General features: G+C 69.3%; 112 protein-coding genes and 1 tRNA gene (1 of these 113 only partly in view). 55 read left to right on the top strand and 58 right to left on the bottom strand.

Going from position 1 to position 114019, the window contains the following annotated elements; translation table 11 throughout:
* From V1457_RS04725 to V1457_RS04705, 5 genes are all read right to left on the bottom strand, one after another.
* Positions 1–1000: the 5' portion of a serine/threonine-protein kinase gene (locus V1457_RS04725; protein ID WP_200068494.1), read on the bottom strand. The gene continues 572 nt to the left of window position 1, outside the view; only the first 1000 of its 1572 coding nucleotides appear in the window; it begins with the start codon at positions 998–1000; its stop codon lies off the left edge, out of view.
* Positions 1001–1160: 160 nt separating this feature from the next.
* Positions 1161–2630: a serine/threonine-protein kinase gene (locus V1457_RS04720; RefSeq protein WP_200068495.1), complete on the bottom strand. Its 1470-nt coding sequence runs from the start codon at positions 2628–2630 to the stop codon at positions 1161–1163.
* 475 nt (positions 2631–3105) lie between these two features.
* Positions 3106–3831: a hypothetical protein gene (locus V1457_RS04715; RefSeq protein WP_338600709.1), complete on the bottom strand. Its 726-nt coding sequence runs from the start codon at positions 3829–3831 to the stop codon at positions 3106–3108.
* Positions 3832–3992: 161 nt separating this feature from the next.
* The gene (locus V1457_RS04710; protein ID WP_338600706.1) at positions 3993–4979 is read right to left on the bottom strand and encodes a hypothetical protein; all 987 of its coding nucleotides are present in this window, start codon (positions 4977–4979) and stop codon (positions 3993–3995) included.
* A 121-nt stretch (positions 4980–5100) separates the two neighbouring features.
* Positions 5101–5421, bottom strand: coding sequence for a hypothetical protein (locus tag V1457_RS04705; protein WP_338600703.1), 321 nt, complete (start codon positions 5419–5421; stop codon positions 5101–5103).
* A 135-nt stretch (positions 5422–5556) separates the two neighbouring features.
* On the opposite strand from V1457_RS04705, the gene V1457_RS04700 reads away from it, so the two are divergent.
* Positions 5557–6342, top strand: coding sequence for a 3-hydroxybutyrate dehydrogenase (locus V1457_RS04700; protein WP_200068499.1), 786 nt, complete (start codon positions 5557–5559; stop codon positions 6340–6342).
* Positions 6343–6384: 42 nt separating this feature from the next.
* On the opposite strand, the gene V1457_RS04695 is transcribed toward V1457_RS04700, so the two are convergent.
* Positions 6385–6699, bottom strand: coding sequence for a chorismate mutase (locus tag V1457_RS04695; RefSeq protein WP_200068500.1), 315 nt, complete (start codon positions 6697–6699; stop codon positions 6385–6387).
* Between the two features lie 307 nt (positions 6700–7006).
* Between V1457_RS04695 and V1457_RS04690 the strand changes: the two genes are divergently transcribed.
* The 4 genes from V1457_RS04690 (at position 7007) to V1457_RS04675 (ending at position 11281) form a co-directional block, all read left to right on the top strand.
* Positions 7007–7369: a hypothetical protein gene (locus V1457_RS04690; protein WP_200068501.1), complete on the top strand. Its 363-nt coding sequence runs from the start codon at positions 7007–7009 to the stop codon at positions 7367–7369.
* A complete protein-coding gene (locus V1457_RS04685) occupies positions 7366–7764 on the top strand; it encodes a type II toxin-antitoxin system VapC family toxin (RefSeq protein ID WP_200068502.1) in 399 nt (132 codons plus the stop codon). The genes V1457_RS04690 and V1457_RS04685 overlap by 4 nt, the downstream gene beginning before the upstream one ends.
* A gap of 58 nt (positions 7765–7822) precedes the next feature.
* Positions 7823–10387, top strand: coding sequence for a UvrD-helicase domain-containing protein (locus V1457_RS04680; RefSeq protein WP_338600697.1), 2565 nt, complete (start codon positions 7823–7825; stop codon positions 10385–10387).
* A 69-nt stretch (positions 10388–10456) separates the two neighbouring features.
* A complete protein-coding gene (locus tag V1457_RS04675) occupies positions 10457–11281 on the top strand; it encodes a class I SAM-dependent methyltransferase (protein ID WP_338600694.1) in 825 nt (274 codons plus the stop codon).
* 56 nt (positions 11282–11337) lie between these two features.
* Here V1457_RS04675 and V1457_RS04670 read toward each other — a convergent pair whose 3' ends face one another.
* Positions 11338–12054: a M23 family metallopeptidase gene (locus V1457_RS04670; protein WP_307849882.1), complete on the bottom strand. Its 717-nt coding sequence runs from the start codon at positions 12052–12054 to the stop codon at positions 11338–11340.
* A 665-nt stretch (positions 12055–12719) separates the two neighbouring features.
* Here V1457_RS04670 and V1457_RS04665 point away from each other — a divergent pair.
* The 12 genes from V1457_RS04665 to V1457_RS04610 all read left to right on the top strand — a co-directional run bounded on the left by V1457_RS04665 (position 12720) and on the right by V1457_RS04610 (position 31350).
* Positions 12720–14522 carry a hypothetical protein gene (locus V1457_RS04665; RefSeq protein ID WP_338600689.1) on the top strand — a complete coding sequence of 601 codons (1803 nt, stop codon included), beginning with the start codon at positions 12720–12722 and terminating at the stop codon, positions 14520–14522.
* Between the two features lie 200 nt (positions 14523–14722).
* Positions 14723–15892 carry an ADP-forming succinate--CoA ligase subunit beta gene (sucC, locus tag V1457_RS04660; protein WP_200068507.1) on the top strand — a complete coding sequence of 390 codons (1170 nt, stop codon included), beginning with the start codon at positions 14723–14725 and terminating at the stop codon, positions 15890–15892.
* Positions 15893–15897: 5 nt separating this feature from the next.
* On the top strand, positions 15898–16782 hold the full coding sequence (sucD, locus tag V1457_RS04655) for a succinate--CoA ligase subunit alpha (protein WP_200068717.1): 885 nt from the start codon (positions 15898–15900) through the stop codon (positions 16780–16782).
* A gap of 369 nt (positions 16783–17151) precedes the next feature.
* Entirely contained in the window at positions 17152–18033 is an 882-nt protein-coding gene (locus V1457_RS04650) for a DUF5336 domain-containing protein (RefSeq protein ID WP_338600684.1), read from the top strand.
* 164 nt (positions 18034–18197) lie between these two features.
* On the top strand, positions 18198–19712 hold the full coding sequence (locus tag V1457_RS04645; protein WP_338600682.1) for a DUF6350 family protein: 1515 nt from the start codon (positions 18198–18200) through the stop codon (positions 19710–19712).
* 241 nt (positions 19713–19953) lie between these two features.
* On the top strand, positions 19954–20580 hold the full coding sequence (purN, locus tag V1457_RS04640) for a phosphoribosylglycinamide formyltransferase (RefSeq protein WP_295148955.1): 627 nt from the start codon (positions 19954–19956) through the stop codon (positions 20578–20580).
* Complete coding sequence (purH, locus tag V1457_RS04635) at positions 20577–22172, top strand: bifunctional phosphoribosylaminoimidazolecarboxamide formyltransferase/IMP cyclohydrolase (protein ID WP_307849883.1); 1596 nt, start codon at positions 20577–20579, stop codon at positions 22170–22172. The genes purN and purH overlap by 4 nt, the downstream gene beginning before the upstream one ends.
* A 684-nt stretch (positions 22173–22856) precedes the next feature.
* Entirely contained in the window at positions 22857–23753 is an 897-nt protein-coding gene (locus tag V1457_RS04630) for a hypothetical protein (RefSeq protein WP_307849884.1), read from the top strand.
* Positions 23743–25866, top strand: coding sequence for a DNA polymerase Y family protein (locus V1457_RS04625; protein WP_338600677.1), 2124 nt, complete (start codon positions 23743–23745; stop codon positions 25864–25866). Before V1457_RS04630 ends, V1457_RS04625 begins: the two co-directional genes overlap by 11 nt.
* On the top strand, positions 25863–29294 hold the full coding sequence (locus tag V1457_RS04620) for an error-prone DNA polymerase (protein WP_407074747.1): 3432 nt from the start codon (positions 25863–25865) through the stop codon (positions 29292–29294). The genes V1457_RS04625 and V1457_RS04620 overlap by 4 nt, the downstream gene beginning before the upstream one ends.
* 100 nt (positions 29295–29394) lie before the next feature.
* A complete protein-coding gene (locus V1457_RS04615) occupies positions 29395–30396 on the top strand; it encodes a DUF418 domain-containing protein (protein ID WP_338600674.1) in 1002 nt (333 codons plus the stop codon).
* A gap of 39 nt (positions 30397–30435) precedes the next feature.
* Positions 30436–31350 (top strand): aminoglycoside phosphotransferase family protein, encoded by a 915-nt coding sequence (locus V1457_RS04610; RefSeq protein WP_338600670.1) that lies wholly within the window; start codon positions 30436–30438, stop codon positions 31348–31350.
* Between the two features lie 60 nt (positions 31351–31410).
* On the opposite strand, the gene V1457_RS04605 is transcribed toward V1457_RS04610, so the two are convergent.
* Complete coding sequence (locus tag V1457_RS04605; RefSeq protein WP_338600667.1) at positions 31411–32694, bottom strand: ArgE/DapE family deacylase; 1284 nt, start codon at positions 32692–32694, stop codon at positions 31411–31413.
* A 59-nt stretch (positions 32695–32753) separates the two neighbouring features.
* Between V1457_RS04605 and V1457_RS04600 the strand changes: the two genes are divergently transcribed.
* Together V1457_RS04600 and V1457_RS04595 are read left to right on the top strand one after the other, a co-directional pair.
* Positions 32754–33215: a universal stress protein gene (locus V1457_RS04600; protein WP_338600664.1), complete on the top strand. Its 462-nt coding sequence runs from the start codon at positions 32754–32756 to the stop codon at positions 33213–33215.
* A 335-nt stretch (positions 33216–33550) separates the two neighbouring features.
* Entirely contained in the window at positions 33551–34150 is a 600-nt protein-coding gene (locus V1457_RS04595) for a pentapeptide repeat-containing protein (protein WP_295142332.1), read from the top strand.
* A gap of 169 nt (positions 34151–34319) precedes the next feature.
* Here the strand turns inward: V1457_RS04595 and V1457_RS04590 are convergent, their stop codons facing one another.
* A complete protein-coding gene (locus V1457_RS04590; protein WP_338600659.1) occupies positions 34320–37448 on the bottom strand; it encodes a glycohydrolase toxin TNT-related protein in 3129 nt (1042 codons plus the stop codon).
* 103 nt (positions 37449–37551) lie between these two features.
* Here V1457_RS04590 and V1457_RS04585 point away from each other — a divergent pair, with 103 nt between their 5' ends.
* The 4 genes from V1457_RS04585 to V1457_RS04570 all read left to right on the top strand — a co-directional run bounded on the left by V1457_RS04585 (position 37552) and on the right by V1457_RS04570 (position 40198).
* Positions 37552–37956, top strand: a complete 405-nt coding sequence (locus V1457_RS04585) for an MFS transporter (protein WP_200068517.1) — start codon at positions 37552–37554, stop codon at positions 37954–37956.
* A complete protein-coding gene (locus V1457_RS04580; protein ID WP_200068518.1) occupies positions 37953–38909 on the top strand; it encodes a DMT family transporter in 957 nt (318 codons plus the stop codon). Before V1457_RS04585 ends, V1457_RS04580 begins: the two co-directional genes overlap by 4 nt.
* A 58-nt stretch (positions 38910–38967) precedes the next feature.
* Complete coding sequence (locus V1457_RS04575) at positions 38968–39831, top strand: bifunctional methylenetetrahydrofolate dehydrogenase/methenyltetrahydrofolate cyclohydrolase (RefSeq protein ID WP_200068519.1); 864 nt, start codon at positions 38968–38970, stop codon at positions 39829–39831.
* A 70-nt stretch (positions 39832–39901) separates the two neighbouring features.
* The gene (locus V1457_RS04570; RefSeq protein ID WP_200068520.1) at positions 39902–40198 is read left to right on the top strand and encodes a DUF3017 domain-containing protein; all 297 of its coding nucleotides are present in this window, start codon (positions 39902–39904) and stop codon (positions 40196–40198) included.
* 100 nt (positions 40199–40298) lie between these two features.
* On the opposite strand, the gene V1457_RS04565 is transcribed toward V1457_RS04570, so the two are convergent.
* From V1457_RS04565 to V1457_RS04555, 3 genes are all read right to left on the bottom strand, one after another.
* Complete coding sequence (locus tag V1457_RS04565) at positions 40299–41249, bottom strand: DUF4253 domain-containing protein (RefSeq protein ID WP_338600649.1); 951 nt, start codon at positions 41247–41249, stop codon at positions 40299–40301.
* 105 nt (positions 41250–41354) lie between these two features.
* Positions 41355–41552 (bottom strand): DUF1918 domain-containing protein, encoded by a 198-nt coding sequence (locus tag V1457_RS04560; RefSeq protein ID WP_200068521.1) that lies wholly within the window; start codon positions 41550–41552, stop codon positions 41355–41357.
* A gap of 82 nt (positions 41553–41634) precedes the next feature.
* Positions 41635–42468 carry a metal-dependent hydrolase gene (locus V1457_RS04555; protein WP_200068522.1) on the bottom strand — a complete coding sequence of 278 codons (834 nt, stop codon included), beginning with the start codon at positions 42466–42468 and terminating at the stop codon, positions 41635–41637.
* Between the two features lie 180 nt (positions 42469–42648).
* On the opposite strand from V1457_RS04555, the gene V1457_RS04550 reads away from it, so the two are divergent.
* The 3 genes from V1457_RS04550 to V1457_RS04540 all read left to right on the top strand — a co-directional run bounded on the left by V1457_RS04550 (position 42649) and on the right by V1457_RS04540 (position 44396).
* Positions 42649–43869 (top strand): NADP-dependent isocitrate dehydrogenase, encoded by a 1221-nt coding sequence (locus V1457_RS04550; RefSeq protein ID WP_200068523.1) that lies wholly within the window; start codon positions 42649–42651, stop codon positions 43867–43869.
* A 140-nt stretch (positions 43870–44009) separates the two neighbouring features.
* Positions 44010–44210, top strand: coding sequence for a DUF4177 domain-containing protein (locus V1457_RS04545; protein WP_295150039.1), 201 nt, complete (start codon positions 44010–44012; stop codon positions 44208–44210).
* 111 nt (positions 44211–44321) lie between these two features.
* Positions 44322–44396: transfer RNA gene (locus tag V1457_RS04540), tRNA-Val, on the top strand.
* Between the two features lie 52 nt (positions 44397–44448).
* On the opposite strand, the gene V1457_RS04535 is transcribed toward V1457_RS04540, so the two are convergent.
* From V1457_RS04535 to V1457_RS04515, 5 genes are all read right to left on the bottom strand, one after another.
* Complete coding sequence (locus tag V1457_RS04535; RefSeq protein ID WP_338600642.1) at positions 44449–45804, bottom strand: integrase; 1356 nt, start codon at positions 45802–45804, stop codon at positions 44449–44451.
* A gap of 88 nt (positions 45805–45892) precedes the next feature.
* A complete protein-coding gene (locus V1457_RS04530) occupies positions 45893–46231 on the bottom strand; it encodes a helix-turn-helix domain-containing protein (protein ID WP_338600639.1) in 339 nt (112 codons plus the stop codon).
* 336 nt (positions 46232–46567) lie between these two features.
* A complete protein-coding gene (locus tag V1457_RS04525; RefSeq protein ID WP_338600636.1) occupies positions 46568–47644 on the bottom strand; it encodes a site-specific DNA-methyltransferase in 1077 nt (358 codons plus the stop codon).
* Positions 47641–48420, bottom strand: a complete 780-nt coding sequence (locus V1457_RS04520; protein WP_338600633.1) for a DNA modification methylase — start codon at positions 48418–48420, stop codon at positions 47641–47643. The genes V1457_RS04525 and V1457_RS04520 overlap by 4 nt, the downstream gene beginning before the upstream one ends.
* Complete coding sequence (locus V1457_RS04515; RefSeq protein ID WP_338600630.1) at positions 48413–49135, bottom strand: hypothetical protein; 723 nt, start codon at positions 49133–49135, stop codon at positions 48413–48415. The genes V1457_RS04520 and V1457_RS04515 overlap by 8 nt, the downstream gene beginning before the upstream one ends.
* A 638-nt stretch (positions 49136–49773) precedes the next feature.
* Here V1457_RS04515 and V1457_RS04510 point away from each other — a divergent pair.
* The 12 genes from V1457_RS04510 (at position 49774) to V1457_RS04455 (ending at position 63199) form a co-directional block, all read left to right on the top strand.
* Positions 49774–50667, top strand: a complete 894-nt coding sequence (locus V1457_RS04510) for a hypothetical protein (protein WP_338600627.1) — start codon at positions 49774–49776, stop codon at positions 50665–50667.
* Between the two features lie 56 nt (positions 50668–50723).
* Positions 50724–51092, top strand: a complete 369-nt coding sequence (locus V1457_RS04505; RefSeq protein ID WP_338600624.1) for a pilin — start codon at positions 50724–50726, stop codon at positions 51090–51092.
* Between the two features lie 229 nt (positions 51093–51321).
* A complete protein-coding gene (locus V1457_RS04500; protein WP_338600621.1) occupies positions 51322–52104 on the top strand; it encodes a hypothetical protein in 783 nt (260 codons plus the stop codon).
* 929 nt (positions 52105–53033) lie between these two features.
* The gene (locus V1457_RS04495) at positions 53034–54074 is read left to right on the top strand and encodes a PrgI family protein (protein WP_338600618.1); all 1041 of its coding nucleotides are present in this window, start codon (positions 53034–53036) and stop codon (positions 54072–54074) included.
* Entirely contained in the window at positions 54071–55906 is a 1836-nt protein-coding gene (locus V1457_RS04490; protein ID WP_338600615.1) for a helicase HerA domain-containing protein, read from the top strand. Before V1457_RS04495 ends, V1457_RS04490 begins: the two co-directional genes overlap by 4 nt.
* 18 nt (positions 55907–55924) lie before the next feature.
* Positions 55925–56314, top strand: coding sequence for a hypothetical protein (locus tag V1457_RS04485; protein WP_338595425.1), 390 nt, complete (start codon positions 55925–55927; stop codon positions 56312–56314).
* 88 nt (positions 56315–56402) lie between these two features.
* Positions 56403–57230, top strand: coding sequence for a GP88 family protein (locus V1457_RS04480; RefSeq protein WP_338595426.1), 828 nt, complete (start codon positions 56403–56405; stop codon positions 57228–57230).
* Between the two features lie 50 nt (positions 57231–57280).
* Positions 57281–59776: a type IV secretion system DNA-binding domain-containing protein gene (locus tag V1457_RS04475; protein ID WP_338600612.1), complete on the top strand. Its 2496-nt coding sequence runs from the start codon at positions 57281–57283 to the stop codon at positions 59774–59776.
* 80 nt (positions 59777–59856) lie between these two features.
* The gene (locus tag V1457_RS04470; RefSeq protein ID WP_338600609.1) at positions 59857–60912 is read left to right on the top strand and encodes a replication-relaxation family protein; all 1056 of its coding nucleotides are present in this window, start codon (positions 59857–59859) and stop codon (positions 60910–60912) included.
* Between the two features lie 7 nt (positions 60913–60919).
* Positions 60920–61894, top strand: coding sequence for a peptidoglycan DD-metalloendopeptidase family protein (locus tag V1457_RS04465; RefSeq protein ID WP_338600606.1), 975 nt, complete (start codon positions 60920–60922; stop codon positions 61892–61894).
* Between the two features lie 82 nt (positions 61895–61976).
* The gene (locus tag V1457_RS04460; protein ID WP_338600603.1) at positions 61977–62342 is read left to right on the top strand and encodes a BlaI/MecI/CopY family transcriptional regulator; all 366 of its coding nucleotides are present in this window, start codon (positions 61977–61979) and stop codon (positions 62340–62342) included.
* 77 nt (positions 62343–62419) lie between these two features.
* Positions 62420–63199: a M56 family metallopeptidase gene (locus V1457_RS04455; protein ID WP_338600600.1), complete on the top strand. Its 780-nt coding sequence runs from the start codon at positions 62420–62422 to the stop codon at positions 63197–63199.
* A 136-nt stretch (positions 63200–63335) separates the two neighbouring features.
* Here the strand turns inward: V1457_RS04455 and V1457_RS04450 are convergent, their stop codons facing one another.
* From V1457_RS04450 to V1457_RS04420, 7 genes are all read right to left on the bottom strand, one after another.
* On the bottom strand, positions 63336–63989 hold the full coding sequence (locus V1457_RS04450; RefSeq protein WP_338600597.1) for a methyltransferase domain-containing protein: 654 nt from the start codon (positions 63987–63989) through the stop codon (positions 63336–63338).
* A 333-nt stretch (positions 63990–64322) separates the two neighbouring features.
* Positions 64323–64775 (bottom strand): isoprenylcysteine carboxylmethyltransferase family protein, encoded by a 453-nt coding sequence (locus V1457_RS04445; RefSeq protein ID WP_338600594.1) that lies wholly within the window; start codon positions 64773–64775, stop codon positions 64323–64325.
* A gap of 8 nt (positions 64776–64783) precedes the next feature.
* Complete coding sequence (locus V1457_RS04440) at positions 64784–66895, bottom strand: cation-translocating P-type ATPase (RefSeq protein WP_338600591.1); 2112 nt, start codon at positions 66893–66895, stop codon at positions 64784–64786.
* Positions 66896–66898: 3 nt separating this feature from the next.
* Positions 66899–67300 (bottom strand): metalloregulator ArsR/SmtB family transcription factor, encoded by a 402-nt coding sequence (locus V1457_RS04435; protein ID WP_338600588.1) that lies wholly within the window; start codon positions 67298–67300, stop codon positions 66899–66901.
* Between the two features lie 105 nt (positions 67301–67405).
* On the bottom strand, positions 67406–69382 hold the full coding sequence (locus V1457_RS04430) for a cytochrome c oxidase assembly protein (protein WP_338600585.1): 1977 nt from the start codon (positions 69380–69382) through the stop codon (positions 67406–67408).
* Between the two features lie 41 nt (positions 69383–69423).
* The gene (locus V1457_RS04425) at positions 69424–70182 is read right to left on the bottom strand and encodes a cytochrome c biogenesis CcdA family protein (RefSeq protein WP_338600582.1); all 759 of its coding nucleotides are present in this window, start codon (positions 70180–70182) and stop codon (positions 69424–69426) included.
* Positions 70179–70745: a TlpA disulfide reductase family protein gene (locus V1457_RS04420; RefSeq protein WP_338600579.1), complete on the bottom strand. Its 567-nt coding sequence runs from the start codon at positions 70743–70745 to the stop codon at positions 70179–70181. The genes V1457_RS04425 and V1457_RS04420 overlap by 4 nt, the downstream gene beginning before the upstream one ends.
* 212 nt (positions 70746–70957) lie before the next feature.
* On the opposite strand from V1457_RS04420, the gene V1457_RS04415 reads away from it, so the two are divergent.
* From V1457_RS04415 to V1457_RS04395, 5 genes are read left to right on the top strand one after another with little or no spacing between them, the layout of a single operon-like run.
* Positions 70958–71479: a copper resistance CopC family protein gene (locus tag V1457_RS04415; RefSeq protein ID WP_338600576.1), complete on the top strand. Its 522-nt coding sequence runs from the start codon at positions 70958–70960 to the stop codon at positions 71477–71479.
* 54 nt (positions 71480–71533) lie between these two features.
* Entirely contained in the window at positions 71534–71908 is a 375-nt protein-coding gene (locus V1457_RS04410; RefSeq protein ID WP_338600573.1) for a BlaI/MecI/CopY family transcriptional regulator, read from the top strand.
* Positions 71905–72840 (top strand): M56 family metallopeptidase, encoded by a 936-nt coding sequence (locus V1457_RS04405; protein WP_338600570.1) that lies wholly within the window; start codon positions 71905–71907, stop codon positions 72838–72840. Before V1457_RS04410 ends, V1457_RS04405 begins: the two co-directional genes overlap by 4 nt.
* Before the next feature lie 52 nt (positions 72841–72892).
* Entirely contained in the window at positions 72893–73561 is a 669-nt protein-coding gene (locus tag V1457_RS04400; protein ID WP_338600567.1) for a thioredoxin domain-containing protein, read from the top strand.
* 10 nt (positions 73562–73571) lie between these two features.
* Positions 73572–74213 carry a vitamin K epoxide reductase family protein gene (locus tag V1457_RS04395; RefSeq protein ID WP_338600564.1) on the top strand — a complete coding sequence of 214 codons (642 nt, stop codon included), beginning with the start codon at positions 73572–73574 and terminating at the stop codon, positions 74211–74213.
* Between the two features lie 96 nt (positions 74214–74309).
* Here the strand turns inward: V1457_RS04395 and V1457_RS04390 are convergent, their stop codons facing one another.
* The 26 genes from V1457_RS04390 to V1457_RS04265 form a co-directional block, all read right to left on the bottom strand.
* Positions 74310–74600, bottom strand: a complete 291-nt coding sequence (locus V1457_RS04390) for a hypothetical protein (protein WP_338600560.1) — start codon at positions 74598–74600, stop codon at positions 74310–74312.
* Positions 74601–74800: 200 nt separating this feature from the next.
* A complete protein-coding gene (locus V1457_RS04385) occupies positions 74801–75592 on the bottom strand; it encodes a YgjP-like metallopeptidase domain-containing protein (protein ID WP_338600557.1) in 792 nt (263 codons plus the stop codon).
* Positions 75589–76464: a DNA-processing protein DprA gene (locus V1457_RS04380; RefSeq protein WP_338600554.1), complete on the bottom strand. Its 876-nt coding sequence runs from the start codon at positions 76462–76464 to the stop codon at positions 75589–75591. Before V1457_RS04380 ends, V1457_RS04385 begins: the two co-directional genes overlap by 4 nt.
* A gap of 112 nt (positions 76465–76576) precedes the next feature.
* Entirely contained in the window at positions 76577–77368 is a 792-nt protein-coding gene (locus tag V1457_RS04375; RefSeq protein WP_338600552.1) for a hypothetical protein, read from the bottom strand.
* Between the two features lie 79 nt (positions 77369–77447).
* The gene (locus V1457_RS04370; protein ID WP_338600549.1) at positions 77448–78275 is read right to left on the bottom strand and encodes a phosphoadenosine phosphosulfate reductase family protein; all 828 of its coding nucleotides are present in this window, start codon (positions 78273–78275) and stop codon (positions 77448–77450) included.
* 125 nt (positions 78276–78400) lie between these two features.
* Positions 78401–79258: a hypothetical protein gene (locus V1457_RS04365; RefSeq protein ID WP_338600546.1), complete on the bottom strand. Its 858-nt coding sequence runs from the start codon at positions 79256–79258 to the stop codon at positions 78401–78403.
* Positions 79259–79362: 104 nt separating this feature from the next.
* On the bottom strand, positions 79363–79908 hold the full coding sequence (locus tag V1457_RS04360; RefSeq protein WP_338600543.1) for a hypothetical protein: 546 nt from the start codon (positions 79906–79908) through the stop codon (positions 79363–79365).
* A gap of 185 nt (positions 79909–80093) precedes the next feature.
* On the bottom strand, positions 80094–80504 hold the full coding sequence (locus tag V1457_RS04355) for a hypothetical protein (protein WP_338600540.1): 411 nt from the start codon (positions 80502–80504) through the stop codon (positions 80094–80096).
* Positions 80505–80508: 4 nt separating this feature from the next.
* Positions 80509–80721, bottom strand: a complete 213-nt coding sequence (locus V1457_RS04350; RefSeq protein ID WP_338600537.1) for a hypothetical protein — start codon at positions 80719–80721, stop codon at positions 80509–80511.
* 42 nt (positions 80722–80763) lie between these two features.
* The gene (locus tag V1457_RS04345) at positions 80764–81006 is read right to left on the bottom strand and encodes a hypothetical protein (RefSeq protein WP_338600533.1); all 243 of its coding nucleotides are present in this window, start codon (positions 81004–81006) and stop codon (positions 80764–80766) included.
* Between the two features lie 172 nt (positions 81007–81178).
* Complete coding sequence (locus tag V1457_RS04340; protein WP_338600530.1) at positions 81179–81415, bottom strand: hypothetical protein; 237 nt, start codon at positions 81413–81415, stop codon at positions 81179–81181.
* A gap of 50 nt (positions 81416–81465) precedes the next feature.
* Positions 81466–82227 carry a hypothetical protein gene (locus V1457_RS04335; protein ID WP_338600528.1) on the bottom strand — a complete coding sequence of 254 codons (762 nt, stop codon included), beginning with the start codon at positions 82225–82227 and terminating at the stop codon, positions 81466–81468.
* 1965 nt (positions 82228–84192) lie between these two features.
* The gene (locus V1457_RS04330) at positions 84193–87042 is read right to left on the bottom strand and encodes a LysM peptidoglycan-binding domain-containing protein (RefSeq protein WP_338600525.1); all 2850 of its coding nucleotides are present in this window, start codon (positions 87040–87042) and stop codon (positions 84193–84195) included.
* Entirely contained in the window at positions 87039–87452 is a 414-nt protein-coding gene (locus V1457_RS04325; RefSeq protein ID WP_338600522.1) for a hypothetical protein, read from the bottom strand. The genes V1457_RS04330 and V1457_RS04325 overlap by 4 nt, the downstream gene beginning before the upstream one ends.
* Positions 87449–87874, bottom strand: coding sequence for a TadE/TadG family type IV pilus assembly protein (locus V1457_RS04320; RefSeq protein WP_338600519.1), 426 nt, complete (start codon positions 87872–87874; stop codon positions 87449–87451). Before V1457_RS04320 ends, V1457_RS04325 begins: the two co-directional genes overlap by 4 nt.
* A complete protein-coding gene (locus tag V1457_RS04315) occupies positions 87871–88278 on the bottom strand; it encodes a TadE/TadG family type IV pilus assembly protein (protein ID WP_338600516.1) in 408 nt (135 codons plus the stop codon). Before V1457_RS04315 ends, V1457_RS04320 begins: the two co-directional genes overlap by 4 nt.
* A gap of 9 nt (positions 88279–88287) precedes the next feature.
* Positions 88288–88530 carry a hypothetical protein gene (locus V1457_RS04310; RefSeq protein ID WP_338600513.1) on the bottom strand — a complete coding sequence of 81 codons (243 nt, stop codon included), beginning with the start codon at positions 88528–88530 and terminating at the stop codon, positions 88288–88290.
* 20 nt (positions 88531–88550) lie between these two features.
* A complete protein-coding gene (locus tag V1457_RS04305) occupies positions 88551–89426 on the bottom strand; it encodes a type II secretion system F family protein (protein WP_338600510.1) in 876 nt (291 codons plus the stop codon).
* Positions 89423–90268: a type II secretion system F family protein gene (locus tag V1457_RS04300; RefSeq protein WP_338600507.1), complete on the bottom strand. Its 846-nt coding sequence runs from the start codon at positions 90266–90268 to the stop codon at positions 89423–89425. The genes V1457_RS04305 and V1457_RS04300 overlap by 4 nt, the downstream gene beginning before the upstream one ends.
* Positions 90269–90274: 6 nt before the next feature.
* Complete coding sequence (locus tag V1457_RS04295) at positions 90275–91606, bottom strand: CpaF/VirB11 family protein (protein ID WP_338600504.1); 1332 nt, start codon at positions 91604–91606, stop codon at positions 90275–90277.
* Positions 91603–92403: a hypothetical protein gene (locus tag V1457_RS04290; protein WP_338600501.1), complete on the bottom strand. Its 801-nt coding sequence runs from the start codon at positions 92401–92403 to the stop codon at positions 91603–91605. The genes V1457_RS04295 and V1457_RS04290 overlap by 4 nt, the downstream gene beginning before the upstream one ends.
* Positions 92404–92430: 27 nt before the next feature.
* Positions 92431–93018, bottom strand: a complete 588-nt coding sequence (locus tag V1457_RS04285) for an SAF domain-containing protein (RefSeq protein ID WP_338600498.1) — start codon at positions 93016–93018, stop codon at positions 92431–92433.
* A gap of 148 nt (positions 93019–93166) precedes the next feature.
* Positions 93167–94003 carry a hypothetical protein gene (locus V1457_RS04280; protein WP_338600495.1) on the bottom strand — a complete coding sequence of 279 codons (837 nt, stop codon included), beginning with the start codon at positions 94001–94003 and terminating at the stop codon, positions 93167–93169.
* Positions 94003–94500, bottom strand: a complete 498-nt coding sequence (locus tag V1457_RS04275) for a hypothetical protein (protein ID WP_338600492.1) — start codon at positions 94498–94500, stop codon at positions 94003–94005. Before V1457_RS04275 ends, V1457_RS04280 begins: the two co-directional genes overlap by 1 nt.
* Positions 94501–94535: 35 nt before the next feature.
* Positions 94536–95138, bottom strand: coding sequence for a hypothetical protein (locus V1457_RS04270; protein WP_338600489.1), 603 nt, complete (start codon positions 95136–95138; stop codon positions 94536–94538).
* 24 nt (positions 95139–95162) lie between these two features.
* Entirely contained in the window at positions 95163–95867 is a 705-nt protein-coding gene (locus V1457_RS04265) for a GGDEF domain-containing protein (protein WP_338600486.1), read from the bottom strand.
* Between the two features lie 280 nt (positions 95868–96147).
* Here V1457_RS04265 and V1457_RS04260 point away from each other — a divergent pair, with 280 nt between their 5' ends.
* Entirely contained in the window at positions 96148–96585 is a 438-nt protein-coding gene (locus V1457_RS04260; protein ID WP_338600483.1) for an XRE family transcriptional regulator, read from the top strand.
* On the opposite strand, the gene V1457_RS04255 is transcribed toward V1457_RS04260, so the two are convergent.
* Together V1457_RS04255 and V1457_RS04250 are read right to left on the bottom strand one after the other, a co-directional pair.
* Positions 96576–97712, bottom strand: coding sequence for an MAB_1171c family putative transporter (locus V1457_RS04255; protein ID WP_338600480.1), 1137 nt, complete (start codon positions 97710–97712; stop codon positions 96576–96578). The genes V1457_RS04260 and V1457_RS04255 overlap by 10 nt on opposite strands.
* Positions 97713–98195, bottom strand: coding sequence for a hypothetical protein (locus V1457_RS04250; protein WP_338600478.1), 483 nt, complete (start codon positions 98193–98195; stop codon positions 97713–97715).
* Positions 98196–98357: 162 nt separating this feature from the next.
* Between V1457_RS04250 and V1457_RS04245 the strand changes: the two genes are divergently transcribed.
* Positions 98358–99545 carry an amidohydrolase family protein gene (locus tag V1457_RS04245; protein ID WP_338600475.1) on the top strand — a complete coding sequence of 396 codons (1188 nt, stop codon included), beginning with the start codon at positions 98358–98360 and terminating at the stop codon, positions 99543–99545.
* Positions 99546–99620: 75 nt separating this feature from the next.
* The gene (locus V1457_RS04240) at positions 99621–100037 is read left to right on the top strand and encodes a hypothetical protein (protein WP_338600472.1); all 417 of its coding nucleotides are present in this window, start codon (positions 99621–99623) and stop codon (positions 100035–100037) included.
* Between the two features lie 132 nt (positions 100038–100169).
* On the opposite strand, the gene V1457_RS04235 is transcribed toward V1457_RS04240, so the two are convergent.
* Complete coding sequence (locus V1457_RS04235; protein ID WP_338600469.1) at positions 100170–100892, bottom strand: haloacid dehalogenase-like hydrolase; 723 nt, start codon at positions 100890–100892, stop codon at positions 100170–100172.
* 75 nt (positions 100893–100967) lie between these two features.
* Here V1457_RS04235 and V1457_RS04230 point away from each other — a divergent pair, with 75 nt between their 5' ends.
* The 8 genes from V1457_RS04230 to wecB all read left to right on the top strand — a co-directional run bounded on the left by V1457_RS04230 (position 100968) and on the right by wecB (position 108486).
* Positions 100968–102158 (top strand): helix-turn-helix transcriptional regulator, encoded by a 1191-nt coding sequence (locus V1457_RS04230; RefSeq protein WP_338600466.1) that lies wholly within the window; start codon positions 100968–100970, stop codon positions 102156–102158.
* A gap of 177 nt (positions 102159–102335) precedes the next feature.
* Positions 102336–103517 (top strand): radical SAM protein, encoded by a 1182-nt coding sequence (locus V1457_RS04225; RefSeq protein WP_338600463.1) that lies wholly within the window; start codon positions 102336–102338, stop codon positions 103515–103517.
* Between the two features lie 11 nt (positions 103518–103528).
* The gene (locus V1457_RS04220) at positions 103529–104074 is read left to right on the top strand and encodes a hypothetical protein (RefSeq protein ID WP_338600460.1); all 546 of its coding nucleotides are present in this window, start codon (positions 103529–103531) and stop codon (positions 104072–104074) included.
* Between the two features lie 166 nt (positions 104075–104240).
* A complete protein-coding gene (locus V1457_RS04215; RefSeq protein ID WP_338600457.1) occupies positions 104241–104864 on the top strand; it encodes a hypothetical protein in 624 nt (207 codons plus the stop codon).
* Complete coding sequence (locus tag V1457_RS04210) at positions 104864–105979, top strand: hypothetical protein (RefSeq protein ID WP_338600454.1); 1116 nt, start codon at positions 104864–104866, stop codon at positions 105977–105979. The genes V1457_RS04215 and V1457_RS04210 overlap by 1 nt, the downstream gene beginning before the upstream one ends.
* Entirely contained in the window at positions 105976–106758 is a 783-nt protein-coding gene (locus tag V1457_RS04205; RefSeq protein ID WP_338600451.1) for a sugar phosphate nucleotidyltransferase, read from the top strand. Before V1457_RS04210 ends, V1457_RS04205 begins: the two co-directional genes overlap by 4 nt.
* Positions 106755–107405 (top strand): NUDIX domain-containing protein, encoded by a 651-nt coding sequence (locus tag V1457_RS04200; protein ID WP_338600448.1) that lies wholly within the window; start codon positions 106755–106757, stop codon positions 107403–107405. Before V1457_RS04205 ends, V1457_RS04200 begins: the two co-directional genes overlap by 4 nt.
* A 16-nt stretch (positions 107406–107421) precedes the next feature.
* The gene (gene wecB, locus V1457_RS04195) at positions 107422–108486 is read left to right on the top strand and encodes a non-hydrolyzing UDP-N-acetylglucosamine 2-epimerase (RefSeq protein WP_338600445.1); all 1065 of its coding nucleotides are present in this window, start codon (positions 107422–107424) and stop codon (positions 108484–108486) included.
* Positions 108487–108738: 252 nt separating this feature from the next.
* Here the strand turns inward: wecB and V1457_RS04190 are convergent, their stop codons facing one another.
* From V1457_RS04190 to V1457_RS04180, 3 genes are read right to left on the bottom strand one after another with little or no spacing between them, the layout of a single operon-like run.
* Positions 108739–109125, bottom strand: coding sequence for an RNase adapter RapZ (locus tag V1457_RS04190; RefSeq protein ID WP_338600442.1), 387 nt, complete (start codon positions 109123–109125; stop codon positions 108739–108741).
* Complete coding sequence (locus tag V1457_RS04185; RefSeq protein ID WP_338600438.1) at positions 109122–109691, bottom strand: class I SAM-dependent methyltransferase; 570 nt, start codon at positions 109689–109691, stop codon at positions 109122–109124. Before V1457_RS04185 ends, V1457_RS04190 begins: the two co-directional genes overlap by 4 nt.
* A gap of 26 nt (positions 109692–109717) precedes the next feature.
* Positions 109718–110287: an NUDIX domain-containing protein gene (locus tag V1457_RS04180; RefSeq protein ID WP_338600436.1), complete on the bottom strand. Its 570-nt coding sequence runs from the start codon at positions 110285–110287 to the stop codon at positions 109718–109720.
* Positions 110288–110309: 22 nt separating this feature from the next.
* Here V1457_RS04180 and V1457_RS04175 point away from each other — a divergent pair, with 22 nt between their 5' ends.
* Positions 110310–110552, top strand: a complete 243-nt coding sequence (locus tag V1457_RS04175; protein WP_338600432.1) for a hypothetical protein — start codon at positions 110310–110312, stop codon at positions 110550–110552.
* Positions 110553–111544: 992 nt separating this feature from the next.
* Here V1457_RS04175 and V1457_RS04170 read toward each other — a convergent pair.
* Positions 111545–111784 (bottom strand): hypothetical protein, encoded by a 240-nt coding sequence (locus tag V1457_RS04170; protein WP_338600429.1) that lies wholly within the window; start codon positions 111782–111784, stop codon positions 111545–111547.
* A 1035-nt stretch (positions 111785–112819) separates the two neighbouring features.
* Positions 112820–113287 (bottom strand): hypothetical protein, encoded by a 468-nt coding sequence (locus tag V1457_RS04165; protein ID WP_338600427.1) that lies wholly within the window; start codon positions 113285–113287, stop codon positions 112820–112822.
* Positions 113288–114019: the final 732 nt, after the last annotated feature.

Raw genomic sequence — 114019 nt, 5'->3', positions numbered from 1 at the left:
GCCGCGGCTCCGCCGCGACCGGCGTCTGCCCGACCTGCGTCGGCGGGTTGCCGCCCGCTGACGGCGCACCGGAGACCCGGGTCGCGGTCGCTTCCCGTTGCGGCTGCTGGCGGGTCGCCGCGGCAGGCGGGGCCGGACGCTGCCAGCCCGCGGCCGGAGTCGAACCGCCCGGCAGCGGACGGCCTTCCGCGACCGCCAGCAGCATCGCGCGGGTCTGCGCCATCGTCGGGCGATCCACCGGATCCGGGCGCAGCACCTGCATCAGCGCCGGCGCCAGCGGCCCGGCCTGCCGGGGCGGCTCCACCTGGCCGCGCGCCACCCGGTGCAGCAGGCTGATCGCGTTCTCGTCGGTGCCGAACGGCGGCTCGCCCTCCACCGCCGCGTACAGCGTGGCGCCCAGCGAGAACACGTCCGAAGCCGGCGCCGGGTCCCGGCCCATCGCCACCTCCGGCGAGAGGTACGCCGGAGTGCCCGCCAGGATGCCGCTCTTGGTCACCGACACGTCGCCGATGGCGCGGGAGATGCCGAAGTCGGTGATCTTGGCGATGCCGTTGTCGCCGAGCAGGATGTTGCCGGGCTTGAGGTCGCGGTGCACGATCCCGGCCATGTGCGCGGCGGCCAGCGCGCCTGCCACCTGCGAGCCGATCCGCGCCACCGACTGCGGCGGCAGCACGCCCTGCTCGGACAGCACCGAGGCCAGACTCTGCGAGGGCAGGTACTCCATGACCAGCACCGGCTGGCCCTCGTCCTCGGCCACGTCGAAGACCACGATGGCGTTCTGGTGCTGCAACCGGGCGGCGATCCGGCCCTCGCGCATCGCGCGCTGGCGCGCCTCCTCGGTTTCCTCATCGGTGTAACCGGGTTGGAGCAGCAGTTGCTTGACGGCGACCGTGCGGTGCAACCGGTCGTCGACCGCGCGCCACACGGTTCCCATGGCGCCGCTGCCGATCTGCTTCTCCAGCCGGTAGCGGCCCGTGATCAAACGGCCCTCGGCGCTCACAGGTCTCTCCTGGTGCTGCGGTGTCTGCTTCGGTACGGACCGGACCCCCGAGACCGGTTCTTGCTCGACGGCTTCACGTTACTGGTGCGGCGATCGCCGAACGCAATGCGGCCGGGGTTCGCGTCCCGGACGCGAACCCCGGCCTGCCACGGCACCGGGGTCAGCTCGACGGCTGCTGGTTGGCGCTGACCTGACCGGACTGCGGCGATCCGGTCTGGGTCGAACCACCCGTGGTCGGCTGCGACGACGAGCCGCCGCCGGAGGTCGGCGAGCTCGTCTCGGTCGGCTGCGACGAGGTCGGCTGCTGCGTGGAGGTCGGCTGCGAACTCTCCTGCGTGGAGGTCGGCGTGCTGGTCTCGCTCTCCTCGGAGGTGGTCTCCGCGGACGACGAGGTCTCCTCGGACGTGGTCGGTGCAGGCGGCGGAGGCGGCAGCGGCCCCTGCGTGGTGTCCTGCTGGTTGCCCGCCGGGTCCGGCGGCGGCTTGCTGCCCAGGAACGCCGAGGTCACCAGCACCGCCACCACGGCGACCGCGACCAGCGCGATGCCGGAGATGACCACCGGGCGCTTGCTGCGCTTCGGCGGCACGTCCAGCGCCGCGTCCCCGCGCGGGTCCGAGCCCATGTAGGAGGTGCGCGGGTGGTGCTCCTGCGCGCTGTAGGGGTCCTCGTCGTAGTAGGCGACGGTGGTGCCGTTGCCCTGCTGGTTCGTGCCGACGACGCTGGTCGGCTGCAGGTCCGGCTGGCTGCCCGACTCCGGGTCGAACGCGGGCGGGATCGGCGCGGCCGAGGTCGGCACCGAGGTCACCGAGTAGCCGTCGGCGACCGTCTGCAGCATGTCCCGCACCTGGGCCATGTCCGGCCGGTCCTCGACGCGGGCCTGCATCATCGCCATCAGCGGTTCGCCCATGGCCCCGGACTGCTGCGGCGGGTCGATCCGGCCCGCGGCGACCGCGTGCAGCAACGCCAGCGTGTTCTCGTTGAGCCCGAACGGCGGGCGGCCCTCGATCGCCGCGTAGAGCGTGGCGCCCAGCGAGAACACGTCGGACGCGCCGGTCGGCTCCTGGCCCATCGCGACGTCCGGCGACAGGTACGCGGGCGTGCCCGCCAGCATTCCCGTCTTGGTCACCTGCACGTCGCCCTGGGCGCGCGAGATGCCGAAGTCGGTGATCTTCACCGTGCCGTTGTCGCCGAGCAGGATGTTGCCGGGCTTGATGTCGCGGTGCACCACCCCTGCGGAGTGCGCGGCGCCGAGCGCCGCCGCCACCTGCGCACCGATCCGAGCCACCTCTCGCGGCGGCAGCGGACCGTGCTCGGACATCATCGCGCCCAGGCTGGTGGACGGCAGGTATTCCATGACCAGCACCGGCTGGCCCTCGTCCTCGGCTACGTCGTAGACCGAGATCGCGTGCTGGTGCTGGAGGCGGGCCGCGATCCGGCCTTCCCGCATTGCCCGCTGCCGCGCTTCCTCGGCCTCACCCGGGTCCAGTCCGGGCTGCAACAACAACTGCTTGACCGCGACAGTGCGGTGCAGGCGTTCATCCACACACTCCCACACCACGCCCATCGCGCCACTGCCGATGCGTCGCTGCACTCGGTAGCGTCCGGCGACCAGGCGACCTTCGTCGCTCACCGACGTCTCCCCGTACTGCTCTCGATGCCCGCACGGGCTCGCGCCGCACCCCTCGGGATGGGCTGCGCCCCGCCGGGCAACGGCGGATTTGGCGGACCGGTTCGGCCCTCCGACATGTACACGTTCCTTGCTCCGCGGCCCGGTTTCGGCCCGGAAGCCGGACCTTGCCGCGGTACGGCAGCCTAGCCGACGCCTTCGCGGCATAGGCCCGAAGTCGCGAGATCCGACTGCCCGATCTGCACCGCGCGTGTCGCGACCCCGCCGTGTTGCGAATCGTTCCGGTCGGCCGAAGTGTTTCCGCAGTCCACGCCGCGGGTGGTGCGGCCGACCGGGGAGCACTGCCGAAGCGTTGATCGACTCGCGATCCGAATCCGGTGCGCGGCCGGGCGGCGCTGCGGCGGCCACGAGCCGACGGACGTCGTTGCCGCATTGTTGTGATCCCGCAGAACGGTACCGCCGCAGCGTTGTGCCGTGGTCAGCGGGGGAAGTGCTGGGCCGACAGCAGCTCCGCGCGCACGATCACCGGCCTGCGGTCGCCGGTGACGGTGATCCGATGCCGCAGCACCAGCCTGGCTCCGTCCGCATAACCCACTTCGACCTCGCTGCGCACCACGTTCGGGCCGAGCGCGCGTACCTGCAACGGGCGGACCGTCGTCGCTTCCGACCAGGCGCGCGCGACTTCGGCCTGCGGAGACAGCAGCACTCCCGGTGCGAGTCTGGCGACCGCCGTGCCCGGGGCCGATCCCAGGTCCCGGTAGAACGCCCGCACCGCTTCCACCGCCGCGCGCGGCGTCCCGGCCGCCGGGTTCACGCCGCTCAGCGGTTCACCCGGCGGTTCGGGCGGCCGGACTGCGGCCTGCTGCACGCCGCCGTCCCGCTTGCCGCGCAGCACGTCGGGGCGGAATGCGAGTTCGCCGTGCGGCGACTCCTCGGGAACCGCGACATCCGTGCTGAACCTCGCGGTGATCGCGCCGGCCGCGACGGCCGAGCCGAGCAGCAGCGCGCCGCACAACGTCCCGATGATGACGCGGAAGCGCAGCGGCGCCGAGGGCGCGGGCACGGTGTCGTCGCCGCCGAGCAGTTCCTTGACGAGCTGCTCGGTCCTGGCTGCCTCGTCCGGTGTCGGGGTGAAGTGCGGTAACCAGCGGATTTCCGGATCGCGGCGGACGGGAACCGGTTCGGTGGGACGTCGGTGCCGCATCTCGGTGCGGGCCTCCTCGGGGACGATGCGCGGGCGCCATGCACACGTACTCCCGCTGGGGCGCCCATGGGTGCCCCAGGCCCGCGGTTCACCTGAAAGAGGATCAGGAATCCGGAGCCGAACGGCACGAACAGAGCAAGTGGCTACGCAGCGCAGGCGCTTCAGCCCGCTGGTTCGTCGGCGAACATCCGCGGGTTGCTGCCCGAGGTGAAGCGCAGCCGGCGCTGCTGCTCGTGCACCGAGCCGTCGGGACGCGTGATGCGCAGGTCCGTCATGGTCCCGGAAGACGCGGCGGTCACCGCGACGACTTCGACCGACTCGGCCCGGTCGTAGCGCGCGGCGAACGCTTCGTACCCGTCGTTGCGCAGCGCGCCGGTGGTCATCGCGTACGCGGACGGGAGATCGCCGGAGCTGATCGCGGCGAAGTACTCGCCGGAGCGTGCCGCCACCAACTGCGGATCCGCCAGCGTCAGCAGCTCGTTGCGGAAAGTCGTTTCCGGTGTCGAGGGCTCGGCCGGTGGTGGTGCAGGCTCGGCGTCGTCCGCGGGTGGTGCGACGGGCAGGGCGGCGACCGGCGGTGGCCCCGGTGCGGGCGGTTCGTGCTGGTGCTGAGGCCGCTGCGGCAGCGGGACGGATTGCGGCCGCAGCCCCGCAACGGACGGCGGGGCCACCGCCTCCGCCGGAAGTGACGCCAACGGCAGCGGCCGGTCCGGTTGCAGCTCCGGGTATCCGCGGAAACGCGGCATCCCCGGCAGCTGCAGGGCGTCGACCGATGCGGAAGGGCCGACCGCGTTGGCCATCACCAGCAACAGGCCGCCGAGCGCGGCACCGGAGGCGGCCACCGCGAACCACGCCGCACGCCGGGACGAGCGGGGCGGGGTGACCGAGGCGGGCACCATGCCGAGGTCGAACTTGTGCAGGCCGCCGGTGGGATCGGTGTCCGCCAGCGGGTCGTCCGGCGGTGCGCTCGCCCGGTGCTTGCCGCCGTCGGACGCGATCTCACCGGACCAGCGCACCGCCCGGCCGCCGCGGCCGACCCGGCGGGCCAGCGCGGGATGCGGAGGGCTCGATCGCTCGGGAGCGGCGATGGGTCGTTCGGGCGCGACGATGGGTCGGAGTGCTGAACCGGATGCCGCCGAATGGCTCATGGTCGGGGAGGCTAGGCAGCAACGAGCGCCCCGCGCGTCACACGAGCAGGTGAGAAAGGCCAGCACCGCCCGGACGGGTTACTGGCGCTGCCGGTCCGGCGGTTGCGGCCGGACCGGGACTTCAGTACTGCCCGCTGCGGAACTTGGTCTGGCTGCTCTGCAACGCCTTCAGCGAGGCGGCACCGCCACCGGCGCCGAGCAGCATGGCGAAGACGTCCGCCCCGACGGCACCCCCGCTGGCGATCAGCAACGCCAGCAGCGTGACGCCCAGCGTCACGCCCGCCACCGGCAGCCGCTTGCGCGCGAAGTCCACCGCGGGCTGGCCACCGGGACGCTTGCGCGCCGCGGAGGTCAGCATCCCCAAGTAGACCGCGTGGCCACCGGCTGCCAGCACCGCCACGACGGTCACGAGCCAGGCGACGAGGTCAACGATTGCGCTCATGCCACCAGTCTGCCCGCACCGCGGGCCGTCCGGTATGGGGGATATCCCGGAAACGCCCCCGGCGCGGGCTGCCGGACGCGAAAATGGTTGTCCCCGACCCTGGATTGAGATGGGTCTCACGCATAGGTTCGCGCTATGGATGATCGGCCGACCGGCTCTCCCGCCGTCCCGGACCCGTACCTGCTCGCCGGCAAGCGGGCGGTGGTGACCGGCGCGGCAAGCGGCATCGGCTCCGCCGCCGCGCGCAGGCTCGCCGCGGCCGGCGCCACCGTCGTGGCCGTGGACCGCGACGCCGAGCCGGTGCAGCGCATCGCGGAGGAGATCGGAGCCGAGGCCGGCATCGTCGACCTCGACGATCCGGAAGCCGCCGCCCCGCTGGGCGAGCACGCCGATGTCGTGGTCAACAACGCCGGGCTGCAGCACGTCGCCCCGGTGCACCAGTTCCCGCCGGAGGCGTTCGGCAAGCTGCTGCGAGTGATGCTGGAGTCCCCGTTCCGGCTGGTCCGGGCGGCGCTGCCCGGGATGTACGAGCGGGGCTGGGGCCGGATCGTGAACATCTCCTCGGTGCACGGCCTGCGCGCGTCGCCGTTCAAGAGCGCGTACGTCACCGCCAAGCACGGCTTGGAAGGGTTGTCCAAAACGATCGCGGTGGAGGGCGCCGCCTACGGCGTCACCTCGAACTGCATCAACCCCGGCTACGTGCGCACCCCGCTGGTGGAGAAGCAGGTCGCCGAGCAGGCCGAGCTGCACCGGGTGCCGGAGGAGCAGGTCATCGAAGACGTGCTGCTGGCGCGCACCCCGGTCAAGCGGCTGGTGGAGCCGGACGAGGTGGCCGACCTGGTGTGCTGGCTGTGCGGACCGGCCACGACCTCGGTCACCGGTTCGTCGTTCCCGATGGACGGGGGCTGGACGGCGCACTGAACGCGCCGGGCGGCTCGGTGCCCGCCCGGCGCGCGGAGCGGGTCAGTGCCCGAGCCGGCCGCGGCCCAGGCGCAGCAGGATCATCGCGAGTTCCCGGCCTTCCGGGCCGAGTTCGCGGTAGCGCGCGAGCACGTCCATCTCGCGGTTGTAGACGATGCGGGGTCCGCCGTCGGCCATCCGCCGCTCGCCGACCTGCCTGGAAACCTCGGCGCGGCGCTTGACCAGGCGCAGGATCTCGGCGTCCAGGTAGTCGATCTCTTCGCGGAAGCCGGAGATCGCCTCCGACGCGGGCTGCGCGGGCTCCGCGGCGTCGGGGGTCTCGGGCTGTTGCTGGTCACCGTCCACAGCGGCGTTCATGACTCGTCCTCCGGATCGGCCCCGCCCCCGGCCCCGGCATGCGAACGCCCCGGGTCCGAGGACCCCGGGGCGTCGTAGTGGTCAGAGCTCACGCAACTACGGGCGCCGGAGTCCCGGGCCCGTAGAAAAACTCCACTGCGAAGTTCTGCGTCAGCACGTCGGCAAGTCTGCCACAGCTCGCGGCTCGGTGGCCATGTGCTTTCGGACTCAGGCGGAGCGCCGCAAGATCACCGAGCTAGGCGACCACCTGTTCGAGTGGATCTTGTTGAAGTCGCCATCGCCTGCGCGGAGAGTGCACCATATGACTATGACTGACGATCGGCCGCCGGAAGCAGGGCAAGAGCCGAGAAACGCCGAAATGCCCGCCGTCCCGACGATCAACGTGGACGATTTCGTAGCCGATGCGGCCGAACTGATGAGGCGAGTGCGGGAAGGCGAAGCGTTCGCGATCACCGCCGAGGGCGAACCGTTCGCCTTGGTTCGTCCGCAGAGCGCCGTGGAGCGGCGGATGGACGAGTTCGTCGGGAAGGGTTACGCCGACCCGGATTGGCCGCAGCGGCACGAGGAACTGCTGGAGATGGTTGCGGAAGGGCCTCTTCCGGCGATCTTCGAGCAGGGGTGGTCCGCGTCCGAGGAATTGCTCAGGGACCGCGCGGAGGATCAGCGATGATCTACTTCGACTCCTGCGCATTCCTCAAATTGCTGCTGCCGGAGGAGCACCGGCCGGCCATCGCGAAGTACGTTTCCTCGAACCAGCAGCCTTGGGTTTCGAGCGAGTTGCTGCTCGTGGAAGTGCTTCGCGTGCTGAACCGCGGAGTTCCGAGCGAGAGTTCCTGGCGATGGGCCACCAAGATGCTCGCGGGCGTGGTCAAGGTGCCGGTGAGCGAGATCGCGACCCGGGCGTATCAGGTGACGCCCGCGAGCATTCGCTCGCTCGATGCGATTCATCTGGCCACGGCGCTGCACGTCGGTACCCCGTTGAGCGCGTTCATCACCTACGACAAGCGGTTGGAGGAGGCCGCGGTGGCGCACCAGCTGCCGGTGGTGGTGCCCAAGGACGAGTGATCGCGCAGCGTGCGGGTGCTCCGGGGGTGTCAGGGGCTCCCGGTAACGTGGAGCGGCGATGAGCACCCTGTTCGATCTTCCGCACGACGGTCCGTCCCAGGCGGGTTCCGCCGCTGCTGCAGGCGCGGCGGCGCATGATCCGGACGCCCTGCTCGCGGGCTTGAACCCGCAGCAGTCCGAGGCCGTGGTGCACACCGGCTCGCCGCTGCTGATCGTGGCGGGCGCCGGTTCCGGCAAGACCCGGGTGCTGACCAACCGGATCGCCTACCTGCTCGCGCAGGGGGTGCATCCCGGGCAGATCATGGCGATCACGTTCACCAACAAGGCCGCCGCCGAGATGAAGGAGCGGGTGGCCGAGCTGGTGGGCAGGCGCGCGAACGCGATGTGGGTGTCCACGTTCCACTCGATGTGCGTGCGGGTGCTGCGCCGCGAGGCGAAGACGCTGGGCATCTCGTCGAACTTCACCATCTACGACGCCGACGACTCGCGGCGGATGATCACGATGATCGGCCGCGAGCTGGAGCTGGACTCCAAGCGCTATCCGGCGCGCACCCTCGGCGTGCACGTGTCGAACCTGAAGAACGAGCTGGTCACCCCTGCGGAGGCGGCCGAGCGCGCGGGCAACGACATGGAGCGCAAGGTCGCCCAGGTCTACGCCGCCTACCAGCGCAAGCTGGCCGACTCGCAGGCGATGGACTTCGACGACCTGATCATGCGCACCGTGGACCTGCTGCGCGAGCACCCGGACGTCGCCGAGCACTACCGCCGCCGGTTCCGGCACGTGATGGTCGACGAGTACCAGGACACCAACCACGCGCAGTACGTGCTGGTGCGCGAGCTGGTGGGGCTCGAACCGACCGAGAGCGGCACGCCGCCTGCCGAGCTGTGCGTGGTCGGCGACGCCGACCAGTCGATCTACGCGTTCCGCGGCGCGACGATCCGCAACATCGAGGAGTTCGAGCGGGACTACCCGCAGGCCCGCACGATCCTGCTGGAGCAGAACTACCGCTCCACCCAGACCATCCTGAACGCGGCGAACTCGGTGATCCGGCGCAACTCGAACCGCCGGGACAAGCGGCTGTGGAGCGAGGCGGGCGAAGGCGCGCCGATCGTCGGGTACGTCGCCGACAACGAGCACGACGAGGCGGCGTTCGTGGCCGGCGAGATCGACAAGCTGGTCGACGACGGCGAGGTCACGTTCAACGACATCGCGGTGTTCTACCGGACCAACAACCAGTCCCGGGTGTTCGAGGAGGTGTTCATCCGCCTCGGCCTGCCCTACCGGGTCATCGGCGGGGTGCGCTTCTACGAGCGCCGCGAGGTCCGCGACGCGCTGGCCTACCTGCGGGTGCTGGACAACCCGGACGACACGGTGAGCCTGCGCCGCATCCTGAACGTGCCCAAGCGCGGTATCGGCGACAAGGCCGAGACCGTGGTCGCCTCGCACGCCGATCAGGAGCGGATTTCGTTCAACGCGGCGCTGCGCCAGGCCGCGGAGGGCCGGGTGCCTGCGCTGGCCACCCGCGCGCAGCGGCAGATCTCCGGTTTCGTGGCGCTACTGGACGAGCTCGGCGAGATCGCCCGCGAGTCGGACGTGGCCGACGTGCTGGAGGCGGTGCTGGAACGCACCGGCTACCGCGGTGAGCTGGAGGCCAGCGACGACCCGCAGGACGCCGGGCGGGTGGAGAACCTGACGGAGCTGGTCACGGTGGCTCGCGAGTTCACCGAGTCCCGCGCGCCGCAGGCACCCGGGCAGTCCTCCGACGGGCAGCCCGGCGGCGGGCAGCCCGGCAGCGGGCAGCCCGGCAGCGGACAGAACACAGCCGGGCACGACGAGCCCGGCCAGGACGTTTCCGGTCAGGACACCGACGACCCTTCCGCGGAATCCGTCGTGCGCCCGGCCGAACCGGCTGCGGAGGACGCCGAGGAGGAAGCGCTCGGCCTGCCCGCGGACGACTCGCTGGCCGCGTTCCTGGAGCGGGTTTCGCTGGTGGCCGACGCCGACTCGCTGCCGGAATCCGGCGACGGCGTGGTCACCCTGATGACCCTGCACACCGCGAAGGGCCTGGAGTTCCCGGTGGTGTTCTCCACCGGCTGGGAAGACGGGATCTTCCCGCACATGCGGGCGCTGAGCGACCCCGCCGAACTGGCCGAGGAGCGGCGGCTGGCCTACGTCGGCATCACCCGCGCCCGGCAGCGGCTGTACCTGTCGCGGGCGTTGATGCGCTCGGCGTGGGGGCAGCCGATGACGAACCCGGCTTCGCGGTTCCTCACCGAGATCCCGGACGAGCTGTTCGAGTGGCGCCGCATCGAGCCGGAGCGGTCCGCGCCGCAGGTGCGCAGCACGTGGGGTAACCGCGGCGGGTTCGACCGCGGCGGTTCGGATTCGGCGCAGGCCGGGCTGGCCGAGCGCGGCATGCGCAGCACCGGTGCGGCGGGCTGGAAGGACCAGATGGCGATCAAGCTGGACGCCGGGGACCGGGTCACGCACGACAAGTACGGCCTCGGCACGGTGTTGGCCACCGAGGGCGAAGGTGCGCGCGCGACCGCCACGATCGATTTCGGGGCCTCGGGAACCGTGCGGTTGATGCTCATCGGCAGCGTTCCGCTGACCAAGCTGTGACCCCGGCCCGCCCGGGTGGAGTTAGCGTGCTCGCGCAAAGACTCCTGCACGCGGCTGGGGAATTCAGCGATGGAACGCGAGAGAGCCGATCTCACCGGCGCGCCGGCCACCATGCTCGCCACCCTCTACGGACGGGCGCTGCACAGCCGCTCGGCCGACCCGATCCTGCACGATCCCTACGCGGAAGAGGCCGTGCGCCGGATCGACCACGACTTCAGCAAGACGGGAGTGCGCGGGAACGACCCGCTGTCGATCGCCCTGCGCGGCAGCCTGTTCGACCGGCTGGCCGCCGACCGGATCGCCGCGCATCCGGAGGTCACCGTGCTGCACCTCGGCTGCGGTCTGGACAGCCGCGGGCTGCGGCTGGACCTGCCGCCGTCGGTCGAGTGGTACGACGTCGACTTCCCCGAGGTCATCGACCTGCGCCGGAAGCTCTACGAACAGCCCGAACGGCACCACACGATCGCCTCGTCGGTCACCGACCCGGCGCTGCTCGACTCGATCCCGGGTGATCGCCGGGTCCTGGTGGTCGCCGAGGGGCTGACGATGTACTTGGACCCGCAAGAAGGCTTGGCCCTGCTGCGGCGGATCACCGAGCGCTTCCCCGCGGGGGAGTTGATCTGCGACGTGCAGGGCGAGCTGGCCGTCCGCTTCGCCAACGTGCTCAACAGCCCGGTGCGGGCGGCGAACGCGAAGTTGCGGTGGGCGATCGGCAGCGGTGCCGAGCTGGTGAACGCGGTCCCGGGGCTGGCGCTGGATGAGGAACTGACGTTCTTCGAGGTGCCCGGGTTGGAGCGGCTGCCCGCGAGCTACCGCGCATTGGTGCGGGCGATGGGGCACATCCCGGCGCTGCGCCGGATGGCGCTCATCCTGCGGATGCACTTCGACGGCTGACCCCACCCGCCCTGGTCCGCCCCGCCCGGCCGGGCGGGGCGGGGGCGCGGCGCGGATCAGGTCAAGTTGATGCCGCGCTCGCTCAGCCACGGCAGCGGATTGATCTTCTTGCCGCTGGCGTTCCACACCTCGAAGTGCAGGTGCGTGCCGGTGGAGAAACCGCGGTTGCCCATGGTGGCGATCTGGTCGCCAGCCTTGACCTGGTCGCCTTCGTCGGCGGTGATGCTGTTGACGTGCCCGTAGACGGTGATCGTGCCGTCGTTGTGCTGCACCCGGACCCACAGCCCGAAGCCGCTGGCCGGGCCTGCGTCGATCACGGTGCCGTCCATCGCGGACACGATGGGGGTGCCTTTGCTGTTTGCGATGTCGATGCCGTAGTGCGTGCTGCCCCAGCGGCCGCCGAATCCGGAGGTGAAGCTGCCTTGCGCGGGCTTGACTACCTGCGGGCGCTTGGCCTCTTCCTCGGCGGCGATGCGGGCGGCCTCGGCCGCGGCGCGCTCACCGGCGATCTGCTGGCTCTTGGCCAGCTTCTCCACTTCGGAGCCGGTGTCGGTGTTCTTGGTGACCGGCAGCACCTCGGGTGCGGGCGCGGATCCGCCCATCCCGGTGGAGGAGTCGGTGGCGGAGCCGAAGGAGGCGGCGGCGTCCTGGCCCGAGGCCAGCGGCTGCACGCCGTCCGAGTCCGGGGCCGGCTCGCCGTTGGCGATCGATTGGCCGGCTGCGGCGAACGCGCCGGCGGCGACGGCGGCGACCACGATGCGTCCGCGGATCACCGAAGGTGGGGTGGAGAACCGCCGCGAATTCTGCGATGGCGGATCGTGCGGGGACGACTCCTCGGCGTTCGGGGCGCCGGGGGAGCGATGTCGAGACAATGCCTGCCCTTCCGTCTCGGGGAGTCCGCTCACTCCCGGACGGGGATTCCGGGCGGCCGGTCGGGGAACCGGCATCGTGATCGGACCGTGACAACGGACCGGAGGACAGTAACCACGCCGATCCCCTAGGGGCAAATCTCGATCAGTGCGCGTGCGCCTACGGGGAGTGGTGGGATCCGGCGATGCAGGCGTGGTCGCACAGCGTGCAAAACGCGTCTCGGGGTTGTTACGGCGCGCCGCTGCCTGCCGGTTCGTGATCGAGCAAGACCCTCCCGTTTGGACCAAAGCAGGGCGCCTAGATCAACTCGGCGGGTGATCGAGCCCGAAAAATAGTGACTCAAGTCACAAAATTGGTTGCGCAGTGTCGTCAACCTTCGTCGCTCGTACGTTGTCACGCGGCTGAGTCGCGCGCCGGCCCGGAACCGATCGCGCCGGGCCCGGTGGCGGATCAGCACGGCGCTCGCAGCGCAAGAAACCTCCACGCGGGTGAATCGGGTCGGCGGCCGGTCGCGCTCCGTCGCTCCCGGCGTCCCACCGCGGGCCCGCGGGTTGCTAGCGTCGGCGCGGTGAGTGCGCGGCCCGATCTCCCGCCCGATGCGCCGTCGGTGACGCAGACCCGGCCGGCGCCCGCCGAAAGCGCCGGTCCACCGATCGGCCTGAACATCGCCGTCGCGCTGTCCGCGGCAGGTGCGCTGCTCGGTGGACTCGCCCCGCTGTTCGCAGCGGTGACTCCTTCGATGCCGCCCGCGTTCACGTCCTGGCCGCTGCTGCTCGTGCTCGCGTTGATCCCCACCGCGCTGTCGGCGGCTCTGCTGCGCCGCAAGCCAGGTGTGGCGGCTGCGGTGCTGCTCGGCCCGGCGGTGCTGGCGCCCGGCCGGTTCGTGCAGGACATGCAGCTCGTCGTGGACGCGAGCTACGCCGCGCGGCCGGAACTGCTGCACGCCGACACGCTCGAACCGCTGGCGCCCGCGGCAGGCACGTGGGTCCTGCTGGCCGGGCACGTGCTGACCACGATCGCCGGAGCGTTGGCCGTGATCGCGGGCGGCAAGCTGTTCGACCGCACCGGCGGGGCCGCGTTCGGCGCCGCCGATTCGGACCGCGCGCGGGCCCGCAAGCAGGGCTTGCTGGCGCTGGTGCTGTGCGCCTCGGTCGTCGCGTCCGTCGGCGCGCTCATGGGGCCGTTCACCTCCGCCGACCCGTACCTGCTGGCGAAACCGGCGGTGGACGCTCCGGCCGCGGTCGGCATCGGCAGCCTCCTGCTGGCGCTCGCGCTGCTGACCGCCGCCGGAGTCGTCGCGGGCTCGACCGATCCGGACCTGGTCCGCGGTGGGCTGCTCGGGCTGGCCGCCGCGCTGGTGGCGGTCGCGGTGCCGCCGCTGGTCGCGGTGGCGGTGCTGGCGCAGCTCCAGCTCGGCTGGGGTCCGGTGCTGGTGCTGCTCGCGGCGGTAGCGCTGGTCGGCTTGGCCTTCCCGGGCGGGAAGTCGCCCGAGCGCGCCGCCGCCGAACCGCGGCTGCCCGCGTTGACCAAGCTGCTGACCGCCGCGGGAGCGCTCGCGGTGCTCTCGGGCGCGCTGGCGATCGCGGGTGCGCTCACCCCGCACCTGCAGATGCCGAGCTACCTCGACGACCCCTCGCCGTACCCGGCGCGGTTGCTGCTGCCTGGCGGCGTCGTGCTGGTGCTGCTCGGTGCCGGACTGCTGATCCGGCGCAAGCCGACCGCACCGGGCTCTGCCATTCCCACGGGCTCGCAGGACACGGCGAACGCGCAGCGTGCCGCGGCGGCGCTGCGCCCGGCGCTGACCGTGGCCTGGGCGATGCTGCCGCTGGGCGGTGCCGCCGCGCTGGACGCAGTGCTGATGGCGACCCAGCTGGCATCGGCCGAGGCCAGGGCAGGTGCGTGGCTGTCCGGCGCGGCGATGCTGCTGGCGATGGCCGCCGCCGTGGTGGCCGCGGTGGCCGGTGCCGTCGAGCGCGACGACGTCGACCTCACCGAGCAGGACTGGCGGCCTTCGGTCGCGGTGCCCGCGGCGATCGCCGCCGTGCTCTCGCTGGGCGCGGTGTTCCTGCCGGTGCTGACCGCGCCGGACTACACACCGCCGGGGATCTTCACCGAGTTCAGCACCAGTTCCTGGGGGCTGATCGCGACCGGTGCCGCCGCGCTGGCCGCACTGGTGCTGGCACCGCGCTGCCGTCCGCCGCGCGCGGTGGCACTGCTGGGCGGTGCGGCGCTGGTCATGTCGGTGCGGGTGCTGGAGTTCCCGATCACCTCCGGGCGGTTCGAGGGCGCGGCTCCCGGGCTCGGGCTGTGGTTCGCGATCGCCGCCGTGCTCGCCATCGCGGTGACCGCCGGGTTCGCGGCACGTCGCTGACGCGCCTCCGCCGGAGGTGTCGCGCCTGTTCCGTTCGTCACGTCAGGGCGGTTCCGGACCCGTGCCCACCCGGTGCTGGATGCATTCACCTGCGGCTACGCGCCTGCTCGGGTGAGCCAGTTCACCGGGTGCGCCGCACCGGGCTTCCTCGCAGGTCGATATCGTCGCCGCGTCCGACACCGACGTCGCAGGAGAGTCGAGTGGACCTGTACGAGTACCAGGCGAAGGAAATCTTCGCTGCCCACGGAGTGCCGACGCTGCCCGGTTCCGTGGCCGTAGATCCCGATGGGGCCAAGGCAGCCGCCGAGCAGCTCGGCGGGCCCGTGGTGATCAAGGCCCAGGTCAAGACCGGGGGCCGGGGCAAGGCAGGCGGCGTCAAGCTCGCCGAGAACGCCGATGAGGCCAAGACCAAGGCCGAGGCGATCCTCGGCCTGGACATCAAGGGCCACGTGACGCGGCGAGTGCTGGTCACGAGCGCCTCGGACATCGCCGACGAGTACTACTTCTCCTTCCTGCTCGACCGCGCCAACCGGAACTTCCTGGCGATGGCCTCGGTCGAGGGTGGGATGGAGATCGAGGAAGTCGCGGCGACCAAGCCGGAAGCACTGGCGCGCATCCCGATCGACCCGATCCAGGGCGTGGACGCGGCCAAGGCCCGCGAGATCGTCGACGCCGCGAAGTTCCCCGCCGAGATCGCCGACCAGGTCGTCGACGTGATCGTGCAGCTGTGGGAGACCTTCGTGGCCGAGGACGCCACGCTGGTGGAGATCAACCCGCTGGTCAAGGACCCGCAGGGCAAGGTCATCGCGCTGGACGGCAAGGTCACGCTGGACGAGAACGCCGCGTTCCGGCAGGCCAAGCAGGCCGACCTGGTCGACAAGGACGCCGAGGACCCGCTGGAGGCCAAGGCCAAGGCCAAGGACCTCAACTACGTCAAGCTCGACGGTGAGGTCGGCATCATCGGCAACGGCGCCGGGCTGGTCATGTCCACGCTGGACGTCGTCGCCTACGCGGGCGAGGCGCACAACAGCGTCAAGCCGGCGAACTTCCTGGACATCGGCGGCGGTGCTTCCGCCGAGGTGATGGCGGCCGGGCTGGACGTCATCCTCGGTGACAGCGACGTGAAGTCGGTGTTCGTCAACGTCTTCGGCGGCATCACCGCCTGCGACGCCGTGGCCAACGGCATCGTGCAGGCGCTGAAGATGCTCGGCGACGAGGCGACCAAGCCGCTGGTCGTGCGCCTCGACGGCAACAACGTCGAGGAAGGCAGGCGGATCCTGGCCGAGGCCAACCACCCGCTGGTGACGCTGGTGGACACCATGGACGGCGCGGCCGACAAGGCCGCCGAACTCGCTGCTGCGGGGGCGTGAGCGCGATGGCTATCTTCCTCAACGACGACAGCAAGGTCATCGTCCAGGGCATCACCGGGTCCGAGGGCACCAAGCACACCGCCCGGATGCTCAAGTCCGGCACCAACATCGTCGGCGGCGTCAACGCCCGCAAGGCCGGGCAGACCGTCGAGATCGAGGGCAAGCAGCTGAGCGTGTTCGGCTCGGTCGGCGAGGCGATGAAGGAGACCGGCGCCGACGTGTCGGTGGTGTTCGTGCCGCCGAAGTTCGCCAAGGACGCGGTGGTCGAGGCCATCGACGCCGAGATCCCGCTGGCCGTGGTGATCACCGAGGGCATCCCGGTGCACGACGCGGCGTACTTCTGGGCGCACGCCAACGCGACCGGCAACAAGACCCGCATCGTCGGGCCGAACTGCCCCGGCGTGATCTCGCCCGGCAAGTCCAACTCCGGCATCATCCCGGCCGACATCACCGGGCCCGGCAAGATCGGGCTGGTGTCCAAGTCGGGCACGCTGACGTACCAGATGATGTACGAGCTGCGCGACATCGGTTTCTCCACCGCCGTGGGCATCGGCGGCGACCCGATCATCGGCACCACGCACATCGACGCGCTCCAGGCGTTCCAGGACGACCCGGAGACCGAGGCGATCGTGATGATCGGTGAGATCGGCGGCGACGCCGAGGAGCGGGCCGCCGAGTTCGTCAAGGCCAACATCACCAAGCCGGTGGTGGGCTACGTCGCCGGGTTCACCGCGCCGGAGGGCAAGACGATGGGCCACGCGGGCGCCATCGTGTCCGGTTCGTCCGGCACGGCCGCGGCGAAGAAGGAAGCCCTCGAGGCCGCGGGCGTGAAGGTCGGCAAGACTCCGAGCGAGACCGCGAACCTGATGCGCGAGATCGTCCAGGGCTGAGTTCGTCCGGGACTGAGTTCGTCCGGGTCGAAGACCTGCTGAGCTCGTCCGGAGCTGCACGGGGGCCGGGTTCCTGCGGGAGCCCGGCCCCCGTTTTCGCGGCTTCGTCCCGCGGATGTCGTGAAGTTCTCCACAGTTGCCAACCGCGGGTAACGGTCGCCGCGGCAGCGGGGTGGCGCGCTCGGGTCGCGCGCCGGTGGTCGGCGCAGACCGAGGTGAGCGGGCGGGCTCCCGGCGCGGTGCGCCTGCGGGTGCCGGAGGCGGACCGGTTCGGGGGTCCGGTCACGGTCCGATACCGTTTCACGTGTCACCTCACCCGGGCGAGCGTGCGCGTTCTCCCGACCCTCGGCGAGGAGGAGTTCTTCGACCATGTCCAATCCCTACGGTGCGCCCCCGCCCAACCAGCCGGCACCTCCGCACGCAGGGTCTCCTCGTCCCGATGCGCCGGGTCAGGACGGCGGTACCGAGCTGAGTTCCGTGCTGCCGCTGGTGGCGGCCGGTGCGGGGCTCGTCGCCTACGTCCTCGGGTTCTTCGACCAGGCCACGTCCGGGCTGATCGTGAGCACTCCGGGGCTCGCGATCGTCGTGGCCGCCGGGCTGGCCGGGCTGAAGGTGCTGCCGAAGATGCCGGACACGCTGGTCGCGGCCGGTCCGCTGGCGCTCTACGGGACGCTGGCGGTGCTGCAGAGCGTGGTCACCGGCACCGCGGGCGGTGTCGGGATCGTGCTGCTGATCATGTCTTTGGTGCAGCTCGCCGCGGTGGGCGCGCTGGTGCTGACCGGCGCCGGGGTGGTCTCCTCCGGGCCGCGGCCGGGACGTTCGCCGAGTTCGCAGCCGCCGCATCCGCAGGGGCCCGGCTCCGGGCCGTTCCCGCCGGCCGGCGCGCAGCCCGGCCCGAAGCCGCAGGGATTCGGCCAGCACTCCGGTCCGCAGTACGCGCAGCCGCAGCCCGCGCAGCCGCCGTGGGGACCGCCGCAGGGCGGGCAGCCGTTCGGCGCGCAGGGGCACGTGCCTGCCGGTTACCCCGGCGGACCGCAGAACGCGGCGGGCTACGGCGGTCCGGGCACGTCCGGGCAGCCGTTCGGCGCGGAGTCGCAGGCCCCGTCCGGCGGGTTCTCGGCCGCGCCCGGCGATGCGGGCACGCAGCAGGTTTCGCAGTCCGGCCCGCAGGCGTCGCAGTCCGGCCCGCAGCAGCCGGTGGACGGTCCGGAGGGGACGCGGCAGATGCCGTATCCGGGCCGCGAGAGCTGATCGGAAGTTCCTGGGGCGCCGTCCGCATCGTGCGGGCGGCGCCTTTCGCGCGTTCGGGCGCGAAGCTGCGCGCTGAGAACCCTCCGTGTTCCTGATCGCTCGATGGGCGGACGCCGCGGCGAGTCACGGGCCGGTCCTCCGCGTCCCGGTGCGACATTCGGCCCATGCCCTTGATCGAGTCGCTCCAGGAACCGGTCTCGCCGCGCGATCCCGTGGCCGAACCCGAGCGCGCGCCCGCCCCGCTTCGGTGGTTCGCCGCCGTCGCGGCGGGCTCGGTCGCGTTGGGCTACGCGTTGGCCGCTGCGCTGCTGGCGCTCGCGGTGAGCACCGCGAGCGGAGCGGGGTCCGCGATCGCGTCGGTTCCTGCCGTTGCGGTGCCGGGCTGGCTGGTGGCGCACCAGGTTCCGCTGTCGATCCAGGGCGCGCCGCTTTCCGCGCTTCCCTTCCTGCCCACGTTGGTGCTCGGCGCGGGGATCGCATGGCTGTCCGCGGCTTTCGCCCGGCGGACGGATGATCCCCGCGACGCCGTCCGGCTGGTGGTCGTCGTGGCGATGACCCATGCGGTCGTGGGCGGGCTCGCGGCATCGCTGCTCGGTGGCGCCGTCGCAGTCGCCGTGCCCGGGGCCGTCCTGCGTTGCGGGCTCGTCGCCGCGGTCTCGGCCGGGCTCGGCGTGCTGCGGAGGGAGCGCTTCCGGGAGCTGTTGGGGGAGCGGCTCGGAGCCCGGCTGTGGCCCGGGATCCGGGCCGCAGGCGCGGCGTGGTTGCCGCTCGCCGTCGCCGGTGCGCTGGTGGTCGTTCCGGCGCTGTGCTTGTCGGCGTCGCGCATCGGTGACGTGCTGGTGAGCTCGGGGTCGATCGGCGACGGGTTCGGGCTGGTGCTGCTGTCGCTGCTGTACCTGCCGAACGCGCTGCTGGCCGGGTGGGCTTTCGCGGCCGGTCCCGGGATCGCGGTCGGTCCGGTGCAGGCGGGGCCGTTCACCACCGTGCCGGGCCGGGTTCCGGAGGTGCCGCTGCTCGCGGCGCTGCCGGACGGCGCGGCTGCCGGTTGGTGGCCGATCGCGCTGCTGCTGCCGGTCGCGGTGGGCGCGTTCGTGGGCTTCACCTGCGGTCGCGAGCCGGGGTCCCGGCGGGAGCGGCTCCGGTCCGCAGCGGTGGCGGTGCTGGTCTCGGCGCTGGGAGTGTTCCTGATCGGGATCCTGGCCGGTGGCAGCGCCGGAGGCGGCAGCTACGAGTCGATCACGGTGCACCCGGTGGTGCTGGGGCTGGCGACGTTCGGCTGGCTGCTGCCGCCCGCCGCGCTCGTCGCGCTGCTGTTCCCGGCAGGGCTCGACGACGAGGTGCGGGTCGCGGCACCGCGGAGCGCGACCGAGGTCGCCGCGGACGACGAGCCGGAAACCACCGAAGATGCCGGGCCGGACGGCGACCCGGACGCCGCCGCGGACTCCGCGCCTGACGAAGATCCGGACGCGTCGGCGGAAGCCGAGTCCGGCGGCGACGCCGCGGACTCCGAGGACGAACCCGCCGAGGCGATCCGCGAAGACGAACTCGACGAGGCGGTCCGCGAGGACGAACTCGAAGAGGTGGACCCGAGGGACGAACTCGATCCCGACGAGGTCGAATGGGCCGACCTGATCCGCCGAGTCCAGCAGGCCGACACCACCGGCGACCCGCGGAACTGACCGGCGGGCGCCGGACCCGTCCTGGCGCATCCCGGCCGCCTGCGCGGCACGAGCCCGCGGACTGAGGGCTGGACCACTCGCCCGGGACCTGGCGGCGATTCCCGCCCGAGGGCCGCTTACGCTGCTGGGTGAGATCGTGACCAGGCATTGTCAGGAGCCAGAGCTGAGCACCCCCGCATCGAACGCGGCCGGTCCGGACCCCGCGGCAGCCACTGCGCAGGACACCGGGCAGGACACCGGGATCACCCGGTTCCGCCCCGCCGACCCGGCGCGCGTGCTGGTCCTGGTCTCCGGCTCGGGCTCCCTGCTGCAGGCCGTGCTGGACGCGACCGACCGGCCGGACTACCCGGTGCGGGTCGTGGCGGTCGGCGCGGACCGCTCCGGCGTCGAAGGGCTCGCCCGCGCCGAACGCGCAGGCATCCCGACCTTCGTGCAGCGGGTCGCCGAGCACGACAGCAGGCAGGACTGGGACGCGGCGCTGACCGCCGCCTGCACCGAATACGAACCGGACCTGGTCGTGTCCGCCGGGTTCATGAAGCTCGCCGGTGAACGCTTCCTGGAGCGCTTCGGCGGCCGCTACCTCAACAGCCATCCGGCGCTGCTGCCGTCGTTCCCCGGGATGCACGGGGTGCGCGACGCGCTGGACTACGGCGTGCAGGTCACCGGCTGCACCTTGTTCGTGGTCGACGCAGGCGTGGACACCGGCCCGATCCTGGCGCAGGAAGCGGTTCCGGTGCTGCCCGCGGACGACGAGGCGAGCTTGCACGAACGGATCAAGGCGGTCGAGCGGCGGCTGCTGGTGGACACGCTGGAACGGCTGGCACGGCACGGCTGGACCGTGCAGGGACGGAAGGTGAACATCCCGTGACGCAGAATTCGCAGGAACCGCAGCTCCGGGCGGACTCGCAGGAACGCCGTCCGGTCCGCCGGGCGATGATCGGCGTGTCGGACAAGTCCGGCCTGCTGGACCTGGCCACCGGGCTGCACGCGGCAGGCGTCGAGATCGTCTCCACCGGTGGCACGGCCCGCGCGATCGCCGACGCGGGGGTGCCGGTCACCCCGGTCGAAGAGCTCACCGGCTTCCCGGAGGCGCTGGACGGGCGGGTCAAGACGCTGCACCCGCGGGTGCACGCCGGGCTGCTGGCTGACCTGCGCCGCCCCGAGCACGCCGAGCAGCTGGAGCGCCTCGACATCCCGGCGTTCGACCTGCTGGTGGTGAACCTTTACCCGTTCGTGCGCACCGTCGGCTCCGGCGCCGAGCCGGACGAGGTGATCGAGCAGATCGACATCGGCGGTCCCGCGATGGTGCGGGCTTCGGCGAAGAACCACGCCAACATGGCCGTCGTGGTCGACCCGAGCCGCTACGAATGGCTGCTGGAGCAGGTGCGCGGCGGCGGGTTCACCCACGCCGAGCGGGTGGAGCTGGCCGCTGAGGCGTTCCGGCACACCGCTTCCTACGACGTGGCGGTCGCCGGGTGGATGAGCCGGGTGCCGGTGGGCGACGACTCGGCGTTCCCGGGCTGGCTGGGCGAGACCTGGCAGCGGCGTTCCGCGCTGCGCTACGGCGAGAACCCGCACCAGCCGGCCGCGCTGTACGTCTCCGGTGGTGAGGCCGCCGGCCTGGCCGCGGCGGCCCAGCTGCACGGCAAGGAGATGTCCTACAACAACTACGTCGACGCCGACGCGGCCTGGCGCGCCGCGCACGATCACGCCGAGCCGTGCGTGGCGATCGTCAAGCACGCCAACCCGTGCGGCATCGCGGTCTCGGCCACCGATGTGGCCGAGGCGCACCGCAAGGCCCACGAGTGCGACCCGACCAGCGCCTTCGGTGGCGTGATCGCGTCGAACCGCGAGGTCACGGTGCCGATGGCGGAGCAGATCGCGGAAGTGTTCACCGAGGTCGTGGTCGCGCCCGGCTACGCCGACGGTGCGCTGGAAGTGCTGTCGCGGAAGAAGAACGTGCGCGTGCTGACCGTGCAGCCGCCGCAGCCGGGCCGGGTGGAGATGCGGGCGATCTCCGGCGGGATGCTGGTGCAGCGCTCCGACGAGATCGACGCCGCGGGCGACGATCCGGCGAACTGGGAGCGGGCCGCGGGGCCCGCCGCCGACGAGGCCACCTTGGCCGACCTGCGGTTCGCCTGGCGCACCTGCCGTGCGGTGAAGTCGAACGCGATCCTGCTGGCGCACGACGGCGCCACGGTCGGCGTGGGCATGGGGCAGGTGAACCGGGTGGATTCGGCGAAGCTGGCGGTCGCGCGCGGCGGTGCGCGGGTGGCCGGCTCGGTCGCCGCTTCGGATGCGTTCTTCCCGTTCGCGGACGGGCCGCAAGCGCTGATCGACGCCGGTGTGCGGGCGATCGTGCAGCCGGGTGGTTCGGTGCGGGATCAGGAGACGATCGACGCGTGCGCGGCCGCGGGCGTGGCGCTGTACCACACGGGGACCCGGCACTTCGCGCACTGAGCGGCGCGACGGCTCGGGCGACGCCACCGCTGGACGGGTTCCGGCGGTGGCGTCGTTGTTTTCCGGGGGCGTGCGGCGTGGTTCCGCGGCGCGCGCAGGCGCTCCGCCGCGGAGAAGTCGATCTTGTCGGTGCCCGGGCGCATCATGGGTCGCGCGGCGGGCTCGGGCGGTCGGAGCGGCGACCTGGGGTTTTCGAACTCGTGTTCGCTCTTTCCGGTGAAAGCCTTGACGGCAAGCCCGTGTCCAGGGTTTACTTAATCAAGTCGAACTAAGGTTCGATCTCGTTCCGGGTGGTCTTCGCCGAGCCGGTCTCCCTGCGGGCCGCCCGAGCGAGACGGCTCCACCGGCGCGGTGGGGCGGATGCCGGAGCGATCGGCGAGGTCGGGGACTCGGTCGCTGCGGCGGTAGTGCTCCCGGGGAACTGGAACGGATCGAGGTGGTGCCGAGGCGACTGCCGGAGCGTTGGACCGGCGCGGTGCGTCGGAGCGGGTGATCCGGGTCGGGTGGCCCGGAGGCGTTGAACTGGAAAGAACTCGGGAGTGGTCGCCGTCGGGGGGCGACCGCCCCTTGAGGTGGTGCCGTTCGGGTGCAGGCGGCGCGACCTCACCGCTGTCTCCCCACAGCGGACGGTTGGGTGCTCGATGCGGGGTCGGGTGCCGGGCGAACGAAGTGGGGAGGCAGCAGATGTCCGCGAGCACGCCTTTGGTGGCGTTGGACGGGGTGACCACGGCGAACGGGGTGTCCGTGGACTCCGCTGCCACCGAGGTGAACGGTGGTCCCGTTGCGGGACGGGAACTGCCGGTGCGGGCGGAACTCGCCACCGTGCTGCCATGGCCGGGCCTGCGCCGTGGCAGCACGGTGGCGGTGCAGGACTCGACCGCGCTGCTGCTGGCCTTGCTGTCCGAGGCGACTTCGGCGGGGTCGTGGGCGGCCGTGGTGGGATTGCCCGGCCTCGGCCTGTCCGCGGCGGCCGAGATGGGTGTGGACCTCGACCGGTTGGCGCTGGTGCCGCAGCCGGGCGGGGACCCGGTTTCGGTGATCGCCGCCCTGCTGGACGGGGTGGACCTGGTCGTGGTCGGACGTCCGGGCCTGCCCGCCGACGCCGACGCCCGCCGGTTGTCCGCCCGCGCGCGGCACCGCGGGGCGGTGCTGCTGCCGTTCGGTCCCTGGCCGGGGGCGGAGGTGCGGCTGGACTGCACGCAGGCGCGCTGGCGCGGCCTCGGGCAGGGGCACGGGCACCTGCGCGAGCGGGAGATAACCGTGCGCGCGGGCGGGCGCGGGGCGGCTTCCCGGCCGCGTTCGTGCAGGCTGCTGCTGCCGGGGCGGAACGGCTCCGCCGCGGAGCGGTTGGACGCGGAGATCCGCGACCTGCCGGACCGCCCCGATTCGCCGGACCGCCCCGATTCGCCGGAGCGGCGGCCCGGCAGGAGTGAGCAGCCGGGCTGCTCGGGACTGCCCGGGAGGCAGCACCGTTCGGTCGCGCCGGATCGGCGGCTTCCGGACCGTGCGGGTTCGCCGGATTCCGCCGCGCAGGGTCGGCCTCCGCTGCACTCGGTACCGGAGGACGACCATGCCGGGTGAGGACTTCGCGGCCGGCGCGCCCGTGCGCAGGCTCGTGGTGTGGTGCCCGGACTGGCCGGTGGTGGCGGCGACCACGGCCTGCGGGTTCGGGTCGCAGGCGGCGGCCGCGGTGTTCACCGCGAACCGGGTGCTGGCCTGTTCCGAAGCGGCGCGCGCCGCCGGGGTGCGCCGGGGGATGCGGCGCCGGGAAGCGCAGGGCAGATGCCCGGAACTCGCGGTGTGCGAACACGACCCGGACCGGGACGCGCGGCTTTTCGAGCCGGTGGTGGCCGCTGTGGAGGCGTTGATCCCGGGGGTGGAGATCGTGCGCCCGGGGCTGCTGGCCATGCCTGCGCGGGGTCCGGCGCGCTACTTCGGCGCGGAGGGGACCGCCGCCGAGCGGATCGTCGACCAGGTCGACGCGCATACCGGCGTGGAGTGCCAGGTGGGCGCGGCGGACGGGTTGTTCGCCGGGGAGCTCGCGGCGCGGCGGGGCGTGCTGGTGCCGCCGGGCGGAAGTCCGGAGTTCCTCGCGCCGCTGGGCATCGGCGAGGTCGATCAGCCCGCGCAGCAGGCCGCGGACCGGGCTGACCTGGTGGATCTGCTGCGACGACTGGGGATTCGGACGCTCGGCGAGTTCGCCGCGCTGACCCCCGCGGACGTCTCCACCCGGTTCGGCGGTGACGCGCTGCTGGCGCACCGCGCCGCGCGAGGTGCGGAGGAGCGCCCGCCGGACCGCCGCACGCCGCCGCCGGACCTGGTGGTCGAGGAACACCTGGACCCGCCGGTGGAGCGGGTGGACGCCGCCGCGTTCGCGGCCCGCGGGCTGGCCGAACGGCTGCACGTGCTGCTGAGCGAACGCGGCGTCGGCTGCACCCGCCTGGGCATCTCGGCCCGCACCGAACACGGCGAGCGGCTGCACCGCGTGTGGCGGTGCGCGGAGCCGCTGAGCCCGGCGGGCACGGTGGACCGGGTGCGCTGGCAGTTGGACGGCTGGCTCAGCGGCCGAGGCGAGCAGCGCCCCACCGCCGGGGTGTCCGTGCTGTCGCTGCACCCGGAGGAAGTCGTGGGCGCGGGCGGGCTCCAGCTCGACCTGATGCGTTCGGCCACCGGCGAGGCGGACTCCCGCGCGGGCCGCGCGTTCGTGCGCGTGCAGGGCATGATCGGCCCGGATCGGGTGCTGGTGGGCGCGCCCGCGGGCGGCCGGGACGTGCGGGACCTGGTGACCCTCGTGCCGTGGGGCGACGAGCGCAGTCCGCGGCGAGCACCGGACCGGCCCTGGCCCGGCCGGATCCCGGCACCGTCGCCTTCGGTGGTTCCCGGGCAGCCGTGGCCGGCGACGGTGCTCGACGCCGACGGCGAGCCGGTGTCGCTCACTGCCCGCTTCGGGTTGTCGGCCGAGCCGCACCGGGTCGTCGTGCACGGCCGTTCCCGCACCGTGGCCGCCTGGGCGGGCCCTTGGCCGCTCCAGGAGCGCTGGTGGACCACCCCCGGAGTGAAGGCCCGATCTTCCGGGGCCAACGGGTCGTTCGCTCCGGAGGGAGCCGGACCGGACGGGTGGCGCCCGGGTGCGTCGGTTCGGTGGTCGCCGGGAGAGGTGGCGCCGGACGGCGAAGGCGGTTTCGGGGTGAACGGACCGTTCGCCCGAGCTAGCGGGACCAACGGGTCGTTCGCTCCGGAAGGCTCGGGTGCCGAGGGCGCGGGATCGGGGCTGCCCGGGGTGGCGCGGATGCAGGTCGTGCTCGCGGCGGAGCGGGAAGCCGGGCGGGGAACCGACGAACAAGGAACCACTGGCCAGGGCGCCACTGGCCAGGGCGCCACTGGGCAGGGCGGTACTGGGCAGGGCGGCACCGCCCGAGGAATCACCGGGCGGGGCGGCACCGTCCGAGGAATCACCGGGCAGGGCGCCACCAACCGAGGAGTCACCGGGCGAAGCACCACCGACCGAGGAGTCACCGGGCGGAGCACCACCGACCGAGGAGCCACCGGGCGGAGCACCATTGGCCAAGGAACCGCTGGGCAGGCCACCACCGGCCAGGAATCCGCCGAGCCGGACCCGGACGACCCCGGCGAGGTCGCGCTGCTGCTGGTGCGCGAGAACGGCGCGTGGTGGGTGCAGGGGGTGTACCGGTGAGCTGGTTCAACCCCCGCCAGACCTGGTCGGAGCTGGAACAGGCGCTGTCCGGCAACGCCCCCCTGCCAGACGACGTCCTGCCCGGAGACGGCCAGCCAGGAGATGCCCAACCCGAAGACGCCCGGCCCGAAGATGCCCGGCCCGAAGATGCCCAGCCCGAAGACGCCCCGCCCGGAAATCCCCAGCCCCGCAACTCCCTGCCCCGCGACGAGGAATACCCGGGCGACGGCGGCGACAGCCCGGCCTGGACGCGGACCCGCGCGCCGTACACCGCGGACACCGGCCGCGCCCCGTCGGCCGTCCCGTTCGCCGAGCTGCACGCGCACTCGCACTTCAGCTTCCTGGACGGCGCGAGCTACCCGGAGGAGCTGGCCGCAGAGGCGGCCGAGCTGGGTCTGGAGGCCGTGGCGCTGACCGACCACGACGGCCTGTTCGGTGCCGTGCGGTTCGCCGATGCCGCGGCCGAGCACGGCGTGCGCACCATCTTCGGCGCCGAGCTGAGCCTGGCCCCGCCCGGCGGACGCGCCACCGAGCGCACCGGCGTGCCGGACCCGCCGGACCAGCACCTGCTGGTGCTGGCCCGCGATCCGGACGGCTACGGCCGGTTGTGCCGCGCGATCAGCACCGGTCAGCTGCGCGGCGAGGAGAAGGGCCGCCCGCAGCACGTGCTGGAAGAGCTCGCTGCGGAGGCGGCGGGGCACTGGCTGGTGCTGACCGGCTGCCGCAAGGGCGCGGTGCGCGCCGCGCTGGCCGAGCGCGGCCCGGCCGCCGCGGAGTCCGAAGTGGACAGACTGGTGGCGCTGTTCGGCCGGGACAACGTCGCGGTGGAACTCACCGAGCACGGCCTGCCGGAGGACTCCGCCCGCAACGACGAGCTCTACGAGATCGCCCGCCGCACCGGCGTCCGCGCGGTGGCCACCAACGCCGCGCACCTGGCGAACCCGCGGCGCGGCCGGATCGCCTCGGTGCTGGCCGCGATCCGCGCCCGCACCAGCCTGGACGAGCTGGACGGCTGGCTGCCCGCCTGGGCGGGCGCGTTCCTGCGCTCCGGCGAGGAGATGGCGCAGCGCTTCGCCCGCTATCCCGGCGCGGTCGAAGCCGCCGCCGAATTGGGCCGCGAGTGCGCCTTCGACCTGAAGCTGGTCGCGCCGCAACTCCCGCCGTTCGACGTGCCGCCCGGCCGCACCGAGGCCGAGCACCTGCGCGAGCAGACCTACCGGGGCGCGCTGGAGCGCTACGGCCCGCACGACCCGGCCGCCTACGAGCAGATCGAGCACGAGCTCGCGGTGATCGAGAAGCTGGACTTCCCCGGCTACTTCCTGGTGGTGCACGACATCGTCCGGTTCTGCCTGGACTCCGGGATCCTGTGCCAGGGCCGGGGTTCGGCGGCGAATTCGGCGGTGTGCTTCGCGCTGCGCATCACCAACGCGGACCCGGTGCGCTACGGCCTGCTGTTCGAGCGCTTCCTGGCCCCGGAGCGGGACGGCCCGCCGGACATCGACCTGGACATCGAGTCCGATCGCCGCGAAGAGGTGATCCAGTACGTCTACCGCAAGCACGGCCGCACGCACGCCGCGCAGGTCGCGAACGTGATCTCGTACCGGCCGAAGTCGGCGGTGCGCGACGTCGCGCGGGCGCTGGGTTTCTCCCCCGGCCAGCAGGACGCCTGGAGCAAGCAGGTGGAGAGCTGGCACCAGCTGCCCGACGACGGCGAGCTGCCGGACCAGGTCCGCGAGCTGGCGAACGAGCTGATCGGCTTCCCGCGGCACCTGAGCATCCACTCCGGCGGCATGGTGCTGTGCCACCAGCCGGTCAGCGAGGTGTGTCCGGTGGAGTGGGCGCGGATGCCGGGCCGCACGGTGCTGCAGTGGGACAAGGACGACTGCGCGGGCGCGGGCCTGGTGAAGTTCGACCTGCTGGGGCTGGGGATGCTTTCGGTGCTGCACTACGCGATGGACATGGTCGCCGAGCACCACGGCCGCCACGTCGACCTCGGTGAGCTGGACCTGGAGGACGACGAGGTGTACGCGATGCTGCGCCGCGCCGACGCGATCGGGGTGTTCCAGGTGGAGAGCCGGGCGCAGCTGGCCACGCTGCCGAGGCTGAAACCGCGGCGGTTCTACGACCTGGTGGTGGAGGTGGCGCTGATCCGCCCCGGCCCGATCCAGGGCGGCTCGGTGCACCCCTACATCCGCCGCCGCAACGGCGATGAGGACTGGGACTACGAGCATCCGCTGATGGCGGGCGCGCTGGCGAAGACCCTGGGCGTGCCGCTGTTCCAGGAGCAGCTGATGCAGCTGGCGGTGGACGTGGCCGGGTTCTCCGCGGCGGAGTCCGACGAGTTGCGCCGGGCGATGGGCGCGAAGCGCTCCACCGCGCGGATGGCGCGGCTGCGCAGCCGGTTGTTCGAGGGCATGGCGGCCAACGGCATCTCAGGTGAGCTGGCCGAGCAGGTGTACGCGAAGCTGCTGGCGTTCGCGAACTACGGCTTCCCGGAAAGCCACGCGCTGAGCTTCGCGACGCTGGTGTTCGCCAGTTCCTGGTTCAAGCGCTACTACCCGGCGGCGTTCTGCGCGGCGTTGATCAAGGCGCAGCCGATGGGCTTCTACTCGCCGCAGTCGCTGGCCGCGGATGCCCGCAGGCACGGCGTGCGGGTGTCCGGCCCGGACATCAACGCCAGCCGGGTGCACGCCGACCTGGAGCCCGACGCGGATTCCACCGGGGGTGTGGCGGTGCGGCTGGGTCTGTCGTCGGTGCGCACGCTCGGCGTTGACCTGGCCGAGCAGCTGGCCGCCGAACGCGCCGAACGCGGCGCGTACTCGTCGATGACCGACCTCGCGCGGCGCGTGACGCTGACGGCTCCGCAGATGGAGGCGCTGGCCACCGCGGGCGCGTTCGACTGCTTCGGCCTTTCCCGCAGGCAGGCGCTGTGGAACGCGGCGGCGGCCGCGGCCGACCGCCCGGACCGGTTGCCGGCGACCACGGTGGCGGCGCAGGCCCCGTTGCTGCCGGACATGGACGGGGTGGAGCTGGCAGCCGCGGACGTGTGGGCCACCGGGGTTTCGCCGGACAGCTTCCCGGTGCAGTTCCTGCGGTCCAAGTTGGACGAACTCGGCGCGGTGCCGGCCACCGGTCTGTCCGAAGTGCAGCAGGGCGAGCGGGTGCTGGTCGGCGGCGCGGTGACGCACCGGCAGCGCCCGGCGACCGCCAGCGGTGTCACGTTCCTGAACCTGGAGGACGAAACCGGGATGATCAACGTGGTGTGCACGGCCGGGCTGTGGGCGCGCTACCGCAAGGTGGGCCGCACCAGCTCGGCGCTGCTGGTGCGCGGCACCGTCGAGCGCGCCGAGGGGGTGGTCAACCTGCGCGCGGACCGGTTGCAGCGGCTGGACATGCGGGTGCCGTCCCAATCCCGTGACTTCCAGTGAGCCGCTACCGCCGCGAGCGCCGCGAACCCGGCTTTTCGGCCGGCGGGAGGAACTTTTCGGTTGATCGCCCGTCGTCGGCGAATCAATAACCTCACCGGACATGACGACTTCTCCGGCCGACGCCACCGTCCCGGTGCGGCGACCGCGCCCCCGGATCCGCGGATTGGACGCCCTACGCGGGTTCGCGCTGTGCGGCATCCTCGTGAGCAACATCGCGAACAGCATCCTGCACATGCAGCACATCGATCCGGGTCCGCACGTGCCGCTGGTGCCCGAGCTGCTGCACAGCATCGTGCACCAGCGGTTCTTCCCGATCTTCAGCTTGCTGTTCGGAGTCAGCTTCTGCTTCGTGCTCGAAGGTGCCGACAACCGCGCGTCGCGGCCGAGGCTGGTGCTGGTCCGGCGGCTGGTCTTCCTGCTGCTGCTCGGGATCGGGCACTCCTTGCTGCAACCGGGCGAGGCGTTGTCCGTTTATGCCGCGGCCGGTTTGGTGTTGCTGCTGCCCGCCAGCTGGTTGCCCGCGTGGGCCGTGCTCGCGCTCGGATTCGCCGTGCTGGCGGTCAATCCGAGCGGGCAGGTCGCCAGCGCAGGTTGCTTGCTGATCGGTTACGCGGTCGGGCGATTCGGCGTGCTGGACACCTTGGAGCGGCGCGGCCGGCAGCTGGCCGCGGTGCTGGCGATCGGCGCGGCGGTCACGGCCGTCGCCTTGCCGATGCAGTTGAGTGATCCGCTGAACAGCGGTTTCAACACCTCGTCCGCGGTGGCCGGGTTGGGGACGGCGCTCGTCTACGTCACCGGTTTCCTGCTGTTGCTGCGCTCTCCGCTGGGTTCGGTGCTCTCGCGGGTGTTCGAGCCGTTGGGGCGGATGGCGTTGACCCACTACGTGTCCGCGACGCTGCTGGTGCTGCTGGCCGATCAGCTGCTCGCGCTGGACGAATCGCGGAAGTGGGGCGTCATGTTCGCGTTGGCGGCCGGAATCGCCGTCGTGCAGTGGGTCTTCAGCCGGCTGTGGCTGCGCCGGTTCCGCTACGGGCCGCTGGAGTGGTGCTGGCGCTGCGTGACCTGGTGGCGCTACGTCCCGAATCGCCGCATGGCCGCATGACGAGCGTGCCGATCACAACCGAGCGCTACGGTTGCCGCTGTGCCGGACGCTGATGGGATCACCGCAGATCTGATCGCGGAGTTGCTCCGCGAGCAGCACCCCGACTTGGCCGGTTTGCCGCTGACGCTCGGTGCTCGTGGCTGGGACAACCAACTGTGGCGGCTCGGTGACAACCTCGCGGTCCGGCTGCCCTGGGCCACCCGGGAGGCGGACGAGCTGTTGTTCAAGGAGCACGCCGTGCTGCCCGCCATGGCGCCGCGGCTGCCGTTGCCGATACCTGTTCCGCAGCGGCTGGGCCGCCCGTCCGAGCGGTTCCCGCGTCCGTGGATCGTCACCACCTGGGTCGCCGGTGAACCTGCCGACCACGCGCCGGCGACTCGCGGTGCCGAGGCGGCCGATGCGTTGGCGGCTTTCCTGGCGGCCTTGCACCAGCCCGCGCCCGATGACGCGCCTGCGGGGCGGAGTGGCCGAGGAGGTCCGCTGGCCGACGTCGGCGAAGACGTCGCACAGCTGTTGAAGGAGACCACCGATCGTGGGTTGATCGCCGAGCCGGATGCAGTGCGCGAGGTCTGGGAGGACGCGCTGGCCGCGCCCGGCTGGACGGGTCGGCCGCGGTGGCTGCACGGGGACTTGCACCCGGCGAATCTGCTGACCAGCAATGGCGAATTCTGCGGCGTGGTCGACTTCGGCGACGTGTGCGCCGGAGATCCGGCCTGCGACCTGGCTGCCTGCTGGATGCTGCTGCCCGACGGGGTCATCGACCGCTTCCACCGCAGCTACTCGGCCGCCGTCGACGCAGCGACGCTGCGCCGTGCTCGCGGCTGGGCGTTGGTGAAGGCGCTCGTCTGCGCGCTCGTCGGCGATGCCGGAGTGCACGGCCGTCCGGGCGGAAAGCCCACGTGGGGACCTCCGGCGGCCGCAGCACTGCAACGCCTCACCGCGACTCGCCGCTAGGAACGATTCCCGTGGCGGTGGAGGAACGGATCTTCCGCCCGCCGACCCGCGTCGCGCGGTTCAGCTCCGGACGCCGCAGCGGCGCATGGCGAGCAGGGCGTAGGTGCGGGCGGCCTGCTCCAACTCGGCCACCGGGACGTGCTCGTCGTGGGCGTGCGCGTACCGGACGTCGCCGGGGCCGTACTGCAGCGTCGGAACTCCGGCGCCCGCGTACTGCCGCAGGTCGGTGCCGTACGGGGCACCCAGCACGTCCGGCTCGGCCGCCCCGGCGTCCCGCACCGCCGTGCGCGTCTCATCGAGCAGCGGGTGTCCGCGCGGCAGCCTGCCGCTGGCGAAGATGCCGCCCGGCCAGCTCACCCGCACCGGGTGCTCGGCCAGCCACGGATCCGCGGCGCAGGCCCGCGCGATCGCGGTGCGCAACGCCTCGCGCGCCTCGTCGAGGTCTTCGTCCAGCCGGACGCCGAACCGTCCTTCGGCCACCGCCAGGTCCGGGACCGTGCTCGCCCAGTCCCCGGCGCGCAGCACGCCGACCGACAGCGGATACGGCAGCTCGAGGTGCGCGACCAGCGGATCCGGGTCGGCGTTGCGCTCGGCTTCGAGTTCGCGCAGCACCGGCAGCAGCCCGGCGAGCTTGTCCACCGCGTTGACCCCGCGCAGCCGGGTCGAGCCGTGCGTGCTCTGCCCGGGAACCTCCAACCGGAACGTCAGCGACCCGCCGTTCGCGGCGACGACGGTGCCCGCGCTGGGTTCGGCGAGCACGCAGGCCGCGCCGCGATGACCCCGTCGCAGCGTGGCGAACGCGCCGAGCCCGCCGTCCTCCTCGCCCACGACCGCGTGCACCCCGACCGGCCGCGCCAGCTGCACCCCGGCCGAGCGGATCGCCTGCAGGGCACCGAGGAACGCCGCGACACCGCCTTTCATGTCGCAGGTGCCGCGCCCGGCTGCGATCCCGTCGGAAACCCGCAACGCGTACGGGTCCCGCTGCGGCCACCGGTCCAGATCTCCGGGCGGGACCACGTCGGTGTGCCCGCAGAACACCAGCGCCGGTTCGCCTTCGCCGCTGACGCCGACGCAGCCAGCGGCCTCGTCGCGGTCCGCCTCTTGGCCCGGGAATCCTTGCTGCGCGGCGAGTTCCGCCACGTCGATGCGCCAGTGGTCCACCCGGTGCCCGAGCCCGCCCAGCCGGTCGGCGCACCACTGCTGCGCGTCCAGCTCGCCCGCGGTGCCGCCGACGCTGGGAATGGCCACGAGTTCCCGCAGATCGCCGAGGATGCCGTCGACGTCCACCGCGTCCAGCGCTTTGCGCTCCACATCGGTCGGTTCCACGCGTTCCTGGCTGTGCACGCGGACGAGTGTCGCGCATGGTCGCGGAGCGGCGGAAGGGCGCCTACTACCATTCCGACGTGGCCGAAGGCGACAAGACCGAGCGCGATTTCGAGATCGGCAAAGACGGGCTGGGCGGCATCGTCGTCGGGATGGACGGCAGCCCCGCGAGCTTCCACGCCGCCGCCTGGGCTGCCGGGCTGGCCCGCCGCGAGCGCGCGCGCCTCGTGCTGGTCTACGTCGAGGCGGTGGGCGGCGTGGCCTACTGGTCTCCGATGGGGGTCGCGGTGGCCAGCGAAGCCGCCGAGAGCCTCGTCGAGGAGCTGAAGAAGGAAGTCGTGGCGCACCTGCGCTACATCGACATCGACTGGGACTTCGTGCACCACCGCGGTGATCCGGCGGTCGGGCTGGAGCAGGTGGCCGAGCAGTACCGCGCGGACCTCATCGTGGTCGGGCGGTCCCGGCGGCGCGGCGGTCTGCTGGGCACGGTGCCCGCGACGCTGGTGGTGGAGGCCGTGCGGCCCGTCGTCGTGGTCCCGTAGCGGCTCGCACCCGGTAGTCCTTCGCCGGTCCTTTCGCGCTTCCACCGGTACCCGCGTTGCTCGCCGCTCATCTCGGTCCCCGCGCTGAGCCGACACGCCCCACCCAACTCGATCCGAGCGAGTTGATCAGAGTGAACGGCCTGTTCGTCCAATCTAGTCGGACGAGCGGTCCGTTCACTCGGCAAGATCTGAGCTGATCGGGTGGGGGCGCGTGTCAGCGGGGAGGCGATGCGCGGGCGTGATCAGCGGTGCGCAATGCTGGGTATTAATGGTGGGTTGATCTCGGTGGCTGCTCCTCGGCCGGATCGTCGGACCGGTGTGAAAAGGTCGCGGTCATGAGTGAGCCGGAGCCGGCCGTCGGGGAGGACTTCGCCGAAGCGGTGCTGATCCACCAGGAATGGGACGGGCGCGAGTTCGAGCACTGCGACTTCACCGGTGCCGACCTCACCGGGCTGCGGGCCGCCAACTGCGTGTTCACCGAGTGCACCTTCGCCCGCGCGGACCTGGCCGACGCGCGGCTGCGCGCCACCGCGTTCCGGTCCTGCACCTTCGACCGCACGCTGCTGCGCGAGTCCACTTGGGACGGTTGCTCGCTGCTCGGTTCTTCCTTCGTGGCCTGCAAGTTGCGGCCGTGCACGCTGCGCGAAACGGACTTCACGCTGGCCGGGATGGGCGGGGCCGACCTGCGCGGGCTGGACCTGCGGGGCCTGCGGTTCCGGGAGGCCAACCTCAGCGATGCCGACCTGCGCCGCTGCGACCTGCGGGAAACCGACTTCACCGGCTCCCGGTTGCTCGGCGCGAAACTCGACGATGCGGACCTGCGCGGCTCGCGGCTGGACGCGAACCAGCTGGTGCAGAGCTCGCTGTCCGGAGCGCGGGTCGACATGGAGACCGCGCTGGCCTACGCCGCCGCCAACGGCCTGCGCGTCGACTGAACCCGAAGCCCGGAGCATCCCGCGTGCTGCCGCCTCGCTGCGGAGGCAGCGCGCGGCCGGCCCCGCTCACCCGATCTGCGGCGCAGCGGGCTCCGGCGCACGCATTTCCTTGCCGCACAACGAAAAACCGGCACCGCCGAAGCGATGCCGGTCCTCCGCGGGTGCTCGATCACTCCATCGGCGGGCGCTGCGCGTCCGGGAGTTCGACCAGCGAACCGTCCGCGAGCAGGTCGGTGATCGCCGAAGCCGTCACGTACGCCGTGCCACCGCCCGGCTGCTCGAACCACGGCACCGCCGTGCCCCGCAGCACCTGCACCGGGCGCTGCACGCGGTAGGCGGCGTACGGCCGGCTCGCCCACTGCGGCGGCAGCGAACGCAGGTTGTACGGGGTGTGCGCCGCGTAAGTGACGTTGCCGCTCGGATTGCCGAAGCGGTCCAGCTCGGTGCCCGGCTGCAGCACCAGCTGCCGCCGGTCCCGGTACAGCGTCAGCGGCGGTTCGCCGCGCAGCGGCTGGATCTCCTGGCCGGGCTGCTGTTGCGCCGGTTGCTGCTGACCGCCCTGCTGCTGCGTGCCCTGCTGCTGCGGGCCGCCCTGGGGCTGGCCCTGCTGGGGCTGGCGCGGCGGCTCGGGCGCGTTCTGCGGCGGCGGACGCTTGATCGGGCCGCCGGGGCGGTTCTGCGGCGGCTCACCCTGCGGTCCCTGCCGCGGCGGGCCGGACATGCCGGGCAGTCCGGCCGGGCCGGGACGGCGGTCCGCGCCGCCGACCGGTGCGGAGCCGGGAGTGCCCTGCGGGCCCGCCGGAGGACGACCGTCCTGCTCGGGACGAGGAGCGCGCTGCGGGAGGCCCGGCGGCGGCGTGCCCGGACCCGGCTGCGGGGCGTTCGGCGCGAAACCGTTCGGCGCCGAGCCGTTGGCCGATCCGCCGGGCTGCTGCCCGCCCGGCTGCCCGGCCGCGGGCTGCTGGCCCGGAGTCGGCATCGGCTGGAAGCGGGTCGCCTCCGATTCGCCGGACTCGGCCGGTTCCGGAGCCGGGTCCTGGTTCGCGGTGAACAGGAAGTGCCCGCCGGTGCCGGGCGCCGGTCCGCGCTGCTGCGGCTGTTCCGGCGTGCGCCGCGGGAGATCGCCGATCGGCGGACGCCCGGACTGCTCGGGGTCCGGTTCCGCCGCGGGCTCGTTCGCCGCGAACGGCTCGAACGACTGCTCCGCGGGGTGTTCGGCGGGCTGCTCGACCGGTTCGTGCGCCGTTTCCGCGGCCGGTTCTCGGTCCGGCTCGGCGGGCTCGTCCCGAACAGGCAGCTGCTCGGCGGCCGGCTGCGCGGGGACCTCAGCAGCGGACAGCGGTCCCGCTGCTGCCGGCGCCGACTCGGCGACCACCGGCGCCGGTTCCGCGGCCATCGGTGTCGGTTCCGCGGCAGCGGGCGGCGAATCCGCCACCTGCTGGGCCGCCACCGGCTCCGCCTGCTGGGCCGCCACCTGCTGGGCCGCTTCCTCGGGGGCCCGCCGCGGTTCGGCAGGCAGCGGTTCGGTGCTCGACAGCAGCAAGCTGCCCAGCAGGAACGCCGCGGCCTGGTCGGCGTGCTCGAAGCGGACGTCACCGTGCAGGTCGTCCTCACCGGCGGTGACGATCCAGTCCGGACCGTCCCGCAGCAGGCAGCGCGCGCTGTTCGAGTGGCTGCCGAGGCGGTACTCCTCGCTGGGCACGCCGAGCTCGCTGAGCCGGTCGTGCAGCCGGGCCAGCACCGCCTGCGTCTCGTCCAGGTCCTCGTTCTCGGCGGGCGCGTCCAGGACGTGCCGCGAACCGGCGGCAGCTTCGGCTGTTTCCGCAGGGCCCGTGTCGTGCGTGAGCAGCGGCGGTTCGCCTTCGAGGTGCTCGTCCGGCCCGGAATCGCGCAACGCCGGGCCGAGATCACCGGTGTCGGCCTCGTCGTCGCGATCGAACCGCGGGCCGGCGTCCGGCGCCGGGAGCTGGACCGCGAAGTCCTCCTGCGCGGCCGCGGGCGAAGGCTCGTACGCAGCGGGCTTGACCACGCCGGCGTCCAAGGCGCCCGAATCCAGTCCGCCGGAATCCCACGCGGCCGACTCGAAACCGTTCAGCTGCGGCGAATCGGGCTCGGGCTCGCCGAGCCCGGATCCGTCCGGCACGCGCTGCTGCTCGGGCTGCGCCATTGCCTGCGCGGGATCCTGGCCGGGCTGCAACGGCGCCCCTTCGAACGAGGCGGCCTGGAACTGCTCCGGCTGCTGCACGGCGTCGCGGGCCGGAGCCTGCTCGGCGGCGTCCTGGCGAGGCCGTGCCGGAGCCGCGCCCGGCTCCTCCGGCTGCTCGAACAGTTCCCGCACGGCGGCGTCGCGGGTGGAGTCGTCGACCTCACCGAGCGCGAACCGCCGCGCCCGGACGTGCTCGACGAGCTCCTGCTGCGGCGGAACGCCGTACTGCATCAGGTAGTACGGCACGGCGCCCGGCCATACCCAGGTGCCGTCGGTGTGCCAGGTCGAGGGAACCGAGGCAGGCGCGTTCGGGTCCAGCAGGTCGTCGTCGTTGTCCCGGGACGCCAGCACGATCGGCGCGTTCTCCAGGTAGTGCCGCAGCGGCCCGACTTCTTCCTGCTGCACCGGCGTGCGCGTGGTCACCAGCGGACGGCCCTGCTCGTCGAAGTCGTCGAACACCAGCGCCGTGCGGAACCGGTCACCGCTCGGGGCGGGGGAGGCGCCCCACTGGTGGCCGTTCGGCTGCGCGGGCGCTGCGGCGGCGAATTCGGCGGGGCCGGACTGCGCGAACTCGGCTGCCGCCTGCTGACCGGGCGGGGTGGGCGCCTGCTGACCGGGCGGAACCGCGGCCTGCTGCTCCGCCTGGGGGGAGGCGGCGGAACCGTCCAGCTTCTCCCGCATCCAATCCGGCACGTTGTCCTCGGTGCGCGGGTAGCGGCGCAGCTCGTCGACGTAGGCGGCGCGCGGCAGCGGCTGCTGCCACTGCGGCTCGGCGTCGAAGTTGATGTCGATGCGGTAGCTGGAGGGCCGCTCCACCACGTACAGCGCGCTGAGCCAGGTACCGACCTCCGGCCGGTACATGCCTTCGCGGAGGTGCTCGAAGATGCCCCACAGCTCTTCGGGTGGTTCCCACGGCTCCGTACCGCCGTCCTGGGCGGCGACCTCGCCGAGCAGATCGCGGTATTCGCCGGTGGCGCGGTACTCCACCGTGATCTGTTGCCAGTCCTCAGGTGCGGCCTGCAACAGCAGGACCCCGATCCTGCGGGCTATCTGTTCCTGCTCTTCCGGACTGATCGCTGTCGGACGCGACATGGGTGACATCCTCCCCCTCTCAACCAGGCACACCGACCCCACCCCGCGCAGACGCTACTCGAAGGTCCATCGGCGTTGTGTTCTCCCGGGTGAGTTAGGTGCGATGACCGCCCCCGCGGCCACCACGGTTGATCTTCGTGCGGGACAGCACCCAAGACTGCCCGCCGGGCCCGCCGAGCAACATCACACCACCAGGTGTGATCCGTTCAGCGGTAGACAGCGGAAATCCGGTGGCGGTGGCCCGCTGCCGACGGCGGCGAACTCGCGGGTCGGCGAGCTGGCGCCGGAACACCGGCGGGCGGAGGCGTTCGGCTGGTACACCAGCGCTGCCACTGCCGGTGCGGCGGTCGCCGCCCCGCTGTCCGGAGCGCTGCTGGATGCCACCGGGCCGGCCGCTGCTGCGGCGGTCGCGGCCGGGTTCGCGGTCGGCGCGGTGTGCCTCGTCGCACATCGCAGCCTCCGGGAGTCGCTTTCCGCGCAGTCCGCGGAGCACACTGCCGCTACGTGAGTGCACAAGCCCGTTCCACCGCCCGCGACCGAGTCCTCGGTCTGCTCGGGGCGATCGCAGTCGGAGTGCTGCTTTCCGTGCAGTCCCGGATCAACGGCACGCTCGGTGCGCGGCTGCAGGACGGTGCGGCCGCGGCGCTGATCTCCTTCGGCTCCGGGCTGGTGGTGCTGTTGATCGGCACCGCGTTCCTGCCCGCGGCGCGGCGGGGACTGCGCCGGGTGGGCACCGCGGTTCGCGGCGGCGGGCTGCGCTGGTGGCACCTGCTCGGCGGCATCTCCGGCGGCTACCTGGTGTTCAGCCAGAGCCTGACCGCGGCGACGCTCGGGGTCGCCCTGTTCACCGTCGCCGTGGTGGCCGGGCAGGTCAGCAGCGGGATGGTGGTGGACCGGCTCGGGCTCGGGCCCGCCGGGCCGCAGCGGGTCACCCCGCCGCGCATGATCGGCGGGGTGCTGGCGGTGATCGCGGTGGTCATCGCGGTCTCGGCGAAGCTGGGCGGGTCGGCGGCCAGCTGGCTGATCCTGGTGCCCGCGCTGGCCGGCATCGGTGTCGCGTGGCAGCAGGCGGTCAACGGCCGGGTGAAGCAGACCGCGGACTCCGCCGCCTCCGCCGCAGTGATCAACTTCGGTACGGGGACGGCGGCGCTGGCCGTGGCCTGGGTGGCGGAACTCGCGGTGCGCGGCCTGCCCTCGTCGCTGCCGACCGCGCCGTGGCTGTACGTGGGCGGTTTCCTCGGCATCTTCGTCATCGGCGGTTCCGCCGTGCTGGTGCACTACACCGGAGTGCTGGTGCTGAGCATGGGGATGGTCGCCGGCCAGCTGCTCGGCGCGCTCGTGCTGGACCTGGTGGTGCCCGCGCCGGGCACGCACGTGGCCGCGTCCACCTTGATCGGAGTGCTGCTGACGTTCGTCGCGGTGGCCGTCGCATCCCTGCCAGACCGGTCCGCGCGGGCGTGATCCGGCGGGCTTGATCCGACCGGGCTCCGCCCTGCGCCGTCTGCCACGATGAACGGCTGTGAGCGCGACGACGCTGGACGGCAAAGCCACCAAGAACGCGATCTACGACGAGCTGCGCGCCCGGGTGGCCGCACTCGCGGAACGCGGCGCGCAACCAGGGTTGGGCACGGTGCTGGTCGGGGACGATCCCGGCTCGCACTCCTACGTCCGCGGCAAGCACAACGACTGCGCCAAGCTGGGCATCGCCTCGCTGCGCCGGGAGCTGCCCGCCGACGTGACGCAAGCCGCGGTCGAAGCCACGTTGGACGAGCTCAACGCCGACCCGGCCTGCACCGGCTACATCGTGCAGCTGCCGCTGCCGGAGCACCTCGACGCCGGAGCGCTGCTCGAGCGCATCGCGCCGGACAAGGACGCCGACGGTCTGCACCCGATCAGCCTCGGACGGCTCGTGCTCGGTGAACCGGCCCCGCTGCCGTGCACGCCCCGCGGCATCGTCGAGCTGCTGCGCAGGCACGAAGTTCCGCTGGACGGGGCGCAGGCCGCAGTCGTCGGCCGCGGCATCACGGTCGGACGTTCGCTCGGCCTGCTGCTGACCAGGCGCAGCGAGAACGCCACCGTCACGTTGTGCCACACCGGCACGAAAGACCTGGCCGCGCAGGTGCGGCAGGCCGACATCGTGGTCGCCGCGGCCGGTCGCCCGCACCTGATCACCGCGGACATGGTCAAACCCGGCGCGGCAGTGCTCGACGTCGGCGTCACGCGCACCGACGAGGGCGTGGCCGGGGACGTGCACCCGGACGTCGCCGAGGTCGCCGGGTACCTGTCGCCGAACCCGGGCGGCGTCGGGCCGATGACGCGGGCCATGCTGCTCACCAACGTCGTCGAGGCCGCCGAGCGCGCGGAGCGCGGCGATGTCGGCTGAAGGTCCGCAGGAGGCGCGCGGGCCGGGCTCTACGATGACCCGGCACTTCGGTAGCGCGCGGGAGGTCGGCATGAGCGAACGTTTCAGCGACCGGTCGCGGCTCTGGGAGCACGTGCCGTTCGCGGTGGTGGTGCTGGTGACGGCGCTCGGGTTGCTGCGGATAGCGATGCACGCCTGGCGCGAAGGTTCGGTGTGGCTGAGCCTCGCGCTGCTGCTGGCGGCCGGGATGCGCGCGGTGCTGGCCTCGGATCAGGTCGGGTTGCTGGCGGTGCGTTCGCGCACGGTGGACATGGTGCTCTACGGCGGTTTCGGCCTGCTGCTGCTGGCGGTCGCGCTGACCATCGTCGGCGGCCCGCTGGCCTTCTGACGCGAACACCCGCGGCGAGCGAGGCGCCCAGCTCGGACCCGAGTGGAACTTGGCGAATCCGGTCAGGTTCGGGCGTGTCCGCGCTGCGGCGCCGGGGAGTTCACTCCCACCAGAAGGACCAGGTCCGGCGGCCGCGGATTTCGCGGGCGTAGGCGGCGATGCTGCCGGATTCCTGCAGCACCCGGTCCGGGCAGAACGCCCAGTGCTCGGCCGCGACCGAAGTCGCGTGCGCCGGATCCTGCGGCGGCGCGGCCACGCTGATGTCCACCCGGTCCGGCCCGAGCCGCAGCAGCCGCGCCCCGAACCGGTCCTCCCAGCTGCGCAGGAAGGCCGACAGCCCGGCGGTGCGCGAGACGTGGTTGGCCGCGCCGGACCAGCCGAGCACGGTCAGCACGTCCGCCCCGCGGTGCACCGGCACCAGCGCGAGCCGCGTCTCGGTGTCGGCGAAGCGCGGCGCCTGCTGGTTGGCGAGGATGTCCGGGTCCGCCAGCAGGTTCCCGGCAGGGGCGAGTTCCGGGCAGTTGGCGTCGAACGGCGCCAGCGAATCCAGGTCGTAGGCGGGGCCGAGGTCGTCGTCGGAGCGGCAGAGCCCGTCCCAGATCCGCCGCATGACGTCCTCGGCCCGCCACATGTCGATGTGCTCGAGCGGTTCCGGCGGCACCACGCCGACCGTGCACCTGCTGCCGTAAGTCTCGTTGTCGTCGCACAGCAGCAGCGGCCACAGGCCGGTGCGCCGGTGGTCGGTGCGCAGCGCGCCCAGCAGCCGCGGCGCGGGTGCGTCGAGGCTGATCCAGCACAGCGGCGGTTCGTCGCCGGTGACGCGGGTGGACTGCTCGGCGAGCACTTCGCCTTCCGGCAGCGGCATGGCCGGCTCGCTGCCGGAGCTCCTCGCCAGCAGTGCCGCCAGGTCCGCATCGGCCCGGGCCGCCAGGTCCGCGTCGGACCGGGCCGGCGGGTCCGAGTCGGCCAGCGCCGACCGGCCCGCATCGGACTGGGCAGGCAGGCCCGTGCAGGATCCCGCTGAAGACCCGGTGGCCTGGTCGTCGTGCAACTCGTCACCGCCTCCGCACCGGACGTCACGCCGCGCCCACCCTAATGAGGGCACCGGAGCTGCGGTGCACCTGCTGCCTTTTCGTGATCGGCGGGCGCCCGCCGATCAGGTCTCCTGCGGCCGCCGCGGCTCGACGATGCAGTCCGGGCCGGGGTAGACGAGCCGTTCGTGGCCGTCGTCGAAACGCACCCGGTACGGCGGATCGCCGGAATCTCCGCGCACCTCCAGGATCACGCCGGTGCGGTCGGTCTCCTCGACCGTCCGGCTGTGCACGTGGAGCTGGTCGCCGACTGCTGCCTTCATCGCCCTCACCTCCGACACCAGGCTAGGTGACCGGCGCCACAGCGCGCAGGGCTCTGCGGCCGGGAATCGGGCCTGCCCGGAATCAGGCTCGCGGCACCAGCCAGCTCATCACCTCGGGCGGCAGATCGAGCGTCGCGATCCACGGCGCGGCACCGACCCGGTAGAGCACCACCGCGCCCAGCACCACGGCGATCAGCGTCAGCCCGGGCCCGACCAGCGCCATCTCGACCTTGCCGCCGGTGCGCATCCGCAGCGCTTTCGGCGGGGCGACCGGATACCAGGTCTTGCCGGACAGCGGGAACGGCCAGAGCATCGGGCAGCCCTGCTCGGTGATGGCGTCACCGATGAAGTGCGCGATGCAGCCGAGCATCACCGCGACGCCGAACGCCGCCGCGTCGGTGGGCTGATCACCGGCCCAGTACCAGCAGGTCAGCGTGAGTCCGAGCGAGGCGCAGGCGATCAGCAGCGCGTCCTGCCTCGGCGACCAGGTGTGCATGATGCCGCGCACGGCCAGCCCGGCGAAGGTGAACATCAGCACGCCGAGCGCCGCCCCGGAGCTGCTCTGCACGATCGCGGTGGTGATCAGTCCGGCGAGCACGGCGAAGACCACGGTGTGCGTGAACCCGCGGTGGGTGCCTTCGCGGTCGCTGTCGCTCTTGGTGCGGGTGAGCCGGTAGAGGAACCCGCTCAATCCGCTGATGGCCGCCGAGAATCCGCGCGACAGGGCGCCGAACGTGCTGGCCACGGTGGACTTCGGGTGGTCGATGTCGGGCAGCAGCGCGGCTCCGGAGGCCAGCGTGGCGCCCACGACCCAGGTCTTGGGGGAGAGCTGGCCGATCAAGTGGCTGTCGGCCAACGCGGTCACCGCGGCCCATGCCGCCAGTCCGCTGATGGCGTGTGTGGGTCCGGTCGCCAAGTGCCGCCTCCCGTGATCGTCGCCCGCGCCGAGCCTAGAAGAACGATCTGCCGGTCGGAGCGCCGCCTCGCCGGATTCGTCTCATGCAGGTGTCGCGCGCCGCGGGGGCGGGGCACAATCGAACACGAATAGCAGTACGCTTGTACCGCTTGCATTCTCGCGAGAGGAGCACCCCGCCACATGAGCAAGATCAAGGTCCAGGGCACGGTCGCCGAGCTCGACGGTGACGAGATGACCCGGATCATCTGGTCCTTCATCAAGGACAAGCTGATCCACCCCTATCTGGACATCAACCTCGACTACTACGACCTCGGCATCGAGCACCGGGACGCCACCGACGACCAGGTGACCGTGGACGCGGCGAAGGCCATCGCGCAGCACGGGGTCGGCGTCAAGTGCGCCACGATCACGCCGGACGAGGCGCGCGTGGAGGAGTTCGGCCTGAAGAAGATGTGGCGGAGCCCGAACGGGACGATCCGCAACATCCTCGGTGGCGTCATCTTCCGCGAGCCGATCGTGATCTCGAACGTCCCGCGCTACGTACCGACCTGGACGAAGCCGATCGTCATCGGGCGTCACGCGCACGGCGACCAGTACAAGGCCACGGACTTCAAGGTCCCGGGCCCGGGCACGGTGACCATCACCTACACGCCCTCGGACGGCTCCGAGCCGATCCAGCAGGAGGTCGCGCAGTTCCCGACCGACGGCGGCGTGGCGATGGCCATGTACAACTACAAGCGCTCCATCGAGGAGTTCGCGCGCGCTTCGTTCCGCTACGGCCTGGAGCGCGAGTACCCGGTGTACATGTCCACCAAGAACACGATCCTCAAGTCCTACGACGGCGTGTTCAAGGACGTTTTCGAAGAGGTCTACGAGAACGAGTTCAAGGCGGACTACGAGGCCAAGGGCCTCACCTACGAGCACCGGCTGATCGACGACATGGTCGCCACCGCGATGAAGTGGGAGGGCGGCTACGTCTGGGCGTGCAAGAACTACGACGGTGACGTGCAGTCCGACACGGTCGCGCAGGGCTTCGGTTCGCTGGGCCTGATGACCTCGGTGCTGATGACCGAGGACGGCAAGGTCGAGGCGGAGGCCGCGCACGGCACCGTCACCCGGCACTTCCGCCAGCACCAGGAGGGCAAGTCGACCTCGACGAACCCGATCGCGTCGATCTTCGCGTGGACCCGCGGCCTGGCCCAGCGCGGTCGGCTGGACTCCACCCCGGAGGTCACCGGTTTCGCCAACGCCCTGGAGCGGGTCGTCATCGAGACCGTGGAAAGCGGCAAGATGACCAAGGACCTGGCGCTGCTGGTCGGCGGCGGCCAGGGCCACCAGACCACCCAGGAATTCCTGGCCACGCTGGACGAGAACCTGCAGAAGAAGATGGCCGACCGCTGATCTTCCTCGGGTAGCCTGGAACGCCACTTTCGCCCCGATTCCGGGGTGGGAGTGGCGTTTTCGCTTTCCGGGGGAACCTCGCCGCGCGCCGAGCGTCTCCCGGTGGGACCTCGGTGCGAACGAAGTGAGGAGCGGAACGGATGCCGTACCAGTACAAGGTCGTGGAGCTTCGGGAGAAGATGCTGGGCGGCAAGATGTCCGGCGATCGGTTGGAGAAGGTGCTCAACGAGCACGCCGCCGACGGCTGGCGGCTCAAGACGATCACCGGCGCCGACGTGAAGGGCCGGGTCGGCCCCGGCGGAGTGGACGGCCTGCTGGTCACCTTCGAGCGCGAGCGCTGAAAACCGCGACCGGCCCGGGCGCGTCCCGGGCCGGTCGGCCCGGCCGTCGGCGACGACCTCCGGTTCGGTAAGCTGATCGACAACGCGCCGTCGGCGCGGCCAACTTCACCAGCGCGATTAGCTCAGCGGGAGAGCGCTACCTTGACACGGTAGAGGTCACTGGTTCAATCCCAGTATCGCGCACCAAAGTTTTCATGCAGGTCAGCGGCCCTGCTCCTCCTATGGGGCGGGCTCGCTGTTAGCTTACAAATGGCGATGAAATGGCGATGCGATCTTGAACCGGCTCGCCACCGCCGGTTTCTAGGGTGTCTCGCAGGCGCGGGAACCATATCATGAGTTGGGCGCGCTCGGCGGCCGTCAACGCCGCCAGGGAGGCCGCCCATCGGGCTTCCAGTACGTCGAGGATCTGTTGTTCCATCTCCGGGGTCACGTGGTCGTAGACCCGGGCGATGCCCTTCATCTTCTGTCCGAGCCGGGCGCGGCGTGCCACCTCGGACACTCCGTCTTCGGTCAGCCAGGTGCTGTGGGTGTGCCGTCCTTCGTGGAAGGTGAACCACATCAGCACTGCCGGGACGTGATCCTCAGCCTGCGGGTCGTCCGGCTCGATGCCGTCCCAAGCCGGGCGCCAGTGACGCTGACGGAAGTTCGACCTCCGCAGGAGGTTCCCGTCGCGGGTGCAGAACAGGAACGGGTGGCGATGGGAGTCCATCAGCGCCTCGTAGAGCACGGCGATGCTTGGGGGAAGCAGGACGTCCCGGGTGCTGGCAGGGGTTTTTGTGCGTCCCTTCTTCCCCTTGCCCGGTCGTGAGGTCTTCCGCTTCGCGGGACTCGGGCCGCCGTCGGCGATGACGCCACCGGGACCGATGCGTCGGCCGCCTTTGAACAGCTTTCCTCCGATCTCCTTCAACGGTTCTTCGATCCGGATTGCCCGGCGCTCGCGGTTGTACTCGTGCCGCTGCTGACCGGCCAGCTCGCTCCAGCGCGCTCCGGTGTAGGCGTCCACCACGGCGAGGACGAAGCCCGCCGGACCAGCCGAGTGGTACAGCCGCATGGCCGCACGCAGCACCTGTACTGGGGTGGCCACGAGACGGTCCGGGGCGAACTCGCCCGAGGTCACCCGGATACCCGAGCACGGGTTGGCCGGGATGTACTGAGCACGGAAGGCCATGTTGAGGAACGTCGAGAACGTCGCGAACACCGACGACACGGTGGACTCCGCGTAGTCCTCGTGCAGCTCGGAGACCCACTTCTCGATCTCCAGGTAGCTGTTGAAGATCCCGATCAGCGGCCACGCGGACCACTGCGGCAGTAGCTGGTTGTTCAGATGGGACTGGTACTTCGCCAGCGTCGCCGCTTCCAGCCGGGGACCGATGGAGTCCAGCAGCTCCGACGCGAAGTCCTCAAACGGGGTGTCGCCTTTGCGGGGGTCGATCCACATGTGCCGGCGGATCAGGGCTTCCTGTTCGTTGCCCCAGTCCTCGGCGGCCTTTTCGGAGGTGAAGCCGGACTTGCTGCCCCAGGTTCCGTCGGGGCGCTTGTACCGGGCACGCCAGCCATCACCCTGGGCATCGCCCAGTCGTTGACCGTAGGCCATGACCACTTCCTTTCTTGCTCTTGCTCTCTTTCGTGAAGCCGCCCCGGCTGGTGCCGGGGCGGACATTTGTGTGGGCGCGGTGCCCGGGTCAGGCCGCCCGGAACCCTCTCCGTTGCGGCATGGGAGTTTTCCTGGCGAGCCGTACGATTTCTGCGGCGTCGTCGCGGCTGAAGCGGTAGTGCTTGCCGAACCTGCGGTGCGGGATGAGCCCGGCCGCGGCCTGCTCTTTCAATGTGCGTGGCGAAAGCCGCAGGAGGTCTCCGAGCTGTTCGGCGGTGAGCAACGCATCGGGGTCGTGCGGAGCGTGTTCGGCCAGCGTGCGGGCGGCGTCGGCCAGTTCACGAGCTGCCGAGGCAAGTTCGGCTGCTGCCGAGACCGTGTCAGCATCCGCAGCAGTGGCATCGGTGAGCGGATCGTGTGTGCTCATGCGACAGCCCCCTCAACCCCGTCGCAGGCGCCTTCGGCCAGGATTGGGAGGACTGCGTTGAGATGCCGTCCCGTCGACCATGCGGCGTGCAGAGACTGGTGATCGCTCGGCTGAGGAGCGCGACTCATTTCGTCCTCACCTCGTGTGATCGTCGGCTGGTCACACATGCCGAAGCTGCCGGGTCGCCCAAGGCCCGGGGCGGCATCGCGGCGGGAAGCGTAACGCCGGCGGACGGGAGCGAGTCGTGACTGCCGTGTCACACACCACTGCACGGCGTTTCGGTCACGCCGTCGTACTGGAGGAAAGCCCGCGTTGCTGGCGGCGCAGAACTGGTTCTTACGCAACGTTGGCTCCTGGATTTGTTTCGTCGGTGACCTCGATACGCCTGCTTTGCTGCCGAAGTCGCCGCAGGAAAATGTCGTGGTAATCCGCCCGCAGGTCGATTCCCTGGAACGACCGGCCCAGTTGTCGGGCGGAGAGGCCAGTGGTTCCTGCTCCGGAGAAGGGGTCGAGGACGCGGCCTTTTTCAGGGCAGCCGACCGCGATACATCGCTGCGGAAGGTCAATTGGAAACGGAGCGCAGTGCGCGTCCGGCAGCGGTCGCGTGGAGATCGACCAGACGTCGCCGACGTTCTTGCCAGCTCCCCGCGGGTGCCACGGGGATCGGACCGTGTGCGGCTTATTTCCCCCGCGGTGGTTCTTCCGATACCCCGGACGGTTCTGCGACAACGGTTCGAGCGCGCGGGTTGCGTCGAAGTAGTAGTCCGGCTGCTTCACCAAGAGGAAAACCATCTCGTAGCGCGAGGAGAACCGATCCGATGCCGGGTCCGGTATGCCGTTGGGCTTGTGCCAGACCATCGCGTTGCGAATGATCCACCCGTCTTGTTGCAAAGCGAGAGCCGCCCGCCACGGAATCCCCAAGAGACTTTTGTGCCGAACGACCGAAGGAGCCTCTTCGGTCGTGATTTTGCGCGTGCTGCCCGTGCCGCTGTTGTGGTAGCTGAAACCATCTCGAAGATTGAGCCAGTACGTACCCCGTGGGGTCAGGAGGCGCCAGACTTCCGCACTCACCTCCCGGAGGCGATCGACGTAATCATCGATCGTCGGCTCCAGGCCGTATTGCCGATCGTGCGCACGAGCGCCGCACTTCCTGCAGTGCTTGTTAATGCTCGAACGAGGCCACCAGTGCGTACGTTTCCTGGTGGTCCGGCGTTGATGGGGTGTTGTTCCCAAGGTGTGTCGGCACTCGGGGTTTCCGCCGATCCAGACCGCGGTTCCGTAATCGCGCAGTCCCCAGTGAGGCGGAGAGGTGACGACACAGTCCACCGAAGCGTTGGGAAGCGATGCCATGATCTGAAGTGCGTCGCCAATATGCATTTCGATGGTCTCGTCACGATAGTAGAGCCTATTCACGCGGCACCTCGCTGAGGAGTTTCACGACGTGCGGTTGTGGGGAGGCGGAAAACGAGCACGTCAAGATGAGCCGAGATGGCTGTGGTGCGGCCGTGGATATCGGTGCTTTCCGGGAGGCGCCCCGCGCGGCTGACGATTCTCGGGCGCACCCGGTTTCCTCGAATGGGTGCGGTCAGAGCGATGCAGTGGTCGGCGGGCGCGAGGCCGATCGCGGCAGCGGCGTCGCCGACTTTGCCGGGTAGGTCGAGCAGGCTGCCGTGGCGGCGCCAGGGGCGGCAGGTGATCACGATGTGCCCGCCGGGCCAGACCCAGTCGGCGACGGCGTCCAGGTCCTCATACAGCCCGACCAGCACCCGGCTGGGGTCGCTGGCCGGGGTGTGCCGCAGGCCGGTGAGTACGAGGTCGACGGCGCCGGGCAGTTCGGCGGTGCGGGGGTCGTCGACGCTGTCCAGCAGGGTCGCGGTGCCGACCGGGCCGGCGAGGCGGGCGAGGTCCAGGTTGGCCTCCAGGGCGGATTCCCACCGGGGCTCGGTGGGCAGGCCGAGCACGTCCCGGCCCGCCCGGAGGGCTTCGGCCAGGACCAGTCCCGGTCCCGGGTTCGGGTCGCAGACGGTGTCGCCGGGAGCGGTGTAAGTGGTGATGATCTGCCGCGCGACGTCCGGGGTCAGTGCGGTGTCGGCGCGGGTGGCTCCGACGTGCCGGTCCGCGATCTGCCGGGCTGGGGTGGTGCTGCCGGTGTCCCAGACGCTGCCGGGGCGCAGGAGGGTCTTAGGCATGGCGAACCTCCGGGGACAGGGTCGAGCGGCGGAAGACGCTGGCGGTGGTGTGGATGCGGCGGTGGCCGCCGAGGGCGATCGCTCGGAGGCTGCGCCGGGTCGCCGGCCGAGGGGGCGACGGGGGTTGGTGGGCCAGGATCAGCCGGTCGGTCAAGATCAATCCGGCCAAGGCTGCGGCACGCGACAACTGCCCCGAATGGCCGACTCGCGCTTCGCGCTGATCACTACTGTGCGTGAGTACGACGACGGTGCCGGCAGGGGCGAGCAGCGGTGTCCAGTCGTCCATCGCGAACGGGTCTGCGGGGTGGTCGGGCCAGCCCGCGATGATCAACTCGAAGCCGTCGAAACCCGGGCCGGGCGACTCGTCGAGCGGTTGCTGGTCGGTCGGGTTCGCGACCGGCTCGGCCGCGTCGCCGGGCCGCGGTCCGAGTCCGGACCCGGACCCCCGGGCGCCGGGCAGGCCCTCACCCGCCGTGGCGGACTCATGATCGCCGTGAGCGCGGTGGTCCGGCGTGGCGGTTGCGCCGCGGCCGAGTCGTAGGACGGACTCCACGAGCCGGTCCCGACGCGTCCGGCTCGAACCCGTCGCTGGGGCCTCGCCGTCGGCGAGCATGATCCGGTCGCCGGGCGCGGTGTAGGTCGTGGTGATCATCGAGACCGCGGCGGTGACGATCTCGTCGGCGTCCGCGGCGGGGTCGACGAGACACAGCCGCACCGTCGCCGACACCGGTGGGCCGGCGGGTTCACGGCGGGGGGCGCGAACCGACTCGACGCAGGGGTTCGGCGGGTGGCCGTCGGGGGTGTCAGGAGGCGGTACCTCCGGGAGCGGGAGGGCAGACATCGCGTGCTCCGGTGATCGGTCGGTCTTGCCAAGGACACCCCTGAAGTCCGCGAAAACGGCCCCGATCGGTCACCGCCGGGCCAAGATTTTTCTCGCCATCCCTCAACCGGAACTGACACCCAGCGTCACTGGCGTCTCCGGTTCCACCAAGATGCTTGTTGATCTCGTGATGAGGCGATGAAGATCGACAGTCGCGGCTGTTGGCAGGGCGCCAATGATCCCGCGGTGGTGCTGTTCAAGATCGCTCCGGAAATTTCTCAAGATCCTTTTTCTTGTTCCATTCCTCCGCTCAGTCGGAGTGACAGCAACGGAACAGCGTCTGACTAACGCCGCAGCGCACAGGCTTGCTGTCCCCTTGGAGCGCGATCTCTAAGTTGATCAAAAGATGATCTCCTTGTTCCGGAACAAGAAGATCATTTTAGTTTCGTCTTAGTACGGAACCGTGCGCTGCGCTGTTCCTCGCCTGGCCCTCTCGGCGGCGTCATCAACCGCCGTTCGAGAGGAGCCGAGCAATGGCTCTCCCTATCCACTGCGAGCACGAAGAGTGGCCGGGCTACCCGCTGGATGCCGCCCGTGAAGCCTTCGGGTGGCTGACCGCAGGGGACCACCCGGTGGCTGTGGACGGCCGCCTGTTCGACCACCTTCCCGACCGGATCATCCCGGTCGACGAACTCCGAGACCTGCTGCTAGCCCACGGCTGCCCCCGCCGGGTGTGGGACCAGGTCTGGGCACACGTGATCAGCCGCGCCCGCGTCGAGGGCGGAACCTGGACGATCACCGCGGTCGGTCTGGCGCTGCCGATGCTGACCTCCCTGGCGGCCCGGCTGACCGAGCGCTACGCCGACGACCCCAGCGACATCCACGCCGAGGTGCTGCGCGGGTTCCTCGACGGGCTGCAGACCGTGGATCTCACCGAGGGGCGGATCACCATCCGGCTGCGGTGGGCCGCCTACCGCGCCGGGCACCGGGCACTGCTGGACGGGATGGACGGGCCGACCCCGAAGCCGCCGGGGTTCCACTCCAGCGAACCCAAGCCCCCGTCCGGGCATCCGGACTTGGTTCTGGCGCGGGCGGTCGAGGCTGGGGTCCTGACCCAGACCGAGGCCGAGCTGATCGGCGCGACCCGCCTGGAAGGCGTCGAGCTGGCTGACTGGCCACACCACCCCGGGCTGACCTACGAGGGACTGCGCAGCATTCGCCGCCGGGCCGAGAGCCGACTCGTTGCCTGGCTTACCGAGTCCGAAGCGAGCCCTGGCGACAGTGATCCGACCGGCGATACCGCCGCGGCACGACTGTCCCCCGACGAGCAGACCGAGGACTCAGTCCAGTCACAGAGCGTAGTGAAAAAAGTCGGCGGCCCAGCGACCGATCAGGCCCCGAATTCCGGACTTCAGGGACGCGGGTGAGCCCTACCCGCTTCGCGCTCCTGCCGCTTCGTACGCGCTGTCTGGAGGTCTCCCTGATGCACTTCTTGTCTGCCTCGTGCCCCTGCCGATGCGGTGGTCTCCGGCTGCTGATGATCGCCGGATTGGCCACCGCCGGCCTCCTGGCGATCTCGATGCCCGCGGTCGCCGAGACCACCCACGTCCTCGCGCTGGCCCGCACGATCGACGACGTCCTCAACAACATCCGCAACTGGATCATGGGTCTGCTCGCCCTGCTGGCCACGGTCTTCTTGACCATCGGCGGCGTCCGCTACGTGCTGGCCAACGGTGACCCAGGCGAGGTCGAGAAGGCCAAGCAGTCTTTCAAGTCCGCTGGGTTCGGCTACGCGCTCGCGGCGCTGGCGCCGCTGGTCGTAGAGATCCTGCGCGGAATCGTGGGGGCCTGATCCCATGCCGGCCACCGCGTATTCCACCCCAGGGGCGGGCCACCGCCTGGGCCGCGTGTGTACCGCGGTGGCCGCCCTACTCGTGCTCGTCGTGGCGGCGGGGCTGGCTTTCACCGGTGCCGCGAGCGCTCAGCCCGCCCCGCCACCACCTGCCGCCCCGTCCGCACCCGTTCCCGCGCCCCCTCCGCCGCCGTGCCAGGGGCCGAGCTGCATCCCCCAACCCGTTCCGGTGCCTCCGGGCAACCAGCCGCCCGGAAATCAATCGAGCCCCCATCAAGCTCCGGCCCAGGAGTCGTCGTGCGGGATCACTGACATTCCAGCGTGCGTATCGGATGCGATCGAGTCGTTCTTCCGCGATTTGGTCACGCCCGGTTTGAACAGCCTGCTGGACCTGCTCGCGAAGTCGCTGTTGGTGACTCCTCCGCTGGACCAACTGCCGGTCATGGGACAGATATGGGGCAGCTCGCAGCAGATCGTCATCGCGGTCTACGCGACGCTCATTCTGGTGGCCGGCATCATCGTCATGGCCCACGAAACACTGCAGACCCGGCATTCCATCAAGGAGATCCTTCCTCGGGTGATTGTCGGGTTCCTTGCGTCCAACCTGTCGCTGTTTTTCGGCGGCAAGGTGATCGAAATCGGTAACGCGCTCTCGCGTGCAGTCCTCGGCGATCAGTTGAGCCCGGAGGTGGCGGGTCGTGCGATGCGCGACACCTTGATGGACGACCTCGATGTAGGCGGAGTGTTCGTCATCTTTATCGCGCTCGCTCTCATTGTCATGCTCGTCGCGGTTCTGCTGACCTACATCGTCCGCATCACGCTGACCATCATTTTGCTCGCGGGCGCCCCGATCTTGCTCATGTGTCACGCGCTTCCGCAAACCGAAGGTATCGCGTTCTGGTGGTGGAAAGCCTTCGCCGGAGTGATGGCCATTCAAGTTGGTCAATCGCTCGCCTTGGTTGCGGCAATCAAGCTCTTCTTTTGGCCCGGCGGAATCACGCTGTTCAACTAACAACAAGGGGGAAGCGCTGTGATTCAGTTTCTGGTCGCACTCGCCTTGTGCTACGTCCTTATCAAGATTCCGTTCTGGATTCTTGGATCTCTGCGCGGCGGCGGAGGCCGTTCTCTGGTCGGCAGTCTCGTCCGAGGGTTCATCGCCTACAAGACTTTCGGTTTCCTCAAGGGGATGGGAGGTGGTGGCGGAAAGAGCCCTCGTTCCCGTGGGGGTCAGAAATCGGCCGAGCCGTCGGACCCGTATGCCACAACGCGGGCCACTTCCAACGGGCAGTACATGTTGCCGCTGAACGTCAAGAGAGTGCGGAAACCGACCCAACGGCGACCGGCGCCGCAACCGTCCTCGCGTTCTCGCCCAGCCCAGCAGGGTAAACAGTTGGAGCTTCCGTTGGATGGCGAATGGCCGGAGAACAAGCCCCGGCTCGGCCGGGACGGGCAATACCAGCTTCCGCTGAATGTGCAACGGCAACCCAAGCCGAAGTCGGCTCCGGAGCCTCCCCCGGAGCGGAAGTCCTCGACGGGACCGCGTGGCCGGCAGATGAAATTCCCGCTCGACGGGGAATGGCCGGAGAACAAACCACGAGTCGGCCGCGATGGGCAATACCGGCTGCCGATCGAGGCGCGGCGCGTGCGGCGACCCGCGCCACCCCCGGAGCCGCCGAAACCGACCCGGCCAGCAACGCGGGGGCGACAGACGAAGCTGCCCGCCGATGGCGAGTGGCCGGAGAACAAGCCTCGGGTGGGCCGGGACGGGCAGTACCAGCTCCCGCTGAACGTGCAGCGCACGCGGAAGCCACCCCGCAGTCAGCCCCAGGCACCCCCGCCTCCACCGCAGCGGCCGGGGCCGCGGCAGCAGGAGTTGCCGCTGAACCTCCCGAAACTCCAACCGCCCCGGCCCAGCACAAGAAGGAAAGGAGGTGATCCGCGGTGAGCGTGCGGATTCCCGCCGACGTCGATCGTGAGGACCGGATTCTGGCCGGCTTCACCGCCCGGCAGGTGGCCGTGATGGCGGTGACCGCACTGCTGCTTTACGGCGGTTGGCAAGCCGCCCGCGCCGTGATTCCGGTGATCGCCTACGTCGCCGTCGCGGTCCCGATCGGGGTCGCGGTGACCGCGCTGGTCGTGGTGCGCCGCGACGGCGTGACACTGGATCGACTGCTGCTGGCCGCCGTGCGGCAGCGTCTGCAACCGCGTCGACGGGTCGCGGCAGGGCAGGTCCCCGCCGAGGTGCCGGAGTGGTTGTCCGGGGTGGCCCACGGGCACGAAGCCGTCGCCGCAGGCGGGCTCGACCTGCCCGCCCACGGGGTCGCCGAAGCCGGCATCGTCGATCTCGGCGCCGACGGCGTGGCGCTGGTGGCCGCGTGTTCGACGGTGAACTTCGCGCTGCGCACGCCGGCCGAGCAGGAAGCGCTGACCGCAGCGTTCGGCCGGTACCTGCACAGCCTCGGCGCGAGCGTGCAGATCCTCGTCCGCGCCCAGCGGCTGGACCTGTCCGGCCAGATCGCGGAGCTGCGCGAGCGGGCGGCGGGGTTGCCGCACCCGGCGCTGGAGTCCGCCGCGCTCGATCACGCCGGCTACCTGGCCCAACTCGGAGCGCAGGCCGACCTTCTGCGCCGTCAGATCCTGTTGGTCGTCCGCGAACCGGTGCGCACCACCGGCCAGGACTCGTTGACCCGGCGCCGCCGCTTTGGTCGTCCGCGTAGCGGTAGTGATCAGCCGTCGGACGGAGCGCGCAAGGCGGCGGCCTCCCGGCTGCTGCGGCGGATGAGCGAGGCCACCGAACTGCTCTCGCCCGCGGGCATCAGCGTGACCCCGCTGGACGCCGCCCAAGCCACCGCCGTGCTGTCCACCGCCACCAATCCGGACAGTCCACTGCCGCCCTCGGCGGAGATGGCCGGCGCCGGCGAGGTCATCACCACTCCCATCGGCTCGGACTGGGACCTCGATACCGAGGAGGACTTCTCGTGATCACCACCAAGAAGCGTCGCCACCAACCCGCGGCGGCGAGCGCGTTCGCGCCGGACGCGATCGAGGTGCACCCGCGGCACCTGCAGATCGGCCAGGACTGGGTCGCCTCGTTCGCGGTCACCGGATACCCACGCGAAGTACACCCCGGATGGCTGCAGCCCCTTCTGACCTATCCGGGCCGGTTGGACGTGTCGCTGCACATCGAACCGATCGACCCGCGCATCGCGGCCGACCGGTTGCGCAAGCAGCTCGGCAAGCTCGAATCCGGCCGACGGCACTCCGCCGCCCACGGCCGGTTGCAGGACCCCGAGGTGGAGGCGGCCACCGAGGACGCCTACGACCTCTCCGACCGGCTCGCCCGCGGCGAAGGCCGCCTGTTCCGCCTGGGGCTGTACCTGACTGTGCACGCCGCCTCCGAGGACGAGTTGGTCGAGGAGATCGGCGCACTGCGCGCGTTGACCGCATCGCTGCTCATGGACGCCAAGCCCACCACCTACCGCAGCCTTCAGGGGTGGATCACGGCGTTGCCGATGGGCCTGGACCAGATCGGCATGACCCGTACCTTCGATACGGCGGCGTTGAGCGCGGCGTTCCCGTTCACCAGCCCGGACCTGCCGCCGCCGGATGTCACCTCCGCGTCGACCGCGGCCGGGGTGCTCTACGGCTGGAACCTCGGCTCCCAGGGACTGGTGCACTGGGACCGGTTCGCCTGCGAAAACTACAACTCGGTCATCCTCGGCCGCTCCGGAGCGGGCAAGTCGTACCTGGTCAAGCTCGAAGCGCTCCGCAGCCTGTACCGGGACGTGGAGATCGCCATTATCGATCCCGAGGACGAGTACGCTCGCCTGGCCGGCGCGGTCGGCGGGACCTATTTCCCGCTGGGTGCTGAGGGCATTCACCTCAATCCGCTGGATCTGCCGATCCATGTCCGTCCGGATGGGCGCCGCTCCGCACCCGCCGATGCGGTTACCCGCCGCAGTCTGTTCGTCCACACATTGTTGTCAGTCCTGTTTGGTCAGCCGTTGTCTGCGGACGAGCGGGCGGTGCTGGACCAGGCGGTCACCGCCACGTACCAGCAGGCTGGGATCACCGACGACGCCCGTACCTGGACGCGGCCCGCACCGCTGCTGTCCGACCTGCGCACCGTTCTCGCCCGCCTCGGCGGTGACACTGCGGGCGAACTGGCCGCTCGGTTGCAGCCGTTTACCGACGGCGCCTTCCGCGGTCTGTTCGACGGCCCCACGACTGCGCCGCCGGAGGGCCACTTGCTGGTGTTCTCGCTTCGGAACCTGCCCGACGAACTCAAACCCGTCGGCACCCTGCTCACCTTGGACGCGGTGTGGCGCCGGGTGTCCAACCCCGCCGTCCGTCGGCCAAGGCTGTGCGTGGTCGACGAAGCCTGGCTGCTTATGCAGCAGCAGGCCGGGGCCGAATTCCTGTGGCGCATGGCCAAATCCGCCCGCAAACACTGGGCCGGGCTCACCGTGGCTACCCAGGACGTCGGCGATGTCCTCGGCACGGATCTCGGCAAGGCCGTTATCGCCAACGCCGCCACCCAGATCCTGCTGCGCCAGGCACCTCAAGCCATCGACGACATTGTCCGCACCTTCGCGCTGTCGGAAGGCGAACGGCAGTTCCTGCTGTCAGCAGGTACAGGCCAGGGTTTGCTGTCGACGGGGACTCAGCGGGTCGCCCTGCAGGCCATCGCCTCCGACGGCGAGCACGAACTCATCACAACGGACCCTGCCGAACTGGCCTCGTTGTCCGAATCTTCCGACGAGGCAGGCGAACTCGCCGATATCGGCAGCTCACAAGACCTTCTTCTCGACTGAGGCTAGGAGGAATCTTCCGTGCCTTCACAGCTTGCCACCACAGTAGTCGACCAGGACACCTTCGGCTCGTTCCTGGACATCCTCGTCCACGACTTCCTCCCTGTCTTCGCGCTGGCGGCCGGATTGATGGCCGTGATCTGGGTTGCCTGCGCGGTGATCGTGATCGCTGGGTACCTCATCGGAGCTGCGGTCGTCTTCGGCCTACGTGCACGAGTCCACGCGTGCGTGCGGTACGTCCGTCGCCGGCGGGACGTCGAGTACGCCCAGCTCGTCACCGTCGACGCCGACGGCGCCCACACCAAGGTCGTCGACCTCGACGGCTACCGCCGACGCCGCCAGCACCGACGTTCCGACCGATTCCAGTCCGACGGCACGCCTCAGCCTCGCTGCGACGACGATCCAGCGTAAGCGCGCGAATGCCCCTTCGTCATCTGACGGTCCACTGTGGATCGTAAATAAGTTTCTTGAATTGTCCTTATTTCCACGGAGGACACGCATGTCTTCATCTGCCCACGGCCCGTCAGAGACTTCCTCTGCCGGGCGCCCGCGTCGGTTGCTGACTCAGAACCGGGAAATGCGCGCCATCGGCGTGCACAACTGGTCCCTGCCCGCCTGGGCCGGACGCCTGCCCGATGGCCGCACCTACAACACCTGCCCCAGCGCAGGGATTTGCCGCCACGTCTGCTACGCCCGCCACGGCACCTACACCTGGCCCGCGGTGCGGGCTAAGCACGAATCGAACCTGCGGTTCGTGCTCGACGACCTGCCCGGATGGGAACAGGCCATGCTCGCCGAGCTGGCCGCACCGAAATTCCGCGGTAGCTGGATCAGAATCCACGACTCAGGCGACTTCTTCAGTTCGCCCTATCTGGAGTCCTGGCTGCGCATCATGCGGGCGCGTCCGGACACCAATTTCTACGCCTACACCAAGGAAGTCCGGCTCTTCAAAGATGCGGTGGAACCGGACCCGCCCGACAACTTCCTGTGGGTCTACAGCTACGGCGGAACACAGGACGCGCTGCTGAACCCTGAGGTGGATCGAGTGGCCGATGTCTTCCCCGACGAAGACGCCATCGCCGAGGCGGGCTGGTCTTCCCAGGAAGCCTCGGACCTGCTCGCGGTACTCGGCCCCCACCTGGTCGGCGTTCCCGCGAACAACATCCCGCACTTCCTGAAGAAGCTGGCCGGGCGCCGGTTCTCGGAGTGGCAGGCCGAAGTCGATGCACACCGCCGCACTCGCGGAGACGCGGCAGTTCGTCCGATCACCAGTGCCCCATCGGCTCGCGGACGCATTGTCCCGGAGACCGACGAGCGTGCCGCGTGATCACACCGAGTATCGCGTCTTCTCTCCTGGCAGGAAGGAGATTTCCTCGCATGGATTTCGCAAATCCGTCCATCATAGACAGTCCACTGGGGAGGTTACTGACCGATCCGTGGGGAGCGATTCAGGCTGTGCTGGACCAGGTGTGGTCGTGGCTGCAGACCTGGGGGCTGATCGCGGTCCCCGCGGTCGTGCTCGTGGCGACCGGGCTGGGGCTGCTGCGGCGGTGGTGGTTCCTGCGCTGCCAGGATGCGCTGCACGAGCGGTCCCGGGTGATCACCATCCTGGCGCCTCCCACAGTCGATTGCGACGGTGCCGAGGCGGTGTGGTCGAACCTGGTCGGGCTCGTCCGGCCGATGGTGCAACGCCTGACCACCGGACAACCGCATCTGTCCTGGGAGTACGTCTTCGGACACGACGGAGTGCAGCTCCGGCTGTGGGTGCCGGGCGCGGTGCCCCCGGGCATGGTGGAGCGTGCCATCGAAGCCGCCTGGCCCGGAGCACATACCCGCACCGACGCGGCCGACCCGCCGGTGCCCGCGGCACCGGCCGAGGGGCGCCGGCAACTGGCCACCGGCGGCACGCTGCGCCTGGCGCGCTCGGAAGCATTGCCGATACGCACCGACTTCGACGCCGACCCGATCCGAGCCCTGCTGGGCGCTCCCGTGGGGCTCGGTGTGTACGACACAGCGTGCGTGCAGGTCCTGACTCGCCCGGTCACCGGTCGTCGGGTCAAGCAGGCTCGGCGAGCCGCCCGCCATCTCAATGCCGGGCGGTCAACGCACTTGGTAGGCCGGTTGCTTGACCTGCTGACGCCGGGACCATCGGGCACGAAGCCGTCGGGTGGCCAGCCGAAGCTGGACCCGCAGACGTCGTTGGAGTTCCAGGCTCAAAACCGCGCCATCGTCGGCAAACAGCGCGGGGCGCAATGGGACACGCTGATCCGGTACGCGGTGGCCACAACGGTGCCGATCGACACACCCAGCGATCAGGTAGCGCGGGTGCGTGAACAGGTGCGGGGCCGCGCCCACGCCATCGCGAGCGCGTTTTCCGGGTTCACCGAGCACAACCACTACCGCCGTCGACGGTTGCGCAACCCCGTGAGCAGCTTGGCGCGGCGTCGGCTGCGGCGGGGTGACCTGCTGTCGGTGCCCGAGCTGGCAGCCGTCGCCCACTTGCCGACCGATGAGGCGCTACCGGGCTTGGCCCGCGCCGGGGCGCGGGCGGTGCCGCCCCCGCCGAACACGCCGACCGAGGGCGAGCTGATCCGCCCGGTTGGGGTGTCCGACACCGGCCACGCCCGCCCGGTCGGTCTTCAGGTCTCCGACGCGCGGCACCACCTGCACGTCCTCGGCGCCACCGGGTCGGGCAAGTCGACGATGCTGGCGAGGATGATCCTCGCCGACGCCGAGTACGGGCGCGGGGCGGTGGTCATCGACCCCAAGGGCGACCTGATCACCGACCTTTTGCAGCGGCTTCCCGAACACGCCGCCGACAAGGTGGTGCTCTTCGACGCCGACTCCCGCGGACCGACTCCGTGTCTGAACCCGCTGGAAGGGCCGAAGGAATCCGCAGTCGACAACTTGGTATCGGTGTTCTCCCGGGTGTTCGCCTCGGCCTGGGGGCCACGCACCGAGGACATCCTCCGCGCCGGGTGCCTGACCCTACGGGCTGCCTCGGACACCCCCACGCTGGCCACCTTGCCGCAACTGCTCACCGACCCGGCGACGCGGGCTCGGCACCGGGATCGGGTGTCCGACGACCCGACCCTGCGGGGGTTCTGGGACTGGTACGACCAACTCTCGGATGCGGCTCGCGCTCAAGCTGTCGCGCCGCTGCTGAACAAGCTTCGTGCGTTCTTGTTGCGGTCGTTCGTGGTCAAGGCTGTCGCCGCTGGTCCCTCCACAGTGGATCTGAGCGAAGCGTTGGATGGTGGTCTGTGCTTGGTGCGCATTCCCAAGGGCAGCCTCGGGGAGGACACCACGCGACTGCTGGGGTCGCTGATCGTGGCGCGGGTGTGGCAAGCCACCACCGCCCGCGCCGCACTGGCACAGCGCGAACGCCACGACGCCGGACTGTATGTCGACGAGGCGCACAACTTTCTGAACCTGCCGTATGCGATGGAGGACATGCTCGCTGAGGCCCGCGGTTACCGGTTGAGCATGACGCTGGCCCACCAGCACTTGGGGCAGCTTCCCAAGGATCTCAAGGAAGGCATCTCCACCAACGCCCGTAGCAAGGTGTTCTTCACCGCCTCCCCCGAGGACGCTCGCGAACTCGCCCGCCACACCGCACCGCGGGTGTCGGAGCACGACCTCGCGCACCTCGGCGTCTACCACGCCGCCGCCCGCCTGGTCGTGGGCGGCGAGGAGACCCAGCCGTTCACGGTGACCACCCAACCACTCCCGCCGGCCATTCCCGGCCGCTCCAAGGTCGTCCGCAAAGCCGCCGCGGCCCACACCCGCCCATTGGAGTCACGAGCCGAGGACACCGGCGACCAGCCAGGAACCACCGGCACAGACCCGCGCCGCGCACGCCGCGCGGCCTGACCCCTGAAGCCCCAGGGCGGTCCTCCCAACACCGGGAGGACCGCCCTTTTATGCCCGCATCCACTCCAGGAGGAACGATCGTGTTCGCCCATCACCAGCAACGCGACCTGCGTGCCCCCATGCCGGAACGGCCGAGCCTGCGCTTCGCGGCCTCCGCCGAGCATCAAGCCCAAGTCGCTGCCCATCTCACCGCCCGCGACCGGTGGCTGGCCCGGGTTCTGGCCGAGCACCGGGTGCTGACCTCTCCGCAGATCGCGGCGATCGCGTTCGGTTCCCGCCGCTCGGCCAACCACCGGTTGCAGAAGCTCTACACCTGGCGGGTGCTGGACCGCTTCCAGCCTTACATCGGCCGGGGCCGAGCCCCGATGTGCTACGTCCTGGACACCGCCGGTGCCCACCTGCTCGCCCACGAGGACGGGCTCGATCCCAAGGACCTGAAGTTCCGGCCCGAACGCTCGGTCGGCATCGCCTACAGCTTGCGCCTGGCCCACCTCATGGGTGTCAACAGCTTCTTTACCGCGCTGCTGGCCGACGCACTTGCCAACACCAGTACCGGCCGCGCGGTCACGGCCTGGTGGTCTGAGGCCCGCTGTGCTCGGCACTTCGGTGATCACGTCCGCCCCGATGGCTACGGACGCTGGCACGAGCACGGCCGGGAGATCGAATGGTTCCTCGAATGGGATACCGGCAGCTATCAACTCAGCCGGTTCGTCTCGAAACTGCCGGGCTACACCAGCCTCGCCACCACGACCCACATCGTGACCCCGCTGCTCGCGGTCTTCGCCACCCCGGCCCGGGAGGCGCACGCGCGACGACAACTCGCCGAGCACCTACGCACTGATCCCCGGCGGCACGAGCTACCGATCGCCACCACCACCGCCGAACACCTCTGCACCGCAGGCAGCCCCGCCCACGAGGTGTGGCTTCCCCTGCACCACACCGAGGCAGGCCGCCACCGGCTGATCAGCCTGCTCTCGGCTTGGCCCCACCTCGAAGCACCAACCAGCTCCACAGGCACCGATCCCAGCTCTGCGGACACCAGCGGCACCGATCCCAACCCGGTCCCGCGCTTGAGCCCGCCGGCGCCGATGCCGCCCTGGCACGCCGACGAGCTGACCTGGAACCCGATGAGGTGATCCGTTCATGGCCAAAGTCGCGGCCACCGCGATGTTTGCGGTCGTAGCCCTGATCGCCATCATCGCCGCTGCCGTGTCCGGAGTCGTCGCCGCCATCTTCGGCGGCGACGACTCCGCAGCCAGCAGCCAACCCAGCCCCGCCGCACTCGCCGACATCCCCGGCAACTACCTCGCGCTCTACCAGCACGCAGCAGCGACCTGTCCAGGGCTTGACTGGACGATCCTCGCAGCAGTCGGAAAAGTTGAGACCAATCACGGTCGCCTCGATGCCGAAGGAGTCCATAGTGGAGAGAACTCGGCGCACGCTGCCGGCCCTATGCAGTTCCTGCAGCCGACTTTCACATGGGTTCTCGAACAAGCCGCAGGGCAAGGGAAGCACATTCCACCAGGCGGTGCCACGCCACCGTCGCGATACAACGTCCACGACGCCATCTACGCTGCCTCGTTCTACCTGTGCATGTCGGGGGCGGATCGAGGCGATCTGTACGGTGCGATCTTCACGTACAACCACGCCGACTGGTACGTGCGCAAAGTGCTCGACCAGGCAAACGCCTATAAGGCGGCACAACAGAGTGCGCCCCAGCAAGGAGGATGGGCCGTGCCGGCGCGCGGCACGTGTAGCTCGGGATTCGGATCACGCGGCGGAGAGTTTCACCGTGGTCAGGACATCGCCGCGCCCATCGGTACCCCGATTGTCGCCGCGAGCGGCGGCACTGTGATCGACTCCGGACCTGCCAGCGGTTACGGACTCTGGGTCCGCATCCAACACCCGGGCGGCGTGATCACGACCTACGGGCACAACAACCGGAACCTCGTTCAACCCGGCCAGCAAGTCCAGGTAGGCCAACCGATCGCCGAGGTTGGAAACCAGGGCGAGTCCACCGGTCCACACCTGCATTTCCAGATCGACGTCGGCAATCAAGCCGCCGACCCCATCGCGTTCTACCAACAACAGTCAGCACCACAGCTGCTGTGTGGCTGACCTTGTCCATGTCCTGCTCCTCCGAAGGTGTCGACTCGTACGACGTTCGCTTGCTACGACGTAGTTGTAGTAGCTTTGTGGTATGGGGCACTGGGAACGCACGTCGGGTCTCGGGTCGTTGGAGGCCGAGGTCATGGGTGCGCTGTGGCGGGCCGAGTCGGCGCTGCGGGTGCGCGAGGTGCTTGCCGAGCTCAATAGGGTTCGGGATTCAGCGCTGGCCTACACAACGGTGATGACCGTGCTTTCGCGGCTGGCGGAGCGTGGTGTGGTGCGGCGGGAGCGGGCCGGTCGCGGATACGCCTATCTCGCGGTCGCTAGGAGTACCGCCGAGATCGCGGTGCGGCGTCTGTTGGACGACTACGGCGACGCGGCCCTGGTCTCCTTTGTCGATCAGGTCAGTGACGACGAGCAGCTACGGGCGCGACTGCGCCGGTTGGTTGACGAGTAATGAGACTCGACCGTCCCTTGTGGCTTCTTGTGACCGTGGCGGCGGCCACTTATCCGGCGCTCGGGCTTGCTTGGTGCGTGGCCGCGCTGCTCATCGCCTATCCCGAGGTGCGCGCTCTCGGTTTCGGGGGCCATCCTCTCCCGTTCTTCGCGATGTTGCTGGTTTTCATCGGGCTGGTTGCCGTGGGAAACGCGGTGCGCGTCGTGGCCATCGGGCTGAGTCAGACGCACAGGTTCCACTTTTGGGTTGAGTCCCGGCAAGTGGCGATTCCCGGTCCAGTCGCCGCGGTCGTGCACGAACTCGGCCTGCGTGAGCGGGTTGTCGTCGTCGACACCCGTGCGCAGATCGCCGTGACCGTCGGGCTGCTGCGACCGATCGTCGTGATCAGCACGGGGATGGCCGAGGTGCTGAGCAGTACCGAGTTGCGCGCGGTGTTGGCGCATGAGCAGGCCCATGCGCGGCGGCGAGATCCGCTGCGCGTGCTGCTTGCAAGGATGCTTGCCGCGCATCTGTGGTTCCTGCCCGTGGCTGAGGACGTAAGAAGCCGCGCCCGGCGCGGTTATGAGCTGGCAGCTGACCGCGGTGCCGCACACCGCTACGGACGATCGGCGCTGGCAGGGGCGCTTCTGCGGGTGATGTCCGCTCCGGTCGCAACCCAGGGGTTCGTGGTCCCGTTCGTGGATACCGATCTGCTGGAGGCGCGGGTGGTTCAACTGGAGTCAGGGCAGGCTCCTCGCCCCGCCCGGGTGTCCTCAATTCGCTCGGCATTAACTGGAGCGGGCGCGTCGGGCTTTCTGGCCGCGGTGGCTGCGGCGTGGCTCTTTGTGCTGCTCGCATGCCCGTGTGCGGCGACCTAGCCAATGGGTGCCTCTAGGGATGCGTCCACCGTTCATCCGACGGACGTGCTGGAGATATCCGCTGTGCAAGATCGTGCCAGCGGCAAGAGCCGCGACGTCTGTTCGTGGTCGGCGCCCTAGGCACGCATCCGATCGATCAGGGTTCTGCCAGCCGGTCAGGCTCGGGTTTGCGGGCAATCAGCCGCTCGACAATCCCGAGCTTGAATCGTTGGTGCTGCTCGATGGTGAACCCGGCATCCCGCACATGCTGGATGGGGCGGCGTCGGAAGTTCTCCCCGGCAGTCGGCACGGTCACCAGATCCAGCAGGCGCTGCACAACCCGCGCTGAGCGGGAGGTGCTGATGACGTGGTCGGCCAGCAGCAGTTGACCGCCAGGCCGTAGGACGCGCTTCATCTCTGCGACTGCTCCGCGGTCATCGGGCACCGCGCATAGTGAGAACGTGCAGACCACGGTGTCGAACGAGTTGTCGGCGAACTCCAATTGCTGCGCGTTGCCGATTCTCAGCTCAATCTTGCGGCCAGTGTCATCCGCGCGGCGACGTGCGTGGTCGAGCATGCGGGGGCTGAGGTCGATGCCGGCCAGCCGCACGTCATCGGGATACCAGTCAAGGTTCAGTCCAGTGCCGATGGCAACCTCTAGCACCTTGCCCTGGGCCTGGGAGCACACCCACTTCCTGGTGTCACCGAAGAACTTCCGGTCCATGAAACCCATCTGTTTGTCATAGCTGCGGGAATGTCGGTCCCAATGTCGCCGCCGCCGTTCCAGGTCCTTCGAGTCCGTCGGCACCACGCCCACCGCCTTTCGCTGTCCGCCGAGACCAAACTACTACGAGCCCGTAGTAGTTCACCATGTTTCCAGCGGCATCTGTTATTCGCGTGTCCGCGAGCGGCGGTGGCCTTAGCGACTGGGCGTTCGCAGCGACTGGTTGTGGGCCGTGCGGGCTGGTGATTCTGGTCAGTCGTCGTAGGGCTGGGCGGGAGCGGGGATGGTTTGAATCCGTCGACGCGGCCGGGAACCCGGTCGCGTCCTGGGCTCGTCAATACCGACGGTCACGGAATGCGTACTCCCTGGCTTGCTCGCTCGTCAGGTGCTGGTTCGTCTCGATTGGAGTCGCCCATGCTGTCACCGCGAGCCGGTCGGGTATCGCACCGGTGTGGGCGTGAGCCGGCCGAGCCCAGGCAGGAAGCGGCCGGCACGCGTGGCGTAGTTACGGTAGGCGTGGCCGTGCGTGGCGAGCAGGTAGGGCTCTTCCACGACACGGACCTGGATTTCGATCGCGAGCACCAACGCAGCCAGCGCGGTAACCTCCAGTGGGTTGGGCGCCAGCAGCGCAAGCCCTGCGCCAGTGGTGATCATCGCCGTGAAGACGGGGTTGCGCACGAGCGCGAAGGCACCACTGGTGACCAATGTCGTGGTTTCCGCGTGGTCAACGCCGACCCGCCAGGAGTGTCCCATGTTCTGCTGCGCGGCCAGCGTGGCGGCGATGCCGATCACCGCCATGACCAAGCCGGCACCGTGGGCAAGCGGGCCGTCAACAGCGCCGATGGGGGTGAGGATGCCGGCGAGTTGCAACACGGGTGCGGTCAGTCCACAGAGGAGTGCCAGTGCGAACAACGCGCCGCCCCACCACTCCGCAGAACCCGTTGTTCCGCCGAGTCCGCAGAATCCGGTCGATCCGGTTCTGCGCCAGCATCGCAGCACCCATCGTCGCTGGAACGACTGGCGGGCTTGCCAGCGATGACGGGTTGTGCCGCCGTGGCCGCAGGCACAGGCGTGGCTTGCGGGAGTGGGCGGGTGCGGGCGGCGCGGATGGCGTTGCCGATGACGAGGACCTCGGCGAGTTCGTGGACGAAGACCACGCTCGCCAGGCCCATGACGCCGAATGCCGCGAGCGGGATGAGGACGGTGATGATCGTCAGGGACAGTCCGACGTTTTGCAGCATCACGCTGCGGGCGTGCCGAGCGTGGGACATGACTTGCGGCAGGTGGCGTAAGTCTTCGCCCATGAGGGCGACGTCGGCGGTTTCGATGGCGACGTCGGTGCCCATCGCGCCCATCGCGATGCCCACGTCGGCGGTGGCCAGCGCTGGTGCGTCGTTGACGCCGTCGCCGACCATCGCGATCTTGCGCCCGTTACGCAGCGACTCCAGCAGCCGTGCCTTGTCTTCGGGGAGAAGTTCGGCGTGGACCGTGGTGATGCTGGCCTGGGCAGCCAGGGTGGTGGCGGTGCGGGTATTGTCGCCGGTGAGCATCGCGGTGTCGATGCCCAGTCCGCGCAGCTGCTGGATGGTCTCGGTGGCTTCGTCGCGCAGATCATCGCGCACGGCAATGGCTCCGAGCAGCTTCTGGTCATCTTCGATGAGCACGACGGTGGCGCCATCGTGTTGCAGTCGCTCGACTTCGCCGGCCAACGGGCCGGTGGCTATCCAGCCGGGCTTGCCCAGCCGCAGGGCGGAACCGTTGCGTCGGCCGTGCAGCCCGTGTCCGGGGACCGCGGTGACGTCGTCGGCGGCTTCTGGTGTGTCGCTGCTGGCGGTGAGAATGGCGTGCGCGAGTGGGTGTTCACTGCGGGCTTCCAACGCTGTGGCGGCGGCCAGGACCTCGTCGCTGGCGGTGCCGTCGGCGGGAACGACCTCGACGACGCGCGGGGAGTTGCGGGTGAGCGTGCCGGTCTTGTCCAGGGCAACGGTGCCGATACGTCCCAGTTCCTCCAGTGCCGCGCCGCCTTTGACCAACGCCCCGGTGCGGCTGGCCGCACCCACCGCGGCCACGACCGTCAGCGGCACGGAGATCGCCAACGCGCACGGCGAGGCTGCGACCAGTACGACGAGCGCACGTTCGATCCACAGCAGTGGGGCACCGAGTATCAGGCCGAGCCCGGCGATGACGACGGCGAGGATCATGATCCCGGGGACCAGCGGGCGGGCGATCCGGTCGGCCAGCCGTTGCCCCTGTCCCTTGCGGTCCTGGGCTTCTTCGACGATGTGCACGATCCGGGCCAGCGAGGAGTCCGAGGCCGGAGCGGTCACGTCGACCTCGATCGCTCCGCCGCCGTTGATCGCGCCGGCGAACACGGTGTCGCCCGGTCCGGCTTCGATCGGGACGGATTCGCCGGTGATGGCCGACAGGTCCAGGCTGGTGCGTCCCGAGTGGATCACGCCGTCGGTGGCGGCTCGTTCCCCGGGGCGCAGAATCATCCGGTCGCCGACCACCAGGTCATCGGGGGCGACCTGCTGCTCGCTGCCGTCACGCAGCACCGATGTGGTTGGCGGAACCAATCCGAGCAAAGCGCGCAGGCCGCGGCGGGTGCGTGCGATGGCGTAGTGCTCCAGCCCTTCGGCGATGGAGAACAGCACTCCCAGCAGCGCTGCCTCGGCGAACTGGCCCAGTGCGACTGCGCCGATGGCGGCGATGGTCATCAGCGTGCCGACACCGATGCGACGGCGCAGGAGGTTGCGCACCGTTCCTGGCACGAAGGTGGCGGCGCCGACCACGGCCGCGGTCAGTTCGAACCCAATGCCGATCTGATCAGCACCCGTCCGACCGACCGCCCAGCCAATGCCTAACAGCACCGCCGCGGCAGCGGCCAGCTGTAACTCGCGGACCTGCCACAGGCGGTCCGCACCGTGCTCGGTGTGTATCTCGCCCGTGCTCGACGGCGTGGTCTCTTCCGGTCCGCAGCACTCTGCACCCACGGGTTAGCCCTCCACTAACTCATCGACAGAACCGGCAACCGGGGCGGCGGAAACGTGGGCACCCAGCACCGCGGCGGCCAGCGCGCGGCCCTGCTCGGTCAGCGTGTACATCACCAAGCGGCCATCCCGGCGGGAGGAGACCAGCCCGGCGTTTTTGAGCTGCCGCAGGTGGTGCGAGACCAGGTTCTGGGCGTACCCGGACACCCAGGAGGCGTCGCAGACGCACAACTCGCCTCCGCGATACAGGGCAGCGGCCAGGGTGAGCCGCGTGGGGTCGCCCAAGGCGCGCGCGGCTGCCGCGGCTGGCTCCACGGCGTCGAGCGCGGGCAGGTCGGTTCGGATCTCCTCCGCGTGCGGCAGATCCAGGCACAGCAGGTCGCAGGTGTCGTCACGTTCCACAGCCATATGAACATCCTAACGTGCGTTGCTATGTTGAGCCAAGCATTGCACTCGGGGAGGTGTCTGGCGGCACGGCAAAGCGTCCCTGTGTGAGCCGGGGAGTGCGGATAACTAGCAGGCAGCGCGCTTGCGGGCGCGCACCCATACAGCCACGCCCGTGATCAACGGGAGCGCGGCGGCGATCGCGGCGTAAGCACCGGCAAGCTGCTGTTCAGCCGCGATGTCGCTCATCCAGTCCAAACCCAGGCCCCGGTAGTAGGAGCCGCCGATCACGGCGGAGGTGCGAACCAACGCCGTTCCGAACGCCGCGAGCCCAGCCCCCGCGACCACGAGCCCCAGCAGCCTCACATGGGTACGTGCCCGTCCTGGTAGAGGATCGACGCCCAGGGTCGTCCAGTAGAGCAGGCAGCCGGCGAGGAGGAAGCTGCCTTTGAGCACGGGCTGCAGCCAGTATTCGTAGAGGCCCGTTTCCAGTAGCCCGGTGAAGTACACCCCGGCGAACAGGCAGACCAGCAGCACCGACGCTGCCAACGGGCGGACGAGCAAGCGCAGCAGGGACGTTTTCCCGATCACGCGTGCCCAGTGGATCGGTCCCGGTGGGGCACCAGGATCAGCGTGCTGTGCGATGCGCTGCGCCAGCGACAGCGGTGCGGCGGACATCAGCAGGGCTGGTGCCACAAGGGCGAGCGCGAGCCAGCTCGCGAGCTGGACGCTGGGCAGGGCCGGTGCGTACCGGCCGATTCCCGACGACGTGGCCAGCAGCACGACCGCGCATCCGCACAGCCAGGCAACGATGCGCCTGGTAGGCCATACTTCCGCGCGGCTGCGCAGCTGCCGCACCGACCGAAGGTAGAGCGCTGCCAACCCGACCGCCAGGACTCCGTAGATCAGGTCGAAGCGCCAATCGAACATCATCCTCGCCAACGTCGGCGGACCAGCGAGGTCGTAGCCGATCAGTTCCTCGGTGCGGGACGGAAGCCCGGTCTCCGCAGCAGGCGGTGGTGTCCGGCCCAGCGCCACCGCGACTCCGACGGTGACGGACATCAGCAGGACCTCGATCGCTCCCCACCGAAGCAAGTCCCCTTTTCGCCGCCGGGTAATGACAGCACGCACCGCACGAGAACGTTGCACATAACCCGCGACCCCCAGCAGGGCGAGGCAGGCCACCTTGACGAGCAAGAGCAGCCCGTAGTCGCTGCTGACGAGATCGGGCAGCGTCAGCCGCGTGGCGGCGTTGATCGTTCCCGAGGCGGCCATGATGATCCAGCACGCCAGTGCCAAGCCGGAAAACCGCCGGACGACCAATCCCAGATGAGCTCCGCCACGGGCCGTGTGCGCCAGCACCGCGATCAGCCCGCCGATCCACAACGACGCGCCCACCAGGTGGTACAGCAGGCTGCTGGTGGCGACGTCGTGCGCGCCGCTGGCCGAATGCCCGGTCGCGATCACGGGCAGCAACCCGGCCACCGAGAGCAGCATCAGCACCGCGGCGGTCGTCCACGACAACGCCAGTCGGCAACCGATGGCGACCACGAGCGCGATCCCGGCCGTCAGCAACCACGACTTGGACTGTTCGATCGCATCGACCAGTCCGAAAAGGACCATCGGGTCGGCCAGCTCGGAAATGGGCCTTCCCGATGCGTCCGCAGCCAGCAGCGGCGCAACGAGCGCAGCCCCCATGAACCACACGGCGCCCGCCCATCCGGCGGCACGCAGCGCCGCATACCCGTCAGCAGCAACGAATCCTGATTGCTGCGGGGGAACTCCGCAGGTGGCCAGCCACAGCGAGCCGATGCAGACCACTGCGGCGGCCTCGGCGACCACCCGCACCAGCGGCAGCCCATAGCGGACAACGGAGCCAGGATCGGGCAACCCGTACGCCAAATAGGCATCGCTGGCCGTCAGTGCTGTCAGGACCACTGCGATCATCGTCGCCAGGCCAGCGGCCGTGAGCAGCAGGAGTCCAAGGCTTCCCGACTGGTTCCGCTTCGCGCGCCTGGTCTGCTCGGGGGATTCGAGCTGTCGTTCGCCATGAACGAGCGCCTGTTGATGGACACCGTTGGGCGGGAAGTTGCTCGGTTGGCTCATTTCTCGTGCTCTCACTCGAAGCCTGTGGTGCTGAAGTCGATTTAGATCGGCAGGGTCACGCCGGCGATCGGACCCCGCAGCCAGGTCAACATCGCTCCCCACAGGCCAGTGACGAGCAGGAGCCCGATGACGAGCAAGAGCACACCACCGGTGATCTGGACGATGCGGACGTGTCGGCGCAACCAGTCGGTCATCGACACGGCCCAGCTGGCTCCGGCGGCCAGTGCAAGAAACGGCAGGCCCAATCCCGCGGAGTAGGCAACGACGAGAATCACGCCGCGCACGGTCGTGTCCGTACCGGCTGCCAGTGCGATCACGCCGGTCAGCGTGGGACCCAAGCACGGTGTCCACCCCAGGCCGAAGACGGCTCCCAGCACCGGCGCTCCCGCCATGCCCGCGCCAGGCCGTCGGTGCAGGCGATAGTCGCGCTGCAACGTGGGAATCAAGCCCAGGAACGCCAGCCCCATGATGACGGTGACTACTCCGCCGATGCGTTGCAGCAGGGCTTCGTTGCGCAACAACGCATCTGAGGTACCGAGCACGACCACCGCTGCCGCGGTGAAGACCACGGTGAAGCCGGCGATGAACAGGGCGGTCGCCGCCAGTAGACGTCCCCGCTTCCGCCGTGGCGTCCCGGTGGGTTCCGCAGTGCCGGGCGCCGTTCCGGCCAAGCCCGCCAGATACGCCAGATACCCCGGTACAAGCGGCAACGAGCATGGTGACGCGAACGAGATCGCACCCGCAGCGAGCGACAGGCACATCGCCAGCAGCAGTGGGCCGGAAATGACGAAGTCGGTCATCGTCTGTCGGTCTCCTCCGCCGCGACACGGCGCACAACGGGTAGCAGCTCGGTGTCCAGCAGCGCGGTCAAGAAGATCGCGGCCACCCGATGGCGCCGATCAAGCACGACCGTCGCGGGCACGACGCTGCGAGGGAAGCCCGCCAGGGCGAGCAGAGAACGTCCGGACGGGTCGAAGATCGAGGGGTAGGTGACCTGGAAGTTGCGCAGAAAATCCTGCGCAGCGCGACGATCATCGCGCACGTTGATGCCCAGGAAGGCAACGCCTGAGTCCTTGGTTTGGGCATAGACCCGTTCGAGGTCGTCAGCTTCACTACGGCATGGCCCGCACCACGAGCCCCAGATATTGAGTACCACCACCTGGCCCGGGAAATCTGACAACCCGACCTCGCGTTGCGGGTCGGCCACGCTCTGCCCGGACAGGTCGGTGAGGCGTCCGCGAGTGTGGGGTGGATCGTAGGTAATCCGCGTTTGCCCGCCGGGGCTGACGAAGGTGAACTGCCCCTCCTCGCGGGAGGCGCCGCCGCACCCAGCCGTGACCAGCCCCACGCCCAGCCCCGCCATCAAGGCTCTCCGTCGAATCGGTACCGTTAGCACAGCCTCAACTATGCGGTCTAGTTGAACCTGGTTTGACAGCGGGGTCTTCCTCCGGAGCTCGGCTGCCCCTCTGCCAACGCGACCGCTCCCGGGGGCAGACGTCGAAAGTGAGAGCGATGCACATCCATAGCCGTGTGGGCGGACGAGCTTCTCGCCGGTGGTCGTCGCCGCGCCGGGTCGTGACGGTCGCCGTCCTGATGCTGGTCGGGGCGTTGCTCGCCCAACCCCACGCCTGGGCGCATGCTGAACTCACGGGCAGCGACCCGGTCGGCGGAGCCACGCTGCAGCAGCCGCCCGCGCAAGCCCGACTGACGTTCAGTGACCCAGTGAATCCCCAGTTCGTCACCGTCGCTGTGACGGACCAGGACGGAGGCCACCCGTCCCTGCCTGCTCCGGCTGTCGAGAACAACCAGGTCGTTCAGCCCCTGCCCAGCCTGAGCAACGGCGGGTACACGATCGCTTACCGCATTGTCTCCGCGGATGGCCATCCCGTCGCCGGGCAAATCCAATTCACGATCAGCGCGAGCACCCCGCCGTCGACCGCTGCGCCGGGCGTAAACGCGTCTCCGCCGCCGTCCGCGACCGGCACCGAGGAACAGTCCAGCGGTGCGTGGCTGCTGTGGGCTGGAGGTGCCCTGGTGGTCATTCTGCTGATCGCCGGTGTTGTCGTCAGCCTGCGTCGGTTGGGACGCGAGGAGTGATCTTCCGTGCCCTGGCCATGTCGGGGTGTGCGGCGAGGCGAGGAGGAAACGCCGGTGAAAGCACGTAATGGTGATCTGCAGGCGGCCGTCCTGGACGTGCTCTGGGCAGCCGACGAGGAACTGACGGTTCGTGAGGTCCAGCAGAGGCTGAACGCAAGCCGGGAACTAGCGTACAACACCGTGCTGACCGTCCTGGACGCGCTGTTCAAGAAGAACCTCGTCCAGCGGCGACTGGTCGGCCGTGCCTTTGTCTACCGGCCGAGCGATTCGCGGGAGGCGCACACCGCCGAGGTCATGGCGCACGCGCTGGACAACGGTGGTGATCGCTCAGCTGCGTTGCTGCATTTCGTCGGCAAGATCACTGACGCCGATCTCGCCGCCCTGCGGCAACTCCTCGACTCCGAGGACGAAGAGGGGGCGGACTCGTGACCTCGCCTGCCGTCGGTCTGCTCTGTGGTGCGGCGCTCGTCGCCACCGTCGCACCGAGTTTGCTGCACAGGCAGCGCGGTCTGCTGGCTTCGCCCCGCCTGGGCCTGGTCGCGTGGTTCGGAGCCGCGGGCGCGGTGCTGACGATGCTCGCGGTCGCCGGTCCCGTGACCCTGGTGGCCCCGCGCGTCGACGTGTTTTCCGTTCAGCCCCAGGGCTTGACGTCGTTTCTCGCTGGCTGCGTCGGGCTGCTCCATCGGCCGGGGTTGATCTCGCTGGGCTCCGCCGTGCTCGCTACCGGACTGACCGGCTATACCTGCGTCGTTCTCGCCGCACACGTTCACCGCACACGGCAGGCGTCCCACGACCACCGTGCCGAGCTCGCCGAGGTGGGCCGCGTCGATCCCGGAAGCGGGACCATCCTCGTCCCGTACGCCCGGCCGGTCTGCTACTGCCTGGCCGGCTCGCCGTCGCGGATCGTTCTCAGCACCGGCGCACGGGACACCCTCAGTGCCCGTGAACTCGACGCGATGCTCGCGCATGAGCGTGCGCACCTGGCCGGTCACCACCACGCCCTGCTCACCCTGGCCCGCGGGCTGGCGAGGGCATTGCCGGTCGTGCCGCTGTTTCGCGCGCTGCCCCAGCAGGTGGAACTCCTTGTTGAACGGCTCGCCGACGAACGGGCGGGGACACGCTGCGGCCGTGGCACCGTGGCGCGAGCCCTGCTGCGCATGGTCGATCACGCGGTTCCTGGCGCCGCCCTGGGGGCTACCGGCGGCGATCTCACGACCCGCATGACCTACCTCCTGCACCCCGCGCCGGTCACCCGCACTGGGCGTCCGGTGCTGCTGCTGTCCCCGGCGATCGCAGTGGCCATCGCGCTCGGCCCGACCGCGGTGTTGACCCTGGCATGCGTCCTCAGCTGGGCACCGTGATCAAGGCAACCGCACGACACCGACACGACGACAGAATCGCGAGAACAAGGGCATGACAACCAATCTCAAGATCACCCTGGCGATCGTGGTCGCCGCTGTGATCGGCCTCGGCGGACTGCTGGCCTGGACCAGCAAGGGTCCTTCACCTGCGGCGCCTGGCGGACAGCCGAGCGCCACTGCGCCGGCTGACGTGCTCGTGCGCCCAGACAGCCACCGCCTGTCCACCGCCGCGGACGGCAAGGTGACGGTGGTGGAGTTCCTGGACTTCGAGTGCGAAGCGTGCAAGGCGATGTTCCCGGTGATCGAACGGCTCCGCGCCGAGTACGGGGACCGCGTCACGTTCGTCGTCCGCTACTTCCCGTTGCCGGGTCATCCGAATTCCGGAACCGCGGCCCTGGCCGTGGAGGCGGCAGCTCAGCAAGGGGCGCTGGAGCCCATGTACCGCAAGATGTACGAGACCCAGGACCAGTGGAGCCACCAGCAGACCTCGCAAGCCGAGAAGTTCATCGGCTATGCCCGCGAACTCGGGCTCGACATCCAGCGTTTCCAGCAGACCGTGAATGATCCCGCCACTGTGGACAGGGTCAAACGCGACATGAACGACGGCGCAACCCTGGGGGTGGAAGGCACTCCCACGCTGTTCCTCAACGGCCAGCAACTGCCGTCCATGCCCAGTTACGAGCAGCTGAAGGCCCAGATCGACGCTGCTCTCGCGCGGTAGGAGCACGCTGATGCCCACGACATCGCCCACAACCGCCGCTGCGGCTCCAACCCAGCGAAGCGTGAACCCCGCTGCCACACGCGCGTTGCCGTACATCCTCGCGATTGGCGGGGGCATCGGTTTCCTCGCCGCGTTCATTCTCGCCGTCGAGAAGATCGCGCTTCTCAAGGACGCCACCTACACGCCGACGTGCAGCATCAACCCGATCCTGTCCTGCGGGTCGGTCATGAACACCCCGCAGGCAGAAGCCTTCGGCGTCCCCAACCCGCTGATCGGCATCGGCGGGTTCGCCATCGTCACCACCATCGGCGTGGCCTGCCTGGGTGGTGCGCGCTTCCCGCGCTGGTTCTGGCTCGGACTCCAAGCCGGCACCGTGTTCGGGATCGTGTTCGTGCACTGGCTGATCGCGCACAGCCTGTACACCATCGGCGCCCTCTGCCCCTACTGCATGATCGTCTGGGCCGTCACCATTCCGATCTTCTGGTACACCACCCTGCACACGGCTGAGCACCACCTACCGGGACCGTCAATCATCAAGAAAGTGGCCAACAAGCTCGCCCAGTACCACACCGTGTTCCTCACCGTGTGGTACATCGCCATCGCCGGGCTCATCCTTCAAGCATTCTGGAGCTATTGGAGCACTTTGCTGTAGATCAGAGTGCGGCCCGCCTACGCGGCACTCAAAACAGGGGATCTGCCCAGGACCGTCAACCCAGCCCCGTAATCCCGTACCCGGCCAGCGCTCGTCCTATGAGCCGGAGGTGTTTCCTTCGTCCAGGAGCTTGTAGACGTTGCTGCGCTGCATACCGACCTCCTTGGAGATCGTCAGCCGGGGAATCTTGGCTGCGTCTGCGGCCAGTACCGCGTCGTTGCGCTCCTTGCGGGCTTCCCGTTGCTGGGCGAGCAAGCCGTTGATCTTGTCCTCGATCCGGGCTTGCTCCTCGCGCGCCTCTTTCAGCTCGGTCTTGATGTTTTCGAGCTTGGCTCGGGCCGAGCGCAGTTGAAGGACCTCATCGGGCGTTCCGTCCGGTTGGGTCACGTCGACGCCTCCGTGTGCCGTGATCGCTCCTGGTGAGCGACACCCTGTTGCTGTGGCCTGTCTACCACACATGTCTATCACGCTCCTGTGTAGGACGTTCGTGTCAGTGGGGTCGGCCTCGGTACGCGAGCGGGAGGTGCCCACTTCGTGAGCGTGGGGGTTGTGGGGCCGTCGGTCGTCGCGACGGCCCCCACAACGGATCAGTGCTGGTAGTAGTCGCCCATCCACGCGCGACGCCCAGCTTGGGCGAGATCGGCTTTGCGTCGGCGCCAGTCGGGCAGCCACAGGTTCATCTGGCGTTGCCAGCCGTTCCCGTGCTTGCGGCCCGGTGGGCGGGTGGCATGGGCGAGTTCGTGCACGAGCACGTACTCGATCAGCTCGCGCGGGAGCCCGAACAGCGGCCAGTGGAGGCTGACCAGGTGTTTCGTCGGGCTGTAGGCGCCCCAGCGGCGACGGCCGAGGTCGCGCACCTCGTAGTCCAAGTCCTGGATGCCGCCGCGGCGTTCGTACTGCTCGCCCCGCCGCCTGGCCCAGGCCACGCCACGGTCGCAGTACAGGTTGATCACCGCGGTGCGCATCGCCTCCGGACGGTCGCGCCGGACGCACAGGAACAGGTCGGAGCCGCACGCATGGGGCCTGCGCTCGATCCGTGCCGACGGGCCGTCCTCGGTGACCCGCAGCCGGTAGGACCGGCCGAGAAGTGCGAAGCCCTCGCCGTTGACGAACTCCTTGACCGCGAACTCCGGAGCAAGCTGCCGCGCTTCGGGGATCTTCCTCGCCAGCCACCCCCGATGGGTGCGGACGAAGTCCGCGACCCGGTCCGGGGTGGTGTGGAGCGGTACCAGGACCTTCACCGGTTCGCCGGGCTTGAGTTCCAACCCGAGCGTGCGGCGTCGCGGCCGGATCTCCACCCGCACGCCCCAGTCCGACGGGAGTCCGAGCGCGTCTACCGCGTCCGCGACGTCCGCGGCCAGCTCGGTGTGCTCGGTCATCGGATGCCCTCCTGGCAGATGATGTGCTCGGTAGCGGCGATCGGGGTGGCCACTCCGGTGCGCAACAGGTCGATCACACCGGCCGAGGTGGCGGAGGTGATCGGTCCGGGCACACCGTAGACGTGGCGGCCCATCGCCGCGGCGGTGTGCGCGATCGGGAGAGCATTGCTGCGTTTCCCGGCTTCCACGACGACGGTGGCCACCCCGAGGGCGGCCAGCAGCCGGCCCCGGGCGGCGAAACGGGCGCGGATGGGCTTCGTACCGGGCGGGTATTCGCTGATCAGCAGGCCGCTGTGGGCGATCGATTCCAGCAACGAGGCGTGGCCTTGCGGGTAGGCGATATCGGTGCCGCAGGCCAGCACCGCGATCGGGGGCGCGGAGCCGAGCAGCGCACCACGGTGGGCCGCGCCGTCGACGCCGTAGGCGCCACTGGCCAGAACCGTGACGTCGGCCGCGGCGAGGTCGTTGCCGAGCGTGGTGGCGACGTGCTCGCCGTACTCGGAAGCGGCGCGGGCGCCCACCACCGACACCGCCGAGCGGGTACTCGCCGCGAGACTGGCGGACCCCCGAACCCATAGCCCCAACGGTGCGCCGAGGCCGTGTTCGGTCAGGCCGCGCAGCGCGCCGTGCGGCCAGTCGGGATCTTCCGGCGTCAGCAGTCGGAACCGGTCGGCATCGATCGCGGCCAGGTCCTCGTCGATCCGGGGCTCGGGGTCGCGGATCTCGTGCAGGACGGATCGAGGTGCGGCGGCTCCGGTCTGGATGCGCTCGACCGCCTCCACGGGGCCGTGGGCGGCCACGAAGGCGTCGACCGCAGGAGCCGGCGGCTCGGTGGCCCGGAGCAGAAATGCGCGAGCAGCGAGAGGGTTCATGATGAGTGCTCCTTGTCATGACGCGAAAAGCGGGCCGCGCCAACCGGAGAACCGTGTCGGCGCGGCCCGCACAGGGGAAGGAAAGAGGGGACGCGCGTACCGAGTTGTGCGTCTACTCGGTGCGGTCGTGCAGCGGGATCGGCAACGAGTGGCCGATCAACTCGCCCCACCGGGAATCGCCGGTGTGCAGGAAGGCACCGGAGGCCATGAACCACCGGTCCGGGTCATCCGTGGGGCGCCCGACGTACCGGCCGTACTCGAACCGCAGCGACACCGCCGGGGCGTCATCGCTCGGCTCCCGGATGCGTGCGAACTCGGGAACCCGTTCGCCGTCGATGTCGACGATCACCACGCTCCGGGCACGGGAGGACAGTCCACCGTTAGAGAAGGAACCCCCCGGCTCCGTGAGAATGTCGACGGGAAATCCTCGCCGGATCACGGGAATGACGATCTCGCCATCACCGGCATCCGGGACCTCGTCGAGAGACGCGATGCCCCACGGGGTGTCCTCCCAGACCGACAGCGTCTTGTACACGGGGCGCTCGATCCCCGCGATGCGCGTGACCTGCTTGGCAGCTTCTGGCAATCGACGTAGGGCTTCGTCACGCAACCGTCGGCACCATTCCCGCGCTGGGCTCGTGTCCCAGCCCCGGCCTTCGCACGTTTGGTACTCGTAGCACGCGACGAGGTTGAGGATGGCGACCACGTGGAACAGGAACGGTCCGATCTTGACCGCATAGCGGGGAGGCGGCTCGTCGTCGAGCAGGAAACCGACACTGCGGTAGTGCTGCTCCAGCAGCATCCGACCGGTGTCGTTCGCCTCGTCCACATCGATCACGGAAAGTTGGATTCCCGCGTTGACCAGTCCATCGATGTGCGCCTTGCTCAACTGGAACACAGACATGCAAAACCCCTTTCAGCGAGGGAAAACCAGAAGCGCTGACCGAAGAGCGGATGCGTGCGGTCGTGCTGCCGTTCTGGTGTCAGGCAGCCCGACGGACCGGGCGATCGGTCGCGCAGCGTGCGGGTGTCTGGCCGGATTCCGCGCGTGCCGCCGCGATGATGTCGGTCATGGACAGGTCGTTTCGGAACCTGTGCCCGATCTCGGCTTCCACGTCCGCGTACTCGGCGGCCAGCGCGGGACGGAGCCGCGCGGCACGGATCAGGTCCGCGCGGCTCGCGAGCACGCACAGCGAACACGACAGGCGGGTCATGCCCTCGTCGTAGGCCGGGTGATACGACACACCGCTGGCGTCGATGCGTTGCCACACCTCGGTTTCCGTCCACTCATGGATCGGAAGCCAGGTATCCACGATGCGCTTCCCGCTGCTCGCTGCCTCGTCCCGGCTGAGACGGACTTTCTTCAGCCGTGCCCGGGATTCCTCCGCGCGGAGTCCCATGCAGTTCAACACCCGCGCGGGACGGTGGAGCGGGCCAAGTTCGGCGACGAGTTCCGTGATCAGCTTGCGCGCGGGACCGCGTTTCTGGTCCGAGGTGCAGTAACGAGCCGCTGACGACGGCCAACGGCCCCGCTGCCGCACCTGATCAAGGAGTAAGCCGCGTTCACGGTGCCGCTCCTCGTAGCGCACGCCGTAGTGCTCCGCCTGGAGCCGCGCGAGCGCGGCGGTTCCCGGCCACTCCACATGACCCAGCGCGCAATGCAACACCGTGACACGGTCAAGCACCGCCGCCTTCTCCGCTCGGACGCACACCTCGTCCAACATGGCTTGCGAGTCCTTACCCGCACTCGAATTCACGAGAATGACGTCATAATCGGCAAGTCTGGGTCGGTCTGGGCTCGTCGCATACATGGTCCCGCCTCCTCTCGGAAACTCAGATTTCGTCGCGTGGGAAAGAGGAACGCCCGCCGCATCTCAAAGTCCGAAAAGGACTAGGGGATGCGGCGGGCGGGATGGTCGCCAAGAGTCGCCTGCCGTCAGTGGCGGTCGGTGAGCCGGCGGAGGGCATCCAGGGTCGCGAGGGTGCCCGCCCAGTACCAGACGTGAGCGGGCTCGTCACCAACTCCCCAGGCATACACACGGAACCCGTAAACACTGGGGCTTTCCCAAACGCCACTGGTCCCGGTGCCGTCGGGGCGACGGATGCCGCGACGGTCGCAGGGATGCTCCTCGACCGGGGCGCCCCAGCCGGCGGCCCGCATGTGGTCGGCCACCTGGTCGTAGGTGGCCCCGAACGACACGGCCGAACTCCTGCGGGATTCCGCGTTCGCCTCGCGGATCGGCGTCGGCGCCGAGGTGATGACCGCCTTGACCTCCTGCACGGTCCACAGCCGCCCGTGCCCGCTCGCGGCGCCGTAGGCCAGCGAGTAGGGACCGGTGAACCACAGCGTGATCGTCTGGTCACCGCGGCGCCAGCCCCGCCGATAGCCGCGGTGGTTGTCGCCCAGTTCGCTGATCGGGATCGGTGGCAGGGTGCCGTCCAGGTCCCGGTCCGGCCGCGCGGTCCAGCCATGCTCGTCCAGGTCCTCGAAGACCCGCGGATAGGCCATGTCGGTCGCGCGGGCACCCGCGTATCCCCGCGCGGCGCGGGAGAGCGTGTCCGCAAGCCGGCTCAGGCGGGCGGTGACGTTCCGCAGCCTGTCCGGCGGTATCGGATTCGAGCTGTGCGCGTCGTCGGTGAGATCGTCGACCTGGCACCGAAGTTCCCCGGCGAGGCTGGCCAGTTCGTCAAGGCTGGCTCCGCGGAGCCGGGCGAGTCCTTCGCCCGCATCCGCGCGGGCGCGCTCGCGGTCAGCTTCGGCCACCATGTCGGCCGCGTTGTCGTGGTTGTTCATCGCAGGGTCCTTGCTTTCGGTGGGGCGATGGGAAAAGGGCGCGAGAGGGCCGCTCCGGTGCGCATCGGGTGGCCGCGCACCGGAGCGGGAGGCAACGAGGTGTCTTAGGGCGTGTCGTCCCAGGCCATCCCGACCACCCGGGGGCCGGCGCCGTTCATGCGCCAGGCGTGCACGGCCGGGGCGAACTCGCTGGCCACGGCGCGGTCGAGGTCGCGGAGGTCGATCTCGCGGCGGCCGTTGCGGCGTGCGTCGGCCCACAGATCGAGGATCTTGGTCAGGGCAGCCGCGAGGTGTCCGGTCACGGTGCAGGCCGGGTAGTCCTCGTCGACGGCGGCCAGCAACGCGGCCATTTCATGTAGCGGCATCGCTTGGGTGCCGGTCTGCAGTTGCCGGACGGGCAGCCGTACCGCGTTGTTGAAGCCGGGTTCGGTTCCGGCGAGCGTGACCGTGCCCCACACGGGATCGCCCCGGAGCTGGAACACGTAGAACCAGAACCCGAACCGGTCGTGTGCCCGGGTGACGGACTGGACGGGGAGACGGTGGTCCTTTGCGACCTGGACCGCGTCCGCGCGGCGCGAGGCCACGCGCAGCACGCCATCCAGCTGCACGCGGGAGAGGTCCAAACGGTCGTAGACCTTGACAACAGACATGGGTGACCTCGATTCGTCGAGTACCGAGAGGGGTGGGAACGAGCCGCCGCGATCAGCCGAGCGGGCTATGCGCGGAGATCGGGGCGACGGTCCGGGCGAACGACGGGACCGCTGCCCGCGCGTGGCGCGGGCAGCGTGGCGCGGCGGTAGCCAGTACCGGGCGCTCGGTTGTCGCTCTGCCAGGTTCAGGCGCGCACTCGGCGCAGGCGCACGGCCATCCTGGGGCCGTCGTTGACGCCGTACCACCGTCCGCCGTGCGGGTCGGTGGCGTGCCAGACGTGGCGGGTCCAAGACCCGCCGGACGGCGTGTACTGGCGTTGGCCGCGCTGCCGCCGGTCGGCCGGGTCGACGGCGGCCAACGTGCCCCCGATCCAGGTCGTGACCGTGGAAGCGTCGCCGGAGATGTAGGCGACCACGCACCGGGACGTGCGCATCACCGCGCGCTCGTGCTCGTCGGCGCACGGGTAGCACATCGTGTCCCCGGTGCCGGCCTTCTTTGCGAAGCCCGGGGCACCGATCCCCGATGTTGCGGAGCCCAGGGGCGTCGGGGCGTGCCCGCAGTCCAGTACCGCAGGGGTGACCATGTTCCCGCTCATGACCTCACCTCACGCGGCTTGCACAACTATTTCTCCCGATCCACACTTGGACGCTGGCCGCGTCTGCGTGGCGGAAGGTCTCGCCGGTCATCTCCCGGCCGCGGTCGGAGTTGCGGACGTAGTAGATCCGGACTCCCAGGATCGCCGCGATGCGGAACAGGTAGCCGGCGAAGTCGTCCGCGGCAAGGTAGCCGTGCTCCCGAGTGGCTTTGTCCATGCCCTTCTGGAGCTTGCGGAGAACCTTGACGATGGATTCCGCCTAGTCCAGATCAACCCGGAACGGGTCGAAGTAGTGCCCGGGGCACCAGGCGCGCTCGTTGTCGCGATCGAGGTAGGCGGACACCTCGAAATCCGCAAGGTGCGCGCCCATATCGCCACTACCGAACGAGGGACGCCGCAACTCGCCGGACGTCGTCACCCGGCACACCTTTGCGACAACCCGCCGTATGTCGTAGCGCTCTTCGATCTGAACGACAAACGCCAACTTCTCTTTGCTGGACATGCGAATACCTCCCCAAAAGAGTGCGGGTGCTTCGGTGTGATCAATGAACTGGATTCGTTCCGCCGCACGGTGTAGGCGAAATCAGCGTTCACCTACACCGTGCGATTGCGGGACGTGGCGCCTGTCGGGGGAGCTGCACCCCCGCTAGCCTCTGCGGACAGGCGAAAGGACATCAGAACTGGACCGGTTGCCGCATTGCTTCCCGGTATTCGGCAGGCGTGACCCGAAGAGAACACAGTTCCCTGACGGCCTCGCCGGTCGCTTTCTCGACAGCACGCAGCGCGGCGGAACCGCGGTAGCGACCGTCGGCGAACCCGCGAACCTCGCCCGTCGCCGCGTAGACCAGAAAGCCCCGACGGGGCTTTCCGCTCCTGGCGTGCTGGGCATCAATGGCGACCGCGTACAACATTCCATGACCCTCACAATCAAACGAAGATGGCTCGCGCGAAACTGGGTGTGTCAGGCGGTTTTCCCGTAGGGAAGAACCTGCGAGTAGCAGTGTTCGCAGCCGCGCAGTGTTTCCCGCACGTCTGCCCACGTCGTCACGACACCGTTGTGTCGGTGGGTATCGACGAGGAGGGAGACGCACTCGCAGTCCGCTTCTTCGTAGAACTCCGCGCACTCGTAGTGCAGCGGCTGATCGTGGCTGGTCTTGATGTACCCGTCGCACTCGGCGCACTCGCGGTAGCCCAGGTGTTCCCTGATCCGGTCGAGGTCCCAGCTACTGCAGTCGGTACACAGGCTCTGTCCGTCGTCGGACAGGGCCGCGGCGACGTCGCCGGCGATCTCGTCGGGCACGTCGTAGCAGTCGGTCAGCGCCGAGATCGCCGCGTCCCGCTCCCGCTGGTCGAAGTCCTCATCGTTGAGGACCGGATAGCCAGCCAGGAAAGCGCCGATGCGTTCGGCGGCCTCCCGTGCGGCCTTGTCCGCGTAGTCGTAGGCCAACACCCCGTGGAACTCGGATGCCTTCCCGGGTGCGGCCTCTTTCATGATCGCGGCTGCAGCCTGCGCGTTCGACGCCTCCAGCAGGTGAGAGCACAGGTGCCCGAACACGTACTCGCCCGGGACAACCAGGGGTTCCCCATCGGAACCGGTAACGAAATCGAAACCGGACCAGTCGTGATCGCGTGCGAAATCGTCAGCGTCCCATTCGGTGTATCGGTAGTTCTGGCCGAACCACCGCGCGGCATCATCGGAAAGCTGAACCTTGATCTCGTCCATGACGCACCTCTCTATGCTGCGGGCTGTCGCTTGCGTGAATCGTGGCCAGTGGCGGAATGGTCAGAGTCCGCACGCGGCGAAAAAACGGTCCCGGTCGAATCGGGGATTGACACTCGCAAAGTAGTTCGCGAGCCGGTCTGCCAGTTCTTTCCGATCGTCATCTGTGGACACAGACTCGCGAACGGACTCGGCAATGGCGACAAAGTCCTTACGGCTCACTTCGGACACTTCCTTTCGTTTCCGTTGGGCATGTCTCCAGTGATTCAGGCCAGTTGTGAGCTGGTGTCAGACGGCGACACGTGCCATGCGCGGATGTCGCAAAGGGGACGCATCCTGAGTCCGTGCAATACGCATCGCACACGGGCACATGTCGCCGCTGACAGCACATTCCCTGAATCTCTCCACGGTGCCGAACGTGGGAATTCCGTTGTGTCTAGCGCACGATGCAGGGAACCATGCCCGTAAGGATTAGCGTGCTATGGACGGGCGAGAGTGACATTCTCCAGCCGTGAATCGTCCAATGTCGGCAACCGCCTAAAACAGCCCGAACGCCCACGCATCGTGACGTCTTTCGGTGCTAGACCACCATGAAGTTATCTTGGGGGCACTCCGGGCAGGAATGCCATTTGTGCGCGCTTCTCCGCTTTGAGCAAGAGCTATACGAATGGCGCTGCAAGCGCAGTTACTACACATCCCAGGAAGGAATGAGCGTTTGGCTACGCGTCGTTCACCATTCCGCTCTGCACGGGTTCGCTGCTGTCCGCACGGCCCAAGCCGTTGCCCGCGCTTTACGGGGACTTCTCTGGTCTCAGCCGGCCGTTCCTCCGCGGAAGGCGACTCGCAGGGACGCCGTGCCCCGGTCCTCATCGCTTCCTCTTCGGTCTGTCCTGCTGATGTGTCTATTACACACCTAAACAGGACACTCCGCAAGGGGTGGCGAGCGTCCGTTATCTCGCCGTTATATTTCCGCGAAAGGCCAGTTCAGCGTCCCGCTGTGCGGCGTTGGAGCCTTTCGGTGCCGCTTGCCGTCCGTGTGGCTGCAAGGCGCAGACAGCGTCACTCGGCGGCAGAGAAGGGGGTGTCCGACGCCTTACGCGCGGGTGCGCGTGCGCGGGAAGGCGGGAAGCTGCGGAAGTGAAGGACGCCCGCCTTGCCTGGCTCACCTTTGTGGCAGGCGCAAGGTGCGCGCGGATCGCTTGACGCCTGTTCGACTTATTGACAGAGATGCGCATCGTTGACTGATGGCGGAAGTACTGAACGTATCCAATTTGTCAACCCTACGAAGGATGTTGGTGTAGTGAAAATGATCAACAAATTGAATCGAACTGCTGGCGCTTGCACCTGCCGAGCGAGGAGCGAGGTGAATGAAGTGATCAACCGAGAACCGGCTAAAAGGAATCGATGGACAGAACCTTCGCAGGTGAAGTTCTGGTCTCTCCAATCAGAGCTCATTGGTGCACATGATTGCCCGCACTGTTTATTGTTCCGCTCCCTCATATTCCCTCCCAGTCGTCAACAAATTCCCGTGGGGTACCGAGGCTGGGTAGATTCAGGAAGGGCCAGCGGCGCGCTGACCTGCGACAACGTCGCGCGAGGGGGCTTCCTGCTTATCGGGTAGATGAGTGAGCGCATGAGTGGGCGCATGAGTAGGTAGATGAGTAGGCGCGCAGGTACCAGGGAGATGCTCTCGGTGGCGGCGCGGGAGAGCGTCAGGCAAGCCCATGGCGGGCCGGTGTCCGCGGTGGCGAAACCGTGAGGCTTCAGCTGCTGTCTTAGGCGTGGAGGGCGGGAGGGTGCGGCCCGCAGGAACTCGCGGTTCTCTGCGTTAGTGTGTCGACGTCAGGATACTAGTAGCAACCTGTTTCCGGGCATTGTCAGGAACCCCTCGGCTTCTCCCGCCGAGGGGATCCTTTGTCTGCTGGCCCCTCCGCCGGTACTGCCTGCGTTGGTGGGGCCGTTGAGGACTTACTGATCGCACTGCCGGGTTTTGGTGGGTGTGGGCGGTGTGGTTTGGAGCGTGCGGGCGAGAGTGAGGGTAGTGGCCTCGGGGCGTTCGCCGATGTTGGCGAGGGTGTGGGTGAGAAGGTGAAGGGTGCGAGGGATGGCATCGGTGTGTCCGAGTTGGGCCTGGGTTCGAATGATGTCGCGGTAGAGGTGTTCGTTTTCCGGGCTCAACGTTCTGGCGTGTTCGAGGAGTTGGAGCCGTCGTTGTGGATCGCTGGTCCGGTAGTGGTCGGCCAGCGTGGTGACGGCGTCGATGGTGGTGCGGTGGGTGGCTTCGCGGGGCGCGTCGAGCCAGAGCGTTGAGTGGCCGGCGGCGAGGTGACCGCGGTAGAGCGCGATGATGCGGGAGCAGGCGTCGAGCCGTTGTTGCTTGGGGGCCGCGCGGCGTTGGTCTTGCTCGGCCTGGTCGAACTGCCAGTAGTCGACGGTGACGAGGTTCGGGTTGAGGGTGACGGTCTCGTCGTCGTGGAGGACGAGGTCGTCGGCCCCTTCGTCGGTGGCGTCGGTGACGGTTTTGCGGAGTTGGGACAGCGCGGCGTAGAAGGCGTTGTAGGGCCGCGATCCCCGGGAGTCGGGCCAGAGCGCGTCGCGCATGGCTTCCCGGGAGGCCCCGCGGGGGTGCAGGGCGAGGAACACCAGCAGCGCTTTGTGTTTTGGGGCGAGCGCGGTGGTGAGGTCGTGGCTGGTGCCGTGGGAGGTGTGCCAGGTCAGCGTGGGCGGGCCGAACACCGCGAGATGCAGGGGGCGGTTCGAGCTTTCGGGATGGTCGGTGGCCGGGGCTGGCTCGGTGTCCGGAGCCTGATCGGCGCTGCCGGGCTCGTCGTGTTCGTCGTTGATCGGCGTGCTGTCCGGCAGCGTGGGGAGCTGAGCGTTTCCCGCGGGCGCGGTCGGGGCGTCGTGGTTGCCGGGTTCGGGGGAGACGGCGTGGTCCACGGCGGTGGGTTCAGCGGTGTCGTCGGTGTCGGTGAGCAGGTCGATCAGGTCGCGGGTATCGGTGGCGTTGAGGTGGAACATCCGGGTGCCGTTCAGCTCGTTCAGGGCGGGGCTGGTGGCGGTGACGAGGCCGTCGGCGCGCACACGCACCGTGGCGCCCGTGGGGTGGTCGCCGAGCAGGATGCCCGCAATCCCGCTCGGGGCCAGCGCGGTCGCCAGGTGCTGAGGGACGTGGTCGAGGCTGGCGACCAGCGCGATGTCCTGCCGTTGGTCGGTGTCGGACCGGTCGGCGAGCGTCGCGAGGGCTTCGTCGAGGTCGCCGGTGATGTGCAGCCGGGCCGAGGTGGGCGGGTCGTCGCCGATCAGGGCGCGGGCGTCGTGCTGGGGGATGAGCACGGCGGCGTGGGTGGTGCCGAGCAGGTGCACCAGCAGTGCGCGGGCGGTGGCTTCGGCGCCGGCTCCGGTAAGTCCCAGCCCGTGGAGCGCGGCGAGGTCGAGCGCGCGGGACCGGCCGTCGCCGACACCGACCTCCATGGCGAGTGCGGAGACCGCCTTCGCATGCGGCTGGGCTCCGGTGGTGTCGTTCTCGTCGGAGTGCACGGTGACCGGCTCGGCGAGGTCGGGTTCCTCGCCGGTCACGACGGCGCGGTCCTCGGCCAGCCGAAGGTGGCGCACCACCGGCGCGGGCTCGGGCGGCGGAGTGCGGTCACCGCTACCGGGGAGGTAGGTGCGCCGGCGTCGACGACGTTGCAGAACCATCCCGAGTGCGACCGCCACGGCCAGGCCGGCCGCAACCAGACCACCGGTCGGCAGCGTGATCGCAGGACCGACAGCCCCCTCAGCCTCAGTGCTGTTAGCGGTGTCCGGCGACGGCGGCTGCTGCTGCGGCGGCTGCGGGATGTCAGGCGCAGGCACGGCCGGTGCGGGAGACCGCTCGGTTTCGGCGTGGGCAGGTGGGATCGCGAGGCGCCAGCCAGGCATGAGGAAGCCGGGGCGTCGCAGGGTGCGGTCGGCGTCTTGGGTACGGCCACGGTTGAGGTCGAAGATCTCGCCCCACCGGTCGGGGTCGCCGAGGTGCTGCTGGGCGAGGCCCGAGAGGGTGTCGCCCTCGGTCACGGTGATCCACCGGACCCCGTCGGGCAGGGGAGCGGGCTCGATGCGCACGGCGTCGTCGGGCATCCGCAGCCAGTCCCCGGCACGGAGGAACTGCGGCTCGGGCGAGAGATGCGGGTTGAGATCGGTGATCTCGCCCCACCGATTCCCGTCACCGAGGTGGATTTTCGCAAGCTCCCACAGCGAATCGCCGCGGTGGGTGCGCAGCATGGGACCGGAGGCAGGCGGACCATCGTGGTGCCCGCCCGCCTCCGGTGCGGCACGCAGCGGTTCGGGAGCGCGTTGCGGGCCGCTGGGGTGGCGGGGAGCACTGGCCGCCACCGGATGTGCGGGGAGAGTCGAGGCGAGGCTGGGACCGGCCGTACCGACGAGGACGGTGCTGGTGACCAGCGCGGTGACCCAGCCACGGACACTGTGGGGACCGTGCTCGCGCAGGCGACGAGCGCCGAACCGCAGCACGGCCGCGGTGTCGGCGACCAGACACCAGATCATCGTTAGCCAGGTTCCCCAGAGCGCCAGCAGGCCACTCGCCAGCAGCAGCCCTTCCGTACCAAGGCTGAGGCGGCTTTCGTGGTACGTGGCCACTAGCCAGGCTTGGAAATCCGTGGGCGAGAACTCGCCGAGGAATCCGGACTGTAGTGGTGGCCAGGTGAGCTCGGGCCAGTCGAACCACCGGGTGCAGAGCACCAGCACCGTGGGCATCACGGTGACCAGTAGCAGGATGCCGAGCACGGCGGCCACGCGGCGAAGAACCGTCGAGATCATGGCGCGCGTCCCGGCGTGCTGGTGCCGATGCCGAGTTCGGCGTCCGCGCGCCCGGTGACCTCGTGGGTTGCCCCGAGCAGCCCGATGGCGGCGGGTTCGGAATGCGCCACGGTCACCTGCACGATGCGACCATCCAGGCGTATCTCGCCGCGGTGCCCGGTAGCGGTCAATGCGGCCTGCGCGGCGTTGCGGGCCTGTCCGGCGTCGAGCGTGATCTGAGCAGAGCGCGTGTCGAGAGCGGTCAGGGCCGCGCGGGCGGCCTCGGCCGCAACCGCGTCGGCGCGGGCCAGTGCGCGCATCCGGTCGGCCCCGTCGACCACCAATGCCAGCACCAGCAGCAGGCACGGCAGCAGCACGGCGACCAGCAAGGTGATCGACCCGCGTTCGCGCTCGTTCGGGTTGGTGGTCATGTGCGCTCCCGGTACGGGTCCAGGGGGCTGGCGAACTCGCTGGAAAGCCGCACACTGCCCGGCATCCCGGGCGTGAGGTCGGCCAGTGGCACAGTGCAGGAGGCGGTCACCGTCACGGTCGCGGTCTGGCCCGGTGCGGTGGTGAAGGCACCAGTGTCCACAGTGGTCTTCTGCTGGGTGCAGTGCAGGCCATATTGGTCGAGGGTGTGTTCGGTGGCGCGGTGCGCCGCCGCCTGGGCCGCCGGTGCGGTGCGGGCAAGGGTGGCGGCGCGGGCGGCTGCGGCGGTGGCGGTGTCCAGGCTCGCGTGCGCGGTCACGAGGCGTCCCGCGGCGACGACGACCGCCAGCACCAGCAGCACGACCGGTGTGAGCACGGCCAGTTCGATACTGGCCGAACCCCGCTCGCTTGCCGGGGATTTCATGGGGTGCCTCCCGGGGTGGTGAAGGCTTCGCGGGTAGCACTGGCGGCTTGGGTGAGGCGGAACTCCAGGCCGGGGATCGGCAGCACGCGGGGTGCGGTCGCGGAGACTTCGACGACGACGTCGCTGCTGGTGGCCGAGACCCTAGTGACGGGGTCGGTGGCGGCGCTGGGTGCGCGGTTGAGGAACTCGGCGGCGGCTCGCTGGCCGGATCCTGGGGTGGCGTGCAGGGTGCGGGCGGTTTGCAGGCCGGTGGCGGCGGCGTGCAGGCACAGGGTGCGGGTGTGCCACCACAATCCGGCCTGCACGACCGAGACCAGCAGTACCAGCGCGAGGCCGACGAGCACGGCGGTTTCCACGGTCTCCGAACCCCGCTCCGGACTGAGGTGTCTGGTGTGGACGGTCATGGGGTGTCCTTAGTGGATTTGGCCTTGGTATTTGTGCACGACGGCGGTGATCACTCCGGCCAGGCCGAGGGCGAGTCCGAGCACGAGCGCGGTGATCACGGCCTTTTCGACGGTTTCGGAACCGCGGTCGTCGACCGCGAGGCGTCGCGCGCGGTCTCGGGCGCAGGTGACGGTGTCGGCGAGTGCCCAGACCAGGGGCAGAACCAGGTACCAGGCGGCGTGGGTGAGGCGGGCGGGGGTGGTGCGTGGCATGGCCGGTGCCTTTCGACGGGTTAGGAGTTCAGGAGTGCGGCGGTGGTCGGGTACAGCAGCAGGCCGAGGAAGGCGAGCATGAGCAGTGCGACGGGGATGGTGAGTTTTTCGCTGCGTGCGTTCGCTGTGGTGGTGTCGTCGCTGAGGGCGGCTTGCCGTAGGGAGGTGGCTTTGGTGTGCAGGCTGGTGGCGATGGCGGCGCCGTCGGCGGCGGTGTCGGCGAGGTCGGCGACATCGACCAGTTCCGGCACCCGCAGCCGCGTGCCGAGGTCGCGCAGCGCGTCCCACGGGGTGTGCCCGAGGCGGTGCGCCCGAGTCACAGTGGCGCGGATGCGCACCAGCAGCGGGTGATCGCTGACCTCAGCGGCTTCCCGCAACGCCGGGGTAGCCGCGCGCCCCGCACTACGCTCCTGCGCGACGAGATCGAGATAGACCGCCAACACCCGCCGGTAGGCATCGCGGCGCTGCTTGGCGGCGTCGCGGACCTGGACATACGGCAGCATCCCGCCTGTTGCGGCGCCGGCGAGTGCGCACAGCACCGCAACTGCGGCCGGAAGCACTTCGGCGACGAAACCGAGTACCCCGAGCACGGCCCCGGCCGCGAGTCCCAGTGCGGCCGCGCGCAGGCGCCGGGCGAGGTACTGCTCGGGAGCGAGTTCCAGCAGATCCAGGTCCGCCTCGGGAAGCGCGAACCAGGGATGCTGCCCACGGCGGGCCAAGGCGGTGAGCCGGGCGACGACAGCACCGCCTGATCCCGCGGCAGGGCCCGGTGCGGTGCGGGTGGCGTGGTGGAGCGCGGCGACGAGATCGAGCCTGCCTGCCGGAACGGTGGCAACGAGGCCGGTGGCGAGTCCGGTACCGGCCAGCAAGCCGAGCACGATTCCGAGCGTGATCATGCCTTGCCCCTTTCCCCGGTGATGAGGTAGCGCTGGATGGCTGGTGGGGTGGTGATGCGGTGCATCCATGCGATCGATCCGGCCCCGAGCGCGGCGATCACGACCAGCGCGGCTTGCCCGGTCGCGGTGGAAAACGGGGCCAGGTAGTGCCCGGCGAAGGCCACCAGCCCGCCGAGCATGACCACGGTGATGGCGATCAGGCAGCGCACGGTGGTGCGGGGTTTGGCTCGGTCGGCCTCGACCTGGCGTCGGGCGGCGACCTCCCGGGCCTGCGCGTCGGCGTGGTGGTGCAGGAGGTCCGCCAGGCCGCGGCCGCCTGCGCGCAGCCGCAGCAGCAGGGCGAGCACGACCGCGTCGACAGCGGGATCGGCGAGTTCGTCGGCGAAGGCACGTAGCGCCGCCTCGGTGCCGTCGGTGCGGAGCTGGTCAGCGAGGCGCTGCACGGGTCCCGTCAAGGGCTCGGGCGCGGTGGCCGCAGAGCGTGTGATCGCCTGCGAGAGCCCTCCGGCACCGGAGGAGAGCAGGTCTCCGAGCCGTCGGGTCCAGGTCGCCAGGGCTTCGGCGCGGGCGATGGCTTCTTTGGCCGCGGTCGGAGCGAGCACGCGCGGCAAGCCCACGGTGGCGGCGGTGACGATCACCGTGGCCACGGGCCATCCGGTCGCCCACCACGCGCCCGCACCCAATACCAGCCCGTTAGCGCCGAGCCGCAGCCACCGCGGGGACCACCGTGCCAGCCGCAGCGATCGATGCTGCGGAACCCCGGTGCGTCCCATCCGGACGAGCAACACCGCAACAGCTAGTGCCAGGCCGCACGCACCGGCGGCGAGCAGATCCGGGGTCATCGGTACTCACCACCCCACGCCGGTGGGCAGGTCGAACACGCCCGGATCAAGTCCGGCTACGGTCAACCGCTCCAGCAGCGTCGGGCTCGGCGGACCGATCGGGGTCGGCTGTCGCTGCCCGGCAGCGGTGGCGAACAGCGGGGTGAGATCCGGGGTGTCGGCATCGCCGACCGGTCCGACTTCCACGATCTCCCCGACGGTGCGGTACCGGCCGTCCGGTTGGTCGTGGCGCGCGACGTGCACGATCACGTCCAGTGCCGACGCGGTCCACCGGTGCGCGGCTCCGATCGGCAACGGCGGGTCGGCCAGCTGTCCGAGCGCGGCGATCCGGTCCGGCACTGCCCGCGCGCTGGTGGCGTGCAGGGTGCCCATGCCTCCGGCCGCACCGTTGCCCAACGCCCGCAGCAGCGCGGTGATCTCCCCGGCACGGACCTCGCCGACGACCACGCGCGAGGGCGAGTGCCGCAGGGCTTGTTTGAGCAGGTCGTCCAGGGTGATCGCTCCGGTGCCTTCGGCTCCGGCGGTGCGCGATTCCAGCGCGGTCACCAGCGGGTGCCGCGCGTGGTCGAGGTGCAGGCCAAGTTCGTAGTCGTCCTCGACGGTGACCACGTGCTCGGCGGCGGGAATCTCTTGGCACAGTGCCCGCAGCAGGGTGGTTTTCCCGGCATAGGGTCCGCCGGTGATCAGCAGGTTAAGCCCGGCCGCGACCGCGGCGGACAGGAACTCCTGCAGCCGCGTGTCGAGGGTGCCGTTCGCGCGCAGATCGCCCAGAGTTGCGTGGGCGAGCCGGTGTCTGCGGATCGCCACCCGTGGCCGGTCGCAGAGTTCGCGCACCGCCGCCACCCGCGCACCCAGCGGACCACCGGCCGCGATACGCACGTTCGCGATCGGATGCGCCGGGGAGAACTCCCGCGACGTGCGCCCGGCACGGGCGAACATCTCCCCGAGCAGATCCAGCAACGCTTCGTCGGAGTCGGCCACCGGATGCGGCCACCGCGTCGTGGTGCCCTCGGCGGTCTCCACGAGCACGTGGTCGTAGCCGTGTATGTGGATGTTCTCGATCCGCTCGCGATCCAGCAGGGCCGCGAGGCCGCCGAGCCCCGCGAGGGCGCCGTGCACAGCACGGATCAGGCGACGCTCGACGGCCTCGGACACGGGCGGGCGTCCGGCGGCGGCGCGGTCGGCCGTCCAAGCGGACACCTCGTCGGACACGACCGCCTGCTCATCGTGCTCGCGCGCGTCGAGCCGGGCTGCGGAGCGTTTCCGGATTGTGTCGACCGTGGCCGGGTCGGGAATGGGGTCGCCGTCGTCGAACCACGGCAGGACTGGTCGGTTCATTCGGCAACACCTGCCTGTGTGCTGTCGAGTCCGCGGGTGCCGCGAATGGGGGAGTGAGCTTGAGCGTGCAGGGCGCGCGCGGTGCGGCGGGTGGCTTTCCACAATGGGCGGCGTGCCAGGCCGAACGGTTCGGTCGCGCCGTCGGCGAACACGCGAGCGCTGGAGGCGTCATCGGGCAGGGCAAGCCCGCGAGGCAGATCAAGCGCACGGGCGGTATCGGCGGCGCCGGGCGAGTCCGCGGCCAAGACCGCCAGCTGGACGTGCTCGAATCGGTCGAACAGGTACCGCGCCAGGTCAGCGCTGCCCGAGCAGGACCGCAGGCTCGGCCGCACCGCCAGCAACACTCGATCCGCGACGTTCAGCAGGGGCCAGGGTGTGTGCGGGCACCACCGGCCAGCGTCCACCAGCACATCCGGGCCTGCGTTGGTGAGATCGCGTAGGGCGCTGGCCAGCCGCGCCCACCCCTCGGAGCCGATCGCGATCGCCTGCTCGGCGTGCAGGACCCCGGGCAGGACTCGGATGTGCCGGGCGTTGGGAACCTGTGCGGTGTGGCTGGCCAAGCCTTCGGCGGGCACCGAGGTCATGCGCCGGGTGCTGGCGGCGAAGGTCACCACCCCTGTCTCGGTCGTGATACGCCCGTCGACCCACCAGCGCGACAGCCAGCCCGGCACCAGCGAACCGCGGACCGGATCGGCATCCACGGCCAGCACCGGACCGGGCCAGGCGGTGGTCAACGCCGCCACCGTCGTACTTGCGCCCGGCGCGCCGAGCGCACTGATCATCGTCGTGATCGCCATGCCAGAACTCCTTTCAGAAAGCGGGATTCAGTGCGGTGGACCGAGCAGGCTCACTTGGGCACCACTCACGGCCGCTTGGGCAGCGGCGGACGCGGTGTCCTCGGGCACGAGCAGGTCGACGGTGATCGCCCCGTCGGCATCGGGTGGGGAACTGCGCACGACGCGAGCGATGAACTCCGTGCTGTGCGCGCCGGTCGGTGCCCCGGGGCTCGCTGCCGTGCTGGTGTCTTCGGGAGCGGGGCGCACGGCGACCGGGTCGTTGGGCACCAGCCCGCGGGCCGGGAATCGGCCCGGTTCAAGCCGCAGCCCGATCACCTGCTGCCCGGGACCGGGGATCGCCTGTCGGGTCAGATCACTGTGGGACAGCAGGGTCCCGGCTTTCAGGTTGTGCCCGGCGACCAACCCCTCGATCTGACCGCGCTCGGCATTCGGGACGGCGAATACGCCGACTGGGGCGGGAAGTTCTGCTTGCCGCACATCATGTCCGGAAATCGGCTGGCCCCAAGCGACATCGCGGGCCAGCACCAGCATCGGCTCACGATCAGCGACCTGGGCGATAAGTGCGGTGTTGCCGCCGGCTGCGCCGACGACGAGCACCACGGCAGTGCCCCACATCCACCAGCGCCGTTTCCGCGGCACTCGCGGTGTTGACGGTTCTCGCGACGTGGGGCCGCTGGAAGTGCGTGGCGTGTCTGTTGTGGACATAGGTCTCCCCAAAGAAGAAAGGAAAACGAAGAAAAATGAAGAACAGTGGTGTGGTGTGTTAGCCGGTGGTGAGGGCTTGGGCCTCAGCCACCGCAAGGTCCGCATCGGCCCGGGAAGTCATGGGCGGCAAGATGCCGCCGGTCGGTGCGGTGCCGTCGAACCCGCGCCAGGACACCTGCCAGGTGATCGCCCAACGGGCCTGGACCTGCTCGCCAGGCCGGTGCGCCGAGGAGTGGGTGAACACGACATCGCAATCCGGGGAAGCCGCGTGCAGCCCGAATGACCGGTCGTACGGGGTGCCCGGACCGGCGCAGGACGCCGCTGGTTGTCCGGTACCCGGGGCCAGGCTCAAGGTGCGTGGTGTGGCGGTGACTTCGGCCCACACCGGCCCGGCCTGCACCCGCCGCTGGACGGGATGCCACCCGGCGGGTTCGGTCCAAAACCAGGTGTGCTCACCGACCACCGTGGCCGCGCGCCCGTCCGGCAACCGCAGATCCGGCGAATGCCGCGGAACCGGCAGCGGCAACCGCAACTCCTCGGCCGCCTGCCCGGCCAGCACACCGGGTGAGCGCGCCGCGGGTTCGGTGAAGTCGGGGAAGCGGAATTCCGGCAGGACCGAAAACCACTCCGGCACACCGCCTCCTGGAGACGACCAGCTCAGCCCCAACGGCGGCCCCGGGACACCGCCACCGGCCCCGCCCGACTCCGCCGAACCCGGGTCTTCCGGGGATGAGGGCTTCCCTCCGGCCACGGCGCCGAGGTCAATCGAGGGCGTGCCGTAGTAGCCCTGCGCATCACCGGGAACCACCGCGACGCCGTCGGCGAAGGCAGGCACCGGAACCAGCATTCCCACGGTGAGCCCAGCCAGCACGGGCAGCACGCTGCGCGTTCGCATCAGCAGCTCCCGCCTGGGTAGTCGATGCGCGCCATGCGCCATTCCCCGTCCGTGCCGCGGTGCAGCGTGCCGGAGACCGGGTTGCGGGCCAGGCCGACCGTGCGGGGCTGGCCCGAGGCGTCGGCTTGTCCGGAGTGGCTGGCGTCCTGGCAATCGGTCACCACCGCCCGCTCACCCTCGATCCGTACGTCGCTGATCCGAGGCTGGATCTGGCCGTAGAGCGTGATCCCGCGGGAACGTTGCTGGGCGAGATTGCCGAGCATCGTGCTCGCCAACGGGTCGGCAGCGACACGGGCCAGCTCAGGCTGCTGCTGTTCGGCCGGATAATGCGGCACAGCCTGCGAGACCCGCCAAAACCGCTCGTAGCTCGCGGAGACCCGGGCCTGCTGGCCGCCGCGATGCGGCTGCGCTTGCGGAGGCGCATCGATCGCGGGCTGCTCCGGTCGCGCCGACGGTGCCGGGTTCGCGCACGCGGACGAGATTCCCGCAGTCAGCACCAACCCAGCAGCGATGAGACAGCGTCGAAATCGGGCTACACCAAAGGAATCCACGCTCCTAACAGCAGCCCTGGTCCGGCTGCGATCCGCATTCTTGGATCGCGGAGCCCGATCAGCCACGCCAGCCCAGCAAAAGCTCCGAGCACCAGGTGTGAGGCGATCAGTCCCGTGAGGACGGTCAGCCAACCGTGCCAGGCCCAGAACGGGGCCAGGGCGGCCAGCAGGAGCGTGTCGCCGAACCCGACCTCGCCCGGCATCGCCCACTGCACCAACAATCCCCACGCCAGCACCACCAGCGCCGCCGCGATCAATCGACCCAGCAGCTCGGGCCGCACCACCGCGAACACCGCCAGCCCGCCGATCGCCAAGATCGTCAGCCACGGGTGCGGCAGCCGGTGATGACAGGCGTCGATCAACCCCAGCACCGCACCGATCACCGCCAGCCACCACCACGCCGCCCACGCCGGGTCCGCTCCGAACCGCGCGTGCACCGCCGCCGACAGCATCGCCATCCCTGCGCCGATCAGCGCCGGTGTCCACGCCGGCCAGGTGGGAAACCACGGCATCAGCCCTACGGTCACCAGCGGAGCCGCCACCAGGCCGCACAGCATCGTGCTCGTGTCCAAGATTGCGTTCACCGCGCACGTTCACCTCCTCGCGGCTCATCGCGCTGCTCCCAGCACCGCAGCCGCCGCAAAGCCCTTACGGGAGCGGGGAGTCGGCGCCGCGCCGACTTCGCCGCTGCGGTGGGGTTTGTGCGCATAGGATGCTGCGTCGGCGCACCGCAACAGCTCCCATCGCCCGGTCTCGTGCGGCAATTCACGGGCGTGCGCGAAACCCACCGAGGCAGCGACGGGCACTGATCGTCCGTGCGGCAATGCGACCGGCTCTTCCATCAATGCCGCGAATCGCGCTAGGTCGGTGTCTTCGTCGAGATCGCGCACAAGGACCCCGAACTCGTCCCCGCCGAGGCGAGTCACCACCGGCTCACGCGCGGCGAAGGCTTCCTCCAACCGCCGCGCCACCGCGCGCAGCACCGCGTCTCCGGCCAAATGTCCATGCCGGTCGTTGACCTGCTTGAACTGATCGAGGTCGACCCAGACCACCGCGGTGCGCTCCGGCTCTGCTGTGAGCCGGGCATCGACGAGCGACTCCCACGCCGCTCGTAGCGGCACTTCGGCCACGGTGTCCCACGCCTGCTTACTCACGCATGTGAGCTGCCGTTCGAGCTCGGCGATGTAGATCCTCAGCGAGGCGAGATGCCGTTGTTCGCGCGCTTTATGGGCTTCAAAGGCGTAGCTGCAGATGCCGACCCAGGCGAGCGAGCACGTACCTGTCGCCAGCATCGCTGTGGCTTTCCACTGCATAGCGATTCCTTTCAGAGCATCGTCGAGCCCGGTACGGCAGCCGGATCGCTGGATCGGTCTGCCTCGATGGCGGCGCCCTCCTGCCGAACGGGTGCGCCGAGATGCCGAGCGTGGACGCTTCCTCAGATCATCTTACTATAGTGAGCTAATGACAGAGTAAGCCCACTATGTCGGGCTATCAACCCGGTATGTGGTGTCGAGTAGCCAGGTGACCCGATATACTGAGATCGCTACGGAGCGAGGCGGTACCTGCACGGTGCCGCACAGCTGAGGAGGACGGATGCGCAGGGACGATGCCGCTGAGCACGGGCAGTCCGTGTTCGTGGCACGGTTGCGCAGGCTTTTCGACGAGATCACCTACGTCGACGAGGCGGGCAGGCGGCGACGGTTCTCGAACCAGTACGTCGGGGACGGAACCGGCTTGTCGAGAAGCTACATCGACGGGTTGCGCAACGGTCGCAACACCAACCCGGGCCTGAACGTCCTCACCGCGCTCGCGCAGTTCTTCAATGAACACCGCAGCCCGGATACGCCGTCGATCACGGTGAGCTTCCTCGCCGGCGACGACAGCGGCGCGTCCGGCGAGAACGCCTCGCTACGGGAACAGCTCGCCGACCGCGATGTGCGCGCCATCGCCATGCGTGCCGGGGAGGCCAGCCCACGGACACGGCGGCAGATCCTGAAGATGCTCGACGCTCTGGAATCCGATCAGGAGTGACCGGACGGTGCACGGCCTCGACGAGGCAGGCTCTGCGAGAGTTCGACGAGCCATCGGATGTCGCCGTCCATGCCCGCGCCGTGGACGCCTTGCGGGATCGGGGTGGCGATCGGGCCACCGACGGCTTCGCTGCCGTCCTGGCGGGCTTCGGCACGCGCGCGCAATGCTTCGCGCACCTGCTCCGCGTGAGTATCCGTTGAGAGAGTCCCGGCCGGTGTTCGCACCGGGTAGTACGGGGCGAGCATGAGCAGCCCGTCCCGGATTTCGCAGGCCCGGCGGTAGCGGCGAGCGTGAATGCTCCAGGGGCGTACCGCGCCGATCGGACGGCGCAGGGTCTGGTCCGGGAACGCCTCGTGCATTTGCTTCCACAGTGGACGCAGAGCCCGGAACTCCCGCCAGTGCCGCCACCACAGCGGGATCGCAGCGGCCATGCTCGTCACGATGGGCAAGGTGAGTCCGATCGCCAGCCCAGGGATCGCCACGAGGATGACGACGATGTAAGCGCGGCGAAGCACTGCAAGCGCAGCACTGTCGGGGCCGAGCGCGACACCGACCAGGGTCATGGTTGCGGACAGGAGATTGGCCAGCACTGCCGCGGCCAAGCCCACGGTCAGGATCCGCAGCCCGATCCGAAGATGACGCTGCTGGACCCGGCGAGAACGCCGCACGGCGTGCGGCAGAGACGCCAACAGCGGATACAGCAGCGCGAGCACCGACACGAACTGGAACAGCGCACCGTGGACGCTGCCCTCACCTGAGACCCGCACCGACGACGGCGCGGTCGCCCAGGCCAGGCACTCCAGCAGCAGGAGGACCGCCACGATGGCACGGTGCCGTCGCATTTCCTGGTTGGCGCTGTAGCGCCCGTGCGTGCTGTACACGAAAAACGCCAGGAAGGAAAAGAACGCCAAATTCATGCCGAGGTTGCGCAGCAAGTTCGGCGTGCCGAGCACCAGGTTGTCCAGCCAACCTTCGATCGGTGCGCGTCCGACCGTGAAAGCCAGCGCCGCAGCAGCGAGGCCACCTGCAACCGTGCGCAGCAGCCGATCATCCGGTGCTCGCACGAGCTGAAAAGCCTTCACAGCAGTCGCCACCCACAACAGCACGGTGAGCGCAACCATCAGCATTTAGCGCCAGCCCTGATGATGCGACAAGCTCTGGCTGATCCGCGCCACCTCGGGTTCCTCGGTGCTCTCCGGTGGAGCGGTCAGCACGGAACCCCACTCTTGAATGATCGTGGCGTGCAGCTCGGCCTCACGCTCGAACCGGCTCTCGTAGCAGGACCGGCGTCGCCTCGCCACATCGTCGCCACCCTCGTCCCAGTCGAGTCCGGCAGGCGGGTTCTGCCGAATCGCCGACGTCGCGGTATCAACCACGCCCGTATCGCTGGGGTGATCACCCAGCAGGTGGCCCAGCTCATGCAGAATGATGTGATCTTGGTGCCAGCGGACGCTCTCCTGCTGAAAGAAGATCGCATCCCGATTGCGCAGCTTGAACCACAACCCGAACGGGCCCGGCACTTCGATCGGATACTCGTACAACTCGATAGGCCGCCCACGGGCCACACCGAGACGACGGCACAAATCCCGCACATCCAGCGGTGTGGTCACCTCAAGATCACGCAACAGGCGGCGGCACTCACGGCGAAGCTGCCATTCCCGGACTACTCCAAAAGGGGTAACCATAGGACCTCCTTCCGGCGAGTGTAGAGGCACCAGCGCCTAGTGCAAGAACATTGCGATCACGTCCTCCAGTAGCGGTACGGTCCGTGCGTGCAGCAGATCCTGACCGCGCCCCAACTGCTGATCGGTCCCCGCGAACAACAGTTCGCCCCAGGCGCGCTACTCATCGAAGACGACACCATTGCCGCGGTCGGCACCGTGCCCGAGATTGAGTACCGCGTCTCCAGCACAGCAAGGCGCCGCGACTATCCCAACGGCACGATCCTGCCTGGGTTGATCAATTGCCATGTGCACCTGGCCTTCGACGGAAGCTCCGACCCCGCCGGTACCCTCAAGTCCACTGAGGACCCCGACCTGATCAACGACATGGGTCGCCGTGCTCGCCAGCACCTGAAATCCGGCGTCACCACAGTCCGCGACCTCGGCGATCGCCGCGGGCTGATCACCGAGTTGCGCCACGCCATCGAGCACGGCGCGGTCGCAGGCCCGCGCATCCTCGCCGCGTGTTCTCCGCTCACTCCGCCAGGAGGCCACTGCTGGTTCCTCGGCGGCGAAGTCGCCACAGATACCGACATCCGCGACCAAGTACGCCACAACGCGGAACACGGCGCCGACCTAATCAAAGTCATGGGCACCGGCGGACAGATGACCCCGGACGGCCCAGGAATGCGCGACACGCAGTTCTCCCCAGTACAACTGCACCTCATTGTCGACACAGCACGCGCAGCCGGCCTCCCGACAGCGATCCACGCTTACACCGCCGACACCATCGCCGCCGCCGTCGAAGCCAGGTTCAGCACCATCGAGCACTGCACCTTCCTCGGCCAAAACGGAGCACCGGACCTCCGCGACACCGTCGCCGAAAACATGGCCACCTCCGGCATCGCCGCCTCACCCGCACTACCCACCGGATGGCGCCAGATGTGGGACATGCTCGGAGAACAACGCGCCGAATCCATCGCCCACCGACTCCGATGGCTCGCCAACCACGGCGTGCCCCTGCTCTTCGGCAGCGACGCCGGAGTCCCCATCTCTCAGCACGGCGACCCAGTCAGCACCCTCGAACTCTACGAACACATCGGCTTCTCGAACGCCGCCATCCTCGAACTCGCGACAACCACCAGCGCACACCACATCGGCCTCGGCGACACCACCGGCACGCTACGCCCCGGACTCGCCGCCGACATCCTCGTCACCAACGGAAACCCACTCCACGACCTGCAGGCGCTACGCGACCTCCAAAGCACCATCCGAGCAGGCAAAGACGTGCCTACCTGACGGTATGCGGAGCGCTCTGAGGTGTCGGCAGTGCCGTAAGCATGACTTTGTCGCCAGGTGATCAAAGGAGCAGGAATGAGATGGTTCCGTCGAGAACGACCCTCGCGCCACGAGGCGAAGACAAATACTGCGACGCCGCTGCCGCGACAGACGCCACAGGAAATGCTGGATGATTGGCTGCGATCGCTAACCCTTCTCGGCGAAGGAAAAAGCCTAGAAGACACGTTCGCTCTGATCGCTGAGGTCAACCACAGCGGGACACACCGCGTACCGATCCGCACCCCACTTCCGGAAGACGACGCGCGCGCCCTAAACGACATTCTTGCCTGGTACCACACAGCGCGTGATCGGCAAGCCAAGATCAACCTGTTGGTCGAAAGCCTCCTGATCAGGTGGCTGGCCGAGGCCACCGGCCACACCTGGAGTGAGGTCGTGCAGGACCTGGCGAAGTACATCAACACGGCGATGCCACCCGAATCAAAGCCCGAGTAGGCCGTCGGCGTGCACCAACCGTTGCAAGATGTGCTCTCCAGTCTTGACTGCCGACCACCAAACACGCCGCCGGGTTCGCGAGTCGATCTATGCGAAACAAGCTCGGCTAGCCCGAGCGACTGGGCGTTTTCATTACGCAGAAGCACTGGTGCGCATGCGCTTCAGAGCCTGATGGACTACCGCCTGATTCAATGCTACGAGAACAGTAGAAGCTCCGGCGCTGCGGAGGTCGTCGGTGGAGTATTTGCCGGAGGCGACGGCAATGCTCTGCGCCCCTGCCGTGAGAGCGGCCTCGATGTCGCTCGGGGTATCTCCGACGATCACGACATTGCCGATGGGGAGTGTGGTGCCGCGGTGTTGCTCAGCACGGGCGCGGGCGATGGTGACGAGTTCGGCTCGCTCGCGATGATCGTCTCCGTAGGCGCCAATGGCGAGGTCGAGGTAGGGCTCGAGGCCGAAAGCTTCGATCTTGGTCCGGGCTACCGCGGTGGTGTTCCCGGTCAGCACGCTTTGGTGGAGTCCGGGGTCAGCGGCGAAGGCTTCGAGGGCTTCCAACGCTCCTGGTAGAACTCGGCCCTGTTGGGCGAGTTCGTCGGTGGCAGCTCGGTAGCCGTCGGCGAGTGCGGCGGCGACGTCGTTGATGGCCTGCTCGGTCGGCTCGATGTCGTGGTGTTCGAGGGTGTCGTGGATGATGTCGAGCTCGGTGCGGCCGTGCACTGTTGCCAGCTGGCGTAGGTGGTGTCCGGTGGCCTTGGGGAAAATGCGTTCGTAGATCGTCCGGCCCATGCCGCGGCTCTCGATCAACGTGTGGTCGATATCCCAGAGCAGCAAGAGTGTTCGATCATTGGCTAGCATAAAAGCCAGTGTTGCAGGTGATCGCTGCCGTAGCATCCACCTCGCAGATCCGGCCTGGTCGAAGGGCTGACAGCAGTGACGGACGAACTGGTCCACGACGTTGGTGAGCGGGTGCGGTTCCATCGGCTCGCAGCACGGAAGACGCAGCCGGTGGTCGCCGGACTTGCCGGGATTACGGGCGATTACCTGTATCAGATCGAGCGCGGCAAGAAGGTCCCCACGCTGAAGGTTCTCGTTGCGCTTGCTGCCGCCCTCGGGGTTCCACCATCTGTCTTGATCGACGAGGGTTCGGGTTCAGCAGCGCGACCGGCCCGGGGTTTCGCTGGCGTCGATCTGCATCGTGCGATGAGTCTTCCGGTGCCAGACATTGAGGAGTCGATGCCTCTGGCGGATTTGCGAACACAGATCGACGGTGCGTGGCGACTCTGGCAGTGCTCGCCGAGGCGCTACAGCCAGGTTCCGAGCGTTCTCGGTGACCTCGTCGTTGAGGCTGAGCGAGCGCTCCGTGTTTCAGATGCAGCGGGTGAGGCGGTGCAACGGGCGGTGGCGGATCTGTATGGCCTCGTTCGGACGGTCGCCAAGCGCACCGGTCGAGTCGATCTCGCAGTCCTGGCTGCGGATCGGTCATGCAAGGCGGCTGAAGCCAGCGGCGATCAACTCCGGGCCGGAACGGCGCAGTGGAACACGGCGCACGCTGCTATGGCCGGTGACCACGTGGATGTGGCCGAAGAGATCGCAATGACCGCCGCTGAGCGGATGCGCGTGCAGTCCGGACCGGACGCTGCCGCCGTGCACGGATCGCTGCTACTCCTCGCAGCAGTAGCTGCGGCGCGACGACGGGACCCCTGGGTTGCTCGCGATCGCATCCGAGCAGTCGCGCCTGTCGCTTATAAGACCGGTGAGCGCAACACGCTGTGGACGGCTTTCGGCCCGACCAACGTCGCCATGCACGCGGTCAGCGTCGAAATCGAGACCGGCGAGATCGGCCAGGCGGCACAGCTCGCCGACGAGGTCGAGCATGAACGTTCACCGTCGATCGAGCGCCGCGTCGCATTCCTGCTCGAGCAGGCGCATTCGTATCAACAGCTCCGTGATCACGCTGGCTCCCTGATCCTCCTGCAGTCGGCGGGAAGAGAAGCACCCGAAGATGTCGCTCATCGGCCGCTCGCGCACGAGTTGATGCGCAGCGTCGTACAGCGCGCGCCGCGGACCACCGCTCGGGAGGCGGTGCGCCTCGCCAAGCGGCTCGGTGTTCCAGTGGGCTGATACCGGTCCGGGAGACAACCCGGACTGACAGCTCGGGTTGTCGGCCCGTCGCCGCCGTAGCTTCTCCACGTGGCCCGGAGCCAGGATGCAGTGCTTCCACCCGCATTACCCCCGCTCTGCTCGGGTGCGGGGCACATCCTGGCTCGGGGTCACTTCCACCGTGCTGGAGGGAGAACGATGGCCTCGCAAACGCCCGCCCATGTCGTCGCGATGCAAGGTCCTGACCCGGCTCAGTCGAGTCGCGTGTGGACACCGATCGTCGACCAACATGCGACCTGGATCGCGGTCAATCCGATCCAGGGCTGCCCGAAAGCCTGCACGTACTGCTTCCTCAACGAGCGTGGGCAGACAGCGGTCCGTCCACGTCACCTGACCTCGTCGGAAGCGACTGCGGATCTGCTGGTGAACTCGTCGTTCTACGCAGCATCGCGACCGGTGGCGCTCTACACCTGGACCGATGTCATGGCGTTGCCGGCGTCGCGCGCACACCTGGCCGAGCTGCTGGAGAACCTGGTCGCGCGGCAACTGCTGAACCCGATCGTGCTGATCACGAAATGCCGCGTTCCTGATGAGACGGTCGAGCTCATCGATTCCGTCCGGCGACGGGGCCTCACAGTGCTGGTGTATGTGAGTTACTCAGGGTTGGGACCGGACATCGAGCGAGGTATTCGCCATGAGGAGGTCGCCGAGAACTTCCCCCGCCTGGCAGATCGGAATATCCCGATCGTGCACTACTGGCGTCCCAGCTTCCCGTCCTCGGCCGACGAAAGCACGATGCAGCGGGTTCTGGAACACGCCGCACGCTACGCGCGCTGCACAGTGGCTGTGGGGTTGAAGGTCGAGCCGGCCGCCCTTACCCGTTTGTCGCAGCTCTGGCCGGAGCTGGCGACCACGCCTGCGGCAACCGAGGCCGAAGGCGTCTACCCCCGGACGTTTTGGCGGTTCATCCACCGCACCTGGCGCTATCGGCCGGGGTATCCGGTGTTCCACACGAACTCGTGCGCGCTCGCCTTCGTGTTGGGGCGCCCGGATTCCTTCGGAGTGTTCGGTTCCGAGGTCTGCCGGATGCGCAACGTCTGTCCGGTCGGGCAGCGGTACCGGTGTACAGCAGCCGACGCCGAACGTCGGGCGCCGACCGACACCGAGGTGCGCGACGTGCTGGCGCGGCGCGGACTCACCGAGGTGCCGTACAGCTTCGACGCCGATGGTCGTGAGCTGATTCTGGACGCTGCGGTCGAGACGAACTTGGTGGCGGCGCTTACGCACGATCTCGGGATCCCGGTTCGTGCACAGCGTCATCACGAGGATGCCTACTGGAGCAGCGGGACTGCGGGGGCCGTGCCCGTGATCATCGAATGAGTGCATCTTTGTTGAGCGCGAACCTGCCTGAAGTGCTCGCCGAGGTTCGACGGCTGCGCCGACGCTTCGCGCCTACTGCCGAAGCCTGGGGTCCGTGTACAGCCGCAGTCGAACTCCAAGTCCAGATCGGCCACCTCGCTCTGTGCGTCCTCCGGCGGCATGGCACTGACGTGTCCGCGCTGGAGGACCCGGATCGTCCGCTCGACAATCTCGGCGATGAGCTGGCCGACGTCGTGCTCGCAGCGTTGAGCGTCGCAGTGTTGGCCGGTACCGAGCCCGGTCCGATTGCGCGCCCCGCGGCTGCGACGCACGAGACGGAAGCGCTACTACGGCTGCTGGTGTCCGCAGGAGCACTATCTGAGGTGGCCTTGGTCGATCAGCAGTTCCGGCATTGCCCGCCCGGCGCGCTTCCGTCGTTACCGGAGGTCGCCGCGGCCGTGATCGCGTCCTGCGAGGATCTCGCGGACCGATGGGGACTCGATCTGTTCGCCGAGTTTCGCTCGATGATCGTCGACGCGGATGCCTTCCTCGACACCCACGGCGGCACCGATGACTGAATCCGCACCTGGTGAGTTCAGCACGCACACCCGGGTCGGCGACCACGTCATCAAACGGCTCCACTCCCACCACCCGGCAGGAGCTCGATTTCTTGCGGCAGCGTCAGGTGCCGGAGTCCTGGGACTGCGGTCGTACCTCGACACCCTCCGGCGCGCGGAAGTCGCCTTGCCCGACGAGTTGACCGTCTCGGACGCGCAGCCGTTGACCATCCGGCACCGGTGGGTGCCCGACCCCACCTTGGTCACGGCGGTGTCCTCACAGACCGCGACGTTCACATCGAATGTTGTCCAAATAGGACAATGGATCGAAAGGTTGGCGGATACCGACGCCCGGCTCGACGCCAACCTCGCGAACTTCTGCTCGACCAGTGGGGGACCTGTCCTGATCGATGTCCTCCCGCCGCTGATCCCCAGCGTGCGCCCTGAACCTCGGAACCTGTTCGAGGAGCTTTTCGCAGCGCTGTGCTTCGACACCGCCACAACTCTCGACGCCCTGGCCGGGTACGCGCTGAGGATCATCCTGCGGGCCGCTGGACCGGCCGCGGCGGCAAACCTCGTACACCGCACGCGCGATACGGTAAGGCGCGGGAGGGCCAGCACTTTCCCAGCCCGTTGGTTCGATGCCCGCCGCACCCTCGCGACCCGGGCAGCGCACGGTGAGGTCGATACCGACCTCGTCCACGAGTTTTTCGCGTTCACCTCCGTCCTGCGATTCCGGCAGCTCACCGAGCGCGGACGGCACGCGCAGATCGAGTACGTCGAACAACGCATGCAGGAGCTCGACCTGTGATGACACTGAAGCCTTCAACGACCTGGACTTGCCACACCGGTGACGTCGCTTTCACTCTCACCAGCCCATCCGCGCGGGCGGACGCACAGCGGCGCTATCTCGACGACTACCTCCCCGGCCCAGTCGGCGACCAGAACCTCGGTGCGTTCGGGATGACGCTGCATTTCAGCGATGCTGCCTTTGCCCGCATCATCCGGAAGGTCAGCCAGCTACCCACCTCCCGGCGCATCGAGTCGGTTCCCGGGGTTTTCCTGCTGGAGAAGTCCGATGGCGATGCGCGCTGCTACAGCGTCGACACCGACCGGCTCGAACACGAACCCGGTAGCTGGGCGGTTCGCGTGCAGGACCGCGGCATCGACCTCTACGTACGCCACACGGCGCGCAAGCCGTACAGTCACGCACTCCGCCTGATGCGCGAAGCGATGCTGCGCTCGTACGAAGACCACGGTGGTGTGATCGTCCATGCGGCCGGAGCAAGTATTCGCGGGGACGGCGTGATGATCTGTGGTCCCCGGGCTGTCGGGAAGACGACCTTGCTAACCTGCCTGACCCGCTGCACCGGAAGCTCTGTTCTCTCCAACGACCGGCTCATCCTCATGCCCGGGCAGCGATTGATCGCCGTCCCGCTTCCGGTCCCGATCGGCAAAGGCACGATCGATGCGGTTCCGGAGCTGGAAAAAGCAGCGCCGATCTTGTCGAGGCCGCAGCGAGCGGTCGACGGGCTACCCGCAACCTTCGGGAGCGCTGAGAAGGCAGAGTTCAGCCCGCGCGAGTTCGCCGCGGCGCTCGGCGCCTCACTCGCCGGACGATCACGGCTGCGCACGATCCTCACTCCGCGCCTTACCGACGACAGCACGCCGGCTCGGGTCCGCGAACTCGACGTTGATGAAACGCGACGAACTCTCACCGAAAACTGCTTCACACCACACGACGAGTTCTGGCGCCATCCTTGGTTGGTGCCGCGCCGCACCACCGACGCTGATCTCCGCCGAGGCGCCGCGCAGGCCATCGACGAGCTCGCTGGGCAGGTTCCCTGCTACGAGATTCGCTTCGGAGTCCGCAACCCTTTGACCGAGCTCGACACGCTGCTGCGCGAGGTGGTCGCATCCCGATGAACACGTTTCCCGCTGTTGTCACCGCAGCTGGTGCTGCCACCCGATTCCATCCCTTCGCCCGCACCGTGCCGAAGGAAATGCTGCCGCTCGGCCAGACACCGGCGGTCGGGCACGTGATCTGGGAATGTCTCCAGGCTGGCGCTTCTGAAGTGATCGTCGTGACCCGCCCGGGAGATGACATCATCCCGGCGCATGTGCGCGGACTCCGGGACACGGGAGCTTCGGTGTCCTGCGTCGAGGAAGACCTCGCTCACGGCTACGGCAACGGCACCCCGCTGCTGACCCTGCGCGACCGACTCAGCGCCTGCGAGACCTTCGCCGTCGCCTTCGGCGATGACGTGCTGCTCGGCGAGCCATCACCAGGCGCCAACCTCGCTGCCATGCACCGACGCATCAGTTCCGGCATACAGGCCGTGATCGCGGCCCAAGAAATCGCCCGGAGCCGGACGCGGTCGTTCGGCATCATCGACACCGACCCTGAGCACCCCCAGCGCGTCGTGTCGATCCGGCAGCGTCCCGAACCCGACACCGTGAGCGAGCCCCTCGCCGTCGTCTCGCGCCTGATGCTGCGCCCGTCGATCATGGACCTGCTCGCTCCGACCGACCTCGCTCACGGTGAAGTCGATCTAGGGATCGCAACCAGCCACCTCGCCGCCGAAACGCCTGTCGACGTACACCGAATCAACGGACAGTGGGTCACCGTCGGCGACCCTCCGCACTACGCCGAAGCCATGAACACCTACCACCGACTGCACCCGGCTGGAGACGAACACTCGTGACACTGATCGACATCTTCAACGATCGCTACGAGCACCTCCGCACCGAGGACAAAAAGGAAGCCCACCGTAGAGGTCTCTGGCACCGTACCTTCTCCGCGCTCGCACTCAACCCCGCACAGCGGCGCATCCTCCTGCAGAAGAAGACGCCCGGCCGGTACTCCTTCGACCGGCCCGACTACGCCGACATCACCGTCGGAGGCCACTACCACGCGGGGGAGGACATCCCTGATGGGATCCGCGAAGTGCACGAGGAACTCGGCCTGCCGGTGACCTATGCGGATCTGCATCCGATCGGGCTGCGCCAGACCGCGGTGACCCTTGCTTCCGACTATGTCGAGCGCGAGTTTCAGCACTGGCACCTACTGCCGCTCGAGGTAGACCTGGAGCAGATCCCGTTGGCGGACGCCGAAGTGTCCGGCCTTGCCGACATCGACCTGGACGAGGCGATCGCCTTGGCCGCCGACGACCGCGACAGCGTGCCCGCGCGCTACCTCAGCCGCTCAACCGACGGGCTGCACCACATTGAAGGCGCACTGACACGCAGCGAGCTCGTCCCCAACTACCTCGCGCTCGATCAGCTCTACCTGCGCCTGTTCGTCGCCGCCCAGCGCTATATCAGCGGCGAACGTACCCACCTGTTCTGGTAGAAGCCGAGGTCGCCGAATGCGTGTCGCCATCGTGGCCGGCACCCGCCCGGAATTCATCAAGCTCGCCCCTGTGCGCGCACTGCTCGGTCAGGACGCGCGGATCATCCACACCGGACAGCACTACAGCGCAGGACTGACTGGTCGGGTCGGCCCCGATCTGGTGCTGGATCACGACCCCGGAACATCTGTCGGCGGGAAGCTCGGCTCGTGGACCAGCGCACTCGACCGTACGTTTCGCGAATACCAGCCCGACGCTGTGCTGGTGCAGGGCGACACCACCTCGGCACTGGCCGGAGCCCTCGCCGCCAACACCACCCGCACCCCGCTCGTGCACATCGAGGCAGGTCTACGCAGTCGCGACCGCTCGATGCCCGAGGAACACAACCGGATTCTGATCGACCACCTCGCTGACCTGTGCTGCGCACCCAGCGAGCAAGCACGCGACAACCTTCGTGCTGAGCGCATCTCGGCTAGCCGGATCGAGACCACGGGAAACACCATCGTCGAAGCCGTCGAAGCCGCCCTTCCCGCCAGCTACCAGCAGGAGGCAATACTGGATCAGCTCGGTCTCACCCCCGATCAGTACATCCTCACGACGATCCACCGGCCCGAGAATGCCGACGACGCTGACAGACTGGCGACGATCTTCGGGGAACTGGCCAAGCTGCCCATAGAGGTCGTCGTCCCACTTCACCCCAGGACCCAGCAGCAGATCGAACCGGTAAGCATCGCCGGGTATACGGCCAACTTCCGTATCACCGGACCGCTCAACTATCCCGCACTGCTCACGGTGATCCAAAACTCCGCGGCCGTCGTCTCAGACTCAGGCGGAATCCAGGAAGAGATCACCGTGCTCAAGCGCCCCATCGTCGTCGTCCGCCGCAGCAATGAGCGACCGGAGATCGAGTCCACCTTCGGCACTCGGGTTCCCGTCGGGTCGGAACTCCGCACTGCTACGGCGAACTGCTTGGCCGACGTCAGTCGGCTCCATGCTCGTCTGGCCGCGCTGCCGTCCCCTTACGGCGACGGCAGCGCGGCTGTACAGATCGTCCGTGCGATGCGCGGAAGGTTTGACTCGTAGGATCTTCTACATGCAAGACATCGCCGCCCGCGTCACCCGTTACCTGCCGCGGTAACCGGACTCGGCACGATGAGGGACAGCGTCGCCGTTGCCTCCGAAGCTTGAACGACACGATCTGCGCGTCACTTCCGGGGATCCTCGCCATCTTTGATCTGTCGACGCGGCATTTCTCACCTGCGAGGAGGGGCAACCGTTGCTCGCGGCGGTGGTCGACGGACGCGACTGCCCCATGCTGCGGCTGGCGTTTTGGCCTCACCGTGATCCCCGTACGAAGGACAGGTGCTGGACGTGGGCGGGACTTCCGGCCCGTTGGAAGGCGTTGGCCAGACGGAGAGCGACCGCGACGCTGCGGTCATGGCCGCCCTGGCAGCCGAAAGCGACGGTGACCAGTGGTTCGCCACGAGTTTCAGCTGCCGCGACTGTGGGGCCGAGGACGTCGAGCAGTGCTTCAAACCAGACGGCGACGCCGCGTTGCGCAAAGATCCAGTCTTGGACCGGGGCGTCGAGGCCGGATAGGTCGCGGAATTCGTTGCAGTGCCAGGGATTCGGTATCCAGCGCACGTCGACGGTCAGGTTCGTCTCCGGTGCAGGGGTGCGGGCGTAGCCGAAGGTCAGTACGTGCAGGAGCGGGTTGTTCATCGGGTTCCTTCCACGATCATCACTCCGGTGCAGGCTGGGTAGCTGCATTTCCCGTGGCAGGGCAGGAGCTGGGTGCGGAGTTCGGTGAATCCGAGGTCGGCGAGCCGGTCTTGCCAGTGGCCGGGGGTGTGGTCCCAGCGTGGGATGTCGAAGGACGGGTAGCCGGGGGCGAGGTGGGAGAACACGAGCCGTCCGCCGGGTTGCAGCCGCGTGGTGATCAGGGGGAGGAGCTGGTCGGGGTCGGTGAACCAGATCGCGCCGAATCGGGAGTAGATGGCGTCGATTGAGCTCCCGGCTTGCTGGGTGAGGTAGTCCAGCGCGGTGGCGTGGAGAAATTCGGCAGTGCCGCCATGGGCGTAGGTACAAACGCCGGCGCGCCACTCAGCTTCGTGGTCGATGCCGATCCCGTGCGTGTGGTGGGTGCGGCTGAGGTAGGCGAGCTGGGTTCCTCGTCCGCATCCGAGGTCGAGCACCGTGTTGCCGGGACGGAGGCGGAGGAGGCGTTCGTCGGGTCCGTGGTCGGGCCGGTGGGTCCAGCAGAACCGGTCGGGCAGTGTTTCGGTCACGGCAACTCCGTTCTTAGGTTGAAGAGTCAGCGGGCGTGGGCGATGTGGTGTTGCCAGCCGTGTGTGCGTCCGCAGGCGATGCGGTGAATCCGGTCGGCTTCGGCGGGGTGTAGCAGGCGCAGCGCCTCGTGGTGGCCGGCCCAACGGATTTCGGCGACTTCGGTGGGGTTGGGTACCGGCACACTTGTGCCGAGGATGTTCGCCTCGAACAGGAAGTGGACCTTGTTCTCGCCGTCGGACGATTCGGCCTCGGACCATCCGGTCCACACCAGCTCGCCGGGGACCACGGTCAGCCGAAGTTCTTCGCTTACCTCGCGGGCCATCGCCGTGGGCGGCGCATCGGGTCCGAGCTTGTCGCATCGCCCGCCGGGTAGTGAGAAGTCCTCGTCGTCGGGTCCGCGGACGAGCAGCAGTCGCCGGTGGTGGTCTCGGATGAGTGCGGCGGCGCGTACCGGTAGTGCCGGGCGGGGTTGGCTCGCCGGGATCCACTCGTGCAGCACGCGGATCGCTTCGGCGAGATCCGGGGCAGTGCGGTAGCGGTCCGATCCGGCGATCCGGCGGTGCGCGGATGTGGTCGGGGTGCACCCATAGGGCACGTGAACCGGCTAGGAGGGGGCCGTGGACGTCTTCGGGGAGCTTGTCGCCGACATGGACGATCTCGGCCACGTCGATGCGGTGCCTGTTGGCTATGTGCTCGAACACGGCTGGTCCGGTGCCTTTGGCCAGCCCGGTCTCGCAGGAGAAGTACGCGCCATCGAGCAACGGCCCGAGTTCGGCACGCACCGATTCGGCATGGCCGAGATCGGCGGCGGCGAGATTGGAACACACCACCACGCGAAGATCGGGGCAGCCGTCGCGTAGTCCGGCCACCAGTGCTCGTGCGGTCGGGTCCAGTACGAATGGCCGTGGTGTGTTGAGGATGTCCGCGACCTGCCGGGGTGCAAGGGCGAGTTCGCCCGCGACGTGCTGAACCACGTCATCGGTGATCGTGGTGGCGGTGTGCAGTCGGGTCCGCACGACGTGGGCAACAGTGGCCGCGTCTTTTGGCGACGCGGCACTCAATGCTGCACCCAGGCTGACACCGTCAGTGCGTCCCAGCGGCCCGCCCACATCCAGGGACACCACTCCGATACCGGGGTTCATGACAACACCGGGCAGCAGGAAACGCCGCAGTCATCATGGTCATTGTTCACGTTCCGGATCACGCACGATGGGTCGGAAATCGCCCAAGCACGCGACAAAGTCGGAGTGGGACTGAGTGCGGCTAGTAGGGCATGAATGCGTAGGGACGGTGATAGCACGGCTGTCCTCGTTCGAGGGTTGGTGGCAGTAGGGGCAGATGGTGATCGGGGCGTCCTGTACGTGGCGCGGAACGTCGAGACCGGAGAGGGGCAGCGTTTCGGCGGCGGGTGCCAGGGGGTTGCCGCAGGTGGTGCAGCTCGGCATCTGGATAGACTCCTTTCGGTCTCGTCGGGACCACGGCACTGAGAACCGGTTGGTGTTGGAGCGCGAACCGGGACTCAGCGATCGGGCGGGACAGTGCGGTTGGCTCGTCGTGACAGCGACGAGCCAACCGTCCACGGAGGATATTTCTGCGGTGGTTTTGGCTGGCACGTAAGCGAAATGCAGCCCAGGGAGCTCGATCACCGCACGCGGGTCCCCCACGCTGGGATCCGCTTCGGGGTGGTGAGGTGATCGAGCCCCCCGCATTTCTCAGGAAACGCCAGTTCTCGTTCGGGGCCGAGAAATGACGCAGGCACGCACTAAAACCGAGGTCGGAGTCCGGGGAAGATTGGCTCCGCGCGTGACCGTGTTACGTAGTCCGGTGCTCGATTCGTCTTCGCCGGATACGGCTACCGCTGCTGGTCGAGGTCGAACGACGTTCGCGCTGCCGCCGCGGTAGTGGCTGCCGCCGCGGGTCCGTCGTCAGCGTCGATCGGACAAGTCGGGGCGTACTGCTCCAGGACCTTCGCATACAAGCGCAACCTCGAGGCGACGATGCGAGCTTCGCCCTGGGGGACCGTGCGGCGCCCCGGCAACGCGAACACCAGCTCCCCCAAGATCTCGTGGATCCGTTTGCCTTGCTCGACCACGTCACGCGTTGTGGGTAGGGCCGACGTGTGCGGAATTTTCATGCACATTCCCCATGTCTTCCGAAGTCCGGCCGTGGCGTGATTACTTGGGCAGGCCGAGCGGTAATACTGTCGCCGGGCAGACGCGGTATCGGGCTGGTCGGCCGCTCTCTGCTTGATTGGCGCGGGTTTTCGACGTGGAATGGCATGGTTGTCGCGGTGGCTGGTTCGTGGGCGGGTTCGGCACGGTGTCTGGCCGGGTAGGCCGCGGCCTCGACCCCGATTCCGGTCACGAATGCGCATTCCAGGCACACCACGAAACCACCGGCCCGCGGCGGCATCGCACCGCGAAACTCCATCATCTCACCCGCTCGCGGTGCGCAGGCGGCTCCCGCACGGTGCCACTGCGACCCCCGAATCAACCGGACCCACACGATCGCGACCGGGCCGAAGGCCACGAGATCGGTCAGCTGCGGTAGATGGTCAACGCACTGACGATCACCGCGATCATGGCCAAGATCAGCAGCGTCACCACGGTTGTCATGACGGGACTCCGGTCTCCGCCCATGCGACGACGATGTCCGGGCCTCGGTCCGTGCCGTTGTCGTTCGGCACCACCAATTGCGCCAGCACCGTCGCACCAGGTCCTGTGCACGGCGGTGAGCAGCGCGCCGTACGGCCCGGCAATAGCCAACGGGACCTCTGGCCCGTACTGCTCTGGACCGAGCACCCGCGTCGGGACCGGGCGCAGGCTGGTCGGTCACGGTGACGATCGGGGTCTTCCTCGCGATTCGGCTGGGCGTTCTCACGATCGACTACCTCCCCGGTCGCGGTTGGTCGGCGGCCAGACGTGGCCGCAGTGGCACTCGGACCAACCACCGGTATTCGGGACACTGGCCCACGTGGAGCACGTGTGTCCCAAAGGCGAGGTGGAACCGGCGTGATCGGGATCGGGGCGGCACCCGGGCTCGGGATCTACAGCCGTCGACACGGCCGATCAACTCCAATCATTCGGTGGGGAACGTTGCCGGGGGCAGGCGGCGCGACGCCGCGCACCTACGTCCGATTGAGAACCCGGCGGGCAGTGGCCACGACTGCCGACCACGGCGGCAACGACGTGGTGGGCTGGGGCTGCTGCCACCACGACATGGTGGCCGTCCTCGGGGGAATGATGAGTTCCCCGCCGGGCGGAACGGCGTGCATTCGCTCGGCGTGCAACTCGTGGGGAAGTTGGACATTCGCCCGATGCCGGGGCTCAGTGATGACCGTCCACCAGCGGTCACGGTTATCCCTACTCACAGGACCGGACATCAAGCTGGAGGCCAGCTCCAGCGCTACCGGCTCGGCCAAAGATCGAGGAAGGATGAGCGCCTCGCAGACGTCGCCGGTCCGCATCACCAGTCGCTGGTGTTGGACGTCGATGGTGATGGGCCAGCCCATGTGCTCGGAGAAGAAGCGTGCCTCGGCGGCGAGATCGGGCTCAACGACGTCGGATCGGGCAGCGGGGGAGATCGAGATCGCCATGTCGTTACTCCGTTCCGTTCATGTGGCGCTCTGCGGCGGTGGTGGGTCTCTGTTGCGGAGTCCGAGGTCGGCGGTGGTGGTGCGCGGCGGCCCCGTCGGAAGGAGGGGTTTCAGCGGCGGGGCCGCCACGGTCTGGTTCTGCCCGATCCGGTCGAGGGAATGCTGTGCGGGCGACGGATCGGACAGAGTGGTGGAACAAGCGACGAAGCAACGTCGGCGCCCGATGACGGCACGGCCGGTCCGCACTCCGGAGATCGGGGTCGGACAGGGTGGCGCGGGCTCTCACGAACAGCAGGCATCGGGTGCAGTGCGGACCCGGCGGCACAGTGAGCGACCGCGGTACAACGCGGTGCCCGCACAGGGCTTCGCACAGGCCGGAACCGGCGTGGAGCGCCCGCGTGAACTCCTCGTCGACGACGGCGTGGTCCTGATTGTCGGTACCGCTGAGAAACCAGGTGAAGAACAGCCGCTCGTTCGGCGCGGTCATCGGACCACCTCTCGGCGAGGAAACAGGCGGCGCGCGGAGTCGGCGGCTGCGGGTGACTCGACGCAGCGTCGCCTGCCCTCATGTGCCCGATCCGGTTCGGGGGCCGGACGGGCTGGTCTTAAGGGAGGGGCGGTCGTGGACGGGGCCTGTCCGATCCGTCCGGCGGGCTGGCGTGCAGGTGATGGATCGGGCAGCGCGATTGTGGCGCCGTAGTCGCTCCAGAGGAGATGAGCGGACAGCGTGCG

It is taken from the genome of Saccharopolyspora sp. SCSIO 74807 (assembly GCF_037023755.1).
GTDB classification, from domain to species: domain Bacteria; phylum Actinomycetota; class Actinomycetes; order Mycobacteriales; family Pseudonocardiaceae; genus Saccharopolyspora_C; species Saccharopolyspora_C galaxeae.
This window is presented reverse-complemented; position numbering and strand designations above follow the sequence as displayed.

Excerpts from the sequence above, each read along its gene's own strand:
- V1457_RS04715 (WP_338600709.1), bottom strand. The coding sequence starts at position 3,831 with ATGCGGCACCGACGTCCCACCGAACCGGTTCCCGTCCGCCGCGATCCG.
- V1457_RS04710 (WP_338600706.1), bottom strand. The coding sequence starts at position 4,979 with ATGAGCCATTCGGCGGCATCCGGTTCAGCACTCCGACCCATCGTCGCG.
- V1457_RS04705 (WP_338600703.1), bottom strand. The coding sequence starts at position 5,421 with ATGAGCGCAATCGTTGACCTCGTCGCCTGGCTCGTGACCGTCGTGGCG.
- V1457_RS04700 (WP_200068499.1), top strand. The coding sequence starts at position 5,557 with ATGGATGATCGGCCGACCGGCTCTCCCGCCGTCCCGGACCCGTACCTG.
- V1457_RS04695 (WP_200068500.1), bottom strand. The coding sequence starts at position 6,699 with ATGAACGCCGCTGTGGACGGTGACCAGCAACAGCCCGAGACCCCCGAC.
- V1457_RS04690 (WP_200068501.1), top strand. The coding sequence starts at position 7,007 with ATGACTGACGATCGGCCGCCGGAAGCAGGGCAAGAGCCGAGAAACGCC.
- V1457_RS04685 (WP_200068502.1), top strand. The coding sequence starts at position 7,366 with ATGATCTACTTCGACTCCTGCGCATTCCTCAAATTGCTGCTGCCGGAG.
- V1457_RS04680 (WP_338600697.1), top strand. The coding sequence starts at position 7,823 with ATGAGCACCCTGTTCGATCTTCCGCACGACGGTCCGTCCCAGGCGGGT.
- V1457_RS04675 (WP_338600694.1), top strand. The coding sequence starts at position 10,457 with ATGGAACGCGAGAGAGCCGATCTCACCGGCGCGCCGGCCACCATGCTC.
- sucD (WP_200068717.1), top strand. The coding sequence starts at position 15,898 with ATGGCTATCTTCCTCAACGACGACAGCAAGGTCATCGTCCAGGGCATC.
- V1457_RS04650 (WP_338600684.1), top strand. The coding sequence starts at position 17,152 with ATGTCCAATCCCTACGGTGCGCCCCCGCCCAACCAGCCGGCACCTCCG.
- V1457_RS04645 (WP_338600682.1), top strand. The coding sequence starts at position 18,198 with ATGCCCTTGATCGAGTCGCTCCAGGAACCGGTCTCGCCGCGCGATCCC.
- V1457_RS04630 (WP_307849884.1), top strand. The coding sequence starts at position 22,857 with ATGTCCGCGAGCACGCCTTTGGTGGCGTTGGACGGGGTGACCACGGCG.
- V1457_RS04625 (WP_338600677.1), top strand. The coding sequence starts at position 23,743 with ATGCCGGGTGAGGACTTCGCGGCCGGCGCGCCCGTGCGCAGGCTCGTG.
- V1457_RS04615 (WP_338600674.1), top strand. The coding sequence starts at position 29,395 with ATGACGACTTCTCCGGCCGACGCCACCGTCCCGGTGCGGCGACCGCGC.
- V1457_RS04595 (WP_295142332.1), top strand. The coding sequence starts at position 33,551 with ATGAGTGAGCCGGAGCCGGCCGTCGGGGAGGACTTCGCCGAAGCGGTG.
- V1457_RS04590 (WP_338600659.1), bottom strand. The coding sequence starts at position 37,448 with ATGTCGCGTCCGACAGCGATCAGTCCGGAAGAGCAGGAACAGATAGCC.
- V1457_RS04585 (WP_200068517.1), top strand. The coding sequence starts at position 37,552 with ATGACCGCCCCCGCGGCCACCACGGTTGATCTTCGTGCGGGACAGCAC.
- V1457_RS04570 (WP_200068520.1), top strand. The coding sequence starts at position 39,902 with ATGAGCGAACGTTTCAGCGACCGGTCGCGGCTCTGGGAGCACGTGCCG.
- V1457_RS04560 (WP_200068521.1), bottom strand. The coding sequence starts at position 41,552 with ATGAAGGCAGCAGTCGGCGACCAGCTCCACGTGCACAGCCGGACGGTC.
- V1457_RS04550 (WP_200068523.1), top strand. The coding sequence starts at position 42,649 with ATGAGCAAGATCAAGGTCCAGGGCACGGTCGCCGAGCTCGACGGTGAC.
- V1457_RS04545 (WP_295150039.1), top strand. The coding sequence starts at position 44,010 with ATGCCGTACCAGTACAAGGTCGTGGAGCTTCGGGAGAAGATGCTGGGC.
- V1457_RS04535 (WP_338600642.1), bottom strand. The coding sequence starts at position 45,804 with ATGGCCTACGGTCAACGACTGGGCGATGCCCAGGGTGATGGCTGGCGT.
- V1457_RS04530 (WP_338600639.1), bottom strand. The coding sequence starts at position 46,231 with ATGAGCACACACGATCCGCTCACCGATGCCACTGCTGCGGATGCTGAC.
- V1457_RS04520 (WP_338600633.1), bottom strand. The coding sequence starts at position 48,420 with ATGCCTAAGACCCTCCTGCGCCCCGGCAGCGTCTGGGACACCGGCAGC.
- V1457_RS04510 (WP_338600627.1), top strand. The coding sequence starts at position 49,774 with ATGGCTCTCCCTATCCACTGCGAGCACGAAGAGTGGCCGGGCTACCCG.
- V1457_RS04505 (WP_338600624.1), top strand. The coding sequence starts at position 50,724 with ATGCACTTCTTGTCTGCCTCGTGCCCCTGCCGATGCGGTGGTCTCCGG.
- V1457_RS04480 (WP_338595426.1), top strand. The coding sequence starts at position 56,403 with ATGTCTTCATCTGCCCACGGCCCGTCAGAGACTTCCTCTGCCGGGCGC.
- V1457_RS04475 (WP_338600612.1), top strand. The coding sequence starts at position 57,281 with ATGGATTTCGCAAATCCGTCCATCATAGACAGTCCACTGGGGAGGTTA.
- V1457_RS04465 (WP_338600606.1), top strand. The coding sequence starts at position 60,920 with ATGGCCAAAGTCGCGGCCACCGCGATGTTTGCGGTCGTAGCCCTGATC.
- V1457_RS04460 (WP_338600603.1), top strand. The coding sequence starts at position 61,977 with ATGGGGCACTGGGAACGCACGTCGGGTCTCGGGTCGTTGGAGGCCGAG.
- V1457_RS04435 (WP_338600588.1), bottom strand. The coding sequence starts at position 67,300 with ATGGCTGTGGAACGTGACGACACCTGCGACCTGCTGTGCCTGGATCTG.
- V1457_RS04430 (WP_338600585.1), bottom strand. The coding sequence starts at position 69,382 with ATGAGCCAACCGAGCAACTTCCCGCCCAACGGTGTCCATCAACAGGCG.
- V1457_RS04425 (WP_338600582.1), bottom strand. The coding sequence starts at position 70,182 with ATGACCGACTTCGTCATTTCCGGCCCACTGCTGCTGGCGATGTGCCTG.
- V1457_RS04420 (WP_338600579.1), bottom strand. The coding sequence starts at position 70,745 with ATGGCGGGGCTGGGCGTGGGGCTGGTCACGGCTGGGTGCGGCGGCGCC.
- V1457_RS04400 (WP_338600567.1), top strand. The coding sequence starts at position 72,893 with ATGACAACCAATCTCAAGATCACCCTGGCGATCGTGGTCGCCGCTGTG.
- V1457_RS04395 (WP_338600564.1), top strand. The coding sequence starts at position 73,572 with ATGCCCACGACATCGCCCACAACCGCCGCTGCGGCTCCAACCCAGCGA.
- V1457_RS04385 (WP_338600557.1), bottom strand. The coding sequence starts at position 75,592 with ATGACCGAGCACACCGAGCTGGCCGCGGACGTCGCGGACGCGGTAGAC.
- V1457_RS04380 (WP_338600554.1), bottom strand. The coding sequence starts at position 76,464 with ATGAACCCTCTCGCTGCTCGCGCATTTCTGCTCCGGGCCACCGAGCCG.
- V1457_RS04375 (WP_338600552.1), bottom strand. The coding sequence starts at position 77,368 with ATGTCTGTGTTCCAGTTGAGCAAGGCGCACATCGATGGACTGGTCAAC.
- V1457_RS04370 (WP_338600549.1), bottom strand. The coding sequence starts at position 78,275 with ATGTATGCGACGAGCCCAGACCGACCCAGACTTGCCGATTATGACGTC.
- V1457_RS04365 (WP_338600546.1), bottom strand. The coding sequence starts at position 79,258 with ATGAACAACCACGACAACGCGGCCGACATGGTGGCCGAAGCTGACCGC.
- V1457_RS04360 (WP_338600543.1), bottom strand. The coding sequence starts at position 79,908 with ATGTCTGTTGTCAAGGTCTACGACCGTTTGGACCTCTCCCGCGTGCAG.
- V1457_RS04355 (WP_338600540.1), bottom strand. The coding sequence starts at position 80,504 with ATGAGCGGGAACATGGTCACCCCTGCGGTACTGGACTGCGGGCACGCC.
- V1457_RS04350 (WP_338600537.1), bottom strand. The coding sequence starts at position 80,721 with ATGGACAAAGCCACTCGGGAGCACGGCTACCTTGCCGCGGACGACTTC.
- V1457_RS04345 (WP_338600533.1), bottom strand. The coding sequence starts at position 81,006 with ATGTCCAGCAAAGAGAAGTTGGCGTTTGTCGTTCAGATCGAAGAGCGC.
- V1457_RS04340 (WP_338600530.1), bottom strand. The coding sequence starts at position 81,415 with ATGTTGTACGCGGTCGCCATTGATGCCCAGCACGCCAGGAGCGGAAAG.
- V1457_RS04335 (WP_338600528.1), bottom strand. The coding sequence starts at position 82,227 with ATGGACGAGATCAAGGTTCAGCTTTCCGATGATGCCGCGCGGTGGTTC.
- V1457_RS04330 (WP_338600525.1), bottom strand. The coding sequence starts at position 87,042 with ATGATCTCGACGGTTCTTCGCCGCGTGGCCGCCGTGCTCGGCATCCTG.
- V1457_RS04325 (WP_338600522.1), bottom strand. The coding sequence starts at position 87,452 with ATGACCACCAACCCGAACGAGCGCGAACGCGGGTCGATCACCTTGCTG.
- V1457_RS04320 (WP_338600519.1), bottom strand. The coding sequence starts at position 87,874 with ATGAAATCCCCGGCAAGCGAGCGGGGTTCGGCCAGTATCGAACTGGCC.
- V1457_RS04315 (WP_338600516.1), bottom strand. The coding sequence starts at position 88,278 with ATGACCGTCCACACCAGACACCTCAGTCCGGAGCGGGGTTCGGAGACC.
- V1457_RS04310 (WP_338600513.1), bottom strand. The coding sequence starts at position 88,530 with ATGCCACGCACCACCCCCGCCCGCCTCACCCACGCCGCCTGGTACCTG.
- V1457_RS04305 (WP_338600510.1), bottom strand. The coding sequence starts at position 89,426 with ATGATCACGCTCGGAATCGTGCTCGGCTTGCTGGCCGGTACCGGACTC.
- V1457_RS04300 (WP_338600507.1), bottom strand. The coding sequence starts at position 90,268 with ATGACCCCGGATCTGCTCGCCGCCGGTGCGTGCGGCCTGGCACTAGCT.
- V1457_RS04295 (WP_338600504.1), bottom strand. The coding sequence starts at position 91,606 with ATGAACCGACCAGTCCTGCCGTGGTTCGACGACGGCGACCCCATTCCC.
- V1457_RS04290 (WP_338600501.1), bottom strand. The coding sequence starts at position 92,403 with ATGGCGATCACGACGATGATCAGTGCGCTCGGCGCGCCGGGCGCAAGT.
- V1457_RS04285 (WP_338600498.1), bottom strand. The coding sequence starts at position 93,018 with ATGTGGGGCACTGCCGTGGTGCTCGTCGTCGGCGCAGCCGGCGGCAAC.
- V1457_RS04280 (WP_338600495.1), bottom strand. The coding sequence starts at position 94,003 with ATGCGAACGCGCAGCGTGCTGCCCGTGCTGGCTGGGCTCACCGTGGGA.
- V1457_RS04265 (WP_338600486.1), bottom strand. The coding sequence starts at position 95,867 with ATGCAGTGGAAAGCCACAGCGATGCTGGCGACAGGTACGTGCTCGCTC.
- V1457_RS04260 (WP_338600483.1), top strand. The coding sequence starts at position 96,148 with ATGCGCAGGGACGATGCCGCTGAGCACGGGCAGTCCGTGTTCGTGGCA.
- V1457_RS04255 (WP_338600480.1), bottom strand. The coding sequence starts at position 97,712 with ATGCTGATGGTTGCGCTCACCGTGCTGTTGTGGGTGGCGACTGCTGTG.
- V1457_RS04240 (WP_338600472.1), top strand. The coding sequence starts at position 99,621 with ATGAGATGGTTCCGTCGAGAACGACCCTCGCGCCACGAGGCGAAGACA.
- V1457_RS04235 (WP_338600469.1), bottom strand. The coding sequence starts at position 100,892 with ATGCTAGCCAATGATCGAACACTCTTGCTGCTCTGGGATATCGACCAC.
- V1457_RS04225 (WP_338600463.1), top strand. The coding sequence starts at position 102,336 with ATGGCCTCGCAAACGCCCGCCCATGTCGTCGCGATGCAAGGTCCTGAC.
- V1457_RS04210 (WP_338600454.1), top strand. The coding sequence starts at position 104,864 with ATGACACTGAAGCCTTCAACGACCTGGACTTGCCACACCGGTGACGTC.
- V1457_RS04205 (WP_338600451.1), top strand. The coding sequence starts at position 105,976 with ATGAACACGTTTCCCGCTGTTGTCACCGCAGCTGGTGCTGCCACCCGA.
- wecB (WP_338600445.1), top strand. The coding sequence starts at position 107,422 with ATGCGTGTCGCCATCGTGGCCGGCACCCGCCCGGAATTCATCAAGCTC.
- V1457_RS04190 (WP_338600442.1), bottom strand. The coding sequence starts at position 109,125 with ATGAACAACCCGCTCCTGCACGTACTGACCTTCGGCTACGCCCGCACC.
- V1457_RS04165 (WP_338600427.1), bottom strand. The coding sequence starts at position 113,287 with ATGGCGATCTCGATCTCCCCCGCTGCCCGATCCGACGTCGTTGAGCCC.